This window comes from Acinetobacter sp. EKM10A, assembly GCF_011075215.1.
GTDB classification, from domain to species: Bacteria; Pseudomonadota; Gammaproteobacteria; order Pseudomonadales; family Moraxellaceae; genus Acinetobacter; species Acinetobacter baumannii.
In genome coordinates, this window is record NZ_JAALLK010000006.1 from 115343 (window position 1) to 230685 (window position 115343).

General features: G+C 39.9%; 106 protein-coding genes. 60 read left to right on the forward strand and 46 right to left on the reverse strand.

Annotated elements, in window-relative coordinates:
• Positions 1-1092 precede the first annotated feature (1092 nt).
• From G9371_RS09970 to phnX, 7 genes are all read left to right on the forward strand, one after another.
• Positions 1093-1815 carry a UTRA domain-containing protein gene (locus G9371_RS09970; protein WP_029424180.1) on the forward strand — a complete coding sequence of 241 codons (723 nt, stop codon included), beginning with the start codon at positions 1093-1095 and terminating at the stop codon, positions 1813-1815.
• 91 nt (positions 1816-1906) lie between these two features.
• Positions 1907-2944, forward strand: coding sequence for a putative 2-aminoethylphosphonate ABC transporter substrate-binding protein (locus G9371_RS09975; protein ID WP_023896934.1), 1038 nt, complete (start codon positions 1907-1909; stop codon positions 2942-2944).
• Between the two features lie 22 nt (positions 2945-2966).
• Complete coding sequence (locus G9371_RS09980) at positions 2967-4169, forward strand: ABC transporter ATP-binding protein (protein WP_029424179.1); 1203 nt, start codon at positions 2967-2969, stop codon at positions 4167-4169.
• The gene (locus G9371_RS09985) at positions 4163-5872 is read left to right on the forward strand and encodes a putative 2-aminoethylphosphonate ABC transporter permease subunit (RefSeq protein WP_029424178.1); all 1710 of its coding nucleotides are present in this window, start codon (positions 4163-4165) and stop codon (positions 5870-5872) included. The genes G9371_RS09980 and G9371_RS09985 overlap by 7 nt, the downstream gene beginning before the upstream one ends.
• Before the next feature lie 101 nt (positions 5873-5973).
• A complete protein-coding gene (locus tag G9371_RS09990) occupies positions 5974-7128 on the forward strand; it encodes a TIGR03364 family FAD-dependent oxidoreductase (RefSeq protein WP_029424177.1) in 1155 nt (384 codons plus the stop codon).
• Between the two features lie 26 nt (positions 7129-7154).
• Positions 7155-8342, forward strand: coding sequence for a 2-aminoethylphosphonate--pyruvate transaminase (gene phnW / locus G9371_RS09995; RefSeq protein WP_029424176.1), 1188 nt, complete (start codon positions 7155-7157; stop codon positions 8340-8342).
• Between the two features lie 26 nt (positions 8343-8368).
• On the forward strand, positions 8369-9184 hold the full coding sequence (gene phnX, locus G9371_RS10000) for a phosphonoacetaldehyde hydrolase (RefSeq protein ID WP_029424175.1): 816 nt from the start codon (positions 8369-8371) through the stop codon (positions 9182-9184).
• Positions 9185-9407: 223 nt separating this feature from the next.
• Here phnX and G9371_RS10005 read toward each other — a convergent pair whose 3' ends face one another.
• Both G9371_RS10005 and G9371_RS10010 read right to left on the reverse strand, forming a co-directional pair.
• Positions 9408-10658 (reverse strand): MFS transporter, encoded by a 1251-nt coding sequence (locus tag G9371_RS10005; RefSeq protein ID WP_029424174.1) that lies wholly within the window; start codon positions 10656-10658, stop codon positions 9408-9410.
• A 61-nt stretch (positions 10659-10719) separates the two neighbouring features.
• On the reverse strand, positions 10720-11871 hold the full coding sequence (locus G9371_RS10010) for an acyl-CoA dehydrogenase family protein (protein ID WP_029424173.1): 1152 nt from the start codon (positions 11869-11871) through the stop codon (positions 10720-10722).
• Between the two features lie 331 nt (positions 11872-12202).
• Between G9371_RS10010 and G9371_RS10015 the strand changes: the two genes are divergently transcribed.
• Both G9371_RS10015 and G9371_RS10020 read left to right on the forward strand, forming a co-directional pair.
• The gene (locus tag G9371_RS10015; RefSeq protein ID WP_029424172.1) at positions 12203-13420 is read left to right on the forward strand and encodes a CaiB/BaiF CoA transferase family protein; all 1218 of its coding nucleotides are present in this window, start codon (positions 12203-12205) and stop codon (positions 13418-13420) included.
• A 186-nt stretch (positions 13421-13606) separates the two neighbouring features.
• Entirely contained in the window at positions 13607-14452 is an 846-nt protein-coding gene (locus G9371_RS10020; protein WP_000996083.1) for an IclR family transcriptional regulator, read from the forward strand.
• A gap of 67 nt (positions 14453-14519) precedes the next feature.
• Here G9371_RS10020 and G9371_RS10025 read toward each other — a convergent pair whose 3' ends face one another.
• Positions 14520-15329, reverse strand: a complete 810-nt coding sequence (locus G9371_RS10025; protein WP_029424171.1) for an enoyl-CoA hydratase — start codon at positions 15327-15329, stop codon at positions 14520-14522.
• A 221-nt stretch (positions 15330-15550) separates the two neighbouring features.
• On the opposite strand from G9371_RS10025, the gene G9371_RS10030 reads away from it, so the two are divergent.
• A complete protein-coding gene (locus tag G9371_RS10030; protein WP_029424170.1) occupies positions 15551-16522 on the forward strand; it encodes an NAD(P)H-dependent flavin oxidoreductase in 972 nt (323 codons plus the stop codon).
• Positions 16523-16560: 38 nt separating this feature from the next.
• Here the strand turns inward: G9371_RS10030 and G9371_RS10035 are convergent, their stop codons facing one another.
• The 6 genes from G9371_RS10035 to G9371_RS10060 form a co-directional block, all read right to left on the reverse strand.
• On the reverse strand, positions 16561-17733 hold the full coding sequence (locus G9371_RS10035; RefSeq protein WP_086221428.1) for an MFS transporter: 1173 nt from the start codon (positions 17731-17733) through the stop codon (positions 16561-16563).
• Positions 17734-17797: 64 nt separating this feature from the next.
• Positions 17798-18640 carry an IclR family transcriptional regulator gene (locus tag G9371_RS10040; protein ID WP_000081482.1) on the reverse strand — a complete coding sequence of 281 codons (843 nt, stop codon included), beginning with the start codon at positions 18638-18640 and terminating at the stop codon, positions 17798-17800.
• Positions 18641-18749: 109 nt separating this feature from the next.
• Positions 18750-19955: a 3-oxoadipyl-CoA thiolase gene (locus G9371_RS10045; protein ID WP_000930796.1), complete on the reverse strand. Its 1206-nt coding sequence runs from the start codon at positions 19953-19955 to the stop codon at positions 18750-18752.
• Positions 19956-19969: 14 nt separating this feature from the next.
• Positions 19970-21493: a 3-hydroxyacyl-CoA dehydrogenase gene (locus G9371_RS10050; RefSeq protein WP_029424168.1), complete on the reverse strand. Its 1524-nt coding sequence runs from the start codon at positions 21491-21493 to the stop codon at positions 19970-19972.
• Positions 21494-21554: 61 nt separating this feature from the next.
• Entirely contained in the window at positions 21555-22316 is a 762-nt protein-coding gene (locus tag G9371_RS10055) for an SDR family oxidoreductase (RefSeq protein ID WP_000101935.1), read from the reverse strand.
• A gap of 29 nt (positions 22317-22345) precedes the next feature.
• The gene (locus tag G9371_RS10060) at positions 22346-23134 is read right to left on the reverse strand and encodes an enoyl-CoA hydratase (protein ID WP_029424167.1); all 789 of its coding nucleotides are present in this window, start codon (positions 23132-23134) and stop codon (positions 22346-22348) included.
• A gap of 311 nt (positions 23135-23445) precedes the next feature.
• Here G9371_RS10060 and G9371_RS10065 point away from each other — a divergent pair, with 311 nt between their 5' ends.
• The 6 genes from G9371_RS10065 to G9371_RS10090 are packed head-to-tail and all read left to right on the forward strand — an operon-like array spanning position 23446 to position 29900.
• Complete coding sequence (locus G9371_RS10065) at positions 23446-24600, forward strand: acyl-CoA dehydrogenase family protein (protein WP_000617392.1); 1155 nt, start codon at positions 23446-23448, stop codon at positions 24598-24600.
• Positions 24601-24658: 58 nt separating this feature from the next.
• Positions 24659-25942, forward strand: coding sequence for an MFS transporter (locus G9371_RS10070; RefSeq protein ID WP_002011956.1), 1284 nt, complete (start codon positions 24659-24661; stop codon positions 25940-25942).
• Between the two features lie 47 nt (positions 25943-25989).
• The gene (locus G9371_RS10075) at positions 25990-26658 is read left to right on the forward strand and encodes a 3-oxoacid CoA-transferase subunit A (protein WP_029424166.1); all 669 of its coding nucleotides are present in this window, start codon (positions 25990-25992) and stop codon (positions 26656-26658) included.
• The gene (locus tag G9371_RS10080) at positions 26658-27311 is read left to right on the forward strand and encodes a 3-oxoacid CoA-transferase subunit B (RefSeq protein WP_000116039.1); all 654 of its coding nucleotides are present in this window, start codon (positions 26658-26660) and stop codon (positions 27309-27311) included. Before G9371_RS10075 ends, G9371_RS10080 begins: the two co-directional genes overlap by 1 nt.
• A 36-nt stretch (positions 27312-27347) precedes the next feature.
• Positions 27348-28664 (forward strand): outer membrane trimeric porin-like protein DcaP, encoded by a 1317-nt coding sequence (gene dcaP / locus G9371_RS10085; protein ID WP_029424165.1) that lies wholly within the window; start codon positions 27348-27350, stop codon positions 28662-28664.
• Positions 28665-28682: 18 nt separating this feature from the next.
• On the forward strand, positions 28683-29900 hold the full coding sequence (locus tag G9371_RS10090; RefSeq protein WP_029424164.1) for an MFS transporter: 1218 nt from the start codon (positions 28683-28685) through the stop codon (positions 29898-29900).
• A gap of 20 nt (positions 29901-29920) precedes the next feature.
• On the opposite strand, the gene G9371_RS10095 is transcribed toward G9371_RS10090, so the two are convergent.
• Positions 29921-30370 carry a PaaI family thioesterase gene (locus tag G9371_RS10095; protein WP_086221426.1) on the reverse strand — a complete coding sequence of 150 codons (450 nt, stop codon included), beginning with the start codon at positions 30368-30370 and terminating at the stop codon, positions 29921-29923.
• Positions 30371-30674: 304 nt separating this feature from the next.
• Here G9371_RS10095 and G9371_RS10100 point away from each other — a divergent pair, with 304 nt between their 5' ends.
• Both G9371_RS10100 and G9371_RS10105 read left to right on the forward strand, forming a co-directional pair.
• A complete protein-coding gene (locus tag G9371_RS10100; RefSeq protein WP_029424163.1) occupies positions 30675-32477 on the forward strand; it encodes an acyl-CoA dehydrogenase C-terminal domain-containing protein in 1803 nt (600 codons plus the stop codon).
• Positions 32478-32674: 197 nt separating this feature from the next.
• Positions 32675-33478 (forward strand): thioesterase family protein, encoded by an 804-nt coding sequence (locus G9371_RS10105; RefSeq protein WP_029424162.1) that lies wholly within the window; start codon positions 32675-32677, stop codon positions 33476-33478.
• A 60-nt stretch (positions 33479-33538) separates the two neighbouring features.
• Here the strand turns inward: G9371_RS10105 and G9371_RS10110 are convergent, their stop codons facing one another.
• Complete coding sequence (locus G9371_RS10110) at positions 33539-37021, reverse strand: indolepyruvate ferredoxin oxidoreductase family protein (RefSeq protein WP_029424161.1); 3483 nt, start codon at positions 37019-37021, stop codon at positions 33539-33541.
• Between the two features lie 204 nt (positions 37022-37225).
• Between G9371_RS10110 and G9371_RS10115 the strand changes: the two genes are divergently transcribed.
• Entirely contained in the window at positions 37226-38167 is a 942-nt protein-coding gene (locus G9371_RS10115) for a LysR family transcriptional regulator (RefSeq protein ID WP_005069913.1), read from the forward strand.
• 250 nt (positions 38168-38417) lie between these two features.
• Here the strand turns inward: G9371_RS10115 and G9371_RS10120 are convergent, their stop codons facing one another.
• Genes G9371_RS10120 through G9371_RS10140 form a run of 5 tightly spaced genes read right to left on the reverse strand, consistent with a single transcriptional unit; the run spans position 38418 to position 44931 of the window.
• Positions 38418-39320, reverse strand: a complete 903-nt coding sequence (locus tag G9371_RS10120) for a hydroxymethylglutaryl-CoA lyase (RefSeq protein WP_001288900.1) — start codon at positions 39318-39320, stop codon at positions 38418-38420.
• Positions 39317-41308, reverse strand: coding sequence for an acetyl/propionyl/methylcrotonyl-CoA carboxylase subunit alpha (locus G9371_RS10125; RefSeq protein ID WP_029424160.1), 1992 nt, complete (start codon positions 41306-41308; stop codon positions 39317-39319). Before G9371_RS10125 ends, G9371_RS10120 begins: the two co-directional genes overlap by 4 nt.
• A gap of 11 nt (positions 41309-41319) precedes the next feature.
• Positions 41320-42123: an enoyl-CoA hydratase/isomerase family protein gene (locus G9371_RS10130; protein WP_029424159.1), complete on the reverse strand. Its 804-nt coding sequence runs from the start codon at positions 42121-42123 to the stop codon at positions 41320-41322.
• A 9-nt stretch (positions 42124-42132) separates the two neighbouring features.
• Complete coding sequence (locus G9371_RS10135) at positions 42133-43734, reverse strand: carboxyl transferase domain-containing protein (RefSeq protein ID WP_029424158.1); 1602 nt, start codon at positions 43732-43734, stop codon at positions 42133-42135.
• A 24-nt stretch (positions 43735-43758) separates the two neighbouring features.
• Positions 43759-44931, reverse strand: a complete 1173-nt coding sequence (locus G9371_RS10140) for an isovaleryl-CoA dehydrogenase (RefSeq protein ID WP_029424157.1) — start codon at positions 44929-44931, stop codon at positions 43759-43761.
• A 144-nt stretch (positions 44932-45075) separates the two neighbouring features.
• On the opposite strand from G9371_RS10140, the gene G9371_RS10145 reads away from it, so the two are divergent.
• From G9371_RS10145 to G9371_RS10160, 4 genes are all read left to right on the forward strand, one after another.
• Positions 45076-45693, forward strand: a complete 618-nt coding sequence (locus G9371_RS10145; protein WP_002114305.1) for a TetR/AcrR family transcriptional regulator — start codon at positions 45076-45078, stop codon at positions 45691-45693.
• A gap of 110 nt (positions 45694-45803) precedes the next feature.
• The gene (locus tag G9371_RS10150; RefSeq protein WP_029424156.1) at positions 45804-47498 is read left to right on the forward strand and encodes an AMP-binding protein; all 1695 of its coding nucleotides are present in this window, start codon (positions 45804-45806) and stop codon (positions 47496-47498) included.
• A 71-nt stretch (positions 47499-47569) separates the two neighbouring features.
• A complete protein-coding gene (locus tag G9371_RS10155; protein WP_029424155.1) occupies positions 47570-48241 on the forward strand; it encodes a class I SAM-dependent methyltransferase in 672 nt (223 codons plus the stop codon).
• A gap of 276 nt (positions 48242-48517) precedes the next feature.
• Entirely contained in the window at positions 48518-49801 is a 1284-nt protein-coding gene (locus G9371_RS10160; protein WP_086374588.1) for a DcaP family trimeric outer membrane transporter, read from the forward strand.
• A 45-nt stretch (positions 49802-49846) separates the two neighbouring features.
• Here the strand turns inward: G9371_RS10160 and G9371_RS10165 are convergent, their stop codons facing one another.
• Complete coding sequence (locus tag G9371_RS10165) at positions 49847-51085, reverse strand: SGNH/GDSL hydrolase family protein (RefSeq protein WP_029424153.1); 1239 nt, start codon at positions 51083-51085, stop codon at positions 49847-49849.
• Between the two features lie 111 nt (positions 51086-51196).
• Between G9371_RS10165 and G9371_RS10170 the strand changes: the two genes are divergently transcribed.
• Entirely contained in the window at positions 51197-52102 is a 906-nt protein-coding gene (locus G9371_RS10170; protein ID WP_029424152.1) for a LysR family transcriptional regulator, read from the forward strand.
• Between the two features lies 1 nt (position 52103).
• Here the strand turns inward: G9371_RS10170 and G9371_RS10175 are convergent, their stop codons facing one another.
• Complete coding sequence (locus G9371_RS10175; RefSeq protein WP_001984002.1) at positions 52104-52394, reverse strand: hypothetical protein; 291 nt, start codon at positions 52392-52394, stop codon at positions 52104-52106.
• 968 nt (positions 52395-53362) lie between these two features.
• Here G9371_RS10175 and G9371_RS10180 point away from each other — a divergent pair.
• From G9371_RS10180 to G9371_RS10190, 3 genes are all read left to right on the forward strand, one after another.
• On the forward strand, positions 53363-53506 hold the full coding sequence (locus G9371_RS10180) for a hypothetical protein (protein WP_000251637.1): 144 nt from the start codon (positions 53363-53365) through the stop codon (positions 53504-53506).
• A gap of 268 nt (positions 53507-53774) precedes the next feature.
• Positions 53775-54203, forward strand: coding sequence for a hypothetical protein (locus G9371_RS10185; RefSeq protein ID WP_029424151.1), 429 nt, complete (start codon positions 53775-53777; stop codon positions 54201-54203).
• A gap of 87 nt (positions 54204-54290) precedes the next feature.
• Complete coding sequence (locus G9371_RS10190) at positions 54291-54512, forward strand: hypothetical protein (RefSeq protein ID WP_000498477.1); 222 nt, start codon at positions 54291-54293, stop codon at positions 54510-54512.
• Between the two features lie 84 nt (positions 54513-54596).
• Here the strand turns inward: G9371_RS10190 and surA1 are convergent, their stop codons facing one another.
• From surA1 to G9371_RS10205, 3 genes are all read right to left on the reverse strand, one after another.
• Positions 54597-54914: a surface antigen protein 1 gene (surA1, locus tag G9371_RS10195; RefSeq protein ID WP_029424150.1), complete on the reverse strand. Its 318-nt coding sequence runs from the start codon at positions 54912-54914 to the stop codon at positions 54597-54599.
• Between the two features lie 105 nt (positions 54915-55019).
• Positions 55020-55238 (reverse strand): hypothetical protein, encoded by a 219-nt coding sequence (locus G9371_RS10200; RefSeq protein ID WP_000108361.1) that lies wholly within the window; start codon positions 55236-55238, stop codon positions 55020-55022.
• A 284-nt stretch (positions 55239-55522) separates the two neighbouring features.
• Entirely contained in the window at positions 55523-56002 is a 480-nt protein-coding gene (locus G9371_RS10205) for a CinA family protein (RefSeq protein ID WP_029424149.1), read from the reverse strand.
• A 315-nt stretch (positions 56003-56317) separates the two neighbouring features.
• On the opposite strand from G9371_RS10205, the gene G9371_RS10210 reads away from it, so the two are divergent.
• Together G9371_RS10210 and katE are read left to right on the forward strand one after the other, a co-directional pair.
• Positions 56318-57727, forward strand: coding sequence for an iron-containing redox enzyme family protein (locus tag G9371_RS10210; protein WP_029424148.1), 1410 nt, complete (start codon positions 56318-56320; stop codon positions 57725-57727).
• Between the two features lie 54 nt (positions 57728-57781).
• The gene (gene katE, locus G9371_RS10215) at positions 57782-59926 is read left to right on the forward strand and encodes a catalase HPII (RefSeq protein WP_001985865.1); all 2145 of its coding nucleotides are present in this window, start codon (positions 57782-57784) and stop codon (positions 59924-59926) included.
• A gap of 55 nt (positions 59927-59981) precedes the next feature.
• Here the strand turns inward: katE and G9371_RS10220 are convergent, their stop codons facing one another.
• Together G9371_RS10220 and G9371_RS10225 are read right to left on the reverse strand one after the other, a co-directional pair.
• Positions 59982-60860, reverse strand: coding sequence for an SDR family oxidoreductase (locus G9371_RS10220; protein WP_000432325.1), 879 nt, complete (start codon positions 60858-60860; stop codon positions 59982-59984).
• 140 nt (positions 60861-61000) lie between these two features.
• Entirely contained in the window at positions 61001-61414 is a 414-nt protein-coding gene (locus tag G9371_RS10225; RefSeq protein WP_000983631.1) for a DUF6367 family protein, read from the reverse strand.
• A 484-nt stretch (positions 61415-61898) separates the two neighbouring features.
• Here G9371_RS10225 and G9371_RS19345 point away from each other — a divergent pair, with 484 nt between their 5' ends.
• A complete protein-coding gene (locus G9371_RS19345; RefSeq protein WP_032050369.1) occupies positions 61899-63134 on the forward strand; it encodes a KGG domain-containing protein in 1236 nt (411 codons plus the stop codon).
• A gap of 60 nt (positions 63135-63194) precedes the next feature.
• On the opposite strand, the gene G9371_RS10235 is transcribed toward G9371_RS19345, so the two are convergent.
• Positions 63195-63431, reverse strand: coding sequence for a hypothetical protein (locus G9371_RS10235; protein WP_000795915.1), 237 nt, complete (start codon positions 63429-63431; stop codon positions 63195-63197).
• 282 nt (positions 63432-63713) lie between these two features.
• Between G9371_RS10235 and G9371_RS10240 the strand changes: the two genes are divergently transcribed.
• Positions 63714-64325 (forward strand): LexA family protein, encoded by a 612-nt coding sequence (locus G9371_RS10240; RefSeq protein ID WP_001124839.1) that lies wholly within the window; start codon positions 63714-63716, stop codon positions 64323-64325.
• Positions 64326-64396: 71 nt separating this feature from the next.
• On the opposite strand, the gene G9371_RS10245 is transcribed toward G9371_RS10240, so the two are convergent.
• Positions 64397-65008, reverse strand: a complete 612-nt coding sequence (locus tag G9371_RS10245; RefSeq protein WP_029424452.1) for a LysE family translocator — start codon at positions 65006-65008, stop codon at positions 64397-64399.
• Positions 65009-65164: 156 nt separating this feature from the next.
• On the opposite strand from G9371_RS10245, the gene G9371_RS10250 reads away from it, so the two are divergent.
• Entirely contained in the window at positions 65165-65620 is a 456-nt protein-coding gene (locus tag G9371_RS10250) for an Lrp/AsnC family transcriptional regulator (RefSeq protein WP_000373858.1), read from the forward strand.
• 65 nt (positions 65621-65685) lie between these two features.
• Here G9371_RS10250 and G9371_RS10255 read toward each other — a convergent pair whose 3' ends face one another.
• Positions 65686-67302 (reverse strand): purine-cytosine permease family protein, encoded by a 1617-nt coding sequence (locus G9371_RS10255; RefSeq protein ID WP_000116433.1) that lies wholly within the window; start codon positions 67300-67302, stop codon positions 65686-65688.
• Positions 67303-67497: 195 nt separating this feature from the next.
• On the opposite strand from G9371_RS10255, the gene G9371_RS10260 reads away from it, so the two are divergent.
• From G9371_RS10260 to G9371_RS10270, 3 genes are all read left to right on the forward strand, one after another.
• Positions 67498-70962, forward strand: coding sequence for an ATP-binding protein (locus tag G9371_RS10260; protein ID WP_032009311.1), 3465 nt, complete (start codon positions 67498-67500; stop codon positions 70960-70962).
• A complete protein-coding gene (locus G9371_RS10265) occupies positions 70959-71918 on the forward strand; it encodes a response regulator transcription factor (protein WP_029424450.1) in 960 nt (319 codons plus the stop codon). Before G9371_RS10260 ends, G9371_RS10265 begins: the two co-directional genes overlap by 4 nt.
• Before the next feature lie 143 nt (positions 71919-72061).
• A complete protein-coding gene (locus G9371_RS10270) occupies positions 72062-72346 on the forward strand; it encodes a GNAT family N-acetyltransferase (RefSeq protein ID WP_001025680.1) in 285 nt (94 codons plus the stop codon).
• Positions 72347-72453: 107 nt separating this feature from the next.
• Here G9371_RS10270 and G9371_RS10275 read toward each other — a convergent pair whose 3' ends face one another.
• Positions 72454-72567, reverse strand: coding sequence for a hypothetical protein (locus G9371_RS10275; protein WP_002054858.1), 114 nt, complete (start codon positions 72565-72567; stop codon positions 72454-72456).
• A gap of 64 nt (positions 72568-72631) precedes the next feature.
• Between G9371_RS10275 and G9371_RS10280 the strand changes: the two genes are divergently transcribed.
• The 5 genes from G9371_RS10280 to G9371_RS10300 all read left to right on the forward strand — a co-directional run bounded on the left by G9371_RS10280 (position 72632) and on the right by G9371_RS10300 (position 76520).
• Positions 72632-73291: an amino acid ABC transporter permease gene (locus G9371_RS10280; protein ID WP_002054848.1), complete on the forward strand. Its 660-nt coding sequence runs from the start codon at positions 72632-72634 to the stop codon at positions 73289-73291.
• On the forward strand, positions 73281-73946 hold the full coding sequence (locus tag G9371_RS10285) for an amino acid ABC transporter permease (protein WP_000418073.1): 666 nt from the start codon (positions 73281-73283) through the stop codon (positions 73944-73946). Before G9371_RS10280 ends, G9371_RS10285 begins: the two co-directional genes overlap by 11 nt.
• A gap of 2 nt (positions 73947-73948) precedes the next feature.
• A complete protein-coding gene (locus G9371_RS10290; RefSeq protein ID WP_029424449.1) occupies positions 73949-74680 on the forward strand; it encodes an amino acid ABC transporter ATP-binding protein in 732 nt (243 codons plus the stop codon).
• A gap of 30 nt (positions 74681-74710) precedes the next feature.
• Entirely contained in the window at positions 74711-75571 is an 861-nt protein-coding gene (locus G9371_RS10295) for a transporter substrate-binding domain-containing protein (protein ID WP_029424448.1), read from the forward strand.
• Positions 75572-75653: 82 nt separating this feature from the next.
• Entirely contained in the window at positions 75654-76520 is an 867-nt protein-coding gene (locus G9371_RS10300; protein WP_029424447.1) for a cysteine ABC transporter substrate-binding protein, read from the forward strand.
• A gap of 43 nt (positions 76521-76563) precedes the next feature.
• Here the strand turns inward: G9371_RS10300 and G9371_RS10305 are convergent, their stop codons facing one another.
• Positions 76564-76683, reverse strand: coding sequence for a hypothetical protein (locus tag G9371_RS10305; RefSeq protein WP_002114211.1), 120 nt, complete (start codon positions 76681-76683; stop codon positions 76564-76566).
• A 76-nt stretch (positions 76684-76759) separates the two neighbouring features.
• A complete protein-coding gene (locus G9371_RS10310) occupies positions 76760-77695 on the reverse strand; it encodes a LysR family transcriptional regulator (protein WP_029424446.1) in 936 nt (311 codons plus the stop codon).
• Between the two features lie 91 nt (positions 77696-77786).
• Here G9371_RS10310 and G9371_RS10315 point away from each other — a divergent pair, with 91 nt between their 5' ends.
• Entirely contained in the window at positions 77787-78425 is a 639-nt protein-coding gene (locus G9371_RS10315; RefSeq protein ID WP_000267778.1) for a LysE family translocator, read from the forward strand.
• A gap of 435 nt (positions 78426-78860) precedes the next feature.
• Here G9371_RS10315 and G9371_RS10320 read toward each other — a convergent pair whose 3' ends face one another.
• From G9371_RS10320 to G9371_RS10340, 5 genes are all read right to left on the reverse strand, one after another.
• The gene (locus tag G9371_RS10320) at positions 78861-80822 is read right to left on the reverse strand and encodes a family 2A encapsulin nanocompartment cargo protein cysteine desulfurase (protein ID WP_032050368.1); all 1962 of its coding nucleotides are present in this window, start codon (positions 80820-80822) and stop codon (positions 78861-78863) included.
• Positions 80797-81729 (reverse strand): family 2A encapsulin nanocompartment shell protein, encoded by a 933-nt coding sequence (locus G9371_RS10325; protein ID WP_001107594.1) that lies wholly within the window; start codon positions 81727-81729, stop codon positions 80797-80799. Before G9371_RS10325 ends, G9371_RS10320 begins: the two co-directional genes overlap by 26 nt.
• Positions 81730-81969: 240 nt before the next feature.
• Positions 81970-82911 carry a serine O-acetyltransferase EpsC gene (gene epsC / locus G9371_RS10330; RefSeq protein ID WP_086221422.1) on the reverse strand — a complete coding sequence of 314 codons (942 nt, stop codon included), beginning with the start codon at positions 82909-82911 and terminating at the stop codon, positions 81970-81972.
• A gap of 18 nt (positions 82912-82929) precedes the next feature.
• Positions 82930-83439, reverse strand: a complete 510-nt coding sequence (locus G9371_RS10335) for a rhodanese-like domain-containing protein (RefSeq protein WP_029424444.1) — start codon at positions 83437-83439, stop codon at positions 82930-82932.
• A gap of 238 nt (positions 83440-83677) precedes the next feature.
• Positions 83678-84415, reverse strand: coding sequence for an SDR family oxidoreductase (locus G9371_RS10340; RefSeq protein ID WP_029424443.1), 738 nt, complete (start codon positions 84413-84415; stop codon positions 83678-83680).
• 125 nt (positions 84416-84540) lie between these two features.
• On the opposite strand from G9371_RS10340, the gene G9371_RS10345 reads away from it, so the two are divergent.
• The gene (locus G9371_RS10345; RefSeq protein WP_029424442.1) at positions 84541-85461 is read left to right on the forward strand and encodes a LysR family transcriptional regulator; all 921 of its coding nucleotides are present in this window, start codon (positions 84541-84543) and stop codon (positions 85459-85461) included.
• Between the two features lie 37 nt (positions 85462-85498).
• Here the strand turns inward: G9371_RS10345 and yghU are convergent, their stop codons facing one another.
• The 3 genes from yghU to G9371_RS10360 all read right to left on the reverse strand — a co-directional run bounded on the left by yghU (position 85499) and on the right by G9371_RS10360 (position 88045).
• Positions 85499-86359, reverse strand: coding sequence for a glutathione-dependent disulfide-bond oxidoreductase (yghU, locus tag G9371_RS10350; RefSeq protein WP_029424441.1), 861 nt, complete (start codon positions 86357-86359; stop codon positions 85499-85501).
• Between the two features lie 33 nt (positions 86360-86392).
• Positions 86393-87019, reverse strand: coding sequence for a glutathione transferase (gene yfcF / locus G9371_RS10355; protein ID WP_029424440.1), 627 nt, complete (start codon positions 87017-87019; stop codon positions 86393-86395).
• 120 nt (positions 87020-87139) lie between these two features.
• Entirely contained in the window at positions 87140-88045 is a 906-nt protein-coding gene (locus G9371_RS10360; protein ID WP_029424439.1) for a LysR family transcriptional regulator, read from the reverse strand.
• A gap of 110 nt (positions 88046-88155) precedes the next feature.
• Between G9371_RS10360 and G9371_RS10365 the strand changes: the two genes are divergently transcribed.
• Complete coding sequence (locus G9371_RS10365) at positions 88156-88587, forward strand: CidA/LrgA family protein (protein ID WP_000102768.1); 432 nt, start codon at positions 88156-88158, stop codon at positions 88585-88587.
• Positions 88588-88600: 13 nt separating this feature from the next.
• Positions 88601-89290, forward strand: coding sequence for an LrgB family protein (locus G9371_RS10370; RefSeq protein WP_001028702.1), 690 nt, complete (start codon positions 88601-88603; stop codon positions 89288-89290).
• Between the two features lie 7 nt (positions 89291-89297).
• Here G9371_RS10370 and G9371_RS10375 read toward each other — a convergent pair whose 3' ends face one another.
• Complete coding sequence (locus tag G9371_RS10375; protein WP_029424438.1) at positions 89298-90788, reverse strand: PLP-dependent aminotransferase family protein; 1491 nt, start codon at positions 90786-90788, stop codon at positions 89298-89300.
• Positions 90789-90903: 115 nt separating this feature from the next.
• Between G9371_RS10375 and G9371_RS10380 the strand changes: the two genes are divergently transcribed.
• Positions 90904-91539, forward strand: a complete 636-nt coding sequence (locus G9371_RS10380; RefSeq protein ID WP_029424437.1) for an FMN-binding negative transcriptional regulator — start codon at positions 90904-90906, stop codon at positions 91537-91539.
• Between the two features lie 42 nt (positions 91540-91581).
• On the forward strand, positions 91582-92175 hold the full coding sequence (locus tag G9371_RS10385; protein ID WP_029424436.1) for a GNAT family N-acetyltransferase: 594 nt from the start codon (positions 91582-91584) through the stop codon (positions 92173-92175).
• An 8-nt stretch (positions 92176-92183) separates the two neighbouring features.
• Here the strand turns inward: G9371_RS10385 and G9371_RS10390 are convergent, their stop codons facing one another.
• Positions 92184-93371 carry an MFS transporter gene (locus G9371_RS10390; RefSeq protein WP_029424435.1) on the reverse strand — a complete coding sequence of 396 codons (1188 nt, stop codon included), beginning with the start codon at positions 93369-93371 and terminating at the stop codon, positions 92184-92186.
• Positions 93372-93380: 9 nt separating this feature from the next.
• Positions 93381-94055, reverse strand: a complete 675-nt coding sequence (locus tag G9371_RS10395; RefSeq protein WP_029424434.1) for a cupin domain-containing protein — start codon at positions 94053-94055, stop codon at positions 93381-93383.
• 184 nt (positions 94056-94239) lie between these two features.
• On the opposite strand from G9371_RS10395, the gene gcvA reads away from it, so the two are divergent.
• The 10 genes from gcvA (at position 94240) to madM (ending at position 102601) form a co-directional block, all read left to right on the forward strand.
• Positions 94240-95154, forward strand: a complete 915-nt coding sequence (gene gcvA, locus G9371_RS10400; protein ID WP_029424433.1) for a transcriptional regulator GcvA — start codon at positions 94240-94242, stop codon at positions 95152-95154.
• A gap of 109 nt (positions 95155-95263) precedes the next feature.
• On the forward strand, positions 95264-96943 hold the full coding sequence (gene mdcA / locus G9371_RS10405; protein WP_029424432.1) for a malonate decarboxylase subunit alpha: 1680 nt from the start codon (positions 95264-95266) through the stop codon (positions 96941-96943).
• Positions 96943-97827: a triphosphoribosyl-dephospho-CoA synthase gene (locus tag G9371_RS10410; RefSeq protein ID WP_029424431.1), complete on the forward strand. Its 885-nt coding sequence runs from the start codon at positions 96943-96945 to the stop codon at positions 97825-97827. The genes mdcA and G9371_RS10410 overlap by 1 nt, the downstream gene beginning before the upstream one ends.
• 2 nt (positions 97828-97829) lie before the next feature.
• Positions 97830-98129 (forward strand): malonate decarboxylase subunit delta, encoded by a 300-nt coding sequence (locus G9371_RS10415; RefSeq protein ID WP_000448953.1) that lies wholly within the window; start codon positions 97830-97832, stop codon positions 98127-98129.
• On the forward strand, positions 98122-98973 hold the full coding sequence (locus tag G9371_RS10420) for a biotin-independent malonate decarboxylase subunit beta (RefSeq protein ID WP_000129619.1): 852 nt from the start codon (positions 98122-98124) through the stop codon (positions 98971-98973). The genes G9371_RS10415 and G9371_RS10420 overlap by 8 nt, the downstream gene beginning before the upstream one ends.
• Entirely contained in the window at positions 98970-99797 is an 828-nt protein-coding gene (gene mdcE / locus G9371_RS10425) for a biotin-independent malonate decarboxylase subunit gamma (protein ID WP_001017582.1), read from the forward strand. The genes G9371_RS10420 and mdcE overlap by 4 nt, the downstream gene beginning before the upstream one ends.
• Entirely contained in the window at positions 99788-100396 is a 609-nt protein-coding gene (locus tag G9371_RS10430; RefSeq protein ID WP_086221544.1) for a malonate decarboxylase holo-ACP synthase, read from the forward strand. The genes mdcE and G9371_RS10430 overlap by 10 nt, the downstream gene beginning before the upstream one ends.
• A gap of 12 nt (positions 100397-100408) precedes the next feature.
• The gene (mdcH, locus tag G9371_RS10435) at positions 100409-101341 is read left to right on the forward strand and encodes a malonate decarboxylase subunit epsilon (protein ID WP_029424429.1); all 933 of its coding nucleotides are present in this window, start codon (positions 100409-100411) and stop codon (positions 101339-101341) included.
• Between the two features lie 53 nt (positions 101342-101394).
• Positions 101395-101796 (forward strand): malonate transporter subunit MadL, encoded by a 402-nt coding sequence (gene madL / locus G9371_RS10440; protein WP_000587903.1) that lies wholly within the window; start codon positions 101395-101397, stop codon positions 101794-101796.
• 43 nt (positions 101797-101839) lie between these two features.
• Positions 101840-102601, forward strand: a complete 762-nt coding sequence (gene madM / locus G9371_RS10445) for a malonate transporter subunit MadM (RefSeq protein ID WP_031945160.1) — start codon at positions 101840-101842, stop codon at positions 102599-102601.
• A 55-nt stretch (positions 102602-102656) separates the two neighbouring features.
• Here the strand turns inward: madM and G9371_RS10450 are convergent, their stop codons facing one another.
• From G9371_RS10450 to G9371_RS10470, 5 genes are all read right to left on the reverse strand, one after another.
• On the reverse strand, positions 102657-103574 hold the full coding sequence (locus G9371_RS10450; protein WP_029424428.1) for a LysR family transcriptional regulator: 918 nt from the start codon (positions 103572-103574) through the stop codon (positions 102657-102659).
• A gap of 97 nt (positions 103575-103671) precedes the next feature.
• Positions 103672-105090, reverse strand: a complete 1419-nt coding sequence (locus tag G9371_RS10455) for a PLP-dependent aminotransferase family protein (RefSeq protein WP_029424427.1) — start codon at positions 105088-105090, stop codon at positions 103672-103674.
• Between the two features lie 98 nt (positions 105091-105188).
• Positions 105189-105323 (reverse strand): hypothetical protein, encoded by a 135-nt coding sequence (locus G9371_RS10460; protein WP_000749814.1) that lies wholly within the window; start codon positions 105321-105323, stop codon positions 105189-105191.
• A gap of 14 nt (positions 105324-105337) precedes the next feature.
• Positions 105338-106345, reverse strand: coding sequence for a cytochrome d ubiquinol oxidase subunit II (gene cydB / locus G9371_RS10465; protein ID WP_005076463.1), 1008 nt, complete (start codon positions 106343-106345; stop codon positions 105338-105340).
• Positions 106338-107783, reverse strand: a complete 1446-nt coding sequence (locus G9371_RS10470; RefSeq protein ID WP_029424426.1) for a cytochrome ubiquinol oxidase subunit I — start codon at positions 107781-107783, stop codon at positions 106338-106340. The genes cydB and G9371_RS10470 overlap by 8 nt, the downstream gene beginning before the upstream one ends.
• A 653-nt stretch (positions 107784-108436) precedes the next feature.
• Here G9371_RS10470 and G9371_RS10475 point away from each other — a divergent pair.
• The 4 genes from G9371_RS10475 (at position 108437) to G9371_RS10490 (ending at position 113898) form a co-directional block, all read left to right on the forward strand.
• A complete protein-coding gene (locus G9371_RS10475) occupies positions 108437-109255 on the forward strand; it encodes a hypothetical protein (protein ID WP_029424425.1) in 819 nt (272 codons plus the stop codon).
• Positions 109256-109373: 118 nt separating this feature from the next.
• The gene (locus G9371_RS10480) at positions 109374-110669 is read left to right on the forward strand and encodes an acyl-CoA dehydrogenase family protein (protein WP_029424424.1); all 1296 of its coding nucleotides are present in this window, start codon (positions 109374-109376) and stop codon (positions 110667-110669) included.
• A gap of 176 nt (positions 110670-110845) precedes the next feature.
• Positions 110846-112237: an LLM class flavin-dependent oxidoreductase gene (locus G9371_RS10485; RefSeq protein WP_029424423.1), complete on the forward strand. Its 1392-nt coding sequence runs from the start codon at positions 110846-110848 to the stop codon at positions 112235-112237.
• Positions 112238-112431: 194 nt separating this feature from the next.
• Positions 112432-113898 (forward strand): MFS transporter, encoded by a 1467-nt coding sequence (locus G9371_RS10490; protein WP_029424422.1) that lies wholly within the window; start codon positions 112432-112434, stop codon positions 113896-113898.
• A 61-nt stretch (positions 113899-113959) separates the two neighbouring features.
• On the opposite strand, the gene G9371_RS10495 is transcribed toward G9371_RS10490, so the two are convergent.
• Positions 113960-115144, reverse strand: coding sequence for a hypothetical protein (locus tag G9371_RS10495; RefSeq protein WP_000472481.1), 1185 nt, complete (start codon positions 115142-115144; stop codon positions 113960-113962).
• Positions 115145-115343: the final 199 nt, after the last annotated feature.

Here is a 115343-nt window from a genome sequence, read left to right on the forward strand (position 1 = left end):
TTTTGCTTAAACTGTATTCATAAAATTCGAATGTGATTTTAAATAATCTTAATTAAATCTAAATATACATTCATAAAAAAACAAGAAGAAAAGTTATTATATTTTTTTGAATGTTATTTTTTTAATCTAATTATTGACAATATTTCTAATAACAATTTTTAAAATATAACATTTGGTAAATAATTAACTTTATTATTACAAGAGGTTTTTTTATTTTTATTATTTATTGATTATGATTTTTTACCATTCGGTAAAATATAAAAAATATAGAGGTAAACATCCGAAACTTTGTTTTATGGCATATGAAATATTAAAATTATTATATTTATCATATATTTATATCTGTTTATTAAAATTATTTAGAAATTTTTGGTTATACCGTGACAAATTTTTAAGCATCAAATGTCATATTTAATAGTTTTTAATTAATTAATTTAAATTTTATAAATGAAATATTAATTAGATTAAATAAATAGTTGAGTGGTATTTAACCTTGGAGGTGTAGCTATGGTTTTGTTTAATAAATCGACGAATTGGCCTTATCTTGTCTTTTAAATTAAATTTGTTGTTTGAAATTTTGATTAAATTAAAATTTTATGTTTATTTTTAAATCAGGAAATTTTCTTAATATTTTAGTTTTTATTAAATGGGTGGTTTTATATTGAGAGTTTTTAAATATAAGATGGCGGGTTTGTTTTTTAAATTACTCAAGAAGTTTTGGGGTTTTATTGACCATACTATTCTAATTCTACAAGGCAGTAATATAGGGGGGCGGATATTGAGTGTTAGTACAAATCCTCAATTCCTGTGTAAGAGTCAGTACAAAATATGAATTTTTATCTTAAATAAGTGTTTCAATAAATATGATGTAATGACTAAGCTATGCCGTTTTCCTTGATAAACAGATGAGTCAAGGAAAGTTTTCCGAAGCCAGAGTACGCGTGCACACACGATTTTTTATAGAAAAGCTGAATTGAAGAAAAGGGGGGAATAGGACGCGTTTTGCTCAAAAGATCAGCATTAATAAAAGCTTTTGTCATGTTTTTTCAGTATATTGCTATTAATTTCTTTATTTATAAATTCTAAGTTTGTATGGAACAGGACCAAGCTCGCATACCTAAATATATTCCTATTCGCGATGCAATTGCTCATGATATTGAATCTGGCGTATTAGAAGCCCACGCAAAACTCCCTTCGGAAAGAGTGCTTTCTGAACAATTTCAAACCACACGAGTAGCTGCACGTGAAGCTTTACTGGCTTTGGAAACTGATGGTCTGATTTATCGACTAGACCGCCGTGGTTGGTATGTTCGTTCTCCTCGTATTATTTATCATCCGCAGTCGACTAAAAACTTTAATCAATTTGTGATTGAACAAGGTTATGAACCTTCTACAGAAGTGATTTCGAGTGAACTGACTCAGGCCACTTCTTGGGATGCCAAGCATTTAAAAGTTGAAAAAGGCCATCCGATTTATTCAGTTTGGCGACGTCGTTGTATTAATGGACGACCTGTTTTGGTTGAACATTTAAGGGTAAATGCCGAGCTTTTTCCCGAGTTTTTAACTCATGATCTCAAGCAATCCATTACTTTACTGATGGCAAATCAATATAACTGCCATATCACCAGAGCTGACATTAACCTCTATCCAACCGCTTTATCGGAACAGCAGGCCAAAGTACTGCATGTCAATGTGGGCGCGCTCGGTTTATATATTTGCCGTAGCAACAGAAATGAAGAGGGCGTGATTACCGATGTTGACCAAGAATATTGGCTACATGATGTTTTAGATTTACATTTCGAAGCGCGAGCATAAAAATACAATCTGGTTTAAACCAGATTAATTAAACTGTCATATAAAGCTGTTGAAATACGATCATCAAATAATTGCATTCGATGGTTTGCAGATGAAACAGTATGTTCAACAGACAATTAAACTCGGTACTGCATCAGTTTTAGGTGTAGTAGTTGCTATTCAAATGGGATGTTCATCAGCAACATCAAAACAATCAGAAGAAATTACAGTCTATACGGCAGTGGAAGCCGACCAACTTAAGCAATACCAAGAAGAATTACACAAAGCCTATCCTGAACTCAAAGTAAAATGGGTACGTGATTCAACTGGTGTAATCACCGCTAAACTTTTGGCAGAGCAGAAAAACCCACAAGCGGATGTGGTTTTTGGTGTGGCTTTAACCAGTTTGCTGGTCATGGAAAAGAAAGACATGCTTGAGCCTTTTAAACCTGAAGGCGTGCAAAATCTAAAATCGGAATTTGTAAGTCAAAAATCTGTACCAACTTGGACGGGTATGGATGCATGGGAATCTGCAATTTGTGTCAATAAAGTCGAATTAGAAAAACGTAAGTTACCGATTCCAAAAACTTGGAAAGATTTAACCAACCCCATTTATAAAAACTTAATTGTGATGCCAAATCCAGCTTCGAGTGGCACAGGCTATTTAGATGTCACGGCTTGGATACAAATTTGGGGTGAAAAGCAGGCATGGGATTATATGCAGGCTTTGGATAAAAACATTTCACAATATCCTCATTCTGGTTCAAAACCTTGCAAGATGGCAGCACAGGGCGAAATCCCAATTGGTGTTTCTTTCGGCTATCCGGCATTTAAATTAAAAGCAGAGGGTGCGCCTTTAGAAGTGGTTTATCCAACTGAAGGTTTAGGCTGGGAAATGGAAGCCTCAGCAATTGTGAAAGGAACGAAGAAGCTAAGTAGCGCACAGAAATTTATAAATTGGTCGGTGAGCAAAGCGGCAAATGAAGCCTATGCCCATAACTTTTCAATGGTGGCCTATAAAGGCATCGAAAATACCACTATGGACTTCCCGAAAAATCTTCCTCAAATGCTGGTGAAAAATGATTTTTATTGGGCGGCCGAGCAGCGTGAACGTATTTTGGCTGAATGGTCAAAGCGTTTTGAAAAGTGATCTTTTAGATAAGGGCCTCATTATGCAAATACCTTCGTCATTGCAATCATCGCTGCTAGGTCAAAACCAAAAGAGCGAGTTAGCAGGGCATTTATTGTCGACCTTAACGACCTATAAATATCCTGAACATGGCCCCTCAGTTTTAGAAGTGATGGATATTCAAAAAAAATTCCAACACTTTCAGGCCCTAACGCATATTAATTTAGACCTGAAAGCGGGCGAGTTCGTGAGCTTTTTGGGACCTTCTGGATGCGGTAAAACCACATTGCTACGCATAATTGCGGGTCTAGAAAAACCTGATTATGGAAAGGTTATAAAAAAGGGCGCAGACATTACGTTGTTGAGTGCTGAAAAGCGTCACTGTGGCATTGTGTTTCAGAACTATGCGTTATTTCCAAACTTAAATGTAGAAGAAAATATTGCCTTTGGCTTAGATAAAAAGAAATGGGATAAAGCACAGCGTAGCCAACGGGTTCAACAGTTATTAGAAATGATTGAGTTACCTGATATTGCTAAAAAATATCCAAACCAATTGTCGGGCGGTCAGCAACAACGTGTTGCGCTTGCTCGGGCAATTGCGCCGAAGCCTGATATTTTACTATTAGATGAACCCTTGTCTGCTCTCGATGCTCAGGTACGTCTAAACCTAAGACAAAAGATCCGTTCGATTCAAACGCAGCTTAATTTGCCAACCATTATGGTCACACATGACCAAGAAGAAGCATTAAGTATTTCTGACCGTGTTGTAGTCATGAATCATGGTGTCATTGAGCAAATTGATACGCCGCACAATATTTACTACAAGCCACAAACCCAATTCGTTGCCAAGTTTATTGGTACCATGAATTTTTTAAAAGCCACTTGCGCTGTACCGAATCAGCTCGAGGTTTTAGGTTTTATTCCTCTAAATTTGGAGCAACAAAAACTTAAAGCAGGGGAAAATTACAGCATTGGTTTTAGACCTGAAGCTGTCGAGTTGGTTGATGATTTTGGTAGTGATAAAGAGTCGTTGTATTTGCCAGTTAAAGTATTAAGCACTGAATTTTTAGGTGCCAAGCGTCGTTTATTTTGCGCTATTTATATCGATGGAATTGAGCAGGCAAAACACCTTTTGCAAATTGAAATTGAAAATACCAAGTTCAAAACTTTGCAAGAACTGATGTTTATAAAAGTGCCTAATCAGCTCATTCATGTCTTTGACGAACAAGGGTACGCACTATGTTAAATGAAGCTGCTTCAGCGGTTTTAAAAACACAGCCGCGTCGAAAAACTGAATATTCATTAAGATCAAATGTTGCTTTAGCAGCCGTTGCAATCGCTTTAACTTTAGCGATTATTGCTCCTTTAATGATGTTGTTTGAAACTGCATTTTTTGATGAAAATCAAAATTTTGTTGGTTTTGAAAATTTTTATAACTATTTTGCAAGTCCAGCTTTACTCAGCTCTGTATTTAACTCGGTGTGGGTTGCTTGTGCTGCTACTGTCATTACAGTATTTCTTGCCAGTATTTATGCTTTTGCTCTCACCAATGTGAATATAAAAGGCAAAGGCTTCTTTAAACTGGTGGCTTTTTTACCGATTTTAGCGCCGTCACTTTTACCTTCTTTGGCACTGGTTTATTTGTTTGGTAAGCAAGGTGTGTTTAAACCTTTGCTGGGCGATATACAAATTTATGGTCCAATCGGTATTTTAATCAGTTACTGCTTTTGGCTATTTCCAGCAATTTTAATGTTGATGATGGTGTCTTTTCGCAGTGTCGATCAGCGTTTAATTGAGGCATCTTTGTCACTGGGTAAAAATATCTGGAAGACGCATTATCACGTCACACTACCTGCAATTCGTTATGGACTCATCAGCGCAAGTCTAGTGGCCTTTATTTATGTGTTGACCGATTTCGGAATTCCGAAAGTCATTGGCGGTTCATTTAACATGATGGCGCTTGATGTCTATAAACAGATTATTGGTCAGCAAAATATGAGCATGGGTGCGGTGATTTCCATCTTATTATTGCTACCAGCAGTGTTCGTCTTTATTTTCGATCGTATTCAAAGCAAACGTCATGCACGGTTTCAAGCCTTTCAGGCTAAACCTTATGTTTCAGCATCGAATAAAAAACTTGAAGTTGTTCTGAGCCTATTTTGTGGGTTGGTTTCAGGGGCGATTTTACTGATTATCTTTACGGCAGTGCTGGCTTCATTCATTCAGTCTTGGCCTTATGATTTGTCTTTGACCTTAGCGCATTACAGTTTTGAATATGTCGATGGTGGCGGTTGGGCGGCGTACTTCAACTCAGTCCGCATGGCACTCTTTAGTACGGTTTTGGGAACAGCACTGATTTTTATGGTGGCACTATTAACCGAACGTTTTAAGGCACATCAATTCATTAAAAACTATGTGCAAGCTTTGGTTTTATTACCACTTGCTGTGCCGGGGCTGGTTCTAGGTATTGCTTATATTTTGTTTTTTAACCAGCAGAGTAATCCGTTAAATGTGCTGTATGGAACCATGACCATTTTGGTGATTTCAACCATCGTGCATTATTACACTGTGCCACACCTCACTTTAACCAATGCCATTAAACAAATTCCGCTACAGCTCGACCAAGCAGCAGAAACTTTAGGTACATCGAAGTGGAAAACCTTTTGGAAAGTGTATTTGCCTATGTGTTTTCCAGCGCTATGCGATGTATCGGTCTATATTTTTGTGAATGCCATGACCACTGTGTCAGCTGCGATTTTCCTTTATTCACCAGACACCAGTTTAGCTGCTGTAGCTGTTTTAAATATGGATGATGCAGGAGATACTGTTGCTGCTGTTGCGATGAGCATTTTGATTTTAACCACCTCATGTGTTGTAAAACTCATTCACTGGTTATTTACCAGAAAAATTATGGCAAGAAGTCAGCAATGGCGTGAAAGCGCTCACTAAGTTTTAGCTAAACACAATTTTTATTTAACCGACAGAAACAAAATGCTTTGTTCAACAAGGCAAGGGTTTATTCATCCTAAATCTCGCAAATTGGAAGTCTTATGAATCACGTACAGTTTGATTTAATTGTTGTCGGAGCCGGTATTTTAGGTTTGTCCGCTGCCATACAGGCACAAGAACAAGGCTTGAAAGTTTGCATCTTCGAGAAAAATGCCAAGCCTGTGGGCGCAACACACCGTAATTTTGGCATGGTTGGAACATCGACTTTAACCCATCCAGAGCAACAGTGGCGAAAGTCCGCTCTTGAAACGCGTTCTTTTTATCAACGCATTCAGGCTGAAACCGATATTTCATTTGAGCAAAGACAAGGTGTGTATCTGGCAAATACGGCACTTGAATGGCAGGTTTTAAATGAGTTTGCCGAGCGTGCAAATAGCTACCAAATTCCAGTTCATTTGTTTAGCCATGAGGAATTGGTCACCCAATTTTCCTATTTAAACCCCGAGCAGCAGTTTCAAGGCGGTTTGGTTTTTGAAGAAGACTATTCGGTCGAACCGCATGTGATTGGGCAGCGACTATTGGCATATGCCAAAAGAAAAGGCGTAAAGATTTATACCAATGCTTGTGTTGTTCAAACCCAATATCAACATGAAATTTGTCAGGTTCGTTTGGCAAGTGGCGAAGCATACCGGGCAAATAAAGTTTTGATTTGTCACGGTGAAATCATCGATGTTTTATATCCGGATCTCTTACAAAGCTTGAATCTGAAACGCTGTGGCTTACAAATGGCCCTGACTCAACGGTTTCACCAAAAATTAAATGCTTCTCTTTATTCAGGCTTATCTATTTCACGTTATCCGGCTTTTGAAATTTGCCCAAGTCATGCCGAGCTAGTTAAAGCATCACAGCAGGGTTTCATTAAAGAATTTGGTATCCATATTCTGATTAAACAAAATGAATTTGGCGAACTGATCGTAGGCGATAGTCACGAATATCATTCGATTAATGAAGCGCCTCAGTTCGAGCAACGCGAAGAGATTAATGAGTTTATTCAAACGTACTGTCACGAAAAAGTAGGGCTGACTTTACCTCCAATTCAAAAACGTTGGAATGGTTATTACCTGACCCATGAACATGAGTTGGCCTGTATCACTGAAGCTGAAAAAAATATCTTTCTGGTAAGTGCAATTGCTGGTAAAGGCATGACCACGGGGGCTGGATTTATGAAAGAAGTATTGGAACAAAATATTTACTAGTTTGTCATCTGGTTTAAACCAGATTGATGTATATTGAAATGAACGCGAAAGAAATGAGTACCATTATGAACATGCAACCCCAACTCGATATGGATTTAGAGAACAAGTATTTGCTTCTTACTCCAGGACCATTATCAACATCGGCAACAGTACGCCGTGCCATGCAAAAAGACTGGTGTACTTGGGACCAAGAATACAACTCGCTGGTACAAGATATTCGTAATCGACTGGTAAAGTTGGCAACCAGCGAACCTGAAAAATATACGGCTGTGTTAATGCAAGGCAGTGGAAGTTTTGCTGTAGAGTCTGTGCTTGGGTCAGCTATTCCGCGTGATGGCAAAATCTTGATCATTAATAACGGTGCATACGGTGCACGTATGGTGCAAATGGCGCGTTGCTTAAATATTGAAGTGATCGAGCTGAACTATTTAGAAACCCAAACACCAGATTTACAAGAAATTGAGCGCGTTTTAGAAGATAAAACCATTAGCCATGTTGCTTGTGTGCACTGTGAAACCACCACAGGTATTTTAAATCCGATTCAAGAGATAGGCCGTTTAGTTAAAGCGGCAGGAAAAATCTGGATTGTGGATGCCATGAGTTCATTTGGTGGAGTACCTATAGATATTGCTGAGCTTGAAATTGATTTTCTGATTTCAAGTGCAAATAAATGTATTCAAGGTGTTCCGGGCTTTGGCTTTATTTTGGCAAAGCGTGATTGTCTAGAAGCATGTAAAGGCTTGGCACGTTCGGTCAGTCTCGATTTATATGACCAGTGGAACACAATGGAGCAGCATAACGGTAAATGGCGTTTTACCTCACCAACCCATGTGGTACGTGCATTTTATCAAGCATTGCTTGAGCTTGAGACAGAAGGCGGTGTTGCTGCACGTTATCAACGTTATTTACAAAACCAACAAACCTTATCTAAAGGTATGCAACAACTTGGCTTTGAGTTGGTACTTGGTAAAGAGTGCCCACAATCACCCATCATTACCACTTTTCTGTACCCGACAGCCGAAACATTTAGCTTCCAGTCATTTTATGAAACACTGAAAAAATCAGGTTATGTGATTTATCCGGGCAAAGTCACAGATCTCAACTGCTTCCGTATTGGCAATATTGGCGAAGTGTATGTACAGGACATTGAGGGGCTTCTTGCTGCAATTGCGAGCTACTGCGAAAACCACCTAAACCAAGCTGTAACAGCATAATTTTTATTAAATTAAGGGGATACATCATGACAACCAACAACACACAAATTCAGGCTGTGGTTTTTGACTGGGCTGGTACAACAGTAGATTTTGGCTCACGCGCACCAATTTTGGCTTTTATGGCTTTATTTAAAGACAATAAAGTTGAAATTACGGTTGAAGAAGCGCGTGCCCCAATGGGCTTAGAAAAACGTGACCATATTGCAGCTGTTTTAAAAATGCCGCGTGTAGCAGCGGCATGGCAGGAAGTATACGGGAAGCCTGCAACTGAAGCAGATATTGACCGTTTATATAAAGACTTTATTCCATATCAATTAAATTCTATTCCAACATGTTCTGCTTTAATTCCGGGTGCATTGGAAGCATTTGAAAATATTAAAAAGCGTGGTGCAAAAATTGGAAGTAACACGGGCTATGCATCCATGATGATTGGCCGCTTGGTCAAAGATGCTGCCGATCAGGGCTACCGTCCAGACTGTATCGTTACTGCCAGCGACGTGAAATATGGCCGTCCATATCCTGAAATGCTATGGAAGAACTTAATTCAACTCGACGTATCAGACATCAAAACTGTTGTAAAAGTAGATGATACCGTGGTGGGCATTGATGAAGGTTTAAATGCCGGATGCTGGACAGTCGGACTTGCGATTAGTGGCAATGAAGTCGGTTTAAGCTATGAAGAGTGGAGCGCATTATCGGCCGATGAACAGATTGTTCTAAAAGATAAGGCATACCAAAAAATGAATGCGTCGGGCGCTCACTATGTGATTGATAGTGTCGCTGATTTGCCAAATGTTTTAGATGATATTGAACGCCGTTTGGGGCAGGGTGAACGACCTTAAACAGAGTTTAGGTCTATATATTTTTAAGCTTAGCTCCCTTGGGAACTAAGCTTACCTAAAAAATTAAAATGAAGAGTAATAAACTCTACATATGTGGAAATAAGGAGTAACTTTGAGGAGTAAACTCCTTATTTCCTGCTAACCATCTAAAACACATGTTTAGATCTTAGCGCCATCAACCAGATAGGCATAGGACCTATAGGATTTTTTGTGATGGATCTCTTTACGACTTTTGAGGGTCGTATATTTTTTCTTTAATGAATAGGGCTGGTATCACACCACAAATGAGGTAGGCAGCACCCATGACGACAAAGCCTAACCCAATTGAGCCGCCAGAGGCTAAGAAACCAATCGTTGCAGGGGCTAATGCAGCGCCTAAACGTCCGACGTTATAAGCACCACCAATGGCTGTACCGCGAATGGCTGTCGCAAAGCTTTCGGTCATGTAGGTTGCATTTACGCCATACGGGATGCCGTAGAGAAAACCAAAGGTGACCAGTAAATATAAAATGTTGCTTGGTGAGTTATAAAAAACGATCAGAGGTAGGAAAATAGCAGTACCAATTGCACCAAAAGCATAGGTAAAGCGACGCCCTAATTTATCGGCCATCATACCCGCAAGAACTTTACCCAAAATCATGGCGGTATACGTACCTACCATATAAGCGGTCATTTCCTTAAACTTCATACCCAGTTCGCTTTCTAGATATGACGGCATCCAGTTATTTACGCCATAGTAGCCAAACTGTAAGAAGCCAGCTGTTAAAGCCCATAAGATAAACATATTACGGTTTCGTTTATCTTGGAAAATAAGCTTAAATGCCGAGGTTTTCGATGCGTTTTGAGTCACAACAGGTTGTTGTAGTCGAGACTTTTGCCATGCTTCTGGTTCGGGTACAAGCACATGCATGAGAATGGCAATAACAACAGGAATAATCGCAACATAAAACAGCATGCGCCAGCCATGATCAGGAATAATCCAACCTGCAAGCAAGGTCGCAACAATATAGCCGACGGTCCAGCCAGCTTGTAAAGTGCCCAGTACTGTAGTGCGATAACGGGTTGGAACATATTCGGCCATGAGGGTATTACAGGCGATATAAAGTGAACCCAAACCCAGTGATGCAAAAAATCTTAAAATACCAAACTGAAGAAAGCTTTGGGTGAAACCTAAGCCACAGGTGAGGAGCGAGAAAGTTAAAATAGAAATAACAACAATGCGCACGCGACCAAATTTATCGCATGCCCATCCCCCAAAAATTCCACCAACAGCCATACCTGCCAATGTAAAACTGCCAAGCATACCTGCTTGTACTGAACTTAATCCAAAATCTGCCTTAATACTATTTAAGCTATAAGACAGCAGCATCAAATCTGCCCCATCTACCAATAGTGCTAGAAATGCAAAAATAAATGCTATTTTCCACGTATGAGGTTGTATACGAGAAAGACCTTCTTTGTAATTTGTAGCCATAATCCATTACCTACATTTGATAAAAAGCACTCCAAGTCGTTTTAAAGTGCTTAAAATTTGGTTAAGACGTAGCGCGAATCATGTTTCGGGCAATAATCATTTGTTGAATTTGAGTGGTCCCTTCATAGAGGCGGAACAAACGAACATCTCGATAAAAACGTTCAATGGCGTATTCACTGATATAGCCCGCACCGCCGTGAATTTGTACGCAGCGATCAGCAACGCGGCCACACATTTCGGTTGCAAACATTTTTGCGCATGAGGCTTCAGTGCTAACGTTTTGTCCTGCATCGCGTAGGCGTGCAGCGTCTAAGACCATACATTTGGCGGCATAAATTTCAGCTTTCGAGTCAGCAAGCATGGCTTGAATGAGTTGGAATTCGGCAATTGGTTGTCCAAATTGCTTGCGTTCGATGGCGTAATTTAAAGAATCATCTAGCATTCGTGTTGCTGCGCCGACACTCAAGGCAGCAATATGCAAACGGCCTTTATCGAGTACTTTCATGGCAGTTTTAAAACCAACACCTTCAACACCACCAATGAGTGCCGAAGCAGGGATGCGGCAATTTTCAAAAATAACGTCACAGGTATGGGCGCCTTTTTGCCCCATTTTTTTATCGCGCTTGCCAAGAAAAATACCGGGAGTTTGGCTATCAACAATAAAGGCAGAAATGCCGCCAGCACCTTTAATGTCAAAGTTTGTGCGTGCCATGACTGTAAATACACCAGCATGAGGTGCATTGGTAATAAAGCGTTTGGTGCCATTTAAAATATAAAAATCACCATCTTTTACTGCACTGGTTTTTAAAGATGCCGCATCAGAACCTGCATCCGGTTCGGTTAAGCAAAAAGAGCTGATCACTTCACCACGTGCTAAACGCGGTAAGAAAAAGGATTTTTGTGCTTCGGTCCCATCAATAATCAGGCCACTTGAGCCAATGCCATTATTGGTCCCAATGAGAGAACGAAAAGCAGGAGAGGTACGACCCAATTCAAAAGCCACATAGACTTCTTCTTCCATTGTTAGTCCAAGACCTTCGTACTCTTCAGGAATGGTTAAACCAAATAAGCCGAGAGCTTTCATTTGCTCAACGATATCTTGAGGAATTTCATCTGTTTCAGCGACTTCATTCTCATGAGGAATTAATACACCTTCAACAAATTGTCGAATCATATCAACAAGTTGATTTAAGGTTTCCTGATCTCGAATCATAGTCTCGTCCTTTTACTACATGCAGAAAACATCAATGTGATGTTCGTAAAATCACCAATATTTGAAGCGATAGTAATCAAAGGACGAACGCAAAACAATATATTTTGAAAATTAATTTCGCAATGCGATACTCTGTTGTTGATTTATATTTGGCTAATTTGTTGATTTATTTAAGCTATATTTTCTTGTAAAAAATCATTATTTTTAGTGGAAAATTAAAGTTTGATTTTTCAAAAGAGGTGTGTATATTAAAAATATATATCGCTATGCGAAATTTTAAATGGATAAGTTTTCCTATAGGAAATAAGTCACAAAATATAGTGGGATAAAGATGGGTGCTTTAAATGGAATTCGGGTGCTTGACTTAAGTCGGGTATTGGCTGGGCCTTGGTGTGGGCAGATTCTTGCCGATTTAGGCGCAGAAGTAATCAAGATTGAACGGCCGAAAGTTGGTGACGATACCCGTTCTTGGGGACCACCTTGGATGAAAGATGACTCAGGCCAAGATACTCAAGAAGCCGCTTATTATCAGTCAACCAACCGCAATAAACTATCGGTTGCCATCGACATTGCCAATCCTGATGGCCAAGAATTGATTAAAGCGCTTATTCAAGATACCGATGTCGTGATTGAAAACTACAAAGCGGGTTCTTTAAAGAAGTACGGTTTGGATTACGAGTCTTTATCTGCGATTAACCCTAAACTGGTGTATTGCTCGATTACTGGTTTTGGTCAAACTGGCCCAAGAGCAGAAGAGCCCGGTTATGACTTTATTATTCAGGGCATGGGCGGACTCATGTCAGTTACAGGTGAGCGTGATGATTTGCCGGGTGGTGGTCCACAAAAAGTAGGCGTTGCATTTTCTGACTTAGCCACGGGACTTTATTCTACGATTGCCATACAGGCTGCTTTACTCAACCGCCATGTGACGGGTTTAGGCCAATATATTGATATGGCTTTGCTTGATGTTCAAATTGCCACAATGGCAAATCAGGGAATGAACTATCTTTCATCGGGTAATATCCCTAAACGTTATGGCAATGCACACGCCAATATTGTGCCTTATCAGGTATTTAAAGCTTCTGATCGTGATTTTATTATTGCATGTGGAAATGACACTCAGTTTATTCAACTCTGTCGAAGTATTGGTTTACCCGATTTACCAAATGATACGCGTTTTGCCCGAAATGCAGACCGAATCAAGCATCGTGATGAAATTATAGGAATTTTACAAACACACTTTTTAACAAAAACAGCCGATGAATGGGTAGATGCAATATATGCGGCTAAAGTTCCCGTAGGTGTAATCAATAACTTGGAACAAGCTTTTCAAGAACCGCAAGTGATTGCCCGTGAAATGTTAGTCGAGATGAACCATCCTCAGCGTGAAAAACTGAAGGTAATTGGGTCACCAATCAAACTTTCTAGAACACCCGTTGAATACAAAACAGCACCGCCGCTGTTGGGTGAACATACGCAGGCCGTTTTGGGGCGAATAGTTTCTTCAGAAAAACTGGCTGAGCTCAAAGAAAAAGGTGTAATTGGGTAGGTGGTTTAAAAGCGGAAGGTTAAAATTATATTTAAAATCAGAAAATAAAATATTTAATCTTTCGCTTTAATGAGTTAAATGAAGTTATCTTTTAGATGCAGACTCGGATGTTTGCTCTTTTGCTATTTATAGAAAAAATAGATTATAATTTTCGCAGTGCGAAACAAAATATGGATTGGTATGACAATGAACGATGCAGTTGATGCAGAACAGACAGAAAAATTATTAGCGCCTTTAAGGCATGAATTATTACATCCGATTGAAGACATGCAGGATGAAAATGATCGCCAATTTATTACTGCATTAGCACGTGGTTTAGAGCTATTACGTTGTTTTACGCCTAAACATCAGCATTTGGGCAATCAAGAGCTTGCTCAGATGACAGGTTTGCCAAAACCAACCATTACTCGCCTCACACATACCTTGTCGCGTTTGGGTTATATAAAACAAGTACCTAACTCAAGCAAATTTCAGCTTTCAGTTGGAGTTCTTGCTTTTGGTTATTCGATGCTGTCTAACGTATCGATTCGCTCTATTGCTCATCCATATATGAAAAATTTGGCAGACTATGCTGGCGCTGCTGTAGCCATGGCAACACGTGATCGACTCAATATGATTTATCTTGACGTGGTGCAAGGCAAAGGCAATATGACCATGCGCCGTCAAGTCGGAACGTATTTACCGATTCATTTAAGTTCGATGGGACGTGCATGTTTAGCTGCCATGCCAGAAGATGAAAGAGAGTTCTTGCTTAATGCGATTCGTAACAAGCACAAAGAAGACTGGATCAAAATTAACCGTGATTTAGACAAAGCCTTTAAAGATTACCAAGATTTTGGATACTGTTTTTCTATTGGCGAATGGCATAAAGATGTCAATTCGGTTGCGGTTCCACTCATTCATGAACAACATGGTTTATTGGTGTTTAACTGTGGTGGTCCAAGCTTTATTATGAACCGTGAAAAACTCGAAGAAGATATTGCACCACGTCTTTTACATATGGTGAATAATATTCGTACCGAGATTAGCTAAACCTATTTGATCCATTTATAAGAGCCAGCTTTGTTTTTTTCAAGGCTGGCTTTTTATTGGGTAAGCTTTAGGCTGTTTTGTTGTGAAAGTTCGGTTTCCGTTTTTCTTTGAAAGCACTTAATGCTTCTTTAAACTCGGAACCTTGTAAACAATGCGAGAAAATAGTCGACTCATGGTCAATACGATTGAGTAGATCATCAATTGGCATATCTCTTAGTAACTTTTTACTGAGCTGTAAGGCTTGGCTTGGTTTGTGAGCAAGTTTAATTGCCACATCTTCAACCACTTGATCCAGCTCATTGGCTTCAAATATTTCATTTACCAGACCATAATTTTTTGCTTGTTCCGCCGAAAACTTTTCACCGAGTAAAATAATTTCCGAAGCTCGAGCAAAGCCCAATAATCTTGGCAAGATGTAACTTGAACCCGCTTCAGGTACAAGCCCTAAATTCACAAAGGGGAACTGAAAAATAGAGTTTTGGCTTGCATATACAAGGTCGCAATGTAGAAGCATAGTGCTGCCAATGCCAATTGCCACACCATTTACTTTAGCAATAATCGGTTTTGGAAAAGTTGCTAAGCTTTTTAAGAAAACAATCGAAGCGGGTGGTTCTGAAGTGGTGGTATCTCGTTTTTCAAATGCGTTTACATCATTGCCGCTGGTAAATGCGGAGTCTTCACCAGTAAGCACAACCACATGAATGTCTTGATTGGTTGCAGCTTGATCTAATGCCTGACTTAAAGCTGCATACATTTCATAATTAATTGCATTCTTTTTAGTGGCATTACTCATGGTGAGCGTTAGTATATTTCTATCAAAATACTTATGAATTGTGCCTGTTTTAAGCTCGCTTTGGGTTTTGTTGTTCTGCTGCATCGTTCATTCCTTTAAATAATTTTCCGTTTAAAATTTAAACTGATGCTATCGAAAAATAATTCCGTTATCAATTATTTTGTTTTATATTGTGGTATAAAATTTTGTATTGTGAAATTTTTAACTTAAATTACTTTAAATACTGATAGGATTTATGTGTAAATAAGCATCTAGCCCTGCTAGGGAAATAAGAGGCTGGCTATAGAACAGTGAGTGGAAAGAATATGAAGACCAAAATTACAGAACTATTTGAAATTGAGCATCCAATTATTCAAGGCGGTATGCATTATGTTGGTTTTGCAGAGCTTGCTGCTGCGGTTTCGAACGCGGGCGGGTTAGGTATTATCACTGGCCTGACTCAGCGTACACCTGAAAATCTGGCAAAAGAAATTGCACGTTGCCGAGAAATGACCGATAAACCTTTTGGGGTAAATTTAACCTTTTTACCTACCGTAAATACTCCTGATTATCCGGGTTTTGTAGAGGCAATTATTAAAGGTGGCGTAAAGATTGTAGAAACAGCAGGGCGTAATCCTGAACAGGTGATGCCATATTTAAAGGCTGCTGGTATTAAAGTAATTCACAAATGTACTTCGGTTCGACATAGCTTAAAAGCTCAGCAAATTGGGTGCGATGCAGTTTCTGTAGATGGTTTTGAGTGCGGTGGTCACCCTGGTGAGGATGACGTGCCAAATATGATTTTATTGCCTTTAGCAGCCGATGCATTAGACATCCCGTTTGTTGCTTCAGGTGGTATGGCAGATGGACGTTCGCTTGCTGCTGCTTTAGCGATGGGAGCCGATGGAATTAATATGGGCACGCGTTTTATTGCGACTCAGGAAGCTCCCGTACATGAAAATGTGAAACAGGCGATTTTATATGCAACCGAAAGAGATACGCGTTTAATTATGCGTGCTTTGCGAAATACTGAACGTGTCATGAATAATGCGGCCGTAGAAAAAATCGTGGCAAAAGAAAAAGCACTCGGCGATAACATTAAATTTGAAGATATTATCGAAGAAGTTGCGGGCGTCTATCCAAAAGTCATGATTGATGGTGATGTAAATGCAGGTGCATGGTCATGTGGGTTAGTGGCAAGCTTGATTCATGATATTCCGACATGCGATGAACTGGTTAGCCGAATTGTCAAAGAGGCAGAAGATATTATTCGCGGACGTTTATTAGGGGTTCTATAACGAACTATTGCCTACTTTATATAAGATCAGCACAAGTTTTAATTGTGCTGATTTTTTGCATCACTCACACAATAATAAAGACATAAAACGGCAAAAATTAAGCCTAAAATACAGACACCTGTCCATCCGAAGTGTTTCCAAGCATAACTTCCCGCTGTTGTGCCTAAAGCGCCTCCAGCAAAGTAACCTGTCATATAAATCGCGTTAAACCGCGAACGTAATTCTTGATTAAGTTTAAATACAATACTTTGATTGGTGACATGTACAGCAGAAAGAGAAGCGTAGAGAATGAGTAAGGCAATAATATAAAAAGCAAAATGGTAGGGTAAAAGTGAAAAAAGAATCCAACTTAATATAAGGCCAATGCCGCAATAAATTGAAATTTTATGGATATAGCCTTGGTCAATAAATTTGCCTGAAAAATTAGCAACGAAAGTTCCTAACACGCCAACAAAACCGAAAAGGCCAATGGTAAAGTCACTAAAAAAATAGGGCGCTGGAGCCAGAAGCAACGACATGGTGGTAAAGGTTAAACTTACACAAGCAAATGTAAAACCACCAATATAAGTTCTGGTTCTTAACCGATGATTTTGAATAAAAATCTGTGGTAAAGAACGAATGGTTTTCGCATAGTTTTCAGTTTTAGTCGGTGGAAATAACCCGATATTAAAGTACAAAATAAAAGCAATCCCAAGTAACAGAAAGCCACTGACCAGATAAATAAGATTCCAAGCGAAAAGCGTAGACATCAGTCCAGAAAGGGAGCGAGCGAGTAAAACTCCCATCATCAGTCCACTCAGTAAAAAGCCTACGACACGGCCACTTTGTTGAATTGGAACCAGACTTGCAGCAAGCGGTAACAAAAGTTGGGCTGCGCTGGAAAATAAACCGGTAATCACAGTGCCAAGCAGTAAAAGATAAATATTGTGCGAAAAACCGCTAATAATTAATCCACTTGAAGCCAATAACATAAAGATAAATAGCAGCTTGCGCTTTTCTATTATGTCCCCTAATGGCATTAAAAAGAGTAAACCACATGCGTAGGTGATTTGGGCTAGAGTGGGCACCCACGCTGTAGTCGTTTCGGTTAAATTTAGGCTTACACTAATTGAGTGAATAAGTGGCTGACTAAAATAATTTCCGCCTGTACAAATGCCTGCAGCAATCGCCATTAAAATAATGGTTGGGGTATAGAGTGCGTTTTTCATCATGCCTATAGTCATAATGAAAGTGGACCTTTAATCAACACGACCATTACTGCTTGAAGTAAGAGGGTTAGTGCGTTTCATTCAAAGCATCTTGAATATTGTGCACCATATGAATTAAACGTGGCCCAATTTCACCTTCAAGTTTTTCCGGATTTAAATGAAAACTTGGCGCACCACAGTTAAAAACATAAAGACCGTGTTTAGAACTAACCAAAGGTACAGCCACTGAGTTCACTTCTTTATGCCACTCACCTAAAGACAAACAATATCCATAATCTTGATAATCACGGAAAGCTCGTTCTAATGAGCGTTTTATGGCTGGCCAGTTTTCGGGGTTCTTTTGTTTTAGTGCATCAAGTAGAAAGTTGCGTTCACGTTCAGGGGTCGCAGCTAAGCATGCTCGGCCCATTGAACTGCTATGCAGTGGTAAAGTTGAACCAATTGGACGGCGCATGTTTAATGCAGTTTCAATTTGCACAACATCGATATACACCATATTTAAGCGATCACGCGTTGCCATCGCTACAGGCGCTTGAACATACTGGCTCATCTCTTCCATATATTGATGAGCAATATTACGAATCGAGATGTTAGATAATGCTGCATATCCTAAAGATAAAACGCCAATATCTAATGTATATTTGGTCGAGTTAGGCAATTGTTTTAAATAACCTAATGACACAAGGGTATTGGTAATACGTGCAATGGTCGGTTTAGGTAAACCTGTCATTTTTGCTAATTCTTGGTTGCCAAGCACCTGATTATTTGCAGAAAAGCATCTTAAAAGTTCTAAACCGCGTGCTAAAGAAGCAATAAATTGCGGGTTGTTTTCCCGATGTATATGCGAAATAGGATCTAAACGTATCTCATCAAAATTTATTGGTTTTTCAGTTTCCGTGTTTTGAGACATTCGATCCTCAAATATAATTAAAGCAATAGTTTTGCCATTATATTTCGCTCTGCAAAATAAATCCATTCATCACTGCGCTGTTGTGATGAATGGATATCCGGTTCAATGGTTATGAAACGTTTTCAATCACCATCGCAAGACCTTGACCTACACCAATACATAAGCTCACCACGGCATATTTCTTCTTACGGCGAATTAACTCGCGCGCTACTGTTAATGCAAGACGAGCGCCTGAAGCACCAAGTGGATGACCAACAGCAATTGCGCCACCGTTCGGGTTCACACGTGGGTCATTAAAATCAACATTTAAACCTTTTAAACAAGATAAAACCTGTGAAGCAAAGGCTTCATTAATTTCAATAATATCCATGTCATCTAAAGTAAGGCCAGCACGTGCAACCGCTTTTTTAATGGCTTCGATCGGACCTGCACCCATAATGCGTGGCTCAATACCTGCAGCCGCCGCTGACAAGATTTTTGCCATTGGTTTTAAGCCATATTTTTGACCTGCTGCTTCTGAACCAATCAAAAGTGCTGCTGCACCATCATTAATACCTGAGGCATTACCAGCTGTAACCACGCCACCTTCAAATAGCGGTTTTAACTTTGTGAGTGCTTCAACAGTTGAGCTTGGGCGAGGATGTTCATCTTCAGAAACGAGTTTAGGGGGCAATTTTTTGCTTTGGAAAACCTCAATTGGTGTAATTTCATCGGCAAAGAAACCTTCTTCTTTGGCTTTTTGATATTTGGCTTGTGATTGGGCTGCAAATAAGTCGGCTTGTTCACGGCTAATACCAAAGTCAGCTGCAACGTTATCGCCCGTTTCAGGCATTGAATGTCCGCCGTACTGAGCAATAATTTTTTTATTTGGAAAGCGAGAGCCAATGGTGGTGTCATAAATTTTTGCATCACGGCTATAAGCACTTTCCGCTTTACCCATCACGAAGGGAGCACGTGACATACTTTCTACACCACCGGCAATATACAGTTCGCCTTCACCACAAGTAATGGCACGTGCTGAATCAATTACTGCACCTAAACCACTCGCACATAGGCGGTTTACTGTCTGGCCTGGCACAGTAACAGGTAAACCTGCAAGTAATAGCGCATTTCGTGCCACATTACGGCTATCTTCTCCAGCTTGGTTGGTGTCGCCTAAGATCACATCTTCAATATCTGCGCCCGGTACACCAGTTTTTTCTAGTAGTTTTTGAATGACAGTTGCGGCTAAATCATCAGGGCGAATTGAGGCAAGTTCACCTGCATGACGGCCAAATGGACTACGTAAACCATCATAAATATATGCATTTAACATTGAGAAATTCCTTTTCAAGACTCATGAGTAAAAGTAAGAGGTAAGTGGAGTGCGACTCGACGCTGTAACCATGGACTAGGGCGGTAACGTGGGTCATGCGTAAGTGCTGTTATACGGTTTAGAATGAGTAAGATTTTTTCGCTACCGACTTGATCGCCCCATTCAATTGGACCAAATGGATAACCTAAACCAAGACGTACTGCAGCATTAATATCATCTACCGTTGCAATATTTTGCTGGGCAATATCGCAACCTAAATTAATAACCATTGCTAAAACGCGCTGCGCAACAAAGCCAATACTTTCAGCAATCATGCTGACCATATTTCCATCTAGATTGAAAATAGAGTGAGCTGCTTGTCGGTATTCAGGTTTGGTAACAAGTGAAGGCATCAAGGTTCGGTGCTTTGCAATGCCATAAAGCATGTCTATAGCAACGGCTTGTTCTGGGTTAATCCCTAGTCGGGTCGCCGCTTGGGTTGTGTCTTCACCGTAACAAGCGAGCAAACATAAGCTATCTGTTTGTGGTTCCGAATTGGTGTCTAAGGTAATATTTTGCTGAGTTAAATAATCTTCGAGCTGTTTTTTATCGTCTAAGAAATCGGCAGCGACCCAAACTTTTGGATATTTTGCTAAACGCTCTACAAACTTCGCAGGTTGTTCACCTGTTTTTGAACCAGTTTCATAGTTATAAAAACCCTGATTAACTTTACGTCCAAGTTGTTTAGCATCTAGCATTTGTTTGGTGAGCGGGTTTGGTTTGTAGCGGGCTTCTTCATAGTACTGATGATAAATCGACTCCATAACTGGATGCGAAACATCAAGGCCTGTTAAATCGAGTAATTCAAAAGGACCCATTCTAAATCCTACGCCGTCACGTAAAATTCGATCAATTTCACTGATATCACAGACATTCTCATTTAAGATTTTGAGCGCTTCGGTGCCATAAGCTCGGCCCGCGTGATTAATAATAAATCCAGGGGTGTCCTTCGCTACAACAGGGCGATGACCAAATGCACGAGACAGATCGTTTAAAGCATCAATAATAAGTGGGTCTGTTTTTAAACCACGAATGACTTCGACCACTTTCATGAGTGGAACGGGGTTAAAAAAGTGATAACCCACAACACGCTCAGGCTTTTTGCAATTTGCAGCAATGGCTGTAATAGAAAGAGAAGAGGTGTTTGAGGCTAAAATAGTATTATCCGAAACAATATCTTCAAGCTGCTGCATCAAGCTTTGTTTGATATCAAGACGTTCAACAATTGCTTCTACAATGAGGTCGCAATTTTTTAAATCTTCAATTTGATGAGCAACAATTAAATGGTTATTTGCCGCTGCTGCTTGCTCAGATGTAATTTTATTTTTGTCGACTAACTTTTGAAATGTAGCAGCCAGTTTTTCTTTAGCCTGTTCTGCTGCACCTGCTTTGGCATCATATAAATAAGTGGTATGACCTGACTGTGCAGCAATTTGAGCAATACCACTGCCCATAACACCTACACCAATCACAGCCATGCTTTTAATATCATAAGTCATGTCGATCATCCTGATTATTGATCTATATTTGAAATTAAACGGAAAAATAGGGTTGGGTGATTTAGCTTAAGCATTGTTTATCACCATCAATTGGTAAGATTTGTCCTGAAATTGAGCGACCACTGTCTGACGCTAAAAATAGGCATAAATCTGCAATATGCTTTGGATTGACAAAATATTTGAGCGACTGATTTTTCAGTGCATTTTGAGTCACTTCTTCAAGTGAGGTCTGCGCTACATCGGCACGGGCCTGTAATACGCGTTGAACCCGATCACCATCGACTGCACCCGGAAGAATAGCGTTAACTCGAATATTATCTGCACCGAGTTCCATAGAAAGCGTTTTGGTAAAACCAATCAGTCCCCATTTTGAAGTGGAATAGGCCAATCGATATGGATAGCCTAAGCGTCCGGCAATAGATGACATATTTATAATCACGCCTGCCTGTGCTTGCTTTAAATAGGGAATGGCTAACTGGGTAATTAAAAAAGTGCTATTCAGGTTTAAATTAATCACCGTGTTCCAATCTTCAAAACTTAGCTCATCTGCTGCAACGGTTGGGCCGGAGATGCCTGTGTTATTGACTAAAATATCAATACCGCCAAGTTTCTGAATGGCTTGACTAAACATCAGTTTAATTTGCTCATGATCAGCCAAATCACAGGTATATATATGTAGCTTTGGATAATCTTGTTGAAATTGTTCTAGGCTTTTAGCATTAATATCACAAACAAAAACTTCATCCTGATTGTTTAAAAATACCTCGGCAATGCATCGTCCAATCCCTGAACCACCTGCACTAATTAATACTTTCCTGGCCATTTTCATTCCTTTGTTATTATGGTTTTAAATTATTTACCTTGATACGACGGCTTACGCTTTTCGATAAAAGCTTGAACGCCTTCATTTTTATCTTCCGTAGAAAACAACAACTGGAATGCTTTTCGTTCTAGAGTTAAGCCTGCATTTAATGGAACATCCTCGCTCATCAACGCAACTTCTTTAATTTGTTGCAGGGCAATGGGCGGCATTTTTGCGAGGCTTTGTGCCATTTGAATTGCAGTTGGAATAGTTTGGTCATCTTCTGTGACTTGTGAAACAAGACCAATCAAATAAGCATCTTCGGCTTTGACCATGGCGCCTGTCATAATCATGCGCATGGCATGGAATTTACCCACAGCACGGAATAAACGTTGTGTACCGCCAGCACCAGGCATTAAACCAACTTTAATTTCCGGCTGGCCAAAGGTTGCACCTTTACCTGCAATAATAATGTCAGCGTGCATTGCAAGTTCGCAGCCACCCCCTAATGCATAACCATTTACGGCAGCAATCACGGGTTTAGGGCACTGGGCAATCGCGTTCCAATAACGTTCTGTATGACGCAATAACATTTCTGTGGAAGTTGCGGTTGCCATTTCTTTTAGATCTGCACCTGCAGCAAAGACTTCTTCACCGCCTGTGAGCACAACCGCATTGATCTCATCGTTAAAACTTAACTCGGTAAAAACTTGTGCGAGTTGTTTACGAACTTCACCGTTTAAAGCATTTTTTGCTTCTGGGCGGTTAATTTTAACAACCGCTATTTTTTGAATAGAAAAGTCGACTTCTACGAAATTATTCCCTGTTGACACACTCATTTTTGAATTCCTTGTTTCGCATATCAAAACTACATTCCTTTTATGATGCTTATTTTGGAATTTATTTCAAGTCTTATTTCTTTTAAGAGCGTAGTTGTTATCTTTTAAAAGATCTAAGTTATTGATATTACGTAGTGGTCTAATTTTAAATTTCGTTAAACGAAATTAATTTTCAAAAAAGCTTGAAATTTGTATTTTTGTTCTCGTACTATGAAACACATCCGCAGTAAACAAGATTTAAAACATGGTATCCAGATTAGCTGGAGATGGCTGATGGGTACGATGGAAATACATAAAAAGGGAGATCACAGATGATCCGTGATGAAGGGATGTTGGAGCAGTTACTTTCAACAATTCGAGATTTTGTAAAAAATGAATTGATCCCTCGTGAAAACGAAGTGGTAGAGAAAGACAAAATTCCGGATGACATTGTGCAGCAAATGCGTGAGCTTGGTTTGTTCGGTCTTACAATTCCCGAAGAATATGGTGGCTTAGGCATCACTATGGAAGAGGAAGTCAGAGTTGCATTTGAACTTGGACAAACTTCACCGGCTTTTCGTTCTTTAATTGGCACCAATAACGGGATTGGCTCAAGTGCAATTTTGATTGATGGTACAGAAGAGCAAAAGCAGAAATATTTACCACGTTACGCAAGTGGCGAAATTATTGGTTCATTTTGTTTAACCGAGCCTGAATCTGGTTCTGATGCTGCTTCTTTAAAAACCAGTGCCGTAAAAGATGGCGATTTTTATGTGTTAAATGGCACCAAACGTTTTATTACCAATGCACCCCATGCTGCAACTTTCACTGTAATGGCTCGGACGAATCCTGAAATTAAAGGGTCAGGTGGCATTTCAGCTTTTTTAGTTGAGGCGAATACGCCGGGCATTACGTTGGGCAAAATTGACCAAAAAATGGGGCAAAAGGGTTCACATACCTGTGATGTGATTTTTGAAAATTGCCGTGTGCCTGCTTCTGCACTGATTGGTGGAGTAGAAGGTGTCGGTTTTAAAACGGCCATGAAAGTGCTGGATAAAGGGCGTTTGCATATTGGTGCTTATAGCGTAGGTGTTGCCGAACGCATGTTAAACGACGCACTGCACTATGCGATTGAGCGTAAACAGTTTGGTCAACCTATTGCAAACTTCCAGCTTATTCAAGCCATGCTTGCCGACTCAAAAGCCGAGATTTATGCAGCTAAATGTATGGTCCTAGATGCAGCTCGCCGCCGTGACAATGGCGAAAACATTAGCACAGAAGCATCTTGCGCAAAAATGTTTGCGACTGAAATGTGCGGACGTGTTGCTGACCGCTGTGTACAGATTCATGGTGGTGCGGGCTATATCAGTGAATATGCGATTGAGCGTTTTTATCGAGATGTGCGTTTGTTCCGTTTATATGAAGGAACCACGCAAGTTCAACAACTTATTATTGCCAAAAACATGATTAGGGAAGCTACAGCCTAATAAAAAATCAAATGCCATGAGGCATGGGATGCCTCATGTTCCTTCTGAGGATATGGACATGACAACAAAGACTGTTACAGAGAATATGAGTAGCACTGAAGCTATTCAAACACCAAAAAAGATTTGGATTACAGCTTTTATATTCGCTTTTTTTACACTTTTATGTGACGGGGCCGACTTAGGTTTTTTGGCATTAAGTCTCACTAGTCTTAAAGCAGAGTTTCATTTAACTGGTGTGCAAGCCGGAACATTAGGAAGCTTGACACTATTTGGTTCGGCCGTGGGTGGCCTTATTGGTGGTTGGGCTTGCGACCGTTTTGGTCGGGTCCGCATTATTGTTTTCTTTATTGCTTTTTCTTCGATATTAACCTGTGCACTCGGCTTTACACATTCTTATATGCAATTTGCAGTTTTAAGAACAATAGGCGCCATGGGCTTAGGTGCACTTTATATTGCCTGTAACATTCTTATGTCTGAAATGGTGCCAACGAAACACCGTTCTACCGTTTTAGCAACGCTGATGACAGGTTATACACTAGGTTCTTTATTAGCGACATTACTAGCAGGTCATATTATTCCTGAACATGGCTGGCGTTTTCTATACTGGATTGCAATTACGCCTGTGGTTTTGTCAGTTTTGATGCATTTTTGTGTACCTGAACCTGAGTCATGGAAAAAAGCTCGTCAACTAAAAGCGCTAGAAGTCGCTCAAAGTAACCAACCTAAAAAACGTCAAAATCCATATCTTGAGATTTTAAGAGATAAAAAACATGGAACCATGTTTATTCTTTGGATTATTAGTACTGGGGCATTGCAGTTTGGTTATTACGGGGTAAGTAACTGGTTACCTGCTTATTTAGAGTCTGACCTTGGCATCAAGTTTAAAGAAATGGCGATGTATATGGTCGGTACATTCCTAATTATGATGTTTGCCAAAGTAATCGCAGGGATCGTTGCCGATAAATTAGGACGCCGCGCTGTATTCGCTTTTGGAACCATTGGTACAGCCTTATTTATTCCAGTCATTGTTTATTTAAATACACCAACCAACATTTTATGGATGATGCTGTTCTTCGGTTTCCTTTACGGTATGCCTTACGCAATTAATGCCACCTATATGACAGAAAGCTTCCCGACTTCTATTCGAGGCTCGGCAGTGGGCGGTGCTTATAACATTGGCAAAGTACTTTCAATTTTCTCTCCATTAACAATTGGTTATCTATCGCAAAACGGTTCTATTGGTTTAGGGCTCTTGGTGATGGCTGCAGCTTATTTTATCTGCGGTGTAATTCCATTGTTATTTATTAAAGACCGACTATTTAACCCGCAAAAGGCAGAGTGACAGATCAATCTGTCACCTTAAATTAAGGATGAAAAGGGACAAGTGAGATGATAAATAAATTCACCAGTGACATTGAACCGATTTTAAAAGCTATTCCTGATGGGGCAACCATCATGACAGGCGGGTTTGGTGTGACGGGGCAACCTGCTGAATTAATTGAAGCCTTAATCGATTTAGGAAAAAAAGAACTCACCATTGTAAATAACAATGCGGCTTCTGGTGATCGTGGTTTAACAAATCTGATTATTGCTGGCTGTGTCAAAAAAATGATTTGTTCATTTCCGAAATCTGCTGGATCAACCGTTTTTCAAGACATATATAGAGCGGGAAAAATTGAGTTAGAACTGGTTCCACAAGGTAATTTGGCTTGTCGTATTCAGGCCGCAGGTGCTGGTCTCGGGGCTATTTTTACTCCGACTGGTTATGGTACTAAAGTTGCCGAGGGTAAAGAGACCCGAACCATTAACGGTAAAAATTATGTGCTTGAATATCCACTTGAAGCTGATTTTGCACTGATTTATGCCGATAAAGCCGACCGCTGGGGCAATTTAACATACCGTAAAGCAGCCCGCAATTTTGGCCCAATTATGGCAAAAGCCGCCAAGACCACGATTGTTCAAGTGAATGACACCGTAGAGCTAGGAACGCTTGACCCTGAGTGCATTATTACACCGGGAATTTTTGTTCAGCACGTTGTAAAAGTAGGAGATATCTAATGTCAGTTCAAAAACGTTCTCGTGAAGATATTGCCAAGCTCATTGCCAATGACATTCCGGAAGGTTCTTATGTCAATTTAGGCATTGGTTTACCGACCAACGTTGCTAAATTTTTGCCAAAAGACAAAGAAATCTTTTTACATTCGGAAAATGGGGTTTTGGCTTTTGGTCCACCACCACAACCTGGTGAAGAAGACCAAGACTTAGTGAATGCCGGAAAAGAACTTGTTACTTTGTTAGACGGTGGATGCTTTATGCATCATGGCGACTCATTTGACATTATGCGTGGCGGTCATCTGGACATTTGTGTGATTGGTGCATTCCAAGTTGCGGTAAATGGAGACTTGGCAAACTGGCATACCGGTAAGGCAGATGATGTGCCGGCAGTTGGCGGTGCTATGGATTTGGCAGTCGGTGCAAAAACGATTTATGTCTATATGGAGCATGTCACTAAAAAAGGTGAGCCCAAAATTGTAAAAGAACTGAGCTATCCAATAACGGGTGAGCAGTGTGTAAACCGTATTTATACCGATTTATGCATTATTGAACTCAAAGACCAAAAAGCTTACGTCAAGGAAATGGTAGACGGCTTAACTTTTGATGAATTACAGGCAGTCACTGACTGTGAACTAATCGATGCACGTGTAGCCTAAATACACACGGAAAAATGCTTCTTTAAGGATTAAAAGATGAAAAAATTAATTTTAGCTGCAGCTTGCGCTGCGGCTTCAGGGACTATTTTTGCAAATTCTTCAGATACCACAGAACAAAAAATTAATTTGCTAGAAACCGAGCTGCAAAAATTAAAAGCAGAACTTGCTGCTCAGAAACAAACTCAAAATAATTTACAGGTCAAACAGGTTAAGATCGAAGAGAACATTGAAAAAACTAAAGCGACTGTAACAGAGAAGCCTGTTGCTCCTTCGTGGGTCACTTGGACGGATAACGTGAAGGTTTACGGTATTGCCCGTATTGATGCAGCGGTTGATTTCAAATCATCACCAGACTCGGGCGGTAGAACGACCAGCAGCTTGTACCGAACACCTTTTGAAAGTGAAAAACGTTCAAACCATGCACGCTCTGATGCCATGATTAATGCAAGCCGATTAGGTGTTTATTTTAACAGCCCAAATAAAGCTGTGACGGGAAATATTGAAGCCGATTTCTTCGATAGCTCTAACATGGGAACGGGCGATGGTAAATTCCGTATCCGTCATGCTTTTTTTACCTATAAAGACTGGACCTTTGGTCAAACATGGTCACTCATGTCTAACATGGAAACCCGTACAGAAGCTGTTGATTACACCCAATTTGTGGGAACCTCTTATACGCGTACTCCTCAAATTCGCTATGACTGGAAAATTGATACCAATAATGATTTAAAAGTAGCTTTGGAATATACAGGTTCGAGAGTCTCGGCATTTCCAACTTTAACGGGGCGCTATACCTTTAAACAAGGGCCTTTAACAGCTCTTGCTCAAGGCTTTATTAATGAAAAGTCTACAGATGTCGCAACTGCCACGGTGAAAAAAGTAAGTTGGGGTGCTGGCGGCGGTTTAAAATATCAACTCACGCCACAACAATCGGTACAAGCAAATTATCAATATATTGTCGGTGATCAAAAATTTATGCCGTATACCACCCAAAGTGGGTTGGCAAATTCAACAAGTTTAAATGCCGCGGGTGATTTCTCTTTAAACGAAGACAAAACAGATTTGGTTATGAATAAGTTGAATAGCATCAATATTGGTTATTCATATAAATTTAATGAGCAATGGCGTGCAAACTTATCGGCTTCAATGTTTGATTATGATGATGACACGGCTTATGCCAAACTCAACCCAGATGCCAATAAACGCTTAACGGACTATGCAGCTAACGTCTTTTATTCACCAATTGAGCAAATGGATATTGGTATGGAATATCACCAAGGCAAACGAGAAGTATTTGATGGCAGAACCGCTGATGTATCACGTGTAAACTTTGTATCGATGTATAAATTCTAAAATGGGACGTAGTTAAAAATGGAAAAAATAGTTGAGCCCAATGCAGAAAATATACTGTCAAAAAGCTTTATTTTTATCATGGCAATGACATGTGGAATTTGTGCGGGTTCAAACTATTATAACCAGCCCTTAATCTATTCGATTGCTGAAGCATTAAAAGTTAATGCCGATCAAGTTGCTTTAACTATTGTGATTAGCCAACTGTCCTATGCAGTTGGCCTTTTTATATTGGTTCCCTTAGGCGACTTTTTTGAAAAGCGAAGTTATATTTGCTTGCTCATGTGTTGTACAGGCCTTGCCCAAGTAGGGCTATCTTTAAGTCAAACCTTGCCAGCTTTATATGGCTTTACCTTTTTAGCCACATTCTTTTCGATTGCGACTCAAGTTTTGGTTCCTTTTGCCGCAGGTTTAGCTAGCCCGAAAAAAAGCCCTCAAGTTGTAGGCACTCTCATGAGTGGTTTGTTCTTGGGAATATTATTGGCACGCTCTATTGCAGGCTTACTTTCTACAGTTTGGTCTTGGCATGCGGTTTATTTAATTAGCGGAATTGTCATTTTGGTGTTTGCTTGGGTAATGTGGGTAAAGTTACCAGTTGCGCGTAAGTCTCACCAACTCAATATTCTACAGATCTATGGTTCACTATTTTCATTAGCCGTTCATCAGCCTCATTTACTACGCCGTGGTTTGGCAGGGGGAATTGGCTTTGGTATTTTGGCTCTTATTTTTACCACCATGACTTTTATTTTGGCGAATGAGCCTTATCACTTTAACGATTTCCAGATTGGTTTATTTGGAATTGTGGGCTTGGCCGGTGTATTTGCGACCCCATGGGCAGGTAAGAAAATTGCAGCAGGTCTTGAAAATAAAATTGCAGTGATTTGCATGGGATTATTAATGAGTGCATGGGTACCCCTATTTTTTGCGCAGCAGTCTCTGGTTGCCTACGCTGTTGGTGTGATTATGGCGTACTTCGGTTTGTCAGCATTTCATGTGCTTAACCAAAATTTGGTCTATCGAATTTCGGCCGAGGCACGTTCCCGTATTAATTCAATTTATATGACCTTATATTTTGGCGGAGCCGCCTTAGGTTCTTTTATTGCGGTGTATGCTTGGAAACATTGGGGATGGGAAGCATGTGCAGCCTTAGGTTTAGCGATGGCAATGTTAAGTTTCTTGATTGATCGCTTAGATTTTTATGAAATGAACAAGATAGCAAAGCAAGAAAAAGCTCCATAAATAGGAGCTTAGATATTTTATTATTTGCGAATAATCATTAAGGTTGCCGAAGCAAAAGCATACACTTTGCCGTTCTCATCTACGATTTTACCTTGGGTACTAATAATATTGCGGCCCGCATTGATCAACTCGGCCGTCGCATAGTAAGACGTATCAATCTGCATGGGGCGGATCATTTTTACATTTAAATCAATGGTTCCATAGCCAACACCATGTTCAAGTAGGGTATGGGCCGCACTGCCTGTCGCCGTATCTAAAGCTGTGGCACAAAAGCCGCCGTGTACACCGCCTTGTATATTTTTATGTTCTTTGCGAGGAGTAACTTTATAAGTTGCTTTACCTTCGGAAACTTCAACGAGTTCCATCGGTATGGTGTGAGCCATAGGTGATGGAGAAACTTCACCATTTTTTAAAGCGGTTAAAAACTCAAGACCTGTGTATTTCGGGCTTTCCATAAATCGTCCTTGCATGATTAAGCAGTCTAATCACCATACTATAAATTGATTTTTTACGGAATAAAATTTTGCAATACAAAATAAAAATTTATTCTGGTTAAACAAGACTAATTAATTTTTATCTTATATTTTTATTTAAAAACATATATTTATATTTTATCTCTATAGCTAAGTTAGGATAATTTTATTAAATTAGTGAAAATATATTTTGCTATAAGAAATTTTTTGATATTTTGGTGAGATTGAAACAATAAAAGTCCATTTCAAGGAAAAACAATATCTGCCCATGACATAGGCAGTGAAGTGAAAGGAAAAAACTATGCCTTCATACAAAGCTCCATTACGTGATATGCAATTTGTACTGCATGAAATGCTTCAAACAGAACAGAACTATCAAGGTTTAAGTAAATATCAGGAAAGCGTAAATCGAGAATTAATTGATCAATACTTAGAGGCAGCAGCAGATTTTTGTGAAAATGAATTGGCGCCCATAAATCAAAATGGCGATCAGGAAGGCTGTCATTTAAATCAAGGCGTAGTCACAACGCCGAAAGGTTTTAAAGAAGCCTACCAAAAATATGCTGAGCTTGGATTTACCTCACTAACCGCCGACCCTGAATATGGTGGGCAAGGCTTACCAACATTGCTGCGGATTGCCATTTCTGAAATGTTATGTGGTTCTAATTGGGCGTGGGCAATGTATCCGGGTTTGTCTCATGGGGCGATGAGAACCATAGAGCACCATGGGACCGAGCAACAAAAACAAAAGTTTTTGACTAAACTCATTAGCGGTGTCTGGACGGGAACAATGTGTTTAACCGAATCCCATGCAGGCTCAGACCTTGGGTTAATTAGAACGAAAGCCGAACCAAATCCGGATGGTAGTTACTCAATTACGGGGGAAAAGATTTTTATTTCAGCGGGTGAACACGATCTTTCCGAAAATATTATTCATATTGTTTTAGCTCGTTTGCCTCAAGCACCTGCAGGGACTAAAGGCATTTCTCTATTTATTGTACCTAAATTTAATGTGAGTGATGATGGTCAGGTGCTGGACCGTAATAAAGTCGTTTGTAGTGCGATTGAACATAAAATGGGTATTCATGGAAATGCCACCTGCGTACTTAATTTTGATGGTGCAAAAGGTTATTTGATTGGTCCGGAAAATCGCGGGCTTAATTGTATGTTTACCTTTATGAATACCGCACGGATTGGAACAGCAGTACAAGGGCTTGCAGCTTCTGAAATTTCATTTCAAGGCGCATTAAGTTATGCCAAAGAGCGCCTTGCTATGCGTTCGCTATCTGGTCCTAAATATCCTAACAAAAATGCTGATCCAATTATTGTCCATCCCGCTGTGCGTTCAATGTTAATGACACAAAAAGCTTTTTCTGAAGGTGGGCGTGCGCTGGCTTACTTTTTAGCTCAGCATGTCGATATTGTCGAAAGTTCAAATGATCAGGAACAGCAAAAACACTCCGATGAATTACTGGCTTTTTTAACGCCAATTGCTAAGGCCTTTTTAACAGAGTCGGGTAATGAGTCTGCAAAGCATGGCGTTCAAGTATTTGGCGGTCATGGCTTTATTGTTGAGCATGGAATGGAGCAAATTTTACGTGATGCGCGTATCTCAACATTGTATGAAGGAACGACCGAAATTCAATCTTTAGATCTACTTGCACGTAAAGTTCTCAAGTCAGAAGGTAAACTTCTAAAAAATATGACCGACTTAATTGATCAATTTATTGGTCAACAGCAATCAAATGAAGTCTTGAAACCTTATTTAGAAAAATTAGCTGAGCTCAAGCAACAATGGTTGTCACTGACCAAAACTATTGCAGAGAAAGCCAAGCACAATCCTGAAGAAATAGGGGCAGCTTCGGTGGATTATCTTTATTTTTCCAGTTACGTCGTGTTCGCTTATTTGTGGGCTCGAATGGCACAAGTTGCCCATGAAAAATTAGAATCGGGTACACAAGAAGAAGCTTTTTATAAAGCAAAATTAACGACAGCTAAGTTTTTCTATCAAAAGCTTTTGCATCGTACACAGAGTCATGCTGCTTGTATTGAGTCTGGCGCTGAATCTGTGATGGAGCTCGATCAAGATGCTTTTGCATTTTAGTGAATGGTAAGTTCTAGAATCACTAGGTGAAAATTTATGTGCGGAATTTTACCTAGTGATTAAATTTGTAATTTTAGACTCATGAGTTTTTGGTAGGAAAAACCAGTTGAGCCAAAGAAATAGAGGGTTAACATAAGCATTAAAACGTGAATTTTCATCAAATATTGATGTTGGATAAGGACTACGGAAAGAAAATCATGAATGCTTATTATCAATTACTGAATAGAACAATCGGTCCTCAAGGCGAAGTTATTGCTCATTATTGCTCAACTGTTCATGCACAAGGGGCATGGAATCCTCATGAACAGCACATGGCGCCTGCAAGTGGTGTCATCGCAGCTGAGCTAGAGCAATTTTCACCACGACAAGATATGCGAATTGGTCGAATTAGTTTTGATATTTTTGGATTGATTGCATTTGGTGAATTTACGATTAAGACACATGTGATTCGTGCCGGTAAAACCATTGAATTGATTGAAGCCGAAATGCAAGCACAAGGTAAAACCTGTATTGTGGCTAGAGCATGGCGCATGTGTACTCAAGACAGTTCCGATATTGCTGGGCTTGAAGATCAGCCAGTTCATCATCCAGATACCTTTACAGAATGGACAGGTATGAAAAGATGGCCGGGTGGTTTTATTCAAACGCTAGTCACTAAAACTGATGATCAGCATCGCGCAGGCAAAGGGATTGTTTGGCTGAATAATGATAAAGAAATCGTGGAAGGGCAGCCGACCACAGATTTTGCGCATTTAATTGGCATGGTAGATGCGGCAAACGGCATTGTCCCAAGACAAGAAGGCGAATTTACTTGGGGCTTTCCAAATCTTGATTTGCAAATCCACATGCACCGTTATCCGCAAGGGAAATGGCTAGGTTTGGAAACCGTTCAGCAATATGGTTCGGATGGTATTGGTTTAACCAGTGCGGTTTTACATGATGTGTATGGTCCATTTGGACGAAGCGAGCAGATTTTGACTTTACGTAAAATGACTAAATAAATTTTTGAGCCAATAAAAAGTCATCCCTCAGGATGACTTTTTTATTTTGAGATTTAATTTTTAGTTACGGACTTTTAGCAGTGTTGGGGTAAGTTCATCCCAACGTTGTTTTGCAGCGTCCATTGCTTTCATTTTGATATGCCCATAACCACGAACTTCTGCCGGTAATTTTGCAATTTGCTCAGCAACTGCCAAGTTATGATTGTCTGGTGCTTCAACAAGTGCTTCAACAAATGTGATGTAACGATCACGCCATGCTTGTTCGTGTTGACGCTCTTCTTGACGCGCAAATGGGTCAAGGAAAGTTTCACGAAGCCATTGTAAGCGAGCAAGCATCATCATTGGGAAGCGCATCCAGTAACCAAACGCACGTTTACGGACATTTTTCAGACCACCAAGCAACGCTGGCGGAGCAAGATGATACGTTAAACGTAAGCCTTTACCGAATTGGGTTTCAATCGATTCTTTGAAGCTTTTACCTGTTAAAAGACGAGCAACTTCATATTCATCTTTATAAGCCATGACTCTGTACAGCTGAGTTGCAATGGTACCCGTTAATTCTTCTGGTAACTTTTTAGCTGCCAATTCTACAAGTGTGCGGTATTTAGCTGCATAAGCTTCATTCCAGTAGTCTGTTAAACGAGCAGAACGGTCTTCAACAAGTTCAGCCAAAGTTTGCGGAGTTTTGGTTTTTGGCATTGCTGCAAGTAAACGAGCAGCTAAAGTCGGGTCACTTGCAAGATGACAACCCACACGGAAAGCTTCGAGGTTCTTTTCAACAGCAGTACCATTTAAGCGAATTGCTTTTTCAATGCTTTCACGCAGTAATGGAATACGACCAGATTGCCATGCCATACCGAGTAATAACTGGTTGGTATAGATTGAATCACCTAGAAGCTGTGTTGCAATGCGAGCGGCTGGCAGAGAAACCAGTTGACCTTGGCGAACACGACCACGAAGACGGTCTATTAAATCGCTAATAGGCGCATACCAGTCACGAGATTTAATAAACTCAGAAGTAGGAGTACTGTCTTCATTCACAATAACCAAAGCATCATCTTTTAAGCGAGATAGAGCAGCGCTACCACCAGCCACTACGGCATCTGCACCAATCAATAATTCACATTGGCCCGCTGGAATTTTGGTAGAAGAAATTTGCTCATCACTTGCTGCAAGTTGTACGTATGAATAAACCGTACCGCCTTTTTGGGCAAGACCTGCCATGTCCATAACACGTGTGGCTTTACCTTCTAGGTGAGCTGCCATACCAAGGAGTGCCCCAATAGTTACAACACCCGTACCACCAATACCACCAACCATAATACGACTTGGAACGTCATATAACTGAGGAATAACTGGTGATGTTGGCCAGCCTGCACCAATACCTTCAAATTTAGCCGGACGTTTCATATCACGTGTATAAACAGTCACAAAACTAGGGCAGAACCCTTCAGCACAAGTGAAGTCTTTATTACAGCTACTTTGGTTAATTTGACGCTTAGTGCCTAAAGCAGTCTCTACTGGCTCAATAGATAAACAGTTTGATTTTTTCGAACAGTCACCGCAGCCTTCGCAAATATCACTGTTAATGTATAAACGTTCAGCTGGGTCGGGGTAGGCATCGCGTTTACGACGACGGCGTTTTTCACTGGCACAGGTTTGTACATAAATTAAAGCGGTGACACCTGTAACTTCACGAAGCTCACGTTGAACTGTATCGAGTTCATTACGGTGGCGAATTTCGACACCCGGTGCAATGCCATCTTCTTCGTTTAATAGTTTAACTTCATCAGTAACAATGACTTGTTTTTTAATACCTTCAGCAGCAAGCTGACGAGTTAACTGTGCAACGCTCAAATGACCATCTACATGCTGACCACCTGTCATAGCGACTGCATCGTTATAGAGGATTTTGTAGGTAATATTGGTTTTTGCAGCGATAGACTGACGGATTGCTAAGTAACCAGAGTGGAAATAGGTTCCATCACCAAGGTTAGCAAAAATGTGTTTTTCATTGGTAAATGGTGATGCACCCACCCAACTTACACCTTCACCGCCCATTTGAGAGAATGTTTCGGTACCGCGGTCAAGTGAAACTGCAATATAGTGACAACCGATACCGCCTAATGCACGGCTACCTTCAGGAACTACGGTTGAAGAGTTATGTGGGCAACCACTACAGAAATATGGCTTACGTTCAGCAAGATCAATAACACGTTTTGATTCTTGCTCTGCTTTTAGCAGTAAGTCGATTCTGCTTTGGATTTGTGCTTTTAAGCTTTCTGGAATATCTAGTTTTAAGAAGCGAGCAGCCAGCATTTTTGCAATGGGTTCAGGCTGATACTCATAGTGACCAATGAGCGGAGCTTCTTCAATAGAAGTACTCCATTCACCTTTGCCATCAGTTGCTTTACCAATCACATGTGGACGTTTGCCATCAGGAAGTGAGTACAGCTCATCTTTAATTTGTGTTTCAATAATTGGACGTTTTTCTTCAATAACGATCAGTTCTTGTAAACCTTCAGCAAACTCACGAACGCCTTGTGGTTCTAACGGCCAAATCAGACCAACTTGATAAACACGTAGACCAAGCTGCTGAGCAGTTTCATCTTCAATACCTAAAATGCGTAAGGCTTCAATGGTATCTAAATAACCTTTACCACTTGCAGCAATACCGATACGGGCATTTCCACAAGGCCATGTAACGGTGTTGATTTTGTTGGCGCGGGCATAAGCCAAAACAGCAGGTAAGCGATATTTATAAAGGCGTTCTTCTTGCTGAATGCCATGATCTGGCCAGCGAATATTGACGCCGCCTTCTGGGAAATTGATATCTTCTGGTATAACCGGGGTAACACGGTCTAGATCGACATGAACAGAAGCAGAAGTTTCTACAATTTCACTGACGAGCTTCATTGAAGACCAAAGGCCAGAAAAACGTGAAACAGCAATGGCGTGAACACCAAAGTCTAAAATTTGTTGAACGGATGTTGGGTAGAAAATTGGAATGCCACAACCAATCATGACATGTTCAGACTGGTGGGGAACTGTAGAAGATTTACATGAGTGGTCATCACCAAATAAAGCAACCACACCACCACGTTCAGAGGTACCAGCTAAGTTAGCATGGCGGAGTACGTCGCCTGAACGGTCAACACCCGGGCCTTTACCATACCACCAAGAAGACACTCCATCATATTTGCCTTGGCCTGAAAGGTTAACTTGTTGGGTACCCCAAATTGCGGTAGCAGCCAAGTCTTCGTTTACACCAGGTTGAAATACAACATTATGGGATTTAAGTAATCCTTGAACTTGCCAAAGGAAACTATCATAGTTACCAACAGGAGAACCGCGATAACCAGAAATAAAACCAGCAGTATGATAACCATTCATCGCGTCACGGCGAGTTTGGGCAAGAGGCAAACGAACAAGCGCCTGAATGCCGGTCATATATGCTGTACCGTTATCACTTACATATTTATCTTCAAGTGACACATCCTTTGTTGCAATAATATTTGGAGTGACTTTTGTAGCTATATTCATTTATATCTCCTTAGAATTTTTAGTAGCTCGAACTACTTTCTTTTTTCAACATCCAGTTGAATATTTGGAGCAAGTGACATACGAAATAAAAAAAGATCGGTTCCTCTTCTTAAAAAGAATTAGTGCCAATGTATGTACATTTAGTCATTGTGGTTGATCTAAACTGGTGCAACAATCCGTAATTTAGGAAAACATATTTACGTTATGCGCAAAAATCTCGATGGTGGACTATTGCATGCAATGCATGCATTCCTGAAAGTGATTGATAGCGGGAGTTTCACAGCAGCAGCTGAGCAGATGGATCTGACCACAGCACAGGTTTCACGTCTTATCAGCGAGCTAGAAACACGCTTAGGTACAAAATTAATACAACGCTCAACGCGCCAGCAGGCACTGACCGATATTGGTGCGACTTACGCAGAGCGGTGTCGTCAAGTCATTTCAATGGTGGATGAAGCGGAGTCGGAAGTAACAGGAACAGCATCTAAACCCAAAGGCCGTTTACGTGTATTAAGCATGGGAAGCTTTGGGCATCATTATGTTTTTCCAGTGATGGCCGAGTTTTGTAAGCATTATCCCGAATTAACCGTGGAATATACGACTTCACAATACGTTCCAGACTTGTTGGCAAAAGGGGTAGATGTCAGTCTTTATCTCACTGAATCATTAACAGATTCTCGGTTTGTTGCACGCAGAATTGGCACTATTTTTTCTGTTTTATGTGCTTCACCTGCTTACCTCGAAAAACATGGTATGCCAAAGTCCCCAGAAGACTTAAAAAATCATGCCTGTTTACGCTTGGTAAACCCGTCTATTACGCCAGATTGGCACTTATTAAATACAAGTGGTGAGTCTTACCAAATCGACATTGGCGGACAACTCATTGCAGATAACCCTGAGTTATTATTAGATGTGGTGCAACAGGATATGGGCATCGCGTTATTACCGATGTTTTCGGCTTTAGATGCGGTTCAAAATGGAAGATTATGTCATATCTTGCCAGAGTGGCGTTCGCCCGATATAGGGGTTTATACCTTGTTGCCTTCACGCCATTTTATTGATGCCAAAACACGTGCATGGTTAGATTGGGTGGAAGAATATATTTCCCCAAGAATTGAAATGGATGCATCTTATTTTTATAAATAATGAGATAAATTTTTTAAGGACTAAGATAGAAAAGGATGAAGAATAATACAGATTAGAATAAAAATAGGGTAGAGAATGCTTCTTTTGAAAGAGGCATTTAATACACAGATAAACGATAAATTTAAAAAAAATTGCATGAGGGAATTAGTCCCAATTCCTGAATGAAATGAGATAAAGATGAGAGAGGATGATCTGGTACTCTGCCTAATATTAAGCCTTATACCAGATGCTGAACTATTTTAATTTATGACTATGCACACTTGGTTTGCCAATACGCATTGGCATAATTCGACAAGCTTTTTCGGTTTAATACATTGCTAATATTTTGGCTGGCTTGCATCAGTTTCTCTAAGTCAATGCCAGTTTCAAAGCCCATGTGTGACAGCAAATAAAACAAATCTTCGGTTGATACATTGCCAGAGGCGCCTTTGGCATAAGGGCAACCGCCAAGTCCTGCAAGAGACGAGTCAAAAACACGAATGCCTTGCTGTAAAGACTGATAAATATTGGCAATAGCCATGCCATAGGTGTTGTGGAAATGCCCAGCTAATACCTTGCTATCGAGTTCAGCAAGGCAGGCTTGCCATACCTTTTGAACGCGATCTGGTGTTGCGGTGCCAATGGTTTCACCTAAAGACACTTCATAGCAGCCCATGTCATAGAGTCGTTTAACCACTTTCACCACTTGCTCAGGTGCAATTGCGCCTTCATAAGGACAATCGACAATACAAGAGACATAGCCGCGTACACGGATATTATGTGCTTTGGCTGCGGCCATGACATCGCTAAATTTTTCAAAGCTTTCATCAATAGAGCAGTTGATATTTTTGCGGGTAAAACTTTCAGAAGCTGCGGTAAACACCGCAACCTCTTTGCATCCTACCGCTTGAGCAGTTTCAAAACCTTTAATATTGGGAGTGAGCAGACTAAATTGCACATCGGTTGTTTGGGGTAATAACTTAAATAGCTCGTCACTTTGAGCCATTTGCGGTACCCATTTTGCCGAAACGCATGAACCGACTTCAATGGATTTTAGGCCTGCACTGATTAGGTCATTAATAAAGTTTAAGCGTTGTTCGACAGTTAAAGCCTGCTTTTCATTTTGGAGGCCGTCTCTGGGACCGACCTCTACGATTTTGACAAACTCACTCATGCAACTTCCTCCTGTGCAGGCTGAAATTCCACAAGCTCGTCGCCAGCTTTGACCTGATCACCGACTTGGAAGTAGGAGTCTACAATCACGCCATCTTTAGGCGCACGAATGGTATATTCCATTTTCATGGCTTCAAGCGTCATTAAAATATCGTCTTTCTTCACGCTATGATTTGCGCTCACAAGTACTTGAGTGACCACACCCGGCATTGGTGCTTTTAAATGACCTTCATCGGCTTGGCTATCTGCCTGATTAAAGTCTTGGCGAATATAAGCAAACTTATAGCTTTGTCCATTTTGGAACAAGGTAATGCCTTGCTGACTTTGGTTAAAAGACAGCTTTTGCTGAGTCCCGTCAATTTGAACAGAGGCAGTATGTGCATCAATCAATTGACCTGAAATCGGGTAGCTTTGCCCATTATATTCTGCGGTGAAGCCATCTTCATTTGAGGCAAATTTGATTTGAATATTTTGGTTTAAATAATTCAGTTTAATGCTGTGTTGATAGGCAATATTTAAACGCCAAAGTGGCTGAGCCTGCCAAAGCTGTTTTTGGCTTGAGCTGTTGTTATTCAGTTTGCTTAAAAACTCAATAAATGCCGCTGCTACCACCAGTTCAGGTTTGATCTCTTCAGGATTAAACAAGAAGTTTTGTTCACGTTGAATCAGGTTGGTATCAAGCTTGGCTTTTTTAAAAGACTCACTGCGTACAATTTTTTCAAGAAAGGCAATGTTGTTACCTAAGCCATCCACATGGAATTGGCTTAAAGCATTTTGCATTTGAATAAGCGCAGCTTCACGGTTTTTGCCCCATACGATCAGTTTGGCAATCATCGGGTCGTAATAGGTCGTGATTTCATCGCCTTCAACGATACCGCTGTCTACACGCACATATTGGTTTTGCGTTGGGTAGTGCAGATAGTCAATTTTACCAATGGCAGGTAAAAAGCCTTTTTCAGGTTCCTCAGCATAAATCCGTGCTTCGAGCGCATGTCCGTGAATCTGCAATTCGTTTTGTAGTTTAGGTAAAGGTTCACCATACGCCACACGAAGTTGCCACTCAACCAAGTCTTCACCTGTAATCATTTCGGTGACAGGGTGTTCGACTTGTAAACGGGTATTCATTTCCATGAAATACGCCGTTCCATCTTGTTCCACAATAAACTCAACCGTACCAGCACCGACATAATTTACCGCACGCGCAGCATCAATTGCAGCTTGGCGCATTGCATCGAGCTTCTCGCTTGGCATTTGTGGAGCAGGGGCTTCTTCTAACACTTTTTGATGGCGACGCTGTACCGAACAATCACGTTCAAACAAATGTACATAATTGCCATGTGTATCGCCAAACACTTGCACTTCAATATGGCGAGGTTGAATCACATAACGCTCAATCAAGACATCATCATTACCAAAACTCGATTTGGCTTCACGTTTACAAGAGGCTAAGGCATGCAGAAAGTCTTCACTGCGTTCAACCAGACTCATGCCTTTACCGCCGCCACCAGCACTGGCTTTAATTAAAACAGGATAGCCAATTCGGTCTGCCTGTTGTTTTAAAAAGTCGGCATCTTGGTTGGTTCCGTGATAACCCGGTGTTAAAGGAACACCTGCTTTTTCCATTAAAGCTTTTGAGGTCGCTTTTAAGCCCATCGCTAAAATGGCATCCACTGGTGGGCCAATAAAGCAAATATTGTGTTGTTGGCAAGCGAGCGCAAACTGATCATTTTCAGAAAGGAAGCCGTAACCCGGATGAACCGCTTGGCTACCTGTATCAATGGCAGCTTGAATAATACGTTCAACCTGTAAATAACTTTGTGTTGCAGGGGACTGACCAATATAAACCGCTTCATCTGCAAGTTTGACATGTTGTGCATTTGCGTCTGCATCTGAGTAAACGGCAACCGTTGCAATACCTAATTTTTTAGCTGTACGAATTACGCGGCAGGCAATCTCGCCACGGTTCGCAATTAAAATCTTTTCAAACATGATGATCGTCCTTAATTGTTGTTATTCGAGTTAGAAACCCAAGCAGGCTGTTGTTTATTTAAAAAGGCACTCAGACCTTCTTTTGCCTCGCTACCTTGACGAACTTGAGCAATATGATGTGCTGTCTGTTGCAGCAAATCATTGCTCATGGTCTGGTTGCTCACCATTTGAATGAGTTGTTTTGAAGCCGCTTGAGCGTGCGGGCCACCGAGTAATAGAGCATCAATAATTTCTTGAACTTTTTTATCTAAGTCTTCAGCATCTGCTACTTCGTGTGCTAAACCAATTTGTTTGGCTTCACGTGCTGAAATCCGCTCGGCAGTTAAGAAGTAACGGGAAGCTTGTCTTGCGCCAATTGCACGAATTACATAGGGACTAATAGTAGATGGAGCAAGGCCTAAACGAACCTCAGAAGTTGCAAACTTGGCATCGGTGCTGGCAATGCAAATATCACATGCTGAAGCTAAACCCATGCCACCACCAAAGGCAATGCCATGCACACGGGCAATAGTCGGTTGTTTCAGCGTTGCAAGCGCATCTAACATTTGGGCAAGTTTTAATGCATCTGCTTCATTTTCTGCTGAAGATGCCTGACCTGCCTGTTTCATCCAGTTGAGGTCGGCACCTGCCGAAAAGCTTTTGCCGCGACCCGCTAAGACCACAACACGAATATCATCTCGTGTATTGATTTGCTTAAAGCAGGCATGTAGTTCTTCAATAACTGTCGTATTAAAAGCATTGTGCAATTCAGGGCGGTTCAGCCAAATATAGGCAACCTGACCTTGTTGCTCGAGTTGTAAAAATTGATAGCTCATATACACCTCTTACATGCGGAACACGCCAAATTTGGTTGGCTGGATTGGGGCGTTCATGGCCGCAGCCAAACTTAAACCAAGTACCTGACGAGTTTGAGCTGGATCAATTACACCATCATCCCAAAGGCGGGCAGAAGCATAGTATGGATGGCCTTGGCGCTCGTATTGTTCACGAATCGGTTGCTTAAACTCATCTTCTTCTTGTGTTGACCACTCGGCACCTTTTTGCTCAATCTGATCACGTTTTAAAGTCGAGAGTACGCTTGCTGCTTGCTCGCCGCCCATCACTGAAATACGAGAGTTCGGCCATGTCCATAAAAAGCGTGGTGAATAAGCGCGGCCACACATCCCATAGTTACCTGCACCAAACGAACCGCCAATAATTAGGGTGAGTTTTGGTACATTTGCGGTTGCAACAGCCATCACCAGTTTCGCACCGTTTTTTGCAATCCCTTCATTTTCATACTGGCGACCAACCATAAAGCCCGTAATGTTTTGTAGGAATAACAATGGAATATTGCGCTGTGTGCATAGCTCAATGAAGTGCGCGCCTTTTTGTGCAGACTCGGAAAATAAAATCCCGTTATTGGCGATGATGCCGACTGGCATACCATAGAGTGAAGCAAAACCAGTAATCAGTGTTGAACCAAAACGTGCTTTAAACTCATCAAAACGCGAGCCGTCTACAATACGTGCAATGACTTCACGCACATCGAAAGGTTTACGCGCATCATTTGGTACCACGCCATAGAGTTCCGATGCATCAAACAGAGGCTCATCAATTTGCTTGTTTAACTCATTTGGCTTTTTATTTAAGTTCGCAACAATGTTTCGTGCAATGGCAATTGCATGTTCATCATTTTCAGCTAAATGGTCAGCCACGCCTGAAAGACGTGTATGCACATCACCACCACCTAAATCTTCACTGCTCACGACTTCGCCCGTTGCAGCTTTTACCAGAGGAGGACCGCCTAAGAAAATCGTACCTTGGTTACGTACAATAATCGTTTCATCAGACATGGCAGGTACATATGCACCACCTGCGGTACAGCTACCCATCACCACAGCAATTTGGGCAATCCCTAGGCTCGACATGCGTGCCTGATTATAGAAAATACGCCCGAAGTGATCACGGTCTGGGAAGACTTCATCTTGCATTGGTAAATAGGCACCGCCTGAGTCCACCAAATAAATACAAGGCAAGTGATTTTGTTCAGCAATTTCTTGTGCACGTAGATGCTTTTTAACCGTAAGTGGGTAATACGTTCCGCCTTTAACCGTTGCATCGTTGGCAACGATCATGCAAGTGATGCCGTTGACTTGACCAACACCTGCAATCACACCTGCGGCAGGAACATCATCTTCATAAACGTTGTACGCTGCCAATTGACCAATTTCTAAAAATGCCGTGCCGACATCAATCAGTTGATCAATACGTTCCCGGGGTAAAAGTTTACCTCGAGCCAGATGTTTTTGGCGGGCATTTTCACCGCCGCCTAAAGCAATACGCTGGGCAACTTGTTTGAGATCTGTGACCAATGTTTGCATGGCTTGCTGGTTTGTTTTGAAGTCTTCGCTTCGAACATTAATCTTGCTTTGTAATTGGTTCATAAGATGCGTCCTTATTTATAATTATTATTTGGTTTCATTGAAAAGTTCGCGGCCAATCAGCATGCGGCGAATTTCAGAAGTTCCAGCACCAATTTCATAAAGTTTTGCATCGCGCCATAAGCGGCCAGCAGGGAATTCATTGATATAACCGTTGCCGCCTAAACTTTGAATTGCTTCTCCAGCCATCCATGTTGCTTTTTCGGCAGAATATAAAATGGCACTTGCAGCATCTTTACGTAGACTGCGGTCATGGTCAGCTTTGTCACAGGCAGCACCAACAGCGTAGACGAGGGCTTTACATGCCAACCAAGTTGAATACATATCGGCAAGTTTGCCTTGCATAAGCTGGAACTCACCTAATGCCTGACCAAACTGTTCACGTTGATGTAAATAAGGAATTACCACATCTAGGCAGGCATCCATAATGCCTAAAGGTCCAGCACTTAAAACTGCACGTTCATAGTCTAGGCCGCTCATCAGTACTTTTGTGCCGTTACCAACACCGCCGAGTACGTTTTCAGCAGGTACTTCTACATTGTCAAAAAACAGTGGGTAAGTGTTAGAGCCACGCATACCGAGTTTGTCTAAATGGTTGCCATGACTAAAGCCTTTCATGCCTTTTTCAATTAAAAAAGCAGTCATACCTTTTGCGCCAGCTTGTGGGTCAGTTTTAGCGTAAACCACGAGTACATCTGCATCACCGCCGTTAGTGATCCACATTTTTGAACCATTTAAAACGAAGTGATCACCTTTTTGTTCAGCACGTAATTTCATGCTGACGACATCAGAACCCGCATTCGGTTCAGACATCGCAAGCGCACCCACATATTCACCGGAAATCAATTTTGGTAAATACTTTTGTTTTTGCTGCTCGTTACCGTTACGGTTAATTTGGTTTACACATAAATTAGAATGAGCGCCATATGACAAACCAATTGCTGCCGAGGCACGAGAAATTTCTTGCATGGCAATAATATGAGCTAAATAACCCATATTGGCACCGCCATATTCTTCAGAAACCGTCATGCCTAAAAGGCCCATATCTCCGAATTTTTTCCAGAGATGTGCAGGGAATTTGTTGTCTTGATCAACTTGTTGGGCAATCGGTGCAATTTCCTTTGCACAAAATGCGGCTACCGAATCTTGAAGCGCAATTAAAGTTTCATCTAGACCGAAATTCAAGCTGCGTAGGTTCATGATATCTTCATCCTATTGGTTATATTTGTTGTCCATAAAATATTTTGTGGGTATTTGATAATTACCATACAATGATTTTTTAAAAAAGTGAATACTGATTCATAAAATGATTTACAATTCATTTTATTTGTTAGAGAATAAATTATGAGCTATAAACGATCATCTTTAATGCAAGAGCGGATGGAACAAAATCGTAAGTCGATTCTGAGTTCAGCCAGAAAGTTAATTTCAGAGGGAGGGTTTAAAGACGCGCAAATACAAACAATTGCAGAGCAAGCGGGTGTATCTAGTGGACTGGTTTATCGCTACTTTGACAATAAAAGCCAAGTGCTGATTGAGGTTTTGTCTGAAGCCATTAATACGGAACTATTGGTGATTGATTCGATTACCGAAAGTGACTTATCGGCAAAGCAGAAATTGCATAAGGCTGTGGCAACCTTTGTAAAAAGGGCACTGAATAGTCCTCAGCTTGCATATTCACTCATGTTTGAACCCGTCGATTCAACGGTTGAACATGAGCGTTTTCGTGTGAAGCAATTGATTAAGCAAAGTATTAAAAAAATACTTGCGGATGGAAATGCAAGTGGTGAGTTTGTCTTGGATGATTTAAATACAGCAGCACTGTGTGTTGTCGGTGCCATGACCTATGTGGTGGTTGAACCCCTAGACCCAGCTCAAAATACAAAGTTTGATCATGCGCATAAAGACTATTTTTCAAAACAGATTGCTGATTTTTGTGTAGATGCTGTGCAGAGGAAATAGAGCATATAAAGGATAAAACAACACAAAAAAGGCGGTTTAGAAAAATAGTTGCAGTAACAACAATTAGATCAGGTAAGAAGAGAATTAGAAGAATCAAGGAGAATGATTCAATGCAACAAGAACGGTTAAGCTACGCCTCGGGACCAAGCACGCAGCCCTTATTGGGTATGACCATTGGTGAACAATTTGATCAGGCTTGTCGGCAATATGCTGAAAAGGAAGCAATCGTTAGTTTTCATCAAAACAGACGATTAACCTATAAAGCTTTACAGGATGAAGTAAATGCTTTTGCTTGTAGCCTTTTAAAATTGGGATTAAAAAAAGGTGATCGATTAGCCATCTGGTCACCTAACTGTGTGGAATGGACGGTAACCCAATTTGCAGCTTTTAAAGCAGGGATTATTTTAGTCAATCTAAATACAGCTTATAAAAGCCATGAACTTGAATATGTGTTGAATAAAGTCTCATGCAAAGGATTGATTATTGCTTCTCAATTCAAAACGACTGATTACCAAGAACTACTCACAAAAATTGCCCCTGAGTTAACCACTTGTACTGACAAAGTGCTCAGTTCAGCGCGACTACCACATTTAAAATTTGTCATTAAAATTGATGATCAGCAACATACGGGTATTCATCGCTTTAGTGATTTGGTCACTACGCCAACTTCTGAACAGCTAGAACAATTAAAACAATTAACCAAGCAACTTCAGTTTGATGAAACTATTAATATTCAATTTACCTCAGGCACAACAGGGAACCCTAAAGGGACTATGTTGACCCACCATAATATTTTAAATAATGGTTATTTTGTCGGTGAAGGCATTCGTTTAACTCCTCAAGATAAAGTCTGTATTTCTGTGCCATTGTTCCATTGTTTTGGCATGGTGATGGGGAATTTGGCCTGCGTTACACATGGGTCAACCATGGTCTATCCATCGGCTGTATTTAATCCTTTAGAAACTTTAAAAGCGATTCATCAAGAGCATTGCACGGCAGCTTATGGCGTGCCAACCATGTTTATTGCCACCTTAGAACATGAACAGTTTAATGAGTTTGATCTGTCGAGCTTAAGAACAGGCATTATGGCAGGTAGTCCTTGTCCACGTGAAATTATGCAGCGTGTTATAGACCGCATGCATATGTCTGAAATCACGATTTGTTATGGTATGACTGAAACCTCACCAGTCAGTGTACAAAGTTCGGTAAATGATTCGATTGATAAGCGAGTAAGCACAGTTGGACATGTTCATCCGCATGTTGAAATTAAAATTGTCGATTTAGAAGGGCAGATTGTTCCGCAAGGGACTTTGGGTGAGCTATGTGTTCGCGGTTATTCCGTGATGGCTGGTTATTGGGGAGAAGAAGAAAAGACCAAAGAGGTCATTGATGCTGCTGGTTGGATGCATACAGGTGATATTGCCGAAATGGATCAAGACGGTTTTATTAAAATTAAAGGCCGTATTAAAGATGTAGTAATTCGTGGCGGAGAAAATCTCTTTCCAAAAGAGATTGAAGACTTTTTATATACTCATCCAGACGTAAGCGATGTCCAAGTCATTGGCTTGCCAGATGCCAGATATGGCGAAGAACTCTGTGCTTGCATTATTTTGCATGAACATCATCAAATTGATGAAGACAGCATTCGCCAATTCTGCAAAGACCATATTTCTCATAATAAAGTGCCGCGCTATGTCCGATTCTTTAATGAGTTTCCAATGACAGCTTCAGGCAAAGCGCAAAAGTTTAAATTGCAGGAAATTATGCGAGCTGAACTTAACTTAACTGGAAATGTCTTTGATTAAAGAAGTCGAAAGTCAGGTCAAAGTGCAGCAAACTATAAGTTGAAAGGCAGTTTAAATAGAGGGTAAACAAAATGGCAAAAGACTTTAATAGCCCAAAGGTAGTCGAAGGATATGACGGACATATTCGTAAATTAATTCCGGGTTATGAAGTAATCCATCAACAGGTGGATGCCATTTTGCAATCAGTGTTGCCGCCAAATGCTCATATTTTAATTGTGGGTTGTGGCACGGGGTATGAACTCGAATATTTACTTAAACGTCATCCAAACTGGAAATTTACAGCAGTTGATCCATCTTTAACTATGCTGCAAAAAGCTCAGGAACAGGTTGAACTTTTAGATAAATCTTCTCAAGTCACCTTTGTTCACGGTGAAACGTCAGCTTTACCTCTTGAGAATTGCTTTGATGCTGCACTTTCTATTCTCGTGGCTCATTTTATTGTAGATGACATAAAACCTGTTTTTTTTAAGGATATTTATGATCGCTTAAAAGAAAAAGCGATTTTGCTGACCTACGATTTAATGACGTGTGTAAATCCACAGCATCTTCAAGCTTTACGTTATTTATGTTTGGCACAAGGCTTAACAGAAGAACAATGTCAAAAAATGTTAGAGCGTATGGCGCAAGACTTTTTTAGCCTAACCACTGAAGGATATATAAAACTTTTAGAAAAAACTGGTTTTGAAAGTGTGCATCCTTATACGCAAATTTTGACGTATCAAGGGTTTATTGCAAAAAAATAATGGATTTGGGAAAGCGTTAATACGGATATAAAACCTGCATATTCTCAATGAGGAAGAGAATATAAAAACTGAAAAGAATTAGAAGATTTGGCTTTACTTAAAACAAATTAAAAGTGGTTTTCAGGCCGCTTTAGGGAGGTTTTGTCTAAAAAATATGATCGAAGGTTTTTCTTGTGAAAGAAAGACAAATTTTAAGCACCTATTTTAGATAGGTACATAACAAAAAGGATGTCGAGATCTTTAAGTCGAATTAAAGATCAAAAGGAAAATTTCATGATGAAAGTTTTAAATAAAACGGTTCCAAAAAGCCTGTTGGCTGTTTCTGTGACCCTGTTTGTGTCTTCTGCTTTTGCAGGTCAAACAGATCCTGAAATAGCACAACTTCGCCAAGAAGTAAAAGAACTACGGGCTATGTTACAAGCCAACATGCAAGCGCAAAAATCTTTATCCCAACAAAGAGTGGAATTAGCAAATTCAGCGACTCCTCAAGCCGTGCCACCAATACAGCAAGGTTTAACCAAGTCTGGTGCAGAATTTAACTTATATGGTTATATACGGGCAGATGCTTCTTATCAAATGAAGGGCGCATCTACCATGTATAACAATATTAGCGGTGTTCCACTTGAAAACACGCCAGAAGAATCTGCACAAAAAGACCAGTTGCACAGCACCGTTAATGTGACACGTTTTGGGTTGAATTTTAAAACCCCAACTGCTGCGGGTGATGTGGGCGGGAAACTGGAAATGGACTTCTTTGGGGCAGCTACTCGTGATCAGTTTCGGATACGCCATGCTTATTTAACGTTTGATAAATGGCTTATCGGTCAAACGTGGTCAACATTTATTGCACCCGAATATTATCCGGAAACGATTGATGCGGGCACATTTGTAGGCAGTGCATTATTAAGATCACCGCTAGTTCGCTATAGCGATAACTTAACGGCAACTACAAGCTTTGCAATATCGGTTGAAGATCCGAAATATACTGCGACCTCAGACCCAGATAATAAAATGCGTTTACCAGCGTTGGTAGGGCGCTTGAATCATAAATTTGCCAATGGCTCGATGTTGTCGGGACGTAGTTTTGTTGCCGAAAAGAGAACTAATCATGATGAGGAAGTCGCTTGGGGTGTAGGCTTGGGCGGTAAATATCAAATTACGCCCGATACATTACTCAAAGCCGATTATTACCATGTCAAAGGAGATGGGCGTTTCCTACTATGGAGTAACAGCGCCTATGTAATAGATGATCAAAACAATATGCATAGCAATGAATTTGATACTGTTTCTTTCGGTATTACCCATCAATTTACACCACAAATTCGTTCAACCTTAGCTTATGGCTATATGAAAGCCAAAGATGACAACCGTTTTGCCGAATTACAACGTAATAGCACTACCCAAAATAAAGAGCTTTGGCAGGGCTGGGTGAATGCACTTTATAACCCATACAAACCAATTACCTTGGGCGTCGAATATGTGTATGGCGAACGAGAAACTTTTGATGGACGTAACGGAATTGATAACCGCTTCAATATGATGGCGAGTTATGATTTTTAAATAAGCAGCCCCATCATGTGAAGATTTCACCTGATGGGGGAATCATTAATTTTTAATAATTTGATCTAAATCTACCAATTCTGCCATATGCTGATTGCCGCGATCATTAGGATGTAAATGATCTCCAGAATCATAAATTGGATTTAATCGATTGGGATGTTTTGGATCTTTTAAGCCTTCATCAAGATCAAGCACATCATCAAAGGTATGACTGGTTCTCATCCAGTGGTTAATGCGCTGACGTAATTGATCTTTGTTGGGTTGATAATAATTATCTAAAGGGGTATTAGGTAAAGCACCAGAGAACGGAAGTAAGGTTGCACCAATCACCTGAATATTATGTTTATGGGCCTCACTTACAACACGTCGATAACCTTGAGTGAGCGCCTCAAAAGAGGGTATTTGCTGTTTAGGTGCAAAAGCTGTACCGGGCCATGAAATGTCATTGATACCAACCAAAACAATTAAAGTCTTAACTCCTGAATATTGAAATATCTCTCTGTTTAAACGTTTTAAAATGCTATCACCCATACCATCGGTAAGTAATCGATTTCCTGAAATGCCATTATTAACTACGGCCACACGATGTACAGATAAACGTTTCGCTAAAAAATCGGTCCATCTTGTATTTGCATCTAAGGTTGCAGTCGCCCCATCGGTAATTGAGTCTCCAACAACTGCAACTACATGAGCCTTTTGTTTGGGTTTTACCTCTATTGCAGACAGTAATAACCGTGCCGTCGTTGTTTTGGCATCGGTTGGCGTAGTTAAATTTGTTGTCTGATTTCCACTAATCAGCCAACTGGTTTGTTTGGCATCCCAATGAAATGTTTTAAACGTTGTAGGCTTTTGAATAAAGCTATTCACCACCAATTGAGTATGATCGGATACAGGCAACTGAATTGGATCACTTATGAGTTGTTTGCCAGGTAAAATTCTTGCTTTAAGTTGACCAGAAAAATAAACGGGATAGGTGCTCTTAGATTTTAGAGTTGCTGTGTTCGCTAAACCAATCGTTGTTTGATCAATATAAAGTGGCTGTTTACCATATTGATTGGTAAAAACGAGCCGAACCGCTTCACCGCCCAAACTAATTTTGCTCATTTGTCTAATAGTCTGATTAGATACTTGCTCTGGAATGAGTGTTGGAAAAACGAAGTCTTTATTCCAGACTTTTTGAGGGCTCGCAGACCAAGTGGTAATCCATTGGCTGTTTTCTACATCAGCTTGTGCCAAGCTCGTAATTAAAACCAAAGAAAATAGGGTAGCTTGATAAAGTTTCATCTCAAGAACTCTTTAAAACGAATTAAAGGTATGTTGAAACAAATTGATGCCTTGTTATAGCGGTCTAAGCGGAATAAGATTTGTGAATATAATTCATAAATAAATTTTGCTATGTCTTATTTTGATATCAATCGTTCTGGCGAGTTGGCAATTTTTATACGGGTGGTCGAGCTTGGAAGTTTTTCAGCGGTAGCAAGAGCATGTAACATGACGCCGTCTGCCGTAAGCAAGTTAATTTCTCGTTTAGAAAAAAGATTGGGTGTCAGGTTACTCAATCGTTCAACACGTCAGTTTCAGCTTACCAGTGAAGGATGCCAGTTTTATGAGCAAGGCATTCAAATACTCAATGACTTAGACGAACTGGAACAATCGGTTACCGCAAATCATATACCGAAAGGGCGAATTAGAATCCATACCAGTTTTTCATATTGGACACACTTTTTATTGCCATGCATTAGTTTGTTTAATCAACGTTACCCGGAAATTGAATTAGAAGCTCATTTGAGTGATGAAGTAATTAATTTGGTTGAACAAAGAATTGATGTTGCGATTCGAACAGGACCTTTGAAAAGCTCCAATTTGGTGGCCCGCTCGCTTGGCAGTACTTATAAACAGTATATTTGCTCTCCTCTATATATTGAAAAGTACGGTTGTCCTGAGCATCCAGATGAACTACATGAACATCAGCTTTTAGATGTAAGTTATCAACGCCAGAACAAAACCTGGTTATTTAAAAAAGCAACTCAGGAAATCAGCCTAACCCCCTCTAAAGTTTTAAAAGTAAACCATGGCGAAGCAATTTTACAGTTGGCACTGGCAGATGCTGGCATTGCTCAACTAAATGAATTCCAGATTCGAAATGCTTTACAGCAAAAACAACTCGTCAAAATTCTTGAAGATTGGAATATTCATGCTTCTGAAGAATTTCATGCTGTCTGGATTGGCCACGATAAGTATGTTCCTAATCGCGTACGTACATTCTTGGATTTTTTGGTAGAGCATGCCTCTATAAATTAGTTTAGTGTTTGCTCGCACTCAATTGGCACTGCTGCATTGTTTGATTCATGGTTTCTACAAAGTTCATTTTTGCATCAATATTTTGCAAACTTAATTTTGGTAAACTTTCTACAAATTGAGGTGAATAATGCTGCTCTAAAGAATTATAAATACAATTACACGCTGAAAGGTCATGTCCGGCCCATACACAACGCGTATTAAATTCATTTTTACTCATTGGCCTGCACCCCATCAAATTTAGAACACCTATTGTCAGAAGGCTCACCAAAACAAAACGATAGAGAAAAAACATTCTTGTTACTCTTCATGGGTTGTTGTTATCGTTAAGTGATGTTGATAGAAGTTTTAATCTTTATGTGATTTTGAATACATAAAACTTCTGCACCAATCTTGTATATCAAGATGGGTACACAAAAAGATTAAGTAAAAATTTTTCGAACTCTATAGTAGCTAGTTCTTTTAAACAGAGGATGAGAAAGAACTCTAAGAAATGACTGCTTGAGTAAAAGAGGTTGAATGTAAGTAGGTTTAATAAAATAATTTAAAAAATATAGAATAATAGTCATGAGTGACTCCTTGGTTAAAAGAAGTTATGCCCACTCATTGCTCATTATTATGGTGGCGAAACGAAAGAGGGTTAGCAGACTGATACCTAAGAAACCAGCACACCCAAGGGTGTCCCACTCCCGTTCCTCCATCAAAGGCACGAGGGGCGTCACACCAAAAAACGTGTTTTTAGTGCACTTAGGTAGACGGTCTGCTAAAACCGACTGACAAAATTGGTCAGCGCGAGCATCATAAGCTGAGCATTGGGGTGGGTCAATTGCAAAAATAAAAGATTGATTTATATAACTTGATATAAATATTTCACTGTTTTTATTTAGAAAATAGAAAAATTAAAAAATATAATATAAGTATAAATAATTTGAATATAAGTCACACTATTATTTTTTAATCTTATATATCAAATATTTATTAATTGTTTATTTGTATAGTATATCAATATCTCTAATTAGATGTGTTGTTTGGCTAAACTATTTAATAATTCGAATTTTATAACATGACCAGAGTCTCCTAAACATTGCTTGCCAAAAAATAACCAAAATATCAATTGCAAGAAATATAATTTTATTAATCATAATTTTTGGTTTTTACAAAAGCTTGCATAATCTACAAAAGTTAAGAGAACCACTGCGGTAGGCCAACATAAGATAATGTTATTCATAAACCTACATTTTAATATTTATAAAGGTGATTTAAATGGTAAGAATCTTTTGTGCAGTAAGTATGGTGTTGGCAATTGCTATGGGTATGAGTGCTTGCCAAGATCGTAATTCAAGAAATGACGGCATGCATGAAGCAAGTGATCCAGCTACATCTCATGACATGAATAAAAACTCGTAATAGATTAGCTTCTTTCAAAAGCCTACTTTATTAGTAGGCTTTTTTAATCGTTATTTTATATAAAAATATAATTTAATAATAATGAAATATATAAAAATATAAAATTAATCAAATATTTATTTTGTTTTTACAATTTGGAGAATTTGTTGTTACCGTTTTGTTGCAATCTTAAGTTACCGTTTCAAAAAGTTAATAAAACAAACACAATAGCTTACTTATATTCATCCAAAATTCATTTTAGTAAGAGCGAACTATAAAAGGTAAGGATATGCCCCAACATTTAAAAATAGCTGAGAAAATATATCAAAATGTTAAAGAAAAAAAAGGCTTTACGGATGATCCGATGGAAGATCTTAATAATTTGATGATTGAACTCAGACAAGAAATAAAGGGGACAAAATTAAAGCTTTTATATAATTATATTGATTTTGCCGAAATACTCATTAAACCTTTGCAAGAGTCAAAAATTAAATTGGATTTAAGTCTTATTCCTAAAAGTAAAAATACTCAGGAGTTTGTACTTTGGCTTGCTGGTTTTATTGAGCGAATTACCGCAGGTGGACAAGAAAAATTACCTCCAATTCGAGCTAAAATTACTTTACCCGCCTATGCCTATGAAGAAACTTACCCTTCGCAGAAAAAGCCTGTAAATAATGGGGAAGAAATAATTGAATATTTTAAGAAAAATCAAAGTTAATTTTGATGAAAGGCCTGACCTGATTATCTGAGTCAGGCTTTATTTTTAATAAGACCGCTATGATGAGTAATATTTAAGGTAGTACGTATGTTTGTATATTTTACAGATGGAACTTGCATTAATGATTCTGAGATTTATGGCGTAAAAGCCAAGTATGAGCAAAATAAGTATGTAGTGGAAGTTACTATTAAGCCGACACATGTACTCGCTACAACACCGAGTGTACAATTTAAAAAAGAAGTTTTTGATGATCCAAATTTAGCAAATCAATATCTTAGTCATAATTTTAATATGCCGCCATTTTTTTAATGCTCATAATGTTAGGACAATAAAAAAGCCTATTTCCCAGGGCCAATAGGAAATAAGCTTATAGCTATGGACCTTTTGAGGATGTTACATATCATCCCACGCATCTTTAATCGCTTGTTTAGCGTGTTCCCATTTTAGGCGGGACTCAGCTTTTAGCTCTTCCCATTTTTGCTGCAAGCTGCCTTCCATATCTTCAAACTGAGTTCCTTCTTTAGATTCAGAACGAGCTCGATGACCAAGTTCATAAGCTGCAGAGAAATCACGATCATAATCTAGATCTGGTGTAGTTAATTGCGCTTCTTGATAATAAGGTCGAGTAAGATAGCTCTCGCGCCAGCGAGAGTCAGAATAGTTATGATCGCCAGCTACCAATTGAGCATGATCTGTATTTTTATCTGTCATCAGAATTCCCTCATATTTTATTGAATTTTATGCTTATATTTTGATTTAGGAAGGTGAGGTCACCTTCCTAAATGATCGACCGCATCAAAGAACAACTACAAACGATTAACGTTGTTGGTTGTTATTTGAGTTTTGTTGGCCAGAATCTTTTTGGTTAGATCCTTGTTGTTGGCCGCGGTTATCATTTTGCTGTTGTTGCTGATTATTTTGTTGCTGTTGATCGTTTTGCTGTTGGTTACCGTGTTGCTGTTGATTACGGTTGTCATTTTGCTGTTGCTGCTGCTGATTATTGCGTTGATTTGCTTGATTATTAGTAGTGCTCATTTTTAATACCTCATATCAATTATGACGATGTGTTTTATCTGAGAGCTTCAGATAGGGTTATTAAAACATGTAGATTTTAAATGTGTAGGGTAGGGGTGTTACCCTATATTTAACTGTAAACTTAAAATTTATACATTTTAAATAACTTGCTGATTTTTAATGTATGTAATTTTAAGTCATAAACATTATTAATATGAACATTTAAAAAATTACATTTCAGCACATAATATTTAAGAAAAGTAATAAATATTTCTAAATGTATATTTGTTAACTTTTATATAAAATTAACGCCTTTTGTCTTCTAATATAATAAGTTTTATATCTTGAGTAATATAGTAAATCAACTTTCTTAGTTTTAAAAAGGCAGGACCCCTTAAAACACGTCTAAAATTATAAAAATTATTTTTATAATATATTGAGTAAAAGAAAGTACCTACAGGTTTTTCTGGTGTTTCAGAGCCGCCTTTTTTCAAAAGACCTGTGCAGGCAACATACAGGTCAGCATGTAAAAGTTCTTTACCTTTATTAATCATTTCAACAGTTACTTGCATTGATTCTGCAGTATATTTTTCAATAAGCTCTTCTGAAATATGCAAGGTATTTTCCTTTACGCGAAGGTCGTAACTCACAAGGCTTCCAATCAGAATATCGCCTGAATAAGGACTTAAAGAGAAACGATAAGCAAGGTAGCCCGCAGAGGCACTTTCAAAAAATGCAATTTTAATTTTTTCCTTTGCTAATAATTCGCAACATTTATTGAACATTTTAATTCTCCCTACAATTGTTTTTAAAATGTTATAAAAATATTTAATTGTTTGCTTTGTTATTTTTTTAATGTTTATAATTTTGATGGTGAAGTTAATGTAAAATTGGATTAAGATTTGCAAATTTTATATAAAAACAGCAGCTTAAATAATACTAAAAGTTTAAATGTAATTTTGCGTTATTTTATATGTCTATGAATTTTTTAGATTTATTGTATTTACCTTGTTTTTTAATAACGCAAAATAACAAACTTGAAACTCGATTATAGTTAGGGTGACGTATGGTAATTGATATCTCACAAACGGAGAATGAAAATGCCTGTTGTAGTGAAAAAACGATTATTAGACTTATTACAAGATAATCAACAAAATTATTATGAATTGTTTGTTTTTTTCCTTGATCCTGATGTTTCTAGCTTTGAGAAAGAGAAAAAGGCTAGAGATTTTCTTGTTAAAGAGATAGATAAACTAGAGATGAAGGAAATAGATTTTCCTTCGGATATCAATTTGATTAAGGCATGGTGTGAAAACGATAATAAAAAAAATTGTCAGGAATTTCAGGCATATTTAAATCGTAGACAATCTGGTCAAGATAGAGAGTATTTTAAGAACGTCGCTCAGGCATTTGAGTTTTTAATAAAGGTGTCTCCAACCAAAAAAGTAGACGGTGCATGGCTATATAGCTCAGTGCATTATTGGAATGATCCTATTTTTCATGAATTAATTATTACTTATCTCGAAGAGCTTGGGTTAGGTGAGCCAAAAGCAAACCATGTCTGTATCTATGATGACCTTTTACGCAGTCTAGGGCTAGACAGTTTCGATCTGCTTTTAGAAGATGAGTATTATCATCAAGCAGTTGTGCAGCTTGCTCTGGGTTATGCGCCTTCTGAGTTTATTCCCGAGATTGTGGGTTTTAATTTAGGCTATGAGCAGTTACCACTGCATCTTTTAATTTCGAATTATGAGCTTGCTGAATTAGGTATTGATTCTAAATACTTTAATCTTCATATCACTATAGACAATATTGACAATGGTCATGCCTATAAAGCCATTAAAGTTATTGAAGATATTTATAATAAATATAGAGATAAAGAACTCTTCTTGACCAAGCTAAAACGTGGTTTTGCCCTTAATAATCATGGGGTATCCTCTTCAAACATTATAAAAAATTTAAATACTGAAGACTTTGTCCATAGAATTTTCAAAAGAAAGGCGCTTGTCGGTCAGTTAATTCATAACGAAACCAGACAGTTTGGGTGCAAGACCATTAATCAATGGTTATCCAATCCCGATGACATTGCAGGTTTAATCACTCATTTAACTGATCACAAATGGATTAAGTTTAATACCGACCCTGAACAGAGCGTATTCTGGCGAATGATTAATGAAGAAAATGGAAAAATGTTTGGGGTGTTTAACCCTGTAGAGCGCCAAATTATTCATGACTGGATTGCTGGTAGTGATCATTCTTCTAACTTCTTGGCATACAGCAGAGAACTAAAGAATAGCCAGCGTATTCAGGACTATCTATTTAGTTATATCTCGGATGGCGAACTTGATGCACTACAAGAGCGCGTCCAACAATCAAATGACCTTGCCATAAAGATTTGCAAACTTACTCCGTTTCTTGCCCCAGATTCTCATCATAAAAGTATTGGTCTTTGGAGTACTCGTAAATACGTAGAACTCCTTTTTCCTTATTTAGGTACGTTTAAAAACTAGTTTTATAAACGTTTTCTACTTCAACCCCAAGTTTAACTTTCAAAAACATAGGTAATGGACATGAACGACAATACTAAATCAACCAATAAAACAAGTGAAATGGCTGGTGCCGATGCAGCAAATAAAGCCAATACTACCCAGAAAACTGAACAGTTAGACACAGTTAGAGATGATGCAACTAATGAAGCTTTAACCACAAATCAGGGGGTTAAAATAGCGGATAACCAAAATAGCTTAAGAGCGGGTATTCGTGGCTCGACTTTATTGGAAGATTTCATTTTAAGAGAAAAAATCACCCACTTTGACCATGAGCGTATACCTGAGCGTATTGTGCATGCGCGTGGTGTAGGGGCACATGGTTATTTTCAGGCATATGAAGGAAACGAACGTTTAACCAAAGCTGGATTCTTGACAGACCCAACTATTCAGACGCCTATTTTTGTACGTTTTTCAACAGTGCAAGGGCCTCGTGGTTCAGCCGATACTGTCCGTGATATTCGCGGTTTTGCCATTAAGTTTTATACCCAAGAAGGTAACTTCGACTTGGTAGGAAATAACGCACCTGTCTTTTTTGTGCAAGACGGGATTAAATTTCCAGACTTTGTACATGCGGTAAAACCTGAACCGGACACAGAAATCCCAACGGGTGCAACTGCGCATGATACTTTCTGGGATTTTGTATCTTTAGTGCCCGAGTCAGCACATGCGGTAATTTGGGCGATGTCAGACCGTGCGATTCCTCGTAACTTACGTTCAATCCAAGGTTTTGGTGTGCATACGTTCCGTTTAATTAATGCTGAAGGTAAATCACATTTTGTGAAATTTCACTGGACACCAAAACAAGGTTTGAGTGCGCTGGTATGGGATGAAGCTCAAAAACTTGCAGGTAAAGACCCGGATTTCCACCGTCGTGATCTTTATGAAGCAATTGAGCAAGGTTTTTATCCAGAATGGGAACTCGGTGTGCAGATTGTCGAAGAAGAAGATGAAATGAACTTTGACTTCGATTTGCTGGACCCAACAAAAATTATTCCTGAAGAATTAGTACCTGTTACGCCAATTGGTCGATTCGTTTTAAATAGAAATGTAGACAACTTCTTTGCTGAAACAGAGCAGGTAGCTTTCTGTCCGGGTCATGTAGTACCTGGTATTGATTTTACAGATGACCCGCTTTTACAAGCACGTCTATTTTCATACACAGATACCCAGTTAAGCCGTTTAGGTGGACCAAACTTCCACCAAATTCCGATTAACAAACCTGTATGTCCATTCCATAACAATCAACGTGATGGTATTCATCAGCATACCATTCATAAAGGACAGGCTGCATATCAACCAAACTCAATTGATGGAAATTGGCCAGCAGAAACACCGCCAGCGGCATCAAATGGTGGTTTTGAAAGTTATCCTGAAAAAATTAGTGGACATAAACTTCGTCAAAGAAGTGAGACGTTCTCTGATTATTTCTCTCAACCGCGACTATATTACAAAAGCCTTGCACCGCATGAACAAAAACATGTGGTCGATGCCTATACTTTTGAATTAAGTAAAGTTCAAAGAAAGCATATTCGTGAGCGTCAAGTTCAACAAATTTTGGCTAATATCGACTTAGATTTGGCACGCCAAGTAGGGGCAAATTTAGGTATTGAAGTGCCTGACTTAACCCTAAATTATAAGAAAACAGCAGTTGAAAAATCTGCCAAGTTATCTTTTTTAGCTTTCCCACCTGAAGATATTCAAGGTAGAAAAGTTGCCGTACTTATCCATAACATGGTGAAGTCTGATGCATTGGAGGCTATTAAAAACTGGGCAATTAAAGAAGGCGTAATCCTTCACTTACTAGCGCCGAGCTTGGCTCCAGTCAAAGATCATAAAGATAACGTTATTGTGGCTGATGGCATGCAAATGTCTGAGCCTTCAATTGCCTATGATGCGGTAATTATTCCGGATGGCGATAACCTAAATACGGTTATGCAAGACGGGGTAGCTCGTCATTACTTACTCGAAGCTTATAAACACTTAAAGCCAATCGTATTTTTAGGTAATAAATCTGATTTGCTTGAGCCATTAGGTTTAGTGGCAGATGAAGGAACTTTAATTGAAGATGAGTTCCAGCATGTTGCGGAAAAATTTAAGAACCTGATTAAAGCACACCGTGTTTGGTCACGAGAACAAATAGCCGCACATGTACCGGCTTAAATAAAAAAAGCCCTGAAAGTTTAAACGCTTTCAGGGCTTTTTCTAACTTATATCATTAGCCATTAACAATTTGACCGCCATTTACATGAATAACCTGACCTGTAATATAACTTGCATCATCTGAGGCAAGGAAAAGATAAGCAGGGGCGACTTCACTTGGCTGACCCATTCTACCCATTGGGGTATCTTTACCAAACTTTTCGACAGTCTCGGCATCGAAACTACTTGGAATAAGGGGAGTCCAGATTGGGCCTGGTGCAACACCATTTACACGAATACCTTTTTTCTGCTTCATTAAATTGTTCGATAGACTACGAGTAAAAGAGGTAATTGCACCTTTAGTACTTGCATAGTCAATCAACTCATCATGACCTTGGTAACTGGTAATACTGGTGGTGTTAATAATGCTATCGCCTTCCTCCATATAAGGAATGGCTTCTTTGGTTAAATAAAACATGGCAAAAATATTTGTTTTAAATGTTTTTTCTAATTGTTCATTACTAATACTTTCAATTTCTTTTTGTTGATATTGCACACCCGCATTATTTACTAAAATATTAATTTTACCAAAATGTTGTAAAACCTTATCAATATTTTGTTTTGCAAGGTCTGGATCGGAAATATCACCTTTTAATAAAAGACATTGTTGTCCTTCCTTTTCAATAAGCTGTTTAGTAATTTCGGCATCTTGGTCTTCTTCAAGGTACAGTACAGCAATATCGGCACCTTCACGGGCAAATAGTACGGCAACTGAACGGCCTATACCGCTATCACCACCGCTAATGACGGCAACTTTGCCTTTTAGTTTTTCACTGCCTTTATGGGATGCTTTAATAATTTCTGGTTCAGGATGCATTTTCTCCTGATCACCTGGTTGATGAGGTTGAACTTGTGCAGGAACTTCTGATGGATACTGATTCGTTGTATTTTCCATGTCTAGACTACCTCTATTTAATTTTCAGTCCCTCTATATTGGTTAATCTGCACGTGAATATGAGTAAATAGTCTTTTTTAAAAAGTTGTCTTTGTTATTTTATATATAAGGATGTAAAAAAATATAACATATCAAGTTAGTTAGATAATATCTAATAACTTAACCTTGTTTTTATCAATCATACTTTCAACAATTGATCGATTTCCTGTATCATTTAGCCAATTTTCTATAGGTATATAATTAGACAAATCTAAAATTTCTTTTATTACTGTTTCCGCTTCGACTATATTTTTTAAGTCATCTTTATTTTTATTGTTTTTAACAACTATATTATCTAGTAATTTTTTTATATCTTCCGTTTCAATATTTTTTGATTTAATAATATACAAGTCTCTCTGAAAAGGATGGCTTGCGTGAGGCGGGTCTAATCTATAGCTCCATTCTTGGTTATAATCTTGCCAAGAATTTTTTATTTGAATATTACTGAGTAAAATTTCAGGTACAGAAATATGAATATATTGTAGCGTTGAGTGTGTATGAGTAGGTTGCATCATTCTTTTCTCACAAATATTACATGTTAATTTTAAATCTTGATTTTAATCACTCAAGTAAAGTTTTTATGCAAAATTAATGGTTTATGTTATTGTTTTTAAATAATTTTAATTATATTTTATGTTTGTTTCTTCAATAGTGAAGATGTTTTTGTTTTTTATTGATTTGTACGTTGTGAAAGTTTGTGTTATTTAGCCTGAATTTTTAAATGCTTTTGTAAAAATATATTGTTATGTAGGTTTGAGTAATAATAAGTATGGTGAGTATTTAAAAAGTAAAATTAGCTAATAATTTATAAATATTTTAACTAAGAAAATCTTCATTTAAATAATGATGTTAGAGTTTTTATTTGAAATTTAAATTATATACATTTAAAAAGATTGAAACATAGCATGGGTATAAAAATATTTTAAATCTCTTATCTTAAATTTATCCGTTCAATAAAAGCGGTAGCGACTTATAATTTTAATATAGGAAGATATAACTATGGCTAATACTAGATATGAAGATGATAACAATAGTTCAGGTACTTCAAATCGTGGATTTGCAAGTATGGATCCTGAAAGAGTCAGAGAAATAGCCAGTAAAGGTGGGCGAGCTGCACATGCCAGTGGCAATGCGCATGAATTTACTTCAGAAGAAGCTCGTGAAGCTGGCCGTGCTGCACATGCCAGTGGTAATGCACATGAATTTACCTCAGAAGAGGCTCGTGAAGCTGGTGCTTTAAGTCATAAAAACGATGATCGTAATGGTCGTGGTCGCAGCCGTTATGATGACGACGAAGATGATGACCGCGGCCGTTCAAGCGGTCGAGGCCGTGGCCGCAGTCGTTATGATGATGACGACGAAGATGATGATCGCGGTCGCTCAGGCGGTCGAGGCCGTGGCCGCAGTCGTGATGATGACGACGAAGATGATGATCGCGGTCGTTCAGATGGCCGAGGCCGTGGCCGCAGTCGTGATGACGACGATGAAGATGATGATCGCGGTCGTTCAGGTGGCCGAGGTCGTGGCCGCAGCCGCCGTGATGATGACGATGAAGATGATGATCGCGGTCGTTCAGGCGGTCGAGGCCGTGGCCGCAGCCGTCGTGATGACGACGATGAAGATGATGATCGCGGTCGTTCAGGTGGCCGAGGTCGTGGTCGCAGCCGTTATGATGACGACGATGAAGATGATGATCGTGGCCGTTCAGGTGGCCGAGGCCGTGGTCGCAGCCGTCGTGATGACGACGATGAAGATGATGATCGCGGTCGCTCAGGTGGCCGAGGTCGTGGTCGCAGCCGTTATGATGACGACGATGAAGATGATGACCGTGGCCGTTCAGGCGGTCGAGGTCGTGGCCGCAGCCGTCGTGACGATGATGACGAAGATGATGATCGTGGTCGTTCAGGTGGCCGAGGCCGTGGCCGCAGTCGTTATGATGACGACGATGAAGATGATGAACGTGGCCGTTCAGGTGGCCGAGGTCGTGGCCGCAGCCGTCGTGATGATGACGATGAAGATGATGATCGCGGTCGTTCAGGTGGTCGAGGCCGTGGCCGCAGTCGTTATGATGATGACGATGAAGATGATGATCGTGGTCGTTCAGGTGGCCGAGGCCGTGGTCGCAGCCGTCGTGATGACGATGACGACGATGATGACCGCCGTGGCCGTTCAGATGGTCGTGGCCAGAACTCTCGTAATCAAAAACGCGATGCTTATGGACGCTTTACGTCTTAAGCAAACAGTTTTTGAGAATAAAGGAGGCATTATGCCTCCTTTATTTTTATTATTTTAAACTTATGAATGGGTAAGGGGATGTAAGCCTTTTACAATATCTGTGAATTCTGAGCCATTTAACCAAAATGATTTCTTTAAAAATAGTGTCGTCATAATACTTTCGGCTGCTTCACTTTCCGGATTTTCACAGAAAATTCCATAGCTTTCGCCTAATACCGCATCATTTTCAATAAGACGGATATAGTAGGCATGTTGTTCATCTGCATAACCTAAAACTGCATCACGTTGATTTTTCATTTCGCATGTCTCCATACCAAAAACTGAATCTAACTCATATTTAAGTGTTCAGAATTTCATTGATAAAAATCAAAACAGTCAGTAATAAGGACTATTTCACAATAGGTTTTGATTCTCTTCAACTTACCATTTCCGTTTTAGCATCCCTGTTAAAAGCAAAATGGATTAAAATCTGATCATGAAATTTATTGTTATGCAAAAAAAATATTTCGTCAACTTGAAAATGTAACTTTTTCAAGTTACATTGTTTGTGTAGGATTTGAACGGTGAAATGGAGGCGATATGCCAAAGAAGAAAGAATTCGAGCATGGCGGTGCACGGGAAAACGCCGGCCGTAAAGCACAGTTCAATGAACCCACCAAAGTAATTCGTGTTCCTGAATCTCAAGTCAACTTTATCAAAAATTGGTTACTGAATAATGTCAAAACCGATAACCAGACAGATTTCACTTCAAAACTAAAGATACAGCAGGTTCATCCGAACAACGATAAAATTTACCACATTCCTTTGGCGACAGAACGTGTTGCTGCGGGTTTCCCATCACCAGCGCAAGATGATATTGAGCAAGCACTCGATTTAAATGAATATTTAATTAGAAATGAAAATGCCACCTTTATTGTCAAAGCCAATTCGTTGTCCATGTTAGATGCCGGAATTGATATTGATGATCCGCTTATTGTGGACCGTAGTATACCTGCTAAATCGGGCGATATTGTGATTGCACTTATCGATAATGATTTCACTGTTAAGCGCTTAATGATTGATACCCAATTTCAGCCCCCTAAAGTGTGGCTAAAAGCAGAAAATCCTGATTATCAAAATATTTATATTGAAGAGGGGCAAGAACTGGTGATTTGGGGAGTAGTGACCTATAACCTCAAACGAATGAGATAAATTTTCTTATATTTTATTATTTAAGTTACTGACCAGAAATGATGGTCAGTAACTTTTCGTTGAATGATTTTTTAAATTTGCCCAATCAATAAACATGTAGCGATAACGACCATCAAGCCACCCGAAAAACGGCCAACTAATTGGGCTGCCTGTGGTCTGGTTTTCAAAATAGCCTCTGAACCATAACCCACCATTAAGTAAATAATCGCGCAGCTAATTATGTGGACAACACCAAAGGCAAGAATTTGTGTCGTTACTGACCATGAAGCAGTGGTGTCAATAAATTGAGGAAGCAGCGCTAAAAAGAGCAAAAAAACTTTCGGGTTTAATCCACTCACGTAAACGCCTTTGGTAGCCCATCTCAACCATGACTGAGCCTTTTCAGAACCAGACTTGTTCGGAGTAGGAGGGGTAAGTAATAAATTTATTCCCATCCATAATAAATAGACAGAACCCGCAACAGTAAGAATCATCAGAGCAGTTGGGTTATTTGCTACAAGCAGACCAACACCAGCCGCTACCAATAAAATCGTAATAAAGTGCCCGAATAGCATACCTGCAACAGCGGGGACGACGACTTTACCCTTAATACCTGCGGAAATGGCGTAGGCCCAGTCTGCCCCTGGCGTAATAATAAAAAGAATGGAGACACTCCAAAATGCAATAAAAATATTAAAAGCCATATGCTTATCTCGGCAAACTATTTTCCAAAGGTTTCGCCCGTGGTTTAGAAAAAATCCCTATTTATTCGAGCTTGTTGAAAATAATATGCTCATGTATTTAGAATGTGCTTTTAAATGTTTGCTCATATCACATACATTTGGGGTAAATTTTTCTAAATGGATCGCATAGATAAAAAGATTCTTGCTGAATTGCAATTAAATGGCCGATTATCTATCACTGAATTGGCAGAAAAAGTTGGTTTGAGCATTTCACCTTGTCATAGACGAGTGAAGGCTTTAGAAGAGTCGGGAGCTATCAAAGGCTATCGGGCAGAACTCGACCCAAACTTAGTCGGTTTTGAGTTTTCAGCGATTGTTTTTATTACGCTTAAAGAAGGCGATAAACAGGCGGTTGAGAAGTTTGAAAATGCCGTGATTGAGATTCCGCAAATTATTCAGGCGCAGCGTTTGTTTGGTGAACCTGACTATTTACTCCATGTTGTTGCTAAAGATTTACCGGCTTTTCAGCGTTTATATGACGAAAAATTATCGGCTATTCCAAGTGTGCAACGGCTCATCTCAACCATTGTGATGAAAGATGTGGTGCCTGAGCGTTTATTTCCGATTGGCTAAATCATCAGATATAAAAAAAGAAGCTTTAAAGCTTCTTTTTTTAATTGGTAAAAGGGGGTAGGCATCTAGGCATCGAGTGTTTTACACAAAGAACAAATTGTACCGTTATGTTTGTGAGAGAACATAATATCTGGACGCTCATAGCCTTGCTCACATACGCGGCAGTGATAAACAGTTGCTACTGGTGTACCTTCAGCATCGTAACGTGGTTCTTTAACGCCGTCATCGTGTGACTTGATGTAGTATTTTCCTTTGGTTAATAGGCCCATGATTGGTGTTAATACAAAGGCAAGTACAAGTGCAATAATTGGAGAGTAAGGCGCTAGGAAACTACCCAATAATCCGAAGAATGCTGCAATCGATAAACCTGCTGATACAAGGAAAGCAACCATACCGACAGGGTTTACGTTGTAGAGCATGTCACGACGGTATTCCGGTTCTTTTGGTGAAAGTTTTAAAACATATTTGTTGATTGAAATGTCTGTTGCGACAACCACAACCCATGCAATCGCAAAGTTTGAATAGAATCCTAAGATTTTACCCAGTACCGCAAACATGTTGCCTTCCATTAAAGCAAGTGCAATTGCCAAGTTCACCATCACAAACACAATACGACCAGGATAATGTTTGCTAATACGAGTGTAGGCACTTGTCCATGCAAGGGAACCAGAGTAAGCATTGGTCACATTAATTTTAATTTGAGAAATAACCACCAAAATAACCGCAAGTGTTAAAGCCGCCCAGCCCGGAAGCATGTCATGAAACGCCGCATTAAACTGTTGAACAGGTTCGGTACTGTTTACGCCCGGTATTTTAGTGAGTAAATAGAAACCTAAAAATGCCCCAATAATTTGTTTAATCGCCCCTAGAATCACCCAGCCTGGCCCCGCTGAAATAACCGCTGCCCACCATGCTTTGCTATTTTCTTTTGTTTTTGCAGGCATGAAGCGTAGGTAGTCAATTTGCTCACCGATTTGCATAATTAGGGATAAGCATATACCTGCACCAAGCATAATCGCTGCCATATCTACAGGTGCAAAACCTTCATGACCTGTAAACGTTGCAAACTGGCTAACTAAGGTAGGTTCTTGGTAAATCAGATAAGCCACAGGACCAATCATTAGAACGAGCCAAAGTGGGGTAGTCCAGACTTGTAATTTACTTAAAGCTTTCATGCCGTAAATCACCAGCGGAATAACCATAACGGTTGAGATGAGGTAGCCAGCCCAAAGCGGAATGCCTAAACCGAGCAATAATCCTTGCGCCATGATTGAACCTTCAAGGGCAAAGAAAATAAATGTGAAACTGGCGAAAATGATACTGGTAAGAACCGAACCGATGTAACCGAAACCTGCACCGCGGGTAATCAAGTCAAGGTCGATGTTATAGCGAGCTGCGTAGTAGGCTAAAGGAATGCCGGTTAAGAAGATAATAATCGCTGCAAATAAAATGGAGAAAACAGCATTGGTTGTTCCATAAGACATACCAATACTGGCACCAATAGAAAAGTCAGCAAGATAGGCAATACCACCAAGTGCAGTAATAGCAACAACTTTGGGACTCCAGCGCCGAAAGCTGTGTGGAGCATAACGTAAAGTATAATCTTCTAAGGTTTCATTCACTGCTTTTTGTGAATCTGTACCTTGCACAGTGTCCAGATTTGGATGTTCAGATACACTCATAACATCAATCTCCCAATCATTTTCGGTCAATCAACACAAATATTGATCATTGTTTTTTGATGGTTTTGAGTGTGTGATTTTTGGGAAAAATTGAAAATACGTTATTTTGCGTATATGTGCGTATTAGAAAAAATCGCCATGATAAATGACTTTTGGCATAAGGAGTGCTGGGTTTAATGCAGCCACATGCCAAACATGAGTGTTATGCCAGATTCTTCACGCCCCCAACAAGCGCCACAACGTGTGATCAAAACACGCCGTGAATATAATATTTGGGTGGCAGATGAAAGTATCGAAGATTATGCACTCCGCTATGCACCTACCTCAGTACGAAAATGGTCGCCTTGGACGGTAACTAATACCGCAATCTCGACCGTTAGCTTTTTGGCTATGGAAGCCATTGGGGCGACCATGCTTTTGCAGTATGGCTTTAGCAATGCATTATGGGCAGCAATTGTTGTATGTACCATTATATTTTTAACCAGTTGGCCGATTAGTTACTACGCCGCAAAATATAATGTAGACGTCGATTTGCTTACTCGTGGTGCAGGTTTTGGCTACATTGGCTCGACCATTACATCTCTAATTTATGCCAGCTTTACCTTTATTTTGCTTGCCTTTGAAGCCGCAATTATGGCAATGGCTCTTGAGCTTGCCTTAGGCATTCCGCAAGTTATCGGTTACTTAATTTCTGCATTAGTGATTTTGCCTTTAGTAGTCAAAGGCATTGGTTTTATTAACAAAGTTCAGGCAGTCACTCAGCCAATCTGGCTCTTATTGCTGTTATTACCGTGGTTTTTTGTACTTTGGAAACAACCACAAGTTTTAAGTAGTAGTCTGCATTTTGTTGGGGCAGTTTCAAACTCGACCGATTTTAATCTGTATTACTTTGGTGCGGCGTGCACTCTTATTTTTTCATTTGTGATCCAAATTGGTGAGCAAGCCGACTATTTACGTTTCTTACCGCAAAAAGAAAAGAATAGAACTGCATGGCGTTTTGCCGTTTTTTTAGGTGGTCCATCTTGGATTATTTTTGGATTTTTAAAAGTTTTGATGGGCATGCTGCTGATGGTGTTGGCTTTTCAGCTGTTTATTCCTGTCTCTGAACTAGACAATCCGACTTATTTATATTGGGTTGCTTATCAGCAGTTTATTCCAAATCCTCAGCTAGCGTTAATATTGACTCTAGCACTGGTTTGCTTGGCGCAAATTAAAATTAATATGACCAATGCCTACGCTGGTTCATTGGCATGGTCTAACTTCTTTGCGCGCTTAACTCATAGCCATCCGGGACGAATTGTCTGGCTTCTTTTTAACGTGTTTATTGCCATTGTTTTGATGGAAATGGGAATTAGCCATGCGGTTGAACGTATTTTGGGACTATATAGCAATATCGCTTTGGCATGGATTGGTGCCGTCGTTGCCGATTTAATTATCTGTAAGCCTTTAGGTCTAAGTCCGAAGGGAATTGAATTTCGCCGTGCTTATTTATACGACATTAACCCCGTAGGTGTAGGTGCTTTACTGATTGCTTCAGTGCTATCGATGCTGAGTTATTTGGGCTTTTTTGGACTCATGGCGAAAGGTTTGGCGAGTTTTGTTGCGCTAGGAACTGCGTTGTTATGTGTACCTGTTATTGCTTACTTAACCAAAGGCAAATATTACATTGCACGCCAGCCTGAAAAAATTCAGGCGACTTCGGTTGCTAACTGCGTGGTATGTGAACGGGACTATGAGCTTGCTGATATGGCGGGTTGCCCAGCCTATAACGGTACGATTTGCTCTCTATGCTGTTCACTAGAAGCACGCTGCCACGATTTATGTAAACCTGATGCACGTTGGTCGGTACAGCTTAAAAAAGCCATTTGGCGCTATTTACCAGAACGTTGGGCTAGTCGTTTAAATAGCAGGGTCAGTTTGTATCTATTGTTGACTCTAGGATTGTCTATTGTTTTGGCAGTGAGTTTAAGTCTGGTTTATATCCAAGAAAAAACCTATTTAGAAACCATTAATGCGGCAGCCGTTCCACAGCTCTTTACACTGTTTGTGAAAATTTACACCATTTTATTTTTATTAATGAGTGTTGCTGCATGGTGGTTAGTACTAAACGATGAAAGCCGTCGTAATGCCGAAATCGAAACGCATCAGCAAACAGCATTATTGATTGATGAAATTGCTGCCCATGAAGTCACTTCAAAAGACTTACAAGATGCCAGAATAGCAGCAGAGCGGGCCAATGATGCAAAAAGCCGTTATGTCATTGGCATTAGCCACGAACTACGGACACCTCTAAATAGTATTTTGGGCTATAGCCAATTACTTCAAAAACAAGAACAACTCTCTGAACAAGGCAAAATGGCGCTCGGGGTGATTAGCCGTAGTGGGCAGCATTTGACTTCACTCATTGACGGTTTACTAGATTTAGCACGCATTGAAACAGGCAAGATTTCTTTAAATGTAGTGGATGTGCATTTCCCCAATTTTATTGAACAAATTATTCAAATGTTTCAACCACAGTTTGAACAGAAGAATTTACAGTTTGTTTATGAAATTGGAGATAACTTACCGCACTATGTCCGTACCGACAAAAAACGCTTAGAACAAGTGCTCATCAATTTGCTGGGCAATGCTTTAAAGTTTACAACGAGTGGCACAATTACTTTAAAAGTCGAGTACCGTTTTCAAACGGCTTATTTTGAAATTAGAGATACGGGCTGTGGTATTGCCGAGGCAGATTTAGAGCGAATCTTTAACCCGTTTGAACGGGGCAGTAATGTGGTTCAAGGCGGATTTACCGGAACAGGGCTAGGCCTACCCATTGTAAAATTATTAGTCGATTTACTTGGTGGCCAGCTATCTGTGACTAGTCAGCTCAATCAGGGTTCACAGTTTAAGATTAAATTTTACTTACCTTCAAAAGAAGTAGTTCATCCGATTTCTAATGTCTATTCCAACCAGATTACGGGTTATCAAGGCGAGCGAAAACGAATTTTGGTTGTCGATAATGAAGCTGTGGACCGAGGCCTAGTCGCTAATTTTCTAAAACCTTTGGGGTTTATTATTGAAGAAGCCGAGTCGGGCATTGACTGTTTAAGACGTGTACCTATTTTCCAACCTAATCTGATTTTGATGGATTTAAATATGCCTTTGATGGGCGGGTGGGAAACTGCGCGATTATTACGTCAGAATAATATTACCAATGTGCCGATCTTAATTATTTCAGCGAATGCAGGAGAGCGTGAAGTCAATCCACAAGACGCCGTCTTAAGTGAAGACTTTATGTTAAAACCAATCGATCTCAATTTGTTGCTGAGTAAAATTGGAGATAAGTTGGGCTTGGTGTGGATTGATTCCAAATCAGAGACACTCCTTGAAAATAATGAAGTTCAAGCACTCGATTTAAATATATATAAGCAAGAGCAAGTTGCTGTTCATACACCAATTCAACAACCAGAAAATAATGATCTGCTTGATTTACCGCAAAGCTTGCAACAGTTAAATGATTTAATTGGACAGGGTTATATTCGAGGAATTCAACAGACTTTAATGCAATGCCGTCAAAATTTTCCGGAGCATAACGAGTTATGGGAACAGCTTGAACAGGCTATTCAAAAGTTTGATTTAAAACACGCGCAACGATTGATTCAGGATAAGCAATGAGTACGCAACATGTTTCTTTTCAGCAAGCTTCACCAAACGAGCAGGCTGTTATTCTGATTGTGGATGATGTGCCGGAAAATTTAGGCTTGTTACATGAAAGTCTGGATCAGGCAGGTTATCGCGTGCTTGTCACAACCGATGGGTTAAGTGCAATTGAAATTGCACACCGATGCTTACCAGATATGATTTTACTTGATGGCAATATGCCACATATGGACGGTTTTGAAAGTTGTATACAGCTTAAAGCGAGTCCAATTACGCAGCTTATTCCCGTTATTTTTATGACAGGTTTGTCTGAGACAGAACATATTGTGCGTGGTTTTCAGGTCGGCGGGGTGGACTATGTAACCAAGCCTCTGAATATTGAAGAAGTATTGGCAAGGGTAAAAACACATTTGGCACATGCCAAACTATTGCAACAACAAAAACAGGTCATTGATGCAACGGAAACAGCAATTCTTGCACTAGATGTTCACGGTAAAATTGTTTGGAAAACTCAAAAAGCCAGTGATTTACTGAATCAATATTTACCTGAATTAGAAGGTTTTGAAGCAGGCTTAAAAGCTTGGTTTTCAGATTTGGAACATGAAAAAGACCCAAAAAAATTAACCAGCTGTTCTTATTCGACACCATCTCAGCAATTACAGCTTTTATTGCTCACGCCGTGGGAAAGTGAGCCAAGTGTGGCAAAAAATTATCTTATCCAGATCAAGACAACTACGCCAGCTTTAGAAATGGCTGATATTTTGAAATATTGCCCGCAGTTGACTCAACGTGAGGCAGAAGTCATGCACTGGTTGTTGTTGGGGAAAACCAATAAGGATATTGCAGAAATTTTGGAGCTGAGTCCACGGACAGTGAATAAACATTTAGAGCATGTTTTTGAAAAACTTTGTGTTGAAAACCGAACTGCTGCGGTGGCGCATATTAATAGCTTGGTGCAAGAGTTTCACTAATTTAGGTGAAGATTGTATTTAAAAAGCATACAGACTCACTGCTAAAAATAGGCTATTTTTTTACAGTTAAATTTGTTCTTATAGATAAAGATTATACAAAGTCATTTTTAAATAAATACGATTTGTAATATGAGGAATTCATTGTGAATATTCAACAAAAAGATGATACAAAACACGGCAGCTTTAGCTTACTTGATGGTGAAACCGTTGCAGGTGAAATGACTTATACATGGGCAGGCGAAAGCATGCTAATTATTGATGCCACAGATGTAAACGAAAATTATCGTGGACAAGGTGTAGGTCGCCAATTACTTGATGCTTTGGTAGCTTTTGTTCGTGAAAAAGACGTAAAAGTAATTCCGCTTTGCCCATATGCTAAATCGGTTTTTGATAAAGACCCAAGTATTGGTGATGTACTTAGAAAATAAGCAATAGATTAAAAATCATTTAATAAAAATCGGGCCTTGGTGTCCGATTTTTTTATTGGTTTTATTACTCATCTTTGCTTTAGTGAACATGTTTTGAGCGGTTTTATTCAACTGATTTGAAGCTTTTCGATTGCCAAATCGAATTTATCAAACTTATAGAAAAGCTTATCTAATAAAAATAGTTTTAGACCAATTGGGAAAAAAATAAACTTGTTACACAAATATTTAATGGCTGACGAAAGCTAAATATTTATAACGTTTTAATATTATTTGTTGGAATTTTCCTTGAACTGGCAGTATATCCATAGTGTGTTGCCGCAATTTTTCTCTGCAACTTTGACCACGCTGAAAATTTCAATTATCAGCATTATTTTGGCAATTATTGTAGGGCTAATTTGCAGCATTTTAATCACATATCGCGTGCGGGTGCTAAATAGAATTGCCCAGTTCTATATTGAGTTATCTCGAAATACCCCTTTATTAATTCAACTGTTCTTTTTGTATTACGGTTTGCCAAAACTCGGTATCAAAATTGATGGTTTTGCCTGTGGTGTGATCGGACTGACCTTTTTAGGCGGAAGCTATATGGCCGAAGCTTTCCGAGCTGGTTTGCAGTCGGTGGCCAAAGGGCAGATTGACTCAGCAAAAAGTATTGGTCTACAACCGACTCAAATTTTTAGATATGTCATTTTCCCTCAAGCGCTTGCCATTTCAATTCCGGCAATAGGGGCAAATTGCCTATTTCTAATTAAAGAAAGTTCTGTGGTGAGTGCCATTGCTGTCGTTGAGCTGCTTTTTGTCACTAAAGACTTAATTGGCATGGACTATAAAACTACGGAAGCTTTGTTTTTACTCATCATGGCTTATCTGATTATTTTATTGCCCGTGTCTATTTTAACCAGTTATCTGGAGCACAAAAGTCGGAAGGTGAGCCATGGAACTTGATTATCTATTTCAAGCGAGTCACCTCGAACGTTTAATGTGGGGACTTTGGGCAACTGCAAAAATTGCTTTTATTTCGGTGTTTTTCTCTGCAATTTTTGGCACAGTTTTCGGCGTCATTATGACTTCTAAAAACATAGTCGTTAAATCGCTGTGCCGCCTGTATCTAGAAGCCATTCGAATCATTCCAATTTTAGTTTTGCTGTTCGTGTTTTATTTCGGCTTTGCGACATGGTTTAACTGGCAGTTTTCTGCAATGTGGGTGTGTGTTGTTGTGTTTGTTTTGTGGGGTACGGCAGAAATGGGCGATTTGGTTCGTGCAGCCATTACTTCAATTGATCAACATCAACGCGATTCGGCCTATGCGCTCGGACTTACCCACGTTCAAGCTTTGATCTACGTCATTTTTCCGCAAAGTCTAAAACGAGTAACACCAGGCGCGATTAATTTATTTACCCGAATGGTGAAAACCAGCTCTTTGGCAGTCCTGATTGGTGTGGTTGAAGTCATTAAAGTTGGCCAGCAAATTATTGAAAATTCGCTGTTGACCGTGCCAAGCGCTTCTCTTTGGATTTATGGCTTTATTTTTATTTTGTATTTTCTGATTTGCTATCCCTTATCTCGTTTGGCAGCACATTTAGAAAAGGTCTGGGGGTAATTATGCCTTTGTTATCGATACAACAATTACAGAAATCATTTGCACAAAGTCATATTTTACAGGGCATTGATCTGGATGTAGAACAAGGAGAGGTGGTTGTTATTTTAGGTCCATCGGGCTGCGGTAAAAGTACCTTATTGCGCTGTATTAATGGCTTAGAACCGATTCAGGGTGGTGAAATCCGTTTAAAAGGCTCAGGTGTGCTTGGTAAAGACGTGGACTGGACTAATGCTCGTCAAAAAATTGGCATGGTTTTTCAGAACTATGAGCTATTTGGGCATATGAACGTCATCGACAATATTTTGCTCGGGCCACTTAAAGTACAAAAACGCCACCGCGATGAAGCAGAACAAGTAGCAGATGAATTGCTAAAGCGAGTGGGATTGTTTGAGCGAAAACTTGATTATCCACGACAACTTTCAGGTGGACAGAAACAGCGTATCGCCATTGTTCGTTCACTCGTGATGCAACCTAAAGTCATTTTACTTGATGAAATTACCGCTGCGCTTGATCCGGAAATGGTCAGAGAAGTGCTCGATGTGGTACTCAAGTTAGCGAATGAAGGAATGACTATGCTGATTGTGACACATGAGATGTCCTTTGCCCGTAAAGTTGCCGACCGCATTATTTTTATGGATAAGGGCAAGATTATTGAACAGGCTTCACCACAAGAATTTTTTGAACAGCCAAAAACAGAACGAGCGAAAGCCTTTCTAAATATTTTGTCGTACTAAATTTTTATTATTTGAATCATGAGGAAGTGAATGTTTAAACGTAATTCAATAAAAATATTAAGCAGTCTTGCCATTGCTGGGGTTTTATTAACTGCATGTAGTAAAACGCCATCAACTGAACAGGCAAGTAATGCTCAAGAAGACCATTCTTTAGAACAAGTCAAAAAAAATGGGGTTCTACGCGTTGCCGTTTTTGCCGATGATCCGCCGTTTGGTTTTGTAGATAGTGCGGGGAATAATCAGGGCTTCGATGTAGCTCTAGCAAAACGGGTGACTAAAGATTTGCTCGGTGATGAAAAGAAAGTTGAGTTTATTGTGACTGAAGCTTCAAATCGGGTGGAGTTTTTAAAATCAAATCGTGCCGATGTGGTGTTCGCGACATTTACAGTAACCCCTGAACGTAAGGAAGTTGTCGATTTTGCCGAGCCTTATTTAAAAGGTGCGTTTGGTATTGTCTCGCCTAAAGCCAAGCCGATTACCGACATTGCCCAATTAGAAGGTAAAACCTTAATTGTAAACAAAGGCACAAGTTCAGATACCTACTTTACCAAGCATTATCCAAAAGTAAATTTACTCAAGTTTGAAAGAAACTCGGATGCTTTTAAAGCCTTAACTGATGGTCGTGGTGACGCAATTTCACAAGATAGTACCTATGCTTTGGCATGGGCTGCGAAGAACCCAAGTTATGTTGCAGGTATACAGTCTATTGGTGATCAAGAGTTTATTGCGCCAGCAGTGAAAAAGGGCAATACCCAACTATTGAATTGGCTCAATACTGAAATTAAGCAGCTTAGAACAAGTGGTGAAATTAAGAAAATTTATGATGAAACCTTGAAGCCAATTTACGGTGACTCGGTCAATCCGAATGTGTTTTTAGATGTAGGCCAATAATTTTCGATATCGCTAGAGCAGTGTCTAAAAGTAGGCGCTGCAATTTTAAATAAGACTTTTACAAGAACGATAGGGTGAAATAATGACAACATTAACATTTCAAAACGTGAAGCATATTTTAGTTGCGTCTTTACTGAGTTTAGGTTTAGTTGCATGTGACAAAGGAACTCAGTCTACTGAAAAAACGGCAGATACCAAGCAAACTACGTCAAGTATTGAACAGATCAAAAAGAATGGCGTGGTACGAATTGGCGTATTTAGTGATAAACCGCCGTTTGGATATTTAGATGCTCAAGGTAAAAATCAGGGCTTTGATGTAGAAATTGCTAAGCATGTCGCGAAAGATCTGCTGGGTGATGAAAACAAAGTTGAGTTTGTTTTAACTGAAGCTGCGAACCGTGTCGAATATTTAAAAGCCAATAAAGTAGATATTATTTTTGCAAACTTTACCGTTACACCTGAACGTAAAGAAGTGGTCGATTTTGCTAAACCTTATTTGAAAGTTGCTTTGGGCGTCGTTTCTCCTAAAAGTCATCCGATTACCGATGTTGCTCAACTTAAAGATAAAACTTTACTGGTCAACAAAGGTACAACGGCTGATTCATTCTTCACCAAGACTCATCCTGAAATTAAACTACAAAAGTATGAACAAAACACTGAAACTTTTGATGCTTTAAAAGATGGTCGTGGTGCTGCGCTTGCCCATGATAACTTGCTGGTTTTAGCGTGGGCTAAAGAAAATCCAAATTACACTGTTGGCATTACCAATTTAGGTGAGCAAGACTTAATTGCACCAGCAGTGAAAAAAGGCGATAAAGAGTTACTGGACTGGTTGAACCAAGATTTAGAGAAACTGGCTAAAGAAGGTGTGATTCATCAAGCTTATGAAAAGACTTTAAAACCAGTCTATGGCGATACGATTAATCCAAAAGATTTATTGGTTGAGTAATCGTGCTAATAACGATTAGAACTCTAGATAGTCTTTGCTCGAGCTAAGATTCATCTACAGCCTGCCCATAATTTATAAAGATAATGTTTTTGCAATATTTTTTATAGATGTAAACAGTGGTCAGGTTCTGTAGATGAGAAAGTTTTTTGGTTACTTTTTTCAAAAAAAGTAACAGAATTAGCTGATTGCTTTAGAGGTTAAAAGGTTGGATTCCATCGTGCTAATTCTTTGACTTTATATTACTTTAACTTAAATAAAGTCGGCTCTGCTGCTAATTTATCTGCCAAATATTGAATCAATACACTCAATTTAGGCGGGACATGCCGTGTCGGTGGGTAGAGTAACCACAGCCCACCGCTATAATAGGTCTTAAAATACCAATCTGGTAAAACCTGCACTAAGGTGCCTTGTTGTAGAGCATGGCGTGCAACGAAGTACGGCAAGCTCGCAATACCTAAATGCTGTAATGCAGCACTCAAACGCACACCTGTATGGTTTGCAGCATAACGACCACGCACAGCCACACTGATCGATTTATTTCCTTGCTGAAATTTCCACTTTGAGTCACTGGCTTGTTCACCCAAGTAAATGCATTCATGCTGCTTTAAATCATGAGGATGGTTCGGTGTGCCATGCTTGGACAAATACTCAGGTGTGGCACAAACCAAGTGATCAATATCAATCAGCTTTCGACCCATAAGGCCACCCGGTGGTTGCTCTGTAATTCGAAGTGCTAAATCGACGCCATCATCAATGAGGTCTACATAGCGATCTTCTAAAAGCATTTGAATATCAATTTTTGGATAACGTCCTAAAAATTCGGGTAAATGCGGATGAATCATAAAATGTCCCACAGCTTTCGGAACACTCAAGCGAATAACACCTTCGGGTTCGACATGAAATTGGCCCGAACTTTCCATGACTGCTTGTGCAGCATTCACCATATCTAAACAACGTTGATAAACCTGTTGTCCGCTTTCACTTAAGCGAAGTTTCCGCGTAGTTCGATAGAGTAAGCGGGTGCCTAAAGCACGTTCTAATCGAGCAATCGCGCGGCTCACAGCAGAAGGTGTTGTACCAAGCTGGCGTGCAGTTTCAGAAAAGCTTTCCGACTCGACAACCTTAACGAAGGTCGCCATTTCATTTAACAGAACCGGACTTTGATTTGTGCTCATGAGGCAAAAGTTATTTGGATTTTGACTAGATTATCGCGTTTAAAAAATCGCAATACAATCTTTTAGGTGATTTTCAGGAAACTAAATTGTTATGTGGCAGTTATATGGGCATGAGTTTTTAACGCTAGCTCTTATTCACTTTATGGCGGTGATTTTACCGGGACCAGATTTTGTGATTACGGTAAGACAAAGTGTACGTTATGGTTATTTGATTGGATGTCTGACTGCAATTGGTATTGGTGTCGGAATTTCAGTACATGTGTTTTATACACTTGTTGGTATTGGCTTTTTGATTCAGCAAAGCGAATGGCTCATGTCACTGATCAGAACAGTGGGGGCAGCTTACTTAGTGTATTTAGGATGGCAGTGTTTACGTAGCCAGCCGAATACTAATATTGAAATTAATGGCCAAGCAGGTAGTGACACGCCAAGTTTATTTAAAGCGTTTACCATGGGTTTTCTTACCAATGCGTTAAACCCCAAAGCCACTATCTTTTTTCTGGCAATTTTTACGACGATTGTAAGTACGACCACACCGATGAAAGTTCAGGTTTTTTATGGGATATGGATGTGTATGGTCAATGCTATCTGGTTTATGGTGGTGAGTGTACTGTTTGCACAGCCTATCGTACGTAAAAGATTTTTGGAGTTTGGGGTTTATTTTGAGAGGGTGATGGGAGTGTTGTTGATTGGGATTGCATTGAGATTGATTTGGAGTTTGTTTGTTTAATTGCCGTGAGTATTTAATGGGGGCAGAAGTATGATTTTAGATTGTATATAGTTTTTACGGCGTTCATACCAGTATTTGCTCGTGCTAAATTTCATCCACAGCCTGCCCATGATTTATAAAGATAATGTATTTGCAATATTTTTTGAAAAATGAAAACAGAGAACAGGTTCTGTGGATGAGAAAGTTTTTGGTTACTTTTTTTAAAAGTAACAGAATTAGCTACTTTCTTTGGAGATAAAACGGTAAGACTCCGCCGTGATAACCACTAATAATTTTTAGCTCAACCTAAAGTCATCTGCAAACTATTGCATAGCACGACAGAGTATTATCGCTTAAAGTTTTAATTTCTTCAGTCGCCTTCGGCTGGACTTACTAATAATGGCAAATTAATTATAAAAAAAGACCGCTCAAAAGCAGTCTTTTCTACAAATAGATTTAATTGCTACGCCTATTACGTGTCAGTTGATGTAACACCGACACCAATAAATCAATTTCTTCCGTCGTATTATAAAAAGCCAAAGACGGACGCACGGTCTGTTCTACACCAAAACGACGTAAAATTGGCTGTGCACAGTGGTGACCAGAACGTACAGCAATACCATGTTGATTTAAAGCTTTACCGACTTGTTCGGTTGAATAGCCTTGTAAAGTAAAGGACATAACACTGGCTTTATGATGTGCCGTTCCGATCAGACGTAAACCAGACACACTACTCAGCGCATTTTGACCATATTCGAGTAGATCATGTTCATAGCGAGCAATGTTATGAATACCTAGACTTTCGACATATTCAAGTGCAGCACCTAAACCAACGGCATCGGCAATGTTTCCAGTTCCAGCTTCAAACTTGTTTGGTGCAGGTTGGTAAACTACCTGTTCGAAGGTCACATCCTGAATCATGTTACCGCCGCCTTCCCAGACAGGCATACTTTCAAGTAGTTCTGTTTTTGCATAGACCGCACCAATGCCCGTCGGCCCAAACACTTTATGTCCAGAGAACACAAAAAGGTCTGCATCGAGAGCTTGTACATTGGTAGGGATGTGCGAAACAGATTGAGCACCGTCAACTAAAACGCGTACACCTTTGGCATGGGCAATTTTAATGACTTCAGCAACAGGTGTGACTGTACCTAAAGCATTCGAAACTTGAGTAATCGACAACAGTTTAGTACGTTCATTAATCAGTTTCGGTAACTCTTCTAAAATAATCTGGCCCGTGTCATCCACAGGAATGACTCTTAATTTTGCTCCAGTTTTTTTAGTGAGTTGATACCAAGGCACAATATTGGCATGGTGTTCTAAGTGAGAAACAATAATTTCATCACCTTCACCAATATTTTGCTCACCCCATGTTTTTGCAATCAGGTTAATCCCTTCGGTGGTGCCTCGTACAAAGATAATCTCTTTGGAAGAGGGTGCACCAATAAATCGAGCAACCACATTTCGCGCATGTTCATAGGCATCGGTTGCACGAGCTGCTAACTCATGTGCAGCACGGTGAATATTTGAGTTTTCATGCTGATAAAAATAAGTAATCCGATCAATCACACGTTGCGGTTTTTGTGTAGTTGCGGCGTTATCAAACCAGACTAGAGGTCGACCATTGACGCGTTCCTGTAAAATTGGGAAATCGCGACGTATGGCATGCACATCGAGTGGTTGAGCACCGCTTGCTACAAAAGTGGGTTGTGATGGTTGATAGTGACTATAACTTTGTCCAGTTTGAGGCAAGTCTAAAAAATAAAATGCAGAGCTTGCCGAACTTTGGGGAGGCGTGTTCGTTGCAAAACGATCTTCCGTCAGCAATGATTTCAGCTGGTCACCATGTGGCAATTGAAAAGACTGTGCAACCGAATAATTATCTTCAACACCTTTAACAGATGGTTCTGCTGTATTGGGAGCAGAAAAATCATTTAAAAAATAATAAGGTGATTCACCTGCACCAGTGGGTAAGTTTGGTTCAATGCGTGGCACATTGGGTTCACTATGAGCAGCTTGTGGTAAATGTGGTTCAAATGGTGGGCGTGGCAAATTAGCTCCACCAACCACAGGCGCAGACGCTACAATTCGGCGTTCAGGGTAGTCTGGCAAATTTGGAATATGCTCAGGAAATTCCGGATTGAGACTTTTCTGAAAGGCGATATTGGGCGCACGACCACTGAGTGCAGAAAATGGTTCACCCGGTTGTGGTGGGTGCGGTGGCGCTCCGACAGGTAAGTCCAAGTTAAGGCCCGATGAAGAAGTCGAACTGCTTGAGCTTGGTAATGCTGAAAAAAACTCATTAGCAAGTTGAGCAATGGTGGACTCATCGGGGAAGTTGGCTGGTGGATTAACACCAACCACTTCAGACCCTATTGGACTACCTTGCAGATTACTTGTAGTTAACTGGGTAGTCATGATATTTGTCCACCTCCACATCATCTAATACTGCCAACGCATCGTCTGTTAATACTGCAAGTGAGCAATATAACGAGATTAGATACGACGCAATCGCGTTACGGTTGATTCCCATAAAACGTACTGAAAGCCCCGGTGACTGTTCACCCGCAAGACCCGGTTGGAACAAACCAACAATCCCTTGACGCTTTTCACCAACACGAAGCAGCAAGATTTTAGTTTTGCCATCTTCTACAGGAATTTTATTTGATGGAATAAGTGGAATTCCGCGCCATGTAATGAACTGCGAACCAAACAGACTAACTGTTGGAGGCGGTACACCACGGCGTGTACATTCACGGCCAAATGCTGCAATCGCATCAGGGTGTGCTAGGAAAAATCCCGGTTCTTTCCAGACTTTACGTAGCAAATCATCAAGATCATCAGGAGTAGGTGGACCATTTAAAGTCGAAATACGTTGGTCATCTGTCACACTTGCTAGTAAACCGTATTCAGGGTTATTGATAAGCTCGCTTTCTTGACGTTCTTTAATGGTTTCAATGGTTAAGCGAAGCTGTTCTTTAATTTGGTCGTGTGGGCTGCTGTAAAGGTCGGCAACACGTGTATGCACATCTAAAACAGTAGATACACCATTTAAAAAGTATTCGCGTGGCTCTGGGTCATAATCAACAAAAGTTTGAGGTAAAGTTGCTTCATCACGTTGTGTGCAAGCCACCTGAATATCATCGGTATTATTGACACGGTTTAGGCGATAAATACCTGCTTCAACAGGAATCCATTGAAGTAAGTGAGTCAGCCAGCGGGGAGTAATTGTAGAAAGCTGGGGAGCTGTCTTGGTTGCATTGGCCAGTTGACGGGCCGCATGGTCCCCAAGTGCAAGTTGGGCTTTGTCTGTATTTTTCGCCATGAATCATTTTTCCTTATTGCATTGGCTTTTTGAAAATAAAAATTCTAGGATGCATATAAACTAGAATTAGTTCTGGTTTTAAAATTAAAATCGCGTTATAAATTTTTTAAATACTGAGCTTATTAATGAGTTATCTATTTTCTAAATAAAAATATATTTAAACTAGAAATAAGCATTTTATTAATCTCCACGTTCTTTGTTTATTTATCTCCTTATCTATTTATTTCACATCTATAGTTTTTAACCGGCAATATGATTTTTTTGATAAGACTCATTCGGTGACTGTAAAATCTGGCTACCTGCAGCAACACTATGGGTTAGCCAAACATTCCCCCCAATAATTGACCCTCGACCAATGGTAATACGGCCTAAAATAGTGGCACCTGCATAAATCACGACATCATCTTCAACAATTGGATGGCGTATATAATCTTTTTTCAAACCACCATCATCATTGGTTTCAAAGCGTTTTGCTCCAAGGGTCACGGCCTGATAAATACGAACGCGTTCCCCAATCACACAAGTCTCGCCAATCACCACACCCGTACCATGATCAATGAAAAATCCTTTGCCGATTTGCGCACCCGGATGAATATCAATTCCTGTTGCAGAGTGAGCCAACTCCGAAATAATGCGTGACAATAAAGGCACTTGAGCATAGAGCTGATGGGCAATTCTGTGATAAATAATCGCAAATATGCCCGGATAGCAGAGTAATACTTCATCTACACTATGTGCTGCTGGATCACCTTCATAAGCCGCCCGCACATCGCCGTCTAAAAGGCGCCGTATAGAGGGCAAAGTGTTGGCAAAATCCTGCACAATAGTTTGAGCAAGTTCTTGTGGCTGCTGCACTGGGCTTGAATGACCCAAATGACGTTTTGCTTCATAATTCAAAGCCAGTTGTACTTGAGCATGTAAGGCTGTTAGCACCCGATTTAAAGTATAGGCAATATAAGAATCTTCAGTTTCCTGACGTAAGTCGGCAGGGCCTAAACGCATTGGAAATAAAATGCCGCACAGGTCATCTAAAATGGCCTTTAAAGCTTCTTTAGATGGAAGTTCGCGGCCCCCAAATTCTTTTGTCCTGTGCTGTTGCTGACGCCAGTCATGCCTTGCTTGTTGTAAACCTTGTACAACCGCATTAATGTTCCATTGAGTCACAAGCTTTCCTTGATTCACTGAAAATTGATTGAAGTATTAGTCTTGTTGCCAAGGAAGTTGGTGGATGCGCCAGCCATTTTTCTGATTACGCTGTTGTTGATCATTTAGATCGCCTTCGAAGCCTTCAAGAACGTTATAAATGTGTTCAAAACCTGCATTAAATGCGGTTTCGGCAGCTTGTGCTGAACGGTTGCCACTACGGCATAACAAAAGAATGGTTTTGTCTTTACCAACTTTTGATTCAAGTTCTTTTAAAAAGCGTGGATTACGGTTAAATGATGTGCCTGTTGCCCATGCAACATGGATACTTTCAGGGACATAACCCACAAATTTACGTTCTTCATTGGTACGCACATCAACTAAAACAGCTTCTCCTTGTTGTACGAGTTGCCATGCGTCAACAGGTGATAAACTGCCACTAAAATTTAGTTCGTGTTCTTGTGCATATTGCTGCGCTTTAGCAAGAATATCTTCGGCCGAAAAGGATGTATTTGAACCATTTGAGATAAAACCTTGTGGAGTTTCAGTATTTAATTTAGCGTTCATTGAATATATCCTTATCTTTGATTCAGATTGTTAAGGTTCAATTTACGCGTTTTTAAATATAAGCAAAAATAAGGAATATCTATTTATATATATTATTTTGATAAATAAGAGCGGTGAATATTTTATATAAAACAGTATTAGTTAATCTTATAAAGTTATTAAAATAAAATAAATTTAAGAAATTTTATTATTTAGTAAAAAACCGTACAGATTAAAATAATCCGCACGGTTTTTAAAATTAAGCAAATCCACCATTTACACGAATGACTTGAGAGTTTACCCAGCGCCCATCTGGACCAGCCAACATGGCCACTACGTCAGCAATTTCGTTAGGTGTTCCGATTCGTTCCAATGGAGCAAGTTTTGCAATAGCCGCTACTTGTTCATCAGTTTTTCCATTATAAAAAAGGTCAGTGCCTGTCGGGCCGGGTGCAACGGCGTTTACAGTAATATTCCGTCCACGTAACTCATTTGCTAACACATGTACCAAACCTTCGAGACCTGCTTTTGAAGCAATATAAGGACCATATAAAGGAAAAGATTTGGCAATTACACTGGTCGAAAGCGCAATAATCCGGCCACCATCTGGCACTGTTTCGGCCGCATGCGCCAATATTAAAAACGCGCCACGTAAATTGGTATGAATTACTTTATCGAAATCTGGCAGGCTTTCAGGTGTAATTTTTGCCATAGGCATAATACCGGCACTATGAACCACAACGTCTAATTGCCCGTTAATCGCTTTAGCTTCTTGAAACAAACGGCTCACCTCATGTTCATTTGCAACATCCGCCTGAATAGCTGAGGCTTGACCACCTTGCTCAATAATATGTTCTACAGTGGCTTGGGCATGCGCTTTATTGCCAGCATAGTTAACAATCACATAAAAACCATTTTGAGCTAAACGTTCTGCAACAGCACGGCCAATACCACGTGATGCGCCAGTAACCAGAGCTGTTTTTATTGAAATATTCATTTTTAGATTGCCTGTTTGAGTAAGTATGGCTTATTTTAATAATATAGAAATATGGGATAAATCATCAGAATTGGATAAGATAATTCCGTATATATTAATAATGGATAGGGTTAAAAGATATCACCATGGACAAATTTGATACCTTGCAACTTTTTACCCGTATCGTAGAGCTGGGTAGTTTTAGTCAGGCAGCCGATCAGCTAAATATCCCACGTGCTACAGCAAGTAATGCCATTAAGGAGTTAGAGAATAACTTACAGTGCCGTTTACTAGAGCGGACGACTCGGCATGTAAGGCCATCACTAGATGGACAGGCATTTTATGAACGCTGCACACAAATATTATCGGAACTTGATGATGCCGAATCATCTTTACGCAATGTAATTGCTCAGCCCCGTGGTTTATTACGTGTCGATTTATCAGGCGCACATGCAACTAAAATTGTTTTACCCAATATCGACCAATTTCACGAGTTATACCCTGACATTGAACTGGTAATCAGTACGGGGGATCGCTTGGTTGATCTGATTAGGGAAGGGATAGACTGCGTAGTGAGGGCGGGGCGTTTAGATGATTCCACTTTAATTGCCAGACATTTGGTCGATATGCCACAAGTCATTTGTGCAAGTCCTGACTATTTAAATAAACATGGAACGCCAGAGCAACCAGAAGATTTGTTATCACATTATTGTGTCAATTTCTTTTCGACATCAGGCGGACGGAATTATCCATTTGAATTGATGGTGAATGGCAAAAAACAAGATTATTTTTTGAAAAGCTGGATCGCGGTAAATGACGCTGAAAACTATGTATTATCTGCCTTACAAGGGGCTGGCTTAATTCAAGTACCGCGCTACCATGTGGCAAATGAATTAAAAAATGGGCGTCTGGTTCAGGTTTTATCTGAGTGGGAAATCCCGAAGATGTCAGTTTCTGCTTTATATCCGCAGCATCGGCAGCTCTCGCCACGCGTACGAGTTTTTGTCGCTTGGCTGAGTGAGTTATACACGGGCTATTTTGCCAACTTTGTATACCCGCAAAAATGAAATATCTTGCGGGTAAGTCAAAAACTAAATGATATTTTTAAGACTGATTCTGCAATTTATCTTGAGTCTTGGTCTCAAAATCACTCGCATCATGGCGTTCATGCAACTGCGTAGCTAAATCACCAAAAGTACGGTTGACCATACGGCCACGTTGTACCGCAGGGCGCGCTAAAATCGCATCTGCCCAACATTGAACATTTTTATATTGATCGACACCTAAAAACTCCGCGCCGTTATACACCCAGTTTTTAACAAGACCGCCATACCAAGGGAACGCTGCAATATCAGCGATGCTATATTCAGAACCAGCCAAATATTCGTTTTTTGCCAGATGCTGATCTAATACATCAAGTAAGCGTTTTGTTTCCATTGCAAAGCGGTTAATCGCATATTCAATTTTAACAGGGGCATAAGCATAAAAATGTCCAAAACCACCACCTAAGTAAGGTGCACTGCCCATTTGCCAGAATAACCAATTGAGGCATTCAGTACGTGCAGCAATATCAGTCGGAATGAATGCTTTAAACTTTTCAGCCAAGTAAAGCAAAATTGAGCCAGACTCAAATACTCTTAATGGCGGGTTTTGACTATGGTCAACCAATGCTGGAATTTTAGAGTTGGGATTAATTTCTACAAAGCCACTACCAAATTGCTGTCCTTCACCAATTTTAATCAGCCAAGCATCATATTCAGCATCTTTATGTCCTAACGCTAAAAGCTCTTCTAGCAAAATAGTGACTTTTTGACCATTAGGCGTTGCTAAAGAATAGAGCTGGAGCGGATGTTTCCCTACTGGAAGTGTATGTTCATAACGCGCACCTGAGGTAGGTTGGTTTAAATCGGTTTTCTCTCCAGTCCATTGCCAAACTTGTGGAGGAATATAGTTTGAATCACTCATTTTTTATCTCATGTTTGGTGTAAATATAAGGATTTATTTATGTCGCAAGGCAAGCCATTTTTGTACGCTCGGACGTTGCCATTGCTGTAATGCATAGGTTTTTAAACGCTGTGGTACAGCATCACCATTTTGAATAAGGCGTTGCAACATCAGGGCAAGTTCAGCATCCACAATACTCCATGAACCAAAAAGAAATTCGGCATCAGACGCAAGAAGTTTTTCTGCAACAAAGAAAAGTTTCTCCGCAGCTTTTTTGCCTTCTTCTGAAAGTGGAGTGGACTTGGGCTGAATAAAAATAACATCGGTTGGACGTTCAGTTCTTAGGGCTACTAAGTCCGATCGGAGCCATGCCTGAATTTGTCTTGCTCTTGCGCGTGCTTGAATATCTTTTGGATAAATAGCTGTGTTTGGATAAAGCTCTTCAAGATATTCCAAAATGGCAGAAGATTCTGATAAGGCAAAATCATTATGCTCAAGTACAGGCACTTTGGCAGTTAGTGACTTTGCTACATAAGATTTTTCAAACTGGCCTTGCTGGCCTAAGTTGATGGTCGCTATTTCAAATGGAATTTGTTTTTCATGTAGCCCTACAAAAACTGTAAACGCGTAGGGGCTTAGAAATTGTGAATCTGTGTACAGCTTAAAATGTTCATTATTCATTGTTATTGTCCATGTCATAAAACAATCGGATCTAGTCTAAGTGAGCTGATCCAAGATTGGGTAGCTTTTTTGTGGAAAAGCTTTATCGGTTTTTGAATTAAGCTATTTCAGTGTTCTACGTTAGGGCTTAATGTGTTGAAAATGCTGACGAACAATACTAAGCCATGCCTGTACCGCTGGTGAGACAGGAAGATTCTTTTTCCAAGCCATGACTAAGTGCCACTGAATATTTGGTTTTTCGAGTGGCACTGCTGCAAATAAAGTCGGGTCAAGCATGTCGGTATAATATTGAGGGAGAAGCGCAATTCCCATACGTTGTAACACCATGTCTGCCAAGAGATGCCATTGGCTGGTACGGCAAGCAATGGTTGGGTAAAAACCATGCTGCTTACAAGCATCGAGAATAATACTGTTTAAAGAGAAATTTTCAGGAAACATTAAAAATGATTGGTGTTGTAGCTCTTCTAGATTTATTTTTTTGCGGGTTGCCCAAGTTGCATCACGACGTAAAAGTACCATTAAAGGGTAGTTACATAACTCGATGCTATTAAAGATTTGCTTATCAAAAGGCTGCAATAAAACGCCAACGTCTAGTTCATTGTTAAGCAAAGCTTGTTCAATACCGCGTGAACCAACTTCCATAAAAGCTAATTCAATATCTGGCAATTGCTGATGATAATCAAATAGGGCAGTCGTTAAGAGCTGCGAGCCTAAAGGCGGAACGCCAAGTTTTAGAGTTCCTGTTTTTAATTGTTGGTAGTTTTCAATTTCAAGAAAGATGTTCTGTTCTGCTTGAAGAAGCTCAATCGCATGTTGATAAATGCGCTCTCCAATTTCAGTTAGTTCAATTTGTCTTTTTCGTCCATGATCGGGTTTAACCAAAAGCTGTACCTGAAGCTGCTCTTCGAGTTGTTGTAATATTTTACTAATGGTGGGCTGAGTCAGATATAACTCTTCAGCAGTACGGGTAAAACTTTTAGTTTTAACCAGAGTAACAAAGCACTGTAATGATTTTAGAGAAAGCATAATAAAGAATAGATTATTCCATTTTGGAATAATATTAACATGAATAATTCATATTTAGCAGGTTTAACCAAGCTAGCATAATAGTGTAGTTAACCATTTAATTTCGAAAAATGAGTACTGAATCTGCTTCTGGAACACCCTCACAACCATCACTGTTCGTGTTAGTTAAACAAATTCTCATTTTGGCTGGATTTTGGTGGATCGGATATCTCTTACACCAAAAACTCGGTGTGCCTGTCTCGGCAGGTATTTTAGGTATGTTTTTATTGCTTTTATGCCTGTTCTTTAAAATTATCAAAATGGATCAGGTGGCAATGGGAGCAACTGTGGTTTTAGGTGAGCTATTACTGTTTTTTGTGCCTGTAGTCGTTGCCGTTGTCCAGTATAAAACCCTTTTTATGACCGAAGGATGGCAAATCGTCTTAAGCATTGGGGTTGGGACCATTTTAGTCATGTTAAGCACTTCACTGACTATTCATTATTACAATCGTTTGAAGGCTTACTTACAGGCTAGAAAACGTCTTCAACATAAGCATATCTAAAGAGCATAATGACATGAATATCTGGTCAATTCTTTGTCTCATCTGGACTTTGGCCGCCTATGTTGTGGCAAAGCGAATCTATCAAAAACATCCAAAACTTTGGTTATCACCCGCAATTAGTGTGCCTGTACTTACCATCATTTTGATGACGATTTTTGGAATTTCATATCAAACTTACGCAGAAGATACCCAGTGGATTGTTAATTTATTAGGTCCTGCAACGGTAGCTTTCGCTATACCGATTTATCGTTATCGGGAAACGATTCGTAAAAACCTCGGAGTTCTTACGATTGCGATTATTGTGGGCATGAGTGTAGGCGTGATGACTGCCTATAAAATGGCGCAGTGGTTCCACTTTAGCCCTGAAGTCACCAACAGTTTGATGGCACGTTCTATTTCAACACCTTTTGCCATGATTTTAGCTGAAGATATTCATGGTTCGGCGGCATTGGTTTCCCTATTTACTGTTATTACCGGTTTGGTCGGTATGATTTGTGGCGATGCAATTTTGGCAATTACTAAAATTCGTTCTAATGTGGCAAATGGTGCCGCCTTGGGTAACGCAGCGCATGGTTTTGGTACAGTTAGAGCACAGCAGCGCAATAGTGAAGAAGGGGTGATTGCCAGTTTAACCATGGTTATTGCTGGTATTTTAATGGTACTCATTGGACCATTTGCGATTCATCTATGGTTGCTGTTGTAAGGTTTACCTACATTGACTTGGCGTGCTGTTGAATAATCTTTGATAATTTTTTGATAGCTTGTTGCATCAGTTCGGGTTCAAAATCGCCTAAGCCGACAATTAAACCCGAACGTCGCCGCTCTTTTGAAAATGTCGGTGAAATTGCTTTGATGGCAATACCTGCATCGACTGCCGAGCTTGCAACGTCAATATCATTAATATGTTGAGCAAGCCATAACACCATATGCATGCCTTGATCGCCTGGCTGTAACCAAGCCAGTTCTTGAGGTATGTATTTTTCAATCAAGCCAATAATGTATTCTCGAACTTCTGCATAGACATTTCGAGTACGTCGAATATGTCGTTCCAAATAACCCTCTTGAATAAAAGCAGCCAAAACGTGCTGGTCAGCTGCAGGCGGGTGTCGATCAATTAAGACTCTAAGCCCACAAAAAGGTGCTACCAATTCTTTAGGTAACACAGCATAGCCAAGTCTAAGAGACGGAAATAGGACCTTACTGAAAGTGCCAAGATAAATGACTTGGTCGGGTGCCATGCCTTGTAAAGAAGGGAAAGGCTGCCCGTTATAACGAAGTTCACTATCGTAGTCATCTTCAATGATCCATGCATTTTGTTGCTTTGCCCAAGTTAATAAAGCTGTACGTCTTGCTAGACTCATTGGCATACCAAGTGGATATTGGTGAGACGGTGTCACAAAAGCAGCACGGGCATGTTTAGAAAGCTTAATCCCAGTTTCAACCTGAATGCCTTCTTCATCAACAGGAACACGCACCATTCGAATATTTTGTACAGCATGCTCAAAAATAGCCGTTGTACCCCGATAAGCCGGATCTTCAACCCAAACTTCATCTTTTGCTTCAAATAAAATCTGGCTACAAATATAAAGTGATTGCTGGATGCCAGGTGTAATCACAATTTGGTCAGGTTCGCAGTGGACAGAGCGTGACCGTCGGACATAGTCTGCTATAGCGACTCTTAGTGATAACACGCCTTGAGGTTCGCCATAACCCGAAGGAATCCCTGCACCTCGTGATCTATATTTATTACCAAATTTACGCCAGATGTCGCTCGGTTGAGTACGACCGACGGGGACAGATACCGCAAAAGGAACATGAGGAAGTGGCTTAAATTCATCAAGCACTTTGGCATAAGAACGTGCCGATTTGGTCAACGATATCGAGTTAGGTTTATTTTCTTTTGATGAATGTTGTATTACAGATGTTTTAACCAAAGCATGAGACACATAAGTGCCAGTTCGTGGTTGAGAGTCAAATACACCTTCAGCTAAAAGCTGATCGTAAGCTTCGATAATCGTTCCGCGAGCGACCCCAAGTGTTTGAGCCAGTTCACGTGAAGAAGGCAACGGATCGCCGGGCTGTAAATCACCACTTTGTACAGCTTCACGCAAAGCTTGGGTCAGTTGAGCACTTATCTTTCCTTGGCTTTTATCAATCTTTGCAATAGACGGAAGTTCCACAACTTTTGCCATTCTTGCCATAATTCTGGTCTACTTAAAAAAATACAAAGTGGTTCTTTTTAATAAACCACATAAACCAGAAAATTTACAACACAAAATATAAATAGCCCTGATATTTACAGCGAGGTTTTTAGCCATGTATATCCCTGATGATTTTGCAGAAAACCGTTTGGATGTATTGCATTCTCTTATTACAGAACATCCATTTGGGGTGCTTTTTACGCATGGAAGTAATGACTTAGATGCAAATCATCTTCCATTCGAGTTACAAGCAAATGAAGGGAAATTTGGCATGCTACATGCTCATGTGTCACGAAATAATTCTGTTTGGCAGGACATTAAAAATGGAGATGAGGTATTGGTCGTTTTTCAAGCAGGAGATGCTTATATTTCACCAAACTGGTACCCATCCAAACATGAACAGCACAGACAAGTACCCACATGGAACTATAGGGTTGTGCATGCTTATGGGAAAGTGACGATTCGAGATGATGAACGTTACGTCCGTGGTGTTGTGGCTCGTTTAACCCGCACCCATGAAGCTTCTCAACCTGAACCATGGAAAATGTCAGATGCACCAAAAGACTATCTTGAACCGATGTTAAAGGCGATTGTGGGAATGGAAATTGAAATTACCAAGCTGCAAGGAAAATCAAAACTTGGGCAAAACAAAGAACGCCGAGACATTTTAGGCGCGGCAGATGGCCTATCGAAATCTGGTCATCAAACTATAGCGAATGCCATGTACAGTGTGGCTGAGTTAAATAAATAATTTTGAAAATATAAAAGCTTAATATCAATTGAGGAGATAAAGATGTCTTTGACTACACCTGTTGAGTTATTGGGTGAACACGTTATTTTAAAGCCGCTAGATGTAACTCAAGCTGAAGCGCTCAAAGAGGCCGTTTGCGATGGGGAACTCTATAATCTTTGGTATACCCGTGTGCCAAGACCTGAACAGATGGCTGCTGAAATTGAAAGACGTCTTGATTTGCAAAAATCCGGCTCTATGTTGCCATTTTATATTGAAGACCGAAAAACGGGGCGAGCGCTGGGCATGACAACTTTAATGCATATTGAAGAAGCCCATCGCCGTGTAGAAATTGGCTCAACATGGTATCGAAAGTCTGCACAACGTACGCCTGTAAATACTGAATGTAAAAAGCTATTGTTGGCTCATGCATTTGAGACTTTAAACTGTATTGCGGTTGAGTTACGCACATCTTCTTTAAATGTTCAAAGTCAAGCCGCGATTGTACGCTTGGGTGCAAAGCTAGACGGTGTGCTAAGAAGCCATCAAATTGTGAAAGATGATATTTTGCGGGACACTCATGTTTACAGTATTTTAAAACATGAATGGCCTGCGGTCCGTCAAAATCTAGAATGGCTATTGAGCAAACCGCGTTAAAAGGAATTTTAAGCAAGCTGTTTTTCTCTTTTTTGGCTTAGCCAAAAGAGAGAAGCTGCGGCAATCACCAGCCATGGTATTAAAGCCATATTCATTGCTTTCCAGCCAAATAAATCCAGTAAAGCACCTGCACTAAACGAACAAATCAAACCGACAACAAAAACGGTCATATCGTTAATAGCTTGGGCCTTGGCTTTTTCAGCTACAGAATAAGTTCCTGTGAGTAAAGAAGTACTGCCAATAAATAAAAAGTTCCAACCCACGCCTAATAAAATTAAAGAAATAGCAAAAGATGCGAACTGAATACCTGAGAGAGCAAACCCAATGTAGCAAGCAAATAATAAAAGACCTGCAAACATGATTTTAAGCACACCAAAGCGAGCGATTAAATGTCCAGTAAAGAATGAGGGTAAAAACATACCAAGTACATGTAGTTGAATGACTGTCGTAATTGACCCAAGTTCATGGTGTGAATGTCGCATGGCAATGGGTGTTGCGGTCATACCTAAAATCATAATGCCATAACCTGTGACGGCACCAAACAGAGCAACTAAATAGGTCGGTTGAAAGACAATCTGTTGCCATGGACGACCAGCAGTAAAGTCAGACTTTTGCTCAACTGTATCAGCTATATGTAAGCTAGATAAAATGCCCATTGCCACAAGTGAGATGATACTAATAATTAAAAATGAACCGATATATTCTAAATGCTGGAATAAGGGTCCACCAAAACGGGCTAAAGTCGGACCAATCAGTGCTGCAACAATTCCACCTGCCATAACCCAAGAAATAGCGCGTGAGCGGAACGCATCATTTGCCACTTCACTGGCAGCAAAACGGTAAAACTGAGCAAAGGATTGATAGGCCCCGACACATAGCGTACCCAAAGCCAGAAGCATGAGTGAGCTATAAAAAATGCCGATTGATGCAATAATGCCGCCGAGCACACCTAAAAAAGCGCCAAATAGAAAACCGTTACGTCGTCCTACACGTGCCATGAGCATCGATGCAGGGAACATCATTAAAGCCGTACCCAAAAACATAGAGGCGATAGGCAGCGTTGCAAGTGTTGGGGTATTTGCAATATTTGCCCCAGCCAAGCCACCAATGGTCATGACCATGACAGAAACGGTTTGGAAAAGTGATTGGGAACTCGCCAAAATTAATACTTGGCGGTGCATAGTATTTTGAAGCATAAAGAGCCTTTAATTATATTCAGCAATGGCTGAGGCTAGGTGTCCGGTTTTTACATAAAGACAAGCGCCAGACAAACCCGCTTGAAAATGGGCAGGTGTTTTTGGAGGTAGGCGTATCCATGTTCCAGCGTCAAAAACCATTTCTTTATCAACCAACTGACCTTGGGTAATCAAAATTTCGATTCCACCCTCAGCTTCTTCAATAAAAAGTTGCTGCGGCTTGAGTTTTTCTAAATAAGTGTGTTCATAACTTGCATCAACCAATGTGCAAATTAAACGCGAATCTATTTTTTGCCATTGTGTTGGGTCATTGGTATTGATTCGTAAGGTTTGAGTTTCTGACGTAGGAATTTGCATAAGTTTGACAAAAATCAATGCACCTTCTTCGCTCGACGGTTGATGTACCGACTGATGGGGACTCCGTAAATACCATCCAGCGGGATAGTGTTGATTTTGATTTTCAGTAAATACGCCTGAAAGTACGAGGATTTCTTCACCATGATGATGTCGATGTTCAGGGAAAGTTGTATGTGGTGCATATTTGACCAAACTAGTCGCGCGGGCTACTTCATCGCCAATACGATCGAGCATGACACGATCAACTTCCCCACGGGGAGATTTCACCCAGTGATAGTCTTCAGGTTTGATAATCACAGCCTGTGAAAAATCGGTATGGATCAACATGAATACTCTCCTCCTAAAGGCAATTCTCTTTATTCAATAACAAAATAAATAAAGTGAGTGAGCAAGCCTACTCAAGATGTAAAAATTTAATCGTTATGAATAGATTACAGAGCATTTTAGAAATAAAGATTTATAAGTACAAATGAGATAATCTACTTAGCCAATAAAGAAAATCTTTAGTGTTATGAATTCACCAGTTTATCTCAATGCACTTCGTGCTTTTGAAGCCAGTGCACGACACAAAAGTTTTTCTACTGCGGCAAAAGAGTTGAATGTGACACCTGCTGCGGTGGGGCAATTGGTACGCACACTTGAAGATTGGTTAGGTTTTCCTTTATTTCATCGGCAAACTAACGGTAAAAATCGGCTGGTTGCTACCGAACTGGCTGAGTCGGTTTTACCGGATATTCGGGCGGGTTTTGATAAGTTGACTTTGGCTTTGGAAAAATTAAAACAAGATTCTCTATCAGGTGTGCTTAATATTGCGGTGAGCCCTGCATTTGCCGAAAAATGGCTATTACCAAGAATTGATCATTTTCAAAAACAATATCCAGATATTGATATTCGTTTAGACATTAACTTGAAAACCGTAGATTTTTTAGAACAAAAAGTCGATGTGGGTGTCAGATATGGTCAAGGACAATGGCAAGGTTTAGAAGCCGTTAAACTTATGGATGAAGAGGTTTATCCCGTATGTTCGCCCGCATTTTTAAATGAACATTCATTTCTCTTAACCCCAAATGATCTGAAAAATACCACTTTAATTCATGATCTTTCTATGGAAAAACATCAACAATTTCCGGGGTGGCAATCTTGGCTAAAAAGTGTAGGTTTGAATGACATCAATATTAGCCGTGGTATGCAAATCAACAGTTCATCTGCAGTTTTACAGGCTGCAATGGAAGGACATGGTGTTGCATTAGCGCGTAGTGTTATGGTGCAAAAAGATATACAAACCGGGCGTTTGATACGATTATTTCCTCAAATTCACTTCTCATCGCCCTTTTCTTATTATTTGGTGTACCGACCACAATACGTAAATTTACCCAAAGTCAAAATCTGTCTAGATTGGTTTTTTGAAGAAATTCATCGAATATAAAATTAATCATTAACCTGAAGTTAATAACTAACGAAGTAGGTTGATTGATCGAAATTCCATAAAGCGTTTTTATAGATTCAGAACAAAACTGCGATCTATAGGTAAGTACATGGAAGGATCAGTTCAGAATAAAGAACGATTATGGACAAAGCGGCGTCATGCCAAACAACTAAAACTAGAGATGGCAAACCAATATACCGATGGTGTGGTGATTCCAACTCAAGACATTATTAAAGTTTTGGAAACCTTAATTACACCGGGTGACAAAGTTGTACTCGAAGGGAATAACCAAAAGCAGGCTGATTTTTTATCGCGCTCTTTGGCTCAAACCAATCCAGATATTTTGCATGATTTGCATATGATCATGCCAAGCGTAGGGCGTTCAGAACATCTTGATCTGTTTGAAAAAGGTATTGCGCGTAAGCTCGATTTTTCTTTTGCTGGCCTACAAAGTTTGCGTATTAGTCAGTTAATTGAAGATGGTTTACTAGAGATTGGTGCGATTCATACCTATATCGAACTATATTCACGTTTGGTAGTCGACCTCATTCCAAATGTGGTGCTCTCAGCGGGTTTTATGGCAGACCGTCAAGGCAATATCTATACAGGTCCAAGTACCGAAGATTCTCCAGCACTTATTGAACCTGCTGCTTTTAGTGACGGTATTGTGATTGTTCAGGTCAATGAACTGGTCGATGACGTCTCAGAGTTACCCCGTGTCGATATTCCTGCTTCTTGGGTTGATTATGTGGTGGTGGCGGATCAGCCATTTTATATCGAACCGTTATTTACTCGTGACCCGAAACACATTAAGCCAGTGCATGTGCTTATGGCGATGATGGCAATTCGCGGAATTTATGAAAAGCATAATGTGCAATCGTTAAACCATGGTATTGGTTTTAACACTGCGGCAATTGAACTGATTTTACCGACCTATGGCGAGTCTCTAGGTTTAAAAGGAAAAATTTGCCGAAACTGGACACTGAATCCGCATCCAACCTTAATTCCAGCGATTGAAACCGGTTGGGTTGAAAGCGTGCATTGCTTTGGTACCGAACTCGGTATGGAAAAATATGTTGCTGCTCGTCCCGACGTTTTCTTTACAGGTCGTGATGGCGCTTTACGTTCCAACCGTATGATGTGTCAGCTTGCAGGTCAGTACGCCGTTGATTTGTTTATTGGCGCAACTTTGCAAGTTGATGGTATGGGCCATTCTTCAACTGTCACCAAAGGTCGTTTGGCTGGTTTCGGTGGTGCACCAAACATGGGGCATGATCCACGCGGACGTCGTCATGATACACCTGCATGGTTAGATATGCGTTTGCAAGGTGCCAATGAAACCGAAACTTATTTGGCACGTGGTAAAAAGTTAGTTGTACAAATGGTGGAAACCTTCCAAGAGGGTGGCAAGCCAACTTTTGTAGATCGTCTCGATGCGATTGATGTTGCTAAAACGGCAGGCTTACCTTTAGCCCCGATCATGATTTATGGCGATGATGTGACCCATTTACTGACCGAAGAAGGCATTGCTTATCTATATAAAGCAAGCAGTCAAGAAGAGCGTCAAGCCATGATTGCTGCGGTGGCAGGTGTGACCAGTATTGGTTTAACTCAAGACCCAAAAACAACAGCACGTTTAAGAAGTGAAGGTCTGGTGGTATTCCCTGAAGATTTAGGTATTCGCCGTACCGATGCCACACGTGAACTTTTAGCGGCGAAAAATATTGCCGACTTGGTGACATGGTCAGATGGTTTATATCAACCACCTGCAAAATTCAGGAGTTGGTAATGATGGCACAAGTACAATATCAAACATTTAGCGATAGTCAGCTTTTAGCAGATATGGCAGTCAAAGCGTTAATTGATGAAGTTAATCTGACGCCTAAACCAGCCTTGGTAGATCGCCGTGGCAGTGGTGCACATGATGACCTGACTTTGGAATTAATGGAGCGCTCTGCGAAAAGTTTAGGACCCATGTTTGAAGCGATGGCTCAAGCTGCGAAGCATCACGGAAAAGTTTGTCTGGCCTTACGCGAAGACATTGGAGAAATTGGCCGCCAAGGTGAAAAGACCATGATGTTGGCGACAAATGGTGTCAACACACATCGCGGTGCAATTTGGGCATTAGGGTTAATGGTTACCGCAGCAGCATTAGCGCACACGAATCAACAGTACTTTTCTGCTGTTGAGCTATGCCAGTTAGCAGGCCAGATTGCTCAGTTTGAAGATCGCTTTATTCCAAAGCAGGCTTTGAGTCATGGTCAGCAAGTACAAAAGAAATTAGGCATCTTAGGTGCCAAGGAACAGGCACAACAAGGCTTTCCAACTATTGTGAATTTTGGGTTAAAGCAACTTTATCAAAGTCGTAGTAAACCCATGAAAGAAGAGTTTGCTCGTTTAGATGCCTTACTTGCCATGATGACTGATTTGACCGATACCTGTGTGCTTTATCGATCTGGAACATCTGGTTTAAAGCATATGCAACAAGGTGCTCAGCAAGTATTGGATTTGGGTGGCAGTTCAAGCTTAGAAGGTCGACGTGCTTTGCATCTTTTAGAGATTGATCTGCTTCGGATGAAGGCGTCTGCTGGTGGTGCCGCAGATTTGTTGGCAGCAACCTTGTTTATAGATCGTGTTGAGCAGTCATCTGTGAAAAATAAAAAGGGATTTTGATTATGGAAACACTTCATTTTGAATTTGTGGCCACAGAGCCACCTGTAAAAAAAGCACTAGTAGGATGTGTAGGCTCTGGCGATTTAGAAATTTTGATGGAACCCGGTGAAAAGGGAAAGACCTCTATTCAGGTAGTGACTTCGGTAGATGGCAGTGCAGCACGTTGGCACAATCTTTTTGAACGGATTTTTACTGCTCAAATACCGCCAGCGGTCAATATTGATATTCATGACTTTGGTGCAACTCCCGGTGTCGTTCGCTTACGACTGGAACAAGCATTGGAGGAGATTGCTCATGACTGATATCGAGAGCTTGTTAAATAAACAAGATTTTATTGAGCTGAGTGCAAGAGAGCGTGCTAAAGCATTATTAGATGAAGGGACTTTTCGAGAGTTACTCGACCCATTTGCCCGTGTTATGTCGCCTTGGCTCGTTAAACAGAATATTGTGCCGCAAGCCGATGATGGCGTGGTGATTGCAAAAGGATCTATTCAAGAACGCCCAGTGGTTTTAATTTCTATTGAAGGCTTATTTCAAGGTGGCAGTTTAGGTGAGGTGGGCGGTGCCAAAATTGCGGGTGCCTTAGAACTTGCGGTTGAAGACAATCTGAAAGGCATTCCAACAGCTGCAATTTTATTGTTGGAAACAGGTGGCGTTCGCTTACAAGAAGCAAATCTGGGTTTGGCTGCAATTGCTGAAATTCAGGCTGCAATTGTGAACTTACGGCAGTATCAACCCGTAATTGCTGTGGTCGCAGGCAGTGTAGGGTGCTTCGGCGGTATGTCAATTGCAGCTGGACTATGTAGCTATATTGTAATGACACAAGAAGGACGTTTAGGTCTAAATGGCCCACAAGTGATAGAACAAGAAGCTGGTGTACAAGAATATAACGCTAAAGATCGTCCATTTATATGGAGTATTACGGGTGGTAATCAGCGCTTCACTAGTGGTTTGGCAGATGCTTATGTAGACGATGATCGCCAGAAAATTCGTCAGCAAGTCATCGCTTATTTAACTCAAGGCGTACCTCATCAGCATCGTAGTTCAAATTACTCATTCTATTTAGAAAAGCTACAACAAGTTGATACTGCTGAGCAGATTACCCCAGCACAAGTTCAAGCTTTGTATCAAGGAGAGCAAGCATGAATATCGCCGTTGATACATTAAAAGCATCTACTCGTGGTGCACATTGGTTTAAAGCACTTACGCAGGGTTTTAAGACAGTTGAAGGTTTTCCAGCTTCGATTTGGGTGGCTGATGGTCAGATTGATCAGCAAGTGGTGCGCGTGATTACCGTTGTGCAAGATACCAATAATCTGTTCCCACGGGCAAAACAAGGAGAAGTTGGATTATTAGAAGGCTGGAGTTTGGCAAAAGTAGTCGATGATGTGATCCAAGCCGATGCACAGGCTGAAACTAAACGCGCTATTTTATGTCTGGTTGATGTTCCAAGTCAGGCCTATGGGCGTCGTGAAGAATTATTAGGCATTCATCAAGCTTTAGCGGGTGCAGTAGATAGCTATGCTAGAGCCAGATTGGCAGGTCATCCAATTGTGAGTTTATTGGTTGGTAAGTCGATGTCTGGTGCTTTCTTGGCGCATGGATACCAAGCCAATCGTATTATTGCCTTAAAAGATTCAGGTGTTATGGTGCATGCAATGGGTAAGGAATCTGCTGCACGCGTTACCTTACGGTCGGTTGATGAGTTAGAGCAATTGGCCTCAAGCATTCCACCAATGGCTTATGACATTGAAAGTTATGCCACGCTTGGTTTGTTATCTGAACTGTTATCTGTTGAAAACCCTGAACAACCGACAAACGATGATCTTTTGTTAGCGAAACAGGCAATTGCTCAAGCGTTTAAAGAAATTAATGCTGAGCAATCGAGAGGACTGGAACAAAGACTGCATGGCCAAAACCGTCAAATGTCTAAAAAGGTCCGTGAATTATTGCGTGAGCAATGGTCATGAAACTTAAGCTCGAAGCCCATGATTTGTTGTGGGGTATGACGGTCGATTGCTTGGCCGATGATGCTCCACATTGGGTGAAAGAGGTATTACTACGTGGTGATCCTGTTGTAGTTCGACGGGAAATTACTCCTGAAGATCAGGTGGCCGTGGGTATAAGAGGACAATTTCGCTATCAACGATATGCAGCGCAAATGCCAAGATCTGTAATTAGCAGACAGCTTAAACCCGAAGCACTAGCTGAAGTAAATCCAAGTCACTTTAAACACTTGGCAGAACGTTTACAGAGCATTTCTAGCATTATGAAAAACTTTTCAGGATGTTGGGGATATACAGGAAGTTTCGGGTTTGAACTGGCAACGGGCATTAAAACAGTAACCCAGCAAAGTGACATAGATTTGTTGATTCGAGCTGAACAACCTTTTGCTAAAAAGCAGGCGATTGAGCTACTCGAAAATTTTCAGCAAGCAGGGCTGAATGTGGATATACAGCTTCAACTTCCACAAGGCGGTTTGGCATTAAAAGAATGGGCAAGGAATAGCAGAAAAGTTCTATTAAAACGTCCTGATGGTGCTGTCTTATTAGAAAACCCATGGAATTAGGGAATAGATATCATGGCTTCAATTTGGGTATATCCGGGACAAGGTGTGCAAAGAAGCAATATGTTGCACGATTTACCTCAAACCGCACTGGTTAAAGAATACCTTGAGCGTGCATCGGATGCACTCAAAGCAGATGTTTTGATGCTAGATAGTCCAGCTGCATTGCAGTCGACACGTGCAGTACAGCTTTGTTTACTGATTTCAGGTGTGGTGAGTTCAGCTTTATTAACAGCGGAAAACTTAACACCTGATTATGTAGCGGGTCTATCAATTGGCGCATGGTCGGCTGCGGTTGTAGCAGGAGTTTTAGCCCTTGAGGATGCCGTTCGTTTGGTTGCCTATCGAGGTGAACTCATGCAAAACGCCTATCCAACAGGCTATGGTATGACGGCCCTAATTGGTACAGACCGTGCAACTGTTGAAACATGGGTCAAACAGATTTATGAAATAACGCCAGAGGTGTTTGTCGCAAATATTAATGCACATAACCAGATCGTTATTTCAGGAAGCTTTGAAGCCATGAACCAAGTTGCTGTTTTGGCAAGGCAACAAGGCGTGGTGGCAAAAAAATTAGATGTATCGGTGCCATCGCACTGTGAATTATTAAGTCAGCAAGCAAAGCAACTTGCAACGTCTATGGAGGGAGTGACTTTAAAGCAGCCTAAAATACGTTATTTAAGTGGTACAACGGCTCGTACGCTTAGCAGGCCAGAACAGATTGGTGATGATTTGGCTTTTAATATGAGTCGAACCGTAGATTGGGAAAGTACCATCCAAGCTGCATGGGAGCGAGGTGTGAGATTGCAGATAGAAGCTTTACCGGGAACGGTGCTTACTACACTTGCACGTCGAATATTTAAAGAAGGAACTGTATTGTCATTTCAGGGAACACGTTTAGACAGCATTCAGTTAGCAATGCAAAATGAAAATAACGCTTCTTTGTAATTACAATACAAATTAAAAATTGAGTAATAACCCAAGGATATGAGGGATTTACAATGATTATTTATGGAACAGCAATATTAGCGATCTGCCATTTATTAGGTGACTATCTTGGTAACACCTTAGGCATGGTATTAGGCGTTAAAGCCAATGTCGGTGGAGTGGCTATTTCGATGATTCTGTTAATCTTATCTAAAGAATTATTGGCAAAAAAAGGTTACTTACCTCAAGTCACACAATTTGGCGTCTTGTATTGGTCAGGTATGTATATTCCGATCGTAGTTGCGATGTCAGCAGGTCAAAATGTCGTTGCCGCTTTATCAGGTGGTATGTTAGGGCTGATTGTCTCTATTGCATCGTTAATCGGTACGGTTTTAGTCATCCGTTATTTAAATAGAATTAGTGGCGACTATGAAACTTATGAATGGACGTTAGAAAGTAAGGAAAAAATAGCCTAAGCAAACATAAACTACAAAAGTTCAATCAAAAAGGATTTAAATGATGGACGCTATAATTGCTGTGTTATCAAAAAATGCATTAGTTACTGCTCTTGCCGTAACGGGTTTAATGATGTTCGTTTCCCATCTACTCTCAAAATATTTGACGAAGGGAAAATTACAAAGCTCTGCAATCGCGATTACTTTAGGTTTGGTTGTTGCTTACTTTGCAGGAGTTTATACTCAAGGAACCAAAGGTGTTTCAGACATCGCTATTTTTTCTGGTTTTGCGCTGTTGGGCGGAGCCATGATTCGTGATTTAGCGATTGCTTCAACTGCATTTGAAGTTGATGTGAAAGAAGTAAAGAAAGCAGGCAAAATTGGTCTCATTGCATTAATGCTTGGTTGCGTTGTGCCTTTTGTAATCGGAGTTCTGGTTGCATGGAGCATGGGCTATAGAGATCCCATTTCTATGACAACGATCGGTGCAGGCGCAATGACTTATATTGTTGGTCCAATTACAGGAACCGCAATTGGCGCAAGCTCTGATGTAATCGCACTTTCTATTGCGATTGGATTAATCAAGTCAGTTTTCTTTATGGTAGGGACGCCACTGCTTGCGAAATTTATGTATCTAAAAAGTCCACGCTCTGCCATGGTCTTTGGCGGTTTGGCAGGAACAACCAGTGGCACCGCAGCGGGCCTAGCTGGCACTGATGTTCGATTGGTACCTTATGGCGCTTTAGTTGCAACCTTTTATACAGGACTAGGGTGCTTACTTGGGCCTTCTGTATTTTTCTTAACGGTTAATGCAATTTTTGGATAAATTTTTTGAAAATCGCACAACGGCAACTCATTATTCTTTAATAAGTTGCCGATATTTATTTTTTAAAATTAGTGGCGAACATTCGACATTCAGCAATCAGAGCAAGTAAGTTTGGGTCGCGTTCTTTACTTTTTAAAAAGACCAGACCAATTTCTTGTTGCATGTGGTATTGCTGTTTTAGCGGAATAAGTTTTACCGAACTTTCATAAACCGCAGAAATACGACCAGGTAATAGTGCGAAACCTACACCTGAGCTAACCATACTAATTAAGGTAAAAATATCATTGACCTGCAAAGCAACTTTAGGTGAAAAACCGGCTTTATTAAAAATGATGTCGCTGTCGTTATGAGTTGCAAAACCCTTGGTTAAAGTTAAAAAAGTTTCTTCTTTTAAAAGGCTTAAATCAATATCTTTAAACTCAGCATATTTTGAATCTTTATTGACGGCCAAAAAAATGTCGTCTGAAAACATCGGCAAAATTTCAAAGTCATCATCTTGAGTGGTTTCATTTAAAGCTACAATGATTGCATCCAGCTCCGTGGCTTTCAGCTTTTTCACCAAATCCTGATTTGAACTCAGCAACAGTTGAATATCAAGCTCACTACGTCTGAGTTTGAGACCGCTAATCACATTTGGAATTGTATTTACCGTCAAAGAATAAAGAGATCCTAAATGTAAAACCTTGGCTGCAAAGCCAGCGGCTTCTCTGGTTTTATTTACGGTAATAAAAATGTCTTGTACGATTTTTTGCGCCCGTTCTTCAAATACATAAGCACTTTTTAAAGGAATGAGGTTACGGCCTTCATTTTTAAAAAGAGGACAACGTAAAGCGCTTTCTAAAGAGTGTAGTGCTTTATGAACACTGACATTACTCAGTTGCATTTCTGCCGCGGTTTTAGACAAGTTGCCACAGCGCATAAAGGCCAAAAAAATCTGTATTTTTTTAAGAGTCAGTTCTTCATCTATTTCCATATTAACATCCAGATATTCTTACCCTTAAAATCGCGCTTTAAGATGAAACTATCATAAATTAAATACTTTAAAATTGTGCTTAGGTCGAAGCATCACTTTACAGGCTTGCTTCGACCCTTTGTTGAATGGTTTTGATGACTTGATCTAAAGCAGCTTGAATTTTTTCGTTCCACTCAAAAGAACAATTGATTCTTAAATAATGCTGCTGTGCGGGTAAAACACTAAAGAGTGGGCTTGGCGCAACACCAATATCTTGTTGGATGAGTTCTTCATAAATTTGCATGCTATCGAGTTTATGAGGCAATTTAACCCATAGAAAATAACCGCTTGGGTAATAATAAATCTCGCAGGTAGCGGGCAGATGTTGATTCAAATAGTGGTAAAACTGCTTTTTATAACGTTCAAGTGAAAGTCTAAGTGTGCGTAAGTGTTTTTCATAATGATGATGAGACAAAAACTCAACCAATGCATTTTGAATGAGTGCATTGACTGAAATAGTACTCATGAGCTGTAAGTGTTGGATATGGTCCGAAAATTTACCCGCATAGACCCAACCTACCCGAAAACCTGCACCTAAAGTTTTAGAAAATGAAGAGCAGTGCAGTACCAGATTTTGTTGGTCAAAGTACTTCATCGAAAGTGGTTTTTGCCCGCCATAATAAAGCTCTTCATACACATCATCTTCAATTAAGTAAATTTGGTGTTCATGAAGTAGTTTGGCAATTTTATATTTAATCTCATCACTGACCGTAAACCCGATCGGGTTGTGGCTGTTTAACATGAGCCAACATACTTTAATTGGATATGTATGAATAACCTGCTCAAAAGCCTCTAGGTCAAAACCATGTTGTGGATGTTCGGGAATGGTAATGACCTTAAGCCCTAAACGTTCAGCAGCCTGCCAAGCACCGTAAAACACGGTTTGTTGCAATAGAATATAGTCACCCGGTTTGGCTACTGCTTGTAAAGAAAGATTGAGTGCATCTAATCCTCCGGATGTAATGACAATATCATCTGGATCGGTCTGTATGCCTTGCATACAGTAGCGCTGAGCAATTAGTTTTCTTAACGCTAAATTACCGGGAGGTAGGCTTGCTGTCTGGTCATAGCTTTGCCTTTGCCGTGCAAGTTGCCCCATAATTTGAATAAGTTTGGGGGCAGCTAAAAGTTGACTATCAGGGAAAGCTGAACCAAAAGGCACAACAGACTCATGTTGAATCGATTTAAGATATTTAAAAACTAAAGAATTAATTTCAATTTTAGAATTAAGTGAAACGACCGAATATTGTTCCAGTGGTTTTAGTGCAATTTGCTCGGCAACAAAATAGCCAGACTTTTCCTTTGAATAGATCAGACCTTGTGATTCAAGCTCCTGATAAGCATTCATCACAGTCATTAAACTAAAACCAGAACGTTGGACCTGATCTCTTAATGAAGGTAATTTCTCATGTGCATTTAAAGTGCCGCTTTCAATAAGTTGGCGAATGCTATGGGCGAGTTGTTCTGATTTATACATGTATGGGCTGCACGAAATAACAAAATAAAAGATGCACTGAACCAATAATAAATGCCGCTTGCAGAATCTACAAACGGCATTTGTTTATAAGGATGGGTTTACTTTAAGTAAGGGGCAGCATAAATCAATATCACTTTAAACAAACCCGCAATCACAGCTAAGGCTAAAAAACCACCAAGCCATAACAGAATAAACCATTGGGTTTGGCTGAGTTTAACTGATGACTTTTTCATAAAACCCTCCATACTTAATGATAACCTTCGTCACCTACACGCACTTTGTCACGGAATACCCAATAAGAGACAATGGTGTAAGCAATAATGATCGGGATTAAAATAAGTGCGCCGACCAAAGCAAACATCTGGCTAGAATGAGGCGCTGCCGCTTGCCAAATGGTGACTGATGGCGGAATAATATAGGGCCATAAACTAATCACAAAACCAGTAAATGCAAGGAAAACGAGGGCCAATGTATATGCAAATGGTTTAAGGTCATGATCCTGCTTTTTACATGCCGATAAAATCAGGCCAACAAACAATAAGACCAAAATAGGTACAGGACTAAAATAGAACAGATTTGGTAAAGAGAACCAGCGATCTGCAATTTCAGGATGAGTCAGAGGCGTATATAAACTTACGCCACCAAAAATAATGAGCAGTGCAATAATCAGTTTTGGCATAAGCTCATACATACGTTGCTGCAAACCTTTTTCGGTTTTTAAGATCAGCCATCCACATCCTAAAGTGGCATACATCGCAACTACGCCAATACCTGTAAAGATCGTAAACGGGGAAAGCCAATCAAAAGACCCACCAGCGAAAATACCATTTTCGGTTTTTATCCCTTGAATATAAGCACCTAAAATAATCCCTTGTAGGAAACTGGTTAAAACTGAACCCCAAATAAAGGCTAAGTCCCACAGATGCTTAGTACGGTGAGCTTTAAAACGGAATTCAAACGCAACACCGCGGAAAATCAGGGCAATGACCATGAAAATAATAGGTAGGTAGAGTGCTGATAAAACTGTCGAATAAACCAGCGGAAATGCTGCATATAGACCAGCACCACCGAGAACCATCCACGTTTCGTTACCATCCCAGACAGGAGCCACAGTATTCATCATGACGTCACGTTCTTGGCTGTTCTTAATGAAAGGGAACATAATTCCGATTCCTAAGTCAAAACCATCCATGACCACATAAATTAAAACACCTAAACCAATAATACCGACCCATATTAAAGAAAGATCAATCATGATGTTTCTCCCCAGATTTTTGATTATCGTCAATGTTTTCATCGACAGCACTGAGTGGACGCATTGGTGTTTTAAAGTGTCCAACGCCACCAGATTCAATAGTTGGTGTATCGATAAATACAGGGCCTTTATTAATGAGTTTTAAGGTGTAGTAAATACCGCTACCAAAAACGATGGTGTATACCACCACAAAAATAAAGAGACTCAGACCCACCTGATCTGCAGAAACTGTATGTGAAAGCCCATCTTTGGTTCGCATAATGCCGTATACAACCCACGGTTGACGGCCGACCTCAGTGGTAATCCAGCCAGCCAGCATTGCCACATAACCCGCAGGCCCCATCACTACAGCAAATTTATGAAACCATGATGTTTCATAGAGTTTTCCACGCTTACGTAACCAAAGCGCAATGAGTGATAGAGTGACCATGAGCACACCAAGCCCCACCATCACACGGAAGCTCCAGAAAATAATGGTCGAGTTTGGACGATCTTCGGGCGCGAACTCTTTTAAACCAGTCACTTGACCATCTAAACTGTGCGTTAAAATTAAACTGCCCAAATATGGAACGCCCACTTCAAAGTGGTTACGCTCTTCTTTCATATCTGGAATGGCAAATAACAGTAGTGGCATAGGCTCGTTATGATTGGTTTCCCAGTGACCTTCCATTGCAGCAAGTTTGGCAGGCTGATGCTCACGAGTATTTAAACCGTGGTTATCGCCAATCACCACTTGTAAACAAGAAGTCACAAGCACCATCCATAAACCCATCGAGAACGATTTTTTTACCAATTCATCACGACGGCCTTTCACCAAGTGCCATGCAGATGTTCCCACTACCAATAAAGATGAAACCAAGAAGGCAGCAGCACCCATATGTGCAAAGCGGTAAGGGAAGGACGGGTTGAAGACAATAGCTAACCAGTCTTTTGGCACAATAATGCCATTTTCGATGGCAAAACCTTGCGGTGTTTGCATCCAGCTATTGGACGATAAAATCCAGAACATCGAAATACATGTTCCGATGGCAACCATAAGCGTTGCAAAGAAATGGGCTCTAGGACCAACACGGCCCCAACCAAACAGCATGATTCCTAAGAAACCTGCTTCTAAGAAGAAGGCACTCAAGACTTCATAGGTAAGTAAAGGACCAGTAATGCTTCCTGCTACTCGTGAAAATTCACTCCAGTTGGTACCAAACTGATAGCTCATCACGACACCGGAAACAACTCCCATACCAAACGCAACGGCAAAGATCTTAATCCAGTATTTAAATAGATCTTTATAGATAGGGTTTTGCGTTCTTAACCATTTCCATTCTAAAACTGCCAAAAAACAGGCAAGTCCAATAGAGGTGGCCGGAAAAATAATATGGAAGGATACTGTAAAAGCAAATTGTATTCGTGCTAATTCTAAAGCGGTTAGACCGAGGCTCATAAACTTTCCCCCTGTGAACTAGCTGATGATGATTAAATGATTTAAATACTTAATTTCAGGCAAAAAAGTACTTTGGCAATTAGGCTTACTTCTGTGATAAATATTCTTAGCAAGTAAAGTGCCAACAGGGTAAAGCAACATAATTGCTTGATATTTCAAGAGAATAGAACGATTGATTGTTCTCAATCTGTTAACAAAGTTTAGGCTTGATGTTGCATTTGTAAAAATACATGTTGCATTGAAACATTGATGAAATATCTGGCGATATGCAATAGATCGTTTCATGAAAACTACCTACCTTAAGAAGTTTTCTTAATCATGCACTCACTGTATTTGTATATGTAGATACAGAAATTTTTTATAAAACTATAACAGTTAAACCGTGTTTTGATGGCGTGCTATAGTTTTTTTTCAATCATCTGTAGCTATATATCCAGTCCTCTAAAGTTCAAAATAAAAATGAACAGGATTTACCGCCAACCTAAATCAACTTTCAAGACATAATGTGAACGCTGTTTTAGATTTCATATAAGTACATGATAATGTTCTTCTTTTTTGTTCCATTGTTGTTTTGTGTAGGGTCTGGTTGTTGCGTGTTTCTTAAAGACCTAAGTGTAAGTGTAGCGCTTCTAAAATAGCTTGGATGTTAAAAAATGTTTATCACTTCTCAACTGAACATTATTCATAAAATTATTAAAAATCAGTCTATTTCCACCTTGGTAATAGATCAGTTGGAACAGACTTATGTGAACCTTGAAGCAACCTTACTTAGAGCGAAAGTACTTCGGGATTTTTCTAAAACTCAAACCGTGTATTTAATTCAGTCTCACATTGAGCCACAGCAAAGCAGTTTGGCTTATCTATTCTCGCCATTTATTTTTGCAAACTTAAATAAAGCAGCCATTTATACAACACCGGCGACTCCACCTGTGCTAAATATCCTTAATAAATACTATCAAGCTGACAAGAAGGTCGTATTTAAGGTAGACGAAGTTTTAGAAAGCCTAAAAATATATCTAGATTTAGAATTAATGGAGATGGGAGAAGCTGACTTTATTTATTTAAATTTAATTAAAGCATTATGTCGAAGTGATATCTCTACAGTTTTTTTAATTACCCATTTAGAGCTTGATTTAGAGGCTTTAAAGCAACTTGAACAGTTCTTAAAAATAAAAATTCATTGGGTAAAAGTCATAAAAGATGAGGGGCTAAAAGAGTTGGATCAGTTGGATATGCGTAAATTATTATTTAAAAATAAAGATGAAGCGTATGTACAGTTATGTGCTCTGTTTGCTCAAATGAATGCAGCACTAGTCTGCCTATGCGATATCTTTACTGCCAATCAAATGACACACTTAATTGATGACATGTTTTACTCAGAGCATATTTTCGAAAAACTTTCTGTCTATTCAGAATATATGCAAACCTTATTGCAAAGTCAGCATAGTCTTCACAAAAAACAAATTGCTTAGCAATGCCATGCTTTTGATTGGTGTTATATCAAGATTGAATACTGTTATAAAAAAATAATCGTTTTCATGTGAAATAAATATTTTATGGTAAAAGCAAAGCAATATTGGTTTTACTTACATGACAAATTTAAATTTTGAGCATCATCTCGGTTCACTAACGCATGCAGCACTAAGTCAGGCTTCAATCATTTCGCGGGTATGGGGTGAAGGACCTTCTGAACGGTATGATGAATTGGCAAGTAACTTCAGACCGACTTTTGCCCGTATTAAAGAAGGGGCTTTAATCCGTGAGCAGCAGCATATTTTGCCCTATGAACAACTTCAATGGCTTAAGGATATTGGTTTTACACGGTTAAGACTTCCAAAAACTCATGGGGGCTTTGATGCAACCATTCCTGAACTATTTGCATTGCTCATTGAACTTGCAGAGGCCGACTCAAACTTACCGCAAGCTTTGCGTGTGCATTTTGGTTTTACAGAAGATGTCTTGGTAAGTAAAGATAAGGCGTTTCAACAGCGTTGGCTTAACCGAATTGCCAATGGCGAAACAGTGGGTAGTGCATGGTCTGAAGGCGGGAAAGAGTCAATCGATCAGTTTGAAACTCACTTATATCGAGATAGTGACGGAAAAATTCGTGTTAAAGGCAAAAAATACTACACCACAGGGAGCCTATATGCAGACTGGGTGGATGTTGGTGTAACAGATTTAAAGGGTGAATCTGGCTCGGTCGTTGTTCGCCGTGAAGATGAAGGTGTCGAAATTGTTGATGACTGGAATGGCTTTGGTCAGCAGCTTACTGCAAGTGGTACGGCATATTTCCACGATGTATTGGTTGATGAAGCTGAAATTTTACCTGACGATGACCGTTTTAAATATTCGGCTGCTTACTATCAACTGGTCCAACTGGCAATCATTACAGGTCTAGGGCGTGCTGCAACCTATGATGTTTCTCAAACTGTTGCTAAACGTACCCGAAACTACACGCATGCGAATTCCCAGTTTGTAAAACAGGATCCGCAAATTTTACAAGTCGTAGGCCAAATTCGTGGCGCGGCTTATAGTGCAGGAGCGATTGTTGAAAAAGTGGCACAAAGCTTACAGCGTGCTTACTTGGCTGCATTTCAAAATAATGAGCAGCTTGAAGAAGAACAAAATGCACTTGCTGAGCTTGAAAGTGCGCAGTCTCAGACGGTCATTACCGATCTAATTTTAAATGCTTCCACGATTTTATTTGACGCTTTAAGTGCTTCTGCAACAGACAAAGATTTAGGTCTAGATCGATATTGGCGTAATGTACGAACTCTAGCTTCACATAACCCGAGAGTATTTAAAAATCGAATTGTAGGTGATTTTAGTGTGAACGGCACATTACCACCGTATCAATGGCGAATTGGTGAAGTTTCTAAACAATAAATTATAGTTTTAGATATTAAGCTGCTATTTTTAGCGGCTTAATGTTATTTATATTTTTTAAAATAAATTATAAAAAACTATTAGAATAAAATCATATTTTGTTTGGGGTATATATTATAAAGAAAATATAAAAATTGCTTTAGTATAAAATTAAATAAAATGCTGGTTGATATTTTATGACTAAGAAAATTAGTTTTAATGCTTTTGAAATGAATAGTATTGCCCACCAATCTCCTGGATTATGGCGGCATCCTCAAGATCGATCTGTTGAATATAAAGATTTAGAATATTGGACAGATTTAGCGCAAATTCTTGAGCGTGGTTTTTTTGACGGTATTTTTATTGCAGATGTGCTTGGTATTTATGACGTTTATCATCAAAGTGCTGAACATGCTTTAACAGGTGCAGTACAAGTTCCAGTCAATGATCCGCTACAGATTGTGCCAGCGATGGCAGCCGTCACAAAGCACTTGGGTTTTGGTGTCACGACCTCTATTTCCTTTGAACATCCGTATCCTTTTGCTAGGCGTATTAGCACGCTAGACCATTTAACCAAAGGGCGAGTGGGTTGGAATATCGTGACGTCTTATTTGGAAAGTGGTTCGAAAAACTTGGGCCTAAAAACTCAGGTTAATCATGACAATCGTTATGATATTGCTGATGAATACTTAGAAGTTCTTTACAAACTTTGGGAAGGGTCTTGGGAAGAAGGTTCGGTACTTCGTGACCGTGAAAGTGGTATCTTTGCTGACCATAAAAAAGTGCATCCAATTCAGCACGAGGGTAAATACTTTACTGTACCAGGCATCCATATTTGTGAACCATCACCACAGCGCACACCAGTACTCTACCAAGCAGGCGCGTCTTCACGCGGGCAGAAGTTTGCTAGCCAAAATGCCGAGTGCGTATTCATCGCAGCGCCGTCTAAAATTGCCACTAAAAAAGTGGTACAGGGTATTCGCCAAAAATTGGCTCAAGAAGGCCGCGATCCGTACTCAGTTAAAATTTATGCACTTTTGTCGATTGTCACTGATGAAACCGATGCAAAAGCACAGGCTAAGTTTAAAGAATATCAAAGCTATGGAAGCTACGATGGGGCTTTAACATTATTGTCAGGCTGGTCGGGTGTGGATTTTTCGCAATACCAGCCAACGGACAAAGTTGAATATATTCAAACCAACGCGATTCAATCTTTATTAGACTCTTATGTAAATGCAGATCCGGAACGAGTCTGGACCATTGAAGAAATTGCAAACTGGAACAGCTTAGGTGGTAATGGACCTGTACTTGTAGGTTCGGCAGAAACCGTTTCGGATGCTCTACAGCAATGGGTTGAAGATACCGATGTCGATGGCTTTAACTTAGCCTACATTTTGGCGCATCAAACCTTTGCCGATGTAGTTGAGTTTATTGTGCCAGAGTTGCAAAAACGTGGGGTATATCAAACCTCATATGCACAAGGAACTTTACGAGAAAAATTATTTGGTGCTGGGCCATATTTACCTGAAAATCACCGAGCTGCAAAATATCGTAATCTAAAAGAATTAAAACTTGCTGAGGCGAGTTAAATATTTTAGGAAGTCTTTAAATAAATAGCTGGTTAGATACCAGCTTTTATTTTGTCTTTTATATCGGTTTTACTGCTGAGTTAATAATGAAAAGATAATTCTATAATTTAGATTAAAACATCAGATTAATTTGTTTTTGTATTATGTGAATAATCATTATTTTGTTCCTGTTATTAAAATTCAGGAATTATTAAGTGAGCACACAAGAACTCGATCATAGCCATCGTTATGAAATTAAATCTCCCGATGATGTTTCACAATTAATTTCCAAATTTGCAGGGAAGGGTAAGTCGAATAAAGTTATTTGGTTGGCACTGATTGGGGTGTTTATTGATGCCTATGATTTAACAACGCTGTCCTTTGGTATTGAGCAAGTTATCTCAGAGTTTTCTTTAAGCCCTGTGATGACTGGGGTGGTGGCTTCAGCAATTGTCTGCGGAACCATTGTAGGTAACCTGATTGGTGGTTGGCTGACAGATAAAATCGGCCGTTATCGGGTCTTTATGGCGGACATGGTGCTGTTTGTCATTGCGGCAATTGTCGCAGGCTTTGCACCGAATGTATGGGTTTTGATTTTAGCCCGATTTATTATGGGAATTAGTGTTGGTATTGATTTGCCTGTGGCAATGTCATACTTATCTGAGTTTTCCAAATTTAACGGTAGTAGCAATAAGGCAGCGCGTTTAGCCGCATGGTGCCCAATGTGGTATGCCGCTTCTTCGGTGTGTTTTGGTCTGGTTTTGGCGCTTTATTTTCTTTTACCTCCTGAGCATAGCAATTGGTTATGGCGAGCATCTTTAATTTTCGGAGCAGTGCCAGCGTTACTCATTATTTTTATTCGCGGTAAATATTTAACTGAATCACCAATCTGGCTTGCAAACCAAGGCGATTTAAAGGGGGCAGCTCGAGTTCTACAAGAATCCTATGCAATTAATGCAGTCGCTACAGTTGAAAAAGTAGAAAGAACTGCTGAAAAGAAAAAGCGCGAGGGTTTTGCGGTTTTATTTAATAAAACCTATTTGCCAAGAACGATTGTGGCCATTGTGATTCACATTTCGGTGGCATTTCAGTACACGACCATTGCCTTCTTTTTACCTTCTATTTTAACGCGATTCTTTCATACAGATGTCTTGACGACCATTACTACAACACTCGGACTCAATTTGCTGTTTGCATTTACGGGCGGGCTGTTAGGTGTATTTGTTGCTAGCAGATTTAAATCTCGTCATGTGTTGCTTACAGGCTTTTTACTCCAGTTTATAGCCCTCATTGCGTTAGCATTAATTGGTGAACCCGATAATAGCCTTTTACTTTACACCGCAATTGGCATGCTGGGTTTGTGGCTTTTTGCCGAAGGTTTTGGGCCAGGGGCACAAATGATGGTTTATCCAACTATGGCTTATCCTGCTTCGATTCGTGGCGTTGGGGTCGGCTTTAACCGTGCAGTAACGGGCGTTGCTCAAGCAATTGCTTTGTTTGTTTTACCGATCTGGATGGCGGGGTATAAAACCGATGTTTACCTGATTATTTCTATCTTTGCGTTTATTCCTTTAATTGTGATTGGACTACTAATTAAGTTTGAGCCTACCGCCCAAGATGTCGATGTGATTGATGAAGATAAAACAGAACTTCCTCTCAATAATTCACCAGTAATTGACTAGAGTAAAAATAAATATCTAGATAAAAATAAAGGCCAACAGATGTTGGCCTTTGTTTTTGGAGTTAGAAGTAATAAGCAAAAATTACAAATGCTTTTTTATTCCATTTATCATTGCTTCCGCCAGCCGCAAGGCCTTCACTGTCTCCTAGATATGGATCGTGTTTACCCATCAGCAACTCGGCTTGTACCGTCAATTTTTGATAGTTAAAGGCAATGCCGGGAATAAAACGGGTGGAGTCTTTAAACCCGTCTTGTTCTTTTCGATAAGAACTATAGTTCAAGTATGGGCGAACAGAGGTAATGGGGCCAAATTGCTGAGGAAATAAATAGCTCAGTTCGGCTGAATAAATCTGACCTTTGGTTGCCGAGTTAAATGAATAATCGAAACCGCCCAAGGTCAGATGATCTTTATATTGGGTGTCGGCATTATCAATGTCTTGATAACCAGCCAAAAGCTGTAAATTCCATTGGTTGTAATTGGTATTGCTAAAAACCGAATAAACTTGGCGATCGCCATCTTGCCCTGAACGCTTATTTTCAATGGTGGAATACCATGCGGAGGCGCCAAGTTGAGTAGAGAAATTTTCTTGGCCTAAGATATTCTTAAAGGTATGAGCACCGCGAACAACAATTGAGTTCTTTTCTTTGGTATTGGTGCCTTGCGGTACAGAGTCATCTGCATTGACAGGGTTGATACTAAATCGACTCGAGTCTTTGCTTTTACCTCTATAGGTGCCACCATCGGTAGGATAAAAGGCGAGTTGTGCTTCATTGATTCCATCATTGAAATCATATTTTACCCCAAGGTTGTGTACATCTTCCCAACCAGCACTATTGGCAATGCCTAAATAATAAGTATTTCCCCAAAAGCGGCCCAAGCCAAAAGGAACTGGGTTTAAGCCAGCAATAATTTTACTGTTGTCATTAATTTTATAACCTAACCACGCATCGGTAAGCCAGTTGGCATCTCCTAAATGCCCGTAATATTCATAAACCCGATAATCTAGGCGGCCAATCCATTTAGGGGAGTTGTAATCTAGCCATAAGACCGCGTCATTAAAAGAAAATTTACTGGTAGTGGGATCAGAGTCAAAATCATAAATATATTTAGCCCGAACAGTACCACTTACTTTAAGTTCACCTTCTTCAGCATTGCCAAAGGTAAGGGCTGCATGACTTGAGAGGCTGAATGTAAGCAAAGACGTTGTAATTAATGTTTTTGTCAAAATTTGAGAATGCTTAAACAAAAGAATTTTTCTCCTCTTAAAAATAAAAAGTAAATTTGCGTCATGTATAAACCAGAAAAAGATTTGTCCAAATCTCAATATTTGCAGAAGTTTTAAGATAAAAAGATAATAAAATCTGACCGTTATAAAAAATCTCGAAAATTAATGAGATGCAAAACTCTGGGTATAGAGACAAAAATAAAAATGATGAAATATGAGT

Excerpts from the sequence above, each read along its gene's own strand:
- G9371_RS10030 (WP_029424170.1), top strand. The coding sequence starts at position 15,551 with ATGAAGACCAAAATTACAGAACTATTTGAAATTGAGCATCCAATTATT.
- G9371_RS10415 (WP_000448953.1), top strand. The coding sequence starts at position 97,830 with ATGGAAACACTTCATTTTGAATTTGTGGCCACAGAGCCACCTGTAAAA.
- G9371_RS10190 (WP_000498477.1), top strand. The coding sequence starts at position 54,291 with ATGTTTGTATATTTTACAGATGGAACTTGCATTAATGATTCTGAGATT.
- G9371_RS10100 (WP_029424163.1), top strand. The coding sequence starts at position 30,675 with ATGCCTTCATACAAAGCTCCATTACGTGATATGCAATTTGTACTGCAT.
- G9371_RS10065 (WP_000617392.1), top strand. The coding sequence starts at position 23,446 with ATGATCCGTGATGAAGGGATGTTGGAGCAGTTACTTTCAACAATTCGA.
- G9371_RS10025 (WP_029424171.1), bottom strand. The coding sequence starts at position 15,329 with ATGCAGCAGAACAACAAAACCCAAAGCGAGCTTAAAACAGGCACAATT.
- G9371_RS10455 (WP_029424427.1), bottom strand. The coding sequence starts at position 105,090 with ATGTATAAATCAGAACAACTCGCCCATAGCATTCGCCAACTTATTGAA.
- G9371_RS10250 (WP_000373858.1), top strand. The coding sequence starts at position 65,165 with ATGGATCGCATAGATAAAAAGATTCTTGCTGAATTGCAATTAAATGGC.
- G9371_RS10055 (WP_000101935.1), bottom strand. The coding sequence starts at position 22,316 with ATGGCCAGGAAAGTATTAATTAGTGCAGGTGGTTCAGGGATTGGACGA.
- G9371_RS10115 (WP_005069913.1), top strand. The coding sequence starts at position 37,226 with ATGCGCAAAAATCTCGATGGTGGACTATTGCATGCAATGCATGCATTC.
- G9371_RS10285 (WP_000418073.1), top strand. The coding sequence starts at position 73,281 with ATGGAACTTGATTATCTATTTCAAGCGAGTCACCTCGAACGTTTAATG.
- G9371_RS10150 (WP_029424156.1), top strand. The coding sequence starts at position 45,804 with ATGCAACAAGAACGGTTAAGCTACGCCTCGGGACCAAGCACGCAGCCC.
- G9371_RS10315 (WP_000267778.1), top strand. The coding sequence starts at position 77,787 with ATGTGGCAGTTATATGGGCATGAGTTTTTAACGCTAGCTCTTATTCAC.
- G9371_RS10245 (WP_029424452.1), bottom strand. The coding sequence starts at position 65,008 with ATGGCTTTTAATATTTTTATTGCATTTTGGAGTGTCTCCATTCTTTTT.
- G9371_RS10370 (WP_001028702.1), top strand. The coding sequence starts at position 88,601 with ATGAATATCTGGTCAATTCTTTGTCTCATCTGGACTTTGGCCGCCTAT.
- madL (WP_000587903.1), top strand. The coding sequence starts at position 101,395 with ATGATTATTTATGGAACAGCAATATTAGCGATCTGCCATTTATTAGGT.
- G9371_RS10485 (WP_029424423.1), top strand. The coding sequence starts at position 110,846 with ATGACTAAGAAAATTAGTTTTAATGCTTTTGAAATGAATAGTATTGCC.
- G9371_RS10080 (WP_000116039.1), top strand. The coding sequence starts at position 26,658 with ATGTCAGTTCAAAAACGTTCTCGTGAAGATATTGCCAAGCTCATTGCC.
- G9371_RS10180 (WP_000251637.1), top strand. The coding sequence starts at position 53,363 with ATGGTAAGAATCTTTTGTGCAGTAAGTATGGTGTTGGCAATTGCTATG.
- G9371_RS10290 (WP_029424449.1), top strand. The coding sequence starts at position 73,949 with ATGCCTTTGTTATCGATACAACAATTACAGAAATCATTTGCACAAAGT.
- yghU (WP_029424441.1), bottom strand. The coding sequence starts at position 86,359 with ATGAGTGATTCAAACTATATTCCTCCACAAGTTTGGCAATGGACTGGA.
- G9371_RS10040 (WP_000081482.1), bottom strand. The coding sequence starts at position 18,640 with ATGTCTCAAAACACGGAAACTGAAAAACCAATAAATTTTGATGAGATA.
- G9371_RS10170 (WP_029424152.1), top strand. The coding sequence starts at position 51,197 with ATGTCTTATTTTGATATCAATCGTTCTGGCGAGTTGGCAATTTTTATA.
- gcvA (WP_029424433.1), top strand. The coding sequence starts at position 94,240 with ATGAATTCACCAGTTTATCTCAATGCACTTCGTGCTTTTGAAGCCAGT.
- phnX (WP_029424175.1), top strand. The coding sequence starts at position 8,369 with ATGACAACCAACAACACACAAATTCAGGCTGTGGTTTTTGACTGGGCT.
- G9371_RS10295 (WP_029424448.1), top strand. The coding sequence starts at position 74,711 with ATGTTTAAACGTAATTCAATAAAAATATTAAGCAGTCTTGCCATTGCT.
- G9371_RS10155 (WP_029424155.1), top strand. The coding sequence starts at position 47,570 with ATGGCAAAAGACTTTAATAGCCCAAAGGTAGTCGAAGGATATGACGGA.
- G9371_RS09970 (WP_029424180.1), top strand. The coding sequence starts at position 1,093 with ATGGAACAGGACCAAGCTCGCATACCTAAATATATTCCTATTCGCGAT.
- G9371_RS10460 (WP_000749814.1), bottom strand. The coding sequence starts at position 105,323 with ATGAAAAAGTCATCAGTTAAACTCAGCCAAACCCAATGGTTTATTCTG.
- G9371_RS10045 (WP_000930796.1), bottom strand. The coding sequence starts at position 19,955 with ATGTTAAATGCATATATTTATGATGGTTTACGTAGTCCATTTGGCCGT.
- G9371_RS10120 (WP_001288900.1), bottom strand. The coding sequence starts at position 39,320 with ATGAGTGAGTTTGTCAAAATCGTAGAGGTCGGTCCCAGAGACGGCCTC.
- G9371_RS10110 (WP_029424161.1), bottom strand. The coding sequence starts at position 37,021 with ATGAATATAGCTACAAAAGTCACTCCAAATATTATTGCAACAAAGGAT.
- G9371_RS10335 (WP_029424444.1), bottom strand. The coding sequence starts at position 83,439 with ATGAACGCTAAATTAAATACTGAAACTCCACAAGGTTTTATCTCAAAT.
- G9371_RS10475 (WP_029424425.1), top strand. The coding sequence starts at position 108,437 with ATGTTTATCACTTCTCAACTGAACATTATTCATAAAATTATTAAAAAT.
- G9371_RS10175 (WP_001984002.1), bottom strand. The coding sequence starts at position 52,394 with ATGTTTTTTCTCTATCGTTTTGTTTTGGTGAGCCTTCTGACAATAGGT.
- G9371_RS10060 (WP_029424167.1), bottom strand. The coding sequence starts at position 23,134 with ATGAGTGTGTCAACAGGGAATAATTTCGTAGAAGTCGACTTTTCTATT.
- G9371_RS10125 (WP_029424160.1), bottom strand. The coding sequence starts at position 41,308 with ATGTTTGAAAAGATTTTAATTGCGAACCGTGGCGAGATTGCCTGCCGC.
- G9371_RS10375 (WP_029424438.1), bottom strand. The coding sequence starts at position 90,788 with ATGGCAAGAATGGCAAAAGTTGTGGAACTTCCGTCTATTGCAAAGATT.
- G9371_RS10345 (WP_029424442.1), top strand. The coding sequence starts at position 84,541 with ATGGACAAATTTGATACCTTGCAACTTTTTACCCGTATCGTAGAGCTG.
- G9371_RS10035 (WP_086221428.1), bottom strand. The coding sequence starts at position 17,733 with ATGATGAAAAACGCACTCTATACCCCAACCATTATTTTAATGGCGATT.
- G9371_RS10420 (WP_000129619.1), top strand. The coding sequence starts at position 98,122 with ATGACTGATATCGAGAGCTTGTTAAATAAACAAGATTTTATTGAGCTG.
- G9371_RS10135 (WP_029424158.1), bottom strand. The coding sequence starts at position 43,734 with ATGAACCAATTACAAAGCAAGATTAATGTTCGAAGCGAAGACTTCAAA.
- G9371_RS10095 (WP_086221426.1), bottom strand. The coding sequence starts at position 30,370 with ATGCAAGGACGATTTATGGAAAGCCCGAAATACACAGGTCTTGAGTTT.
- G9371_RS10310 (WP_029424446.1), bottom strand. The coding sequence starts at position 77,695 with ATGAGCACAAATCAAAGTCCGGTTCTGTTAAATGAAATGGCGACCTTC.
- G9371_RS09980 (WP_029424179.1), top strand. The coding sequence starts at position 2,967 with ATGCAAATACCTTCGTCATTGCAATCATCGCTGCTAGGTCAAAACCAA.
- G9371_RS10470 (WP_029424426.1), bottom strand. The coding sequence starts at position 107,783 with ATGAGCCTCGGTCTAACCGCTTTAGAATTAGCACGAATACAATTTGCT.
- G9371_RS10395 (WP_029424434.1), bottom strand. The coding sequence starts at position 94,055 with ATGTTGATCCATACCGATTTTTCACAGGCTGTGATTATCAAACCTGAA.
- mdcH (WP_029424429.1), top strand. The coding sequence starts at position 100,409 with ATGGCTTCAATTTGGGTATATCCGGGACAAGGTGTGCAAAGAAGCAAT.
- G9371_RS10050 (WP_029424168.1), bottom strand. The coding sequence starts at position 21,493 with ATGACTTATGATATTAAAAGCATGGCTGTGATTGGTGTAGGTGTTATG.
- dcaP (WP_029424165.1), top strand. The coding sequence starts at position 27,348 with ATGAAAAAATTAATTTTAGCTGCAGCTTGCGCTGCGGCTTCAGGGACT.
- G9371_RS10240 (WP_001124839.1), top strand. The coding sequence starts at position 63,714 with ATGCCAAAGAAGAAAGAATTCGAGCATGGCGGTGCACGGGAAAACGCC.
- G9371_RS09985 (WP_029424178.1), top strand. The coding sequence starts at position 4,163 with ATGTTAAATGAAGCTGCTTCAGCGGTTTTAAAAACACAGCCGCGTCGA.
- G9371_RS10070 (WP_002011956.1), top strand. The coding sequence starts at position 24,659 with ATGACAACAAAGACTGTTACAGAGAATATGAGTAGCACTGAAGCTATT.
- G9371_RS10185 (WP_029424151.1), top strand. The coding sequence starts at position 53,775 with ATGCCCCAACATTTAAAAATAGCTGAGAAAATATATCAAAATGTTAAA.
- katE (WP_001985865.1), top strand. The coding sequence starts at position 57,782 with ATGGACATGAACGACAATACTAAATCAACCAATAAAACAAGTGAAATG.
- G9371_RS10320 (WP_032050368.1), bottom strand. The coding sequence starts at position 80,822 with ATGACTACCCAGTTAACTACAAGTAATCTGCAAGGTAGTCCAATAGGG.
- G9371_RS10220 (WP_000432325.1), bottom strand. The coding sequence starts at position 60,860 with ATGGAAAATACAACGAATCAGTATCCATCAGAAGTTCCTGCACAAGTT.
- G9371_RS10380 (WP_029424437.1), top strand. The coding sequence starts at position 90,904 with ATGTATATCCCTGATGATTTTGCAGAAAACCGTTTGGATGTATTGCAT.
- G9371_RS10205 (WP_029424149.1), bottom strand. The coding sequence starts at position 56,002 with ATGTTCAATAAATGTTGCGAATTATTAGCAAAGGAAAAAATTAAAATT.
- cydB (WP_005076463.1), bottom strand. The coding sequence starts at position 106,345 with ATGATTGATCTTTCTTTAATATGGGTCGGTATTATTGGTTTAGGTGTT.
- mdcE (WP_001017582.1), top strand. The coding sequence starts at position 98,970 with ATGAATATCGCCGTTGATACATTAAAAGCATCTACTCGTGGTGCACAT.
- G9371_RS10265 (WP_029424450.1), top strand. The coding sequence starts at position 70,959 with ATGAGTACGCAACATGTTTCTTTTCAGCAAGCTTCACCAAACGAGCAG.
- G9371_RS10210 (WP_029424148.1), top strand. The coding sequence starts at position 56,318 with ATGCCTGTTGTAGTGAAAAAACGATTATTAGACTTATTACAAGATAAT.
- G9371_RS10410 (WP_029424431.1), top strand. The coding sequence starts at position 96,943 with ATGATGGCACAAGTACAATATCAAACATTTAGCGATAGTCAGCTTTTA.
- G9371_RS10020 (WP_000996083.1), top strand. The coding sequence starts at position 13,607 with ATGAACGATGCAGTTGATGCAGAACAGACAGAAAAATTATTAGCGCCT.
- G9371_RS10260 (WP_032009311.1), top strand. The coding sequence starts at position 67,498 with ATGAGTGTTATGCCAGATTCTTCACGCCCCCAACAAGCGCCACAACGT.
- G9371_RS19345 (WP_032050369.1), top strand. The coding sequence starts at position 61,899 with ATGGCTAATACTAGATATGAAGATGATAACAATAGTTCAGGTACTTCA.
- G9371_RS10005 (WP_029424174.1), bottom strand. The coding sequence starts at position 10,658 with ATGGCTACAAATTACAAAGAAGGTCTTTCTCGTATACAACCTCATACG.
- G9371_RS09990 (WP_029424177.1), top strand. The coding sequence starts at position 5,974 with ATGAATCACGTACAGTTTGATTTAATTGTTGTCGGAGCCGGTATTTTA.
- G9371_RS10140 (WP_029424157.1), bottom strand. The coding sequence starts at position 44,931 with ATGAACCTACGCAGCTTGAATTTCGGTCTAGATGAAACTTTAATTGCG.
- G9371_RS10390 (WP_029424435.1), bottom strand. The coding sequence starts at position 93,371 with ATGCTTCAAAATACTATGCACCGCCAAGTATTAATTTTGGCGAGTTCC.
- G9371_RS10430 (WP_086221544.1), top strand. The coding sequence starts at position 99,788 with ATGGTCATGAAACTTAAGCTCGAAGCCCATGATTTGTTGTGGGGTATG.
- G9371_RS10385 (WP_029424436.1), top strand. The coding sequence starts at position 91,582 with ATGTCTTTGACTACACCTGTTGAGTTATTGGGTGAACACGTTATTTTA.
- G9371_RS10015 (WP_029424172.1), top strand. The coding sequence starts at position 12,203 with ATGGGTGCTTTAAATGGAATTCGGGTGCTTGACTTAAGTCGGGTATTG.
- G9371_RS10165 (WP_029424153.1), bottom strand. The coding sequence starts at position 51,085 with ATGAAACTTTATCAAGCTACCCTATTTTCTTTGGTTTTAATTACGAGC.
- G9371_RS10225 (WP_000983631.1), bottom strand. The coding sequence starts at position 61,414 with ATGATGCAACCTACTCATACACACTCAACGCTACAATATATTCATATT.
- G9371_RS10010 (WP_029424173.1), bottom strand. The coding sequence starts at position 11,871 with ATGATTCGAGATCAGGAAACCTTAAATCAACTTGTTGATATGATTCGA.
- G9371_RS10200 (WP_000108361.1), bottom strand. The coding sequence starts at position 55,238 with ATGAGCACTACTAATAATCAAGCAAATCAACGCAATAATCAGCAGCAG.
- G9371_RS10130 (WP_029424159.1), bottom strand. The coding sequence starts at position 42,123 with ATGAGCTATCAATTTTTACAACTCGAGCAACAAGGTCAGGTTGCCTAT.
- G9371_RS10075 (WP_029424166.1), top strand. The coding sequence starts at position 25,990 with ATGATAAATAAATTCACCAGTGACATTGAACCGATTTTAAAAGCTATT.
- G9371_RS10300 (WP_029424447.1), top strand. The coding sequence starts at position 75,654 with ATGACAACATTAACATTTCAAAACGTGAAGCATATTTTAGTTGCGTCT.
- G9371_RS10255 (WP_000116433.1), bottom strand. The coding sequence starts at position 67,302 with ATGAGTGTATCTGAACATCCAAATCTGGACACTGTGCAAGGTACAGAT.
- G9371_RS10145 (WP_002114305.1), top strand. The coding sequence starts at position 45,076 with ATGAGCTATAAACGATCATCTTTAATGCAAGAGCGGATGGAACAAAAT.
- G9371_RS10325 (WP_001107594.1), bottom strand. The coding sequence starts at position 81,729 with ATGGCGAAAAATACAGACAAAGCCCAACTTGCACTTGGGGACCATGCG.
- mdcA (WP_029424432.1), top strand. The coding sequence starts at position 95,264 with ATGGAAGGATCAGTTCAGAATAAAGAACGATTATGGACAAAGCGGCGT.
- phnW (WP_029424176.1), top strand. The coding sequence starts at position 7,155 with ATGTATATTGAAATGAACGCGAAAGAAATGAGTACCATTATGAACATG.
- yfcF (WP_029424440.1), bottom strand. The coding sequence starts at position 87,019 with ATGAATAATGAACATTTTAAGCTGTACACAGATTCACAATTTCTAAGC.
- G9371_RS10340 (WP_029424443.1), bottom strand. The coding sequence starts at position 84,415 with ATGAATATTTCAATAAAAACAGCTCTGGTTACTGGCGCATCACGTGGT.
- G9371_RS10360 (WP_029424439.1), bottom strand. The coding sequence starts at position 88,045 with ATGCTTTCTCTAAAATCATTACAGTGCTTTGTTACTCTGGTTAAAACT.
- G9371_RS10235 (WP_000795915.1), bottom strand. The coding sequence starts at position 63,431 with ATGAAAAATCAACGTGATGCAGTTTTAGGTTATGCAGATGAACAACAT.
- G9371_RS10090 (WP_029424164.1), top strand. The coding sequence starts at position 28,683 with ATGGAAAAAATAGTTGAGCCCAATGCAGAAAATATACTGTCAAAAAGC.
- G9371_RS09975 (WP_023896934.1), top strand. The coding sequence starts at position 1,907 with ATGAAACAGTATGTTCAACAGACAATTAAACTCGGTACTGCATCAGTT.
- G9371_RS10365 (WP_000102768.1), top strand. The coding sequence starts at position 88,156 with ATGAGTACTGAATCTGCTTCTGGAACACCCTCACAACCATCACTGTTC.
- surA1 (WP_029424150.1), bottom strand. The coding sequence starts at position 54,914 with ATGACAGATAAAAATACAGATCATGCTCAATTGGTAGCTGGCGATCAT.
- G9371_RS10450 (WP_029424428.1), bottom strand. The coding sequence starts at position 103,574 with ATGGAAATAGATGAAGAACTGACTCTTAAAAAAATACAGATTTTTTTG.
- G9371_RS10160 (WP_086374588.1), top strand. The coding sequence starts at position 48,518 with ATGAAAGTTTTAAATAAAACGGTTCCAAAAAGCCTGTTGGCTGTTTCT.
- madM (WP_031945160.1), top strand. The coding sequence starts at position 101,840 with ATGGACGCTATAATTGCTGTGTTATCAAAAAATGCATTAGTTACTGCT.
- G9371_RS10105 (WP_029424162.1), top strand. The coding sequence starts at position 32,675 with ATGAATGCTTATTATCAATTACTGAATAGAACAATCGGTCCTCAAGGC.
- G9371_RS10480 (WP_029424424.1), top strand. The coding sequence starts at position 109,374 with ATGACAAATTTAAATTTTGAGCATCATCTCGGTTCACTAACGCATGCA.